The organism is Synechococcus sp. J7-Johnson (assembly GCF_024345795.1).
Lineage (GTDB): Bacteria > Cyanobacteriota > Cyanobacteriia > PCC-6307 > Cyanobiaceae > Regnicoccus_A.
This window is the reverse complement of sequence record NZ_JAGQBU010000004.1, coordinates 1-108,880: the sequence shown is the minus strand read 5'-3', so window position 1 is coordinate 108,880 and position 108,880 is coordinate 1. Positions and strand designations below refer to the sequence as shown.

Annotated in this window: 117 protein-coding genes, 1 other RNA gene and 1 pseudogene (1 of these 119 cut by a window edge); 50 read left to right on the top strand and 69 right to left on the bottom strand. The window is 66.0% G+C overall.

The features are described from left to right. The 5 genes in view from KBY93_RS03680 to ilvD are tightly spaced (at most 53 nt apart) and all read left to right on the top strand, a layout consistent with a single transcriptional unit that may run on beyond the window. On the top strand, positions 1–1,349 hold the 3' portion of the coding sequence (locus KBY93_RS03680; RefSeq protein WP_255092884.1) for a cbb3-type cytochrome c oxidase subunit I. It extends 343 nt beyond the left edge of the window; only the last 1,349 of its 1,692 coding nucleotides appear in the window; its start codon lies off the left edge, out of view; the stop codon is at positions 1,347–1,349. A gap of 3 nt (positions 1,350–1,352) precedes the next feature. Continuing rightward, a complete protein-coding gene (locus tag KBY93_RS03675; protein ID WP_255092883.1) occupies positions 1,353–1,955 on the top strand; it encodes a heme-copper oxidase subunit III in 603 nt (200 codons plus the stop codon). Then, positions 1,952–3,454 carry a GMC oxidoreductase gene (locus KBY93_RS03670; protein WP_255092882.1) on the top strand — a complete coding sequence of 501 codons (1,503 nt, stop codon included), beginning with the start codon at positions 1,952–1,954 and terminating at the stop codon, positions 3,452–3,454. Before KBY93_RS03675 ends, KBY93_RS03670 begins: the two co-directional genes overlap by 4 nt. Before the next feature lie 36 nt (positions 3,455–3,490). Further along, positions 3,491–3,784 carry a hypothetical protein gene (locus KBY93_RS03665; protein WP_255092881.1) on the top strand — a complete coding sequence of 98 codons (294 nt, stop codon included), beginning with the start codon at positions 3,491–3,493 and terminating at the stop codon, positions 3,782–3,784. A 53-nt stretch (positions 3,785–3,837) separates the two neighbouring features. After that, positions 3,838–5,508, top strand: a complete 1,671-nt coding sequence (ilvD, locus tag KBY93_RS03660; protein WP_255092880.1) for a dihydroxy-acid dehydratase — start codon at positions 3,838–3,840, stop codon at positions 5,506–5,508. Here ilvD and KBY93_RS03655 read toward each other — a convergent pair. From KBY93_RS03655 to glpX, 7 genes are all read right to left on the bottom strand, one after another. Then, positions 5,492–5,857: a hypothetical protein gene (locus tag KBY93_RS03655; protein WP_255092879.1), complete on the bottom strand. Its 366-nt coding sequence runs from the start codon at positions 5,855–5,857 to the stop codon at positions 5,492–5,494. The two genes, ilvD and KBY93_RS03655, sit on opposite strands and share 17 nt — an antisense overlap. Position 5,858: 1 nt before the next feature. Further along, the gene (locus KBY93_RS03650; protein ID WP_255092877.1) at positions 5,859–6,413 is read right to left on the bottom strand and encodes a CIA30 family protein; all 555 of its coding nucleotides are present in this window, start codon (positions 6,411–6,413) and stop codon (positions 5,859–5,861) included. Between the two features lie 14 nt (positions 6,414–6,427). Continuing rightward, entirely contained in the window at positions 6,428–7,159 is a 732-nt protein-coding gene (gene pgl / locus KBY93_RS03645) for a 6-phosphogluconolactonase (RefSeq protein WP_255092876.1), read from the bottom strand. After that, positions 7,159–8,574 (bottom strand): NADP-dependent phosphogluconate dehydrogenase, encoded by a 1,416-nt coding sequence (gene gndA, locus KBY93_RS03640; protein ID WP_255092875.1) that lies wholly within the window; start codon positions 8,572–8,574, stop codon positions 7,159–7,161. Before gndA ends, pgl begins: the two co-directional genes overlap by 1 nt. A gap of 113 nt (positions 8,575–8,687) precedes the next feature. After that, a complete protein-coding gene (locus KBY93_RS03635; protein WP_255092874.1) occupies positions 8,688–9,983 on the bottom strand; it encodes a glucose-1-phosphate adenylyltransferase in 1,296 nt (431 codons plus the stop codon). A 121-nt stretch (positions 9,984–10,104) separates the two neighbouring features. After that, positions 10,105–11,415, bottom strand: a complete 1,311-nt coding sequence (locus KBY93_RS03630; protein WP_255092873.1) for a glutamyl-tRNA reductase — start codon at positions 11,413–11,415, stop codon at positions 10,105–10,107. 10 nt (positions 11,416–11,425) lie between these two features. Beyond that, positions 11,426–12,430, bottom strand: a complete 1,005-nt coding sequence (gene glpX / locus KBY93_RS03625; protein WP_255092872.1) for a class II fructose-bisphosphatase — start codon at positions 12,428–12,430, stop codon at positions 11,426–11,428. Between the two features lie 168 nt (positions 12,431–12,598). On the opposite strand from glpX, the gene rpe reads away from it, so the two are divergent. Further along, positions 12,599–13,282 (top strand): ribulose-phosphate 3-epimerase, encoded by a 684-nt coding sequence (gene rpe / locus KBY93_RS03620; protein WP_255092871.1) that lies wholly within the window; start codon positions 12,599–12,601, stop codon positions 13,280–13,282. Positions 13,283–13,356: 74 nt separating this feature from the next. Here the strand turns inward: rpe and ccsB are convergent, their stop codons facing one another. The 7 genes from ccsB to KBY93_RS03585 form a co-directional block, all read right to left on the bottom strand. After that, on the bottom strand, positions 13,357–14,265 hold the full coding sequence (gene ccsB / locus KBY93_RS03615) for a c-type cytochrome biogenesis protein CcsB (RefSeq protein ID WP_255092870.1): 909 nt from the start codon (positions 14,263–14,265) through the stop codon (positions 13,357–13,359). Positions 14,266–14,320: 55 nt separating this feature from the next. Beyond that, positions 14,321–15,439, bottom strand: a complete 1,119-nt coding sequence (locus KBY93_RS03610; protein WP_255092869.1) for an LptF/LptG family permease — start codon at positions 15,437–15,439, stop codon at positions 14,321–14,323. A gap of 83 nt (positions 15,440–15,522) precedes the next feature. Next, entirely contained in the window at positions 15,523–16,251 is a 729-nt protein-coding gene (gene lptB / locus KBY93_RS03605; protein WP_255092868.1) for an LPS export ABC transporter ATP-binding protein, read from the bottom strand. Next, complete coding sequence (locus KBY93_RS03600; RefSeq protein ID WP_399222504.1) at positions 16,248–16,685, bottom strand: LPS-assembly protein LptD; 438 nt, start codon at positions 16,683–16,685, stop codon at positions 16,248–16,250. The genes lptB and KBY93_RS03600 overlap by 4 nt, the downstream gene beginning before the upstream one ends. Positions 16,686–16,933: 248 nt before the next feature. After that, positions 16,934–17,299, bottom strand: coding sequence for a DUF309 domain-containing protein (locus KBY93_RS03595; RefSeq protein ID WP_255092867.1), 366 nt, complete (start codon positions 17,297–17,299; stop codon positions 16,934–16,936). Next, positions 17,296–19,101, bottom strand: a complete 1,806-nt coding sequence (gene typA / locus KBY93_RS03590; protein ID WP_255092866.1) for a translational GTPase TypA — start codon at positions 19,099–19,101, stop codon at positions 17,296–17,298. The genes KBY93_RS03595 and typA overlap by 4 nt, the downstream gene beginning before the upstream one ends. 101 nt (positions 19,102–19,202) lie before the next feature. After that, positions 19,203–19,949, bottom strand: a complete 747-nt coding sequence (locus KBY93_RS03585) for a M15 family metallopeptidase (RefSeq protein WP_255092865.1) — start codon at positions 19,947–19,949, stop codon at positions 19,203–19,205. 119 nt (positions 19,950–20,068) lie between these two features. Here KBY93_RS03585 and chlP point away from each other — a divergent pair, with 119 nt between their 5' ends. After that, positions 20,069–21,475, top strand: coding sequence for a geranylgeranyl reductase (chlP, locus tag KBY93_RS03580; protein WP_255092918.1), 1,407 nt, complete (start codon positions 20,069–20,071; stop codon positions 21,473–21,475). Positions 21,476–21,493: 18 nt separating this feature from the next. Here the strand turns inward: chlP and glyS are convergent, their stop codons facing one another. Next, entirely contained in the window at positions 21,494–23,662 is a 2,169-nt protein-coding gene (gene glyS, locus KBY93_RS03575; RefSeq protein WP_255092864.1) for a glycine--tRNA ligase subunit beta, read from the bottom strand. A 202-nt stretch (positions 23,663–23,864) separates the two neighbouring features. Between glyS and sir the strand changes: the two genes are divergently transcribed. Together sir and KBY93_RS03565 are read left to right on the top strand one after the other, a co-directional pair. Then, positions 23,865–25,583 carry a sulfite reductase, ferredoxin dependent gene (gene sir, locus KBY93_RS03570; RefSeq protein ID WP_255092917.1) on the top strand — a complete coding sequence of 573 codons (1,719 nt, stop codon included), beginning with the start codon at positions 23,865–23,867 and terminating at the stop codon, positions 25,581–25,583. Next, positions 25,583–25,966, top strand: coding sequence for a hypothetical protein (locus KBY93_RS03565; protein ID WP_255092863.1), 384 nt, complete (start codon positions 25,583–25,585; stop codon positions 25,964–25,966). The genes sir and KBY93_RS03565 overlap by 1 nt, the downstream gene beginning before the upstream one ends. On the opposite strand, the gene KBY93_RS03560 is transcribed toward KBY93_RS03565, so the two are convergent. The 11 genes from KBY93_RS03560 to KBY93_RS03510 form a co-directional block, all read right to left on the bottom strand. Then, positions 25,936–26,682, bottom strand: a complete 747-nt coding sequence (locus KBY93_RS03560; protein WP_255092862.1) for a M15 family metallopeptidase — start codon at positions 26,680–26,682, stop codon at positions 25,936–25,938. The two genes, KBY93_RS03565 and KBY93_RS03560, sit on opposite strands and share 31 nt — an antisense overlap. Before the next feature lie 20 nt (positions 26,683–26,702). Next, complete coding sequence (recG, locus tag KBY93_RS03555; protein ID WP_255092861.1) at positions 26,703–29,231, bottom strand: ATP-dependent DNA helicase RecG; 2,529 nt, start codon at positions 29,229–29,231, stop codon at positions 26,703–26,705. Continuing rightward, on the bottom strand, positions 29,189–30,535 hold the full coding sequence (locus tag KBY93_RS03550; protein WP_255092860.1) for a hypothetical protein: 1,347 nt from the start codon (positions 30,533–30,535) through the stop codon (positions 29,189–29,191). Before KBY93_RS03550 ends, recG begins: the two co-directional genes overlap by 43 nt. A gap of 48 nt (positions 30,536–30,583) precedes the next feature. Then, positions 30,584–31,246 (bottom strand): translation elongation factor Ts, encoded by a 663-nt coding sequence (gene tsf, locus KBY93_RS03545; RefSeq protein ID WP_255092859.1) that lies wholly within the window; start codon positions 31,244–31,246, stop codon positions 30,584–30,586. A 112-nt stretch (positions 31,247–31,358) separates the two neighbouring features. Continuing rightward, positions 31,359–32,075 (bottom strand): 30S ribosomal protein S2, encoded by a 717-nt coding sequence (rpsB, locus tag KBY93_RS03540; protein WP_094554142.1) that lies wholly within the window; start codon positions 32,073–32,075, stop codon positions 31,359–31,361. 138 nt (positions 32,076–32,213) lie between these two features. Continuing rightward, on the bottom strand, positions 32,214–33,146 hold the full coding sequence (locus KBY93_RS03535) for a glycosyltransferase family 2 protein (RefSeq protein WP_255092858.1): 933 nt from the start codon (positions 33,144–33,146) through the stop codon (positions 32,214–32,216). Between the two features lie 39 nt (positions 33,147–33,185). Then, positions 33,186–33,341, bottom strand: coding sequence for a hypothetical protein (locus KBY93_RS03530; RefSeq protein WP_011129965.1), 156 nt, complete (start codon positions 33,339–33,341; stop codon positions 33,186–33,188). Positions 33,342–33,386: 45 nt separating this feature from the next. Continuing rightward, complete coding sequence (locus KBY93_RS03525) at positions 33,387–34,058, bottom strand: DevA family ABC transporter ATP-binding protein (RefSeq protein WP_255092916.1); 672 nt, start codon at positions 34,056–34,058, stop codon at positions 33,387–33,389. 82 nt (positions 34,059–34,140) lie between these two features. Continuing rightward, on the bottom strand, positions 34,141–35,328 hold the full coding sequence (devC, locus tag KBY93_RS03520; protein ID WP_255092857.1) for an ABC transporter permease DevC: 1,188 nt from the start codon (positions 35,326–35,328) through the stop codon (positions 34,141–34,143). Then, on the bottom strand, positions 35,325–36,239 hold the full coding sequence (locus KBY93_RS03515) for an HlyD family efflux transporter periplasmic adaptor subunit (RefSeq protein ID WP_255092856.1): 915 nt from the start codon (positions 36,237–36,239) through the stop codon (positions 35,325–35,327). The genes devC and KBY93_RS03515 overlap by 4 nt, the downstream gene beginning before the upstream one ends. Further along, complete coding sequence (locus KBY93_RS03510) at positions 36,236–37,000, bottom strand: phycocyanobilin:ferredoxin oxidoreductase (protein ID WP_255092855.1); 765 nt, start codon at positions 36,998–37,000, stop codon at positions 36,236–36,238. The genes KBY93_RS03515 and KBY93_RS03510 overlap by 4 nt, the downstream gene beginning before the upstream one ends. A 56-nt stretch (positions 37,001–37,056) precedes the next feature. On the opposite strand from KBY93_RS03510, the gene KBY93_RS03505 reads away from it, so the two are divergent. After that, positions 37,057–38,334, top strand: coding sequence for a pitrilysin family protein (locus KBY93_RS03505; protein ID WP_255092854.1), 1,278 nt, complete (start codon positions 37,057–37,059; stop codon positions 38,332–38,334). Next, positions 38,331–39,653 (top strand): pitrilysin family protein, encoded by a 1,323-nt coding sequence (locus tag KBY93_RS03500; RefSeq protein ID WP_255092853.1) that lies wholly within the window; start codon positions 38,331–38,333, stop codon positions 39,651–39,653. The genes KBY93_RS03505 and KBY93_RS03500 overlap by 4 nt, the downstream gene beginning before the upstream one ends. Here the strand turns inward: KBY93_RS03500 and KBY93_RS03495 are convergent. Next, complete coding sequence (locus KBY93_RS03495; protein ID WP_315856382.1) at positions 39,611–39,922, bottom strand: NAD(P)H dehydrogenase assembly family protein; 312 nt, start codon at positions 39,920–39,922, stop codon at positions 39,611–39,613. The two genes, KBY93_RS03500 and KBY93_RS03495, sit on opposite strands and share 43 nt — an antisense overlap. Before the next feature lie 103 nt (positions 39,923–40,025). Here KBY93_RS03495 and KBY93_RS03490 point away from each other — a divergent pair, with 103 nt between their 5' ends. Genes KBY93_RS03490 through KBY93_RS03475 form a run of 4 tightly spaced genes read left to right on the top strand, consistent with a single transcriptional unit; the run spans position 40,026 to position 44,854 of the window. Further along, entirely contained in the window at positions 40,026–40,601 is a 576-nt protein-coding gene (locus tag KBY93_RS03490) for a biotin transporter BioY (RefSeq protein WP_255092852.1), read from the top strand. Beyond that, complete coding sequence (gene lspA, locus KBY93_RS03485; RefSeq protein ID WP_255092851.1) at positions 40,598–41,077, top strand: signal peptidase II; 480 nt, start codon at positions 40,598–40,600, stop codon at positions 41,075–41,077. Before KBY93_RS03490 ends, lspA begins: the two co-directional genes overlap by 4 nt. Further along, the gene (locus tag KBY93_RS03480) at positions 41,064–43,262 is read left to right on the top strand and encodes a transglycosylase domain-containing protein (protein ID WP_255092850.1); all 2,199 of its coding nucleotides are present in this window, start codon (positions 41,064–41,066) and stop codon (positions 43,260–43,262) included. The genes lspA and KBY93_RS03480 overlap by 14 nt, the downstream gene beginning before the upstream one ends. Next, positions 43,262–44,854 (top strand): YcjF family protein, encoded by a 1,593-nt coding sequence (locus KBY93_RS03475; protein ID WP_255092849.1) that lies wholly within the window; start codon positions 43,262–43,264, stop codon positions 44,852–44,854. The genes KBY93_RS03480 and KBY93_RS03475 overlap by 1 nt, the downstream gene beginning before the upstream one ends. Before the next feature lie 185 nt (positions 44,855–45,039). On the opposite strand, the gene KBY93_RS03470 is transcribed toward KBY93_RS03475, so the two are convergent. After that, positions 45,040–46,494: an aminotransferase class V-fold PLP-dependent enzyme gene (locus KBY93_RS03470; protein WP_255092848.1), complete on the bottom strand. Its 1,455-nt coding sequence runs from the start codon at positions 46,492–46,494 to the stop codon at positions 45,040–45,042. A 158-nt stretch (positions 46,495–46,652) separates the two neighbouring features. Here KBY93_RS03470 and KBY93_RS03465 point away from each other — a divergent pair, with 158 nt between their 5' ends. Further along, complete coding sequence (locus tag KBY93_RS03465) at positions 46,653–47,162, top strand: nucleoside deaminase (protein WP_255092847.1); 510 nt, start codon at positions 46,653–46,655, stop codon at positions 47,160–47,162. Here KBY93_RS03465 and KBY93_RS03460 read toward each other — a convergent pair. Both KBY93_RS03460 and KBY93_RS03455 read right to left on the bottom strand, forming a co-directional pair. Beyond that, positions 47,151–48,314, bottom strand: coding sequence for an alanine--glyoxylate aminotransferase family protein (locus KBY93_RS03460; RefSeq protein WP_255092914.1), 1,164 nt, complete (start codon positions 48,312–48,314; stop codon positions 47,151–47,153). The genes KBY93_RS03465 and KBY93_RS03460 overlap by 12 nt on opposite strands. 103 nt (positions 48,315–48,417) lie before the next feature. After that, positions 48,418–48,936, bottom strand: a complete 519-nt coding sequence (locus KBY93_RS03455; RefSeq protein ID WP_255092846.1) for an allophycocyanin subunit beta — start codon at positions 48,934–48,936, stop codon at positions 48,418–48,420. A gap of 249 nt (positions 48,937–49,185) precedes the next feature. Here KBY93_RS03455 and glnA point away from each other — a divergent pair, with 249 nt between their 5' ends. The 3 genes from glnA to KBY93_RS03440 all read left to right on the top strand — a co-directional run bounded on the left by glnA (position 49,186) and on the right by KBY93_RS03440 (position 52,217). Further along, positions 49,186–50,607 (top strand): type I glutamate--ammonia ligase, encoded by a 1,422-nt coding sequence (gene glnA, locus KBY93_RS03450; RefSeq protein WP_255092845.1) that lies wholly within the window; start codon positions 49,186–49,188, stop codon positions 50,605–50,607. A 113-nt stretch (positions 50,608–50,720) separates the two neighbouring features. Beyond that, positions 50,721–51,782, top strand: coding sequence for a class I SAM-dependent methyltransferase (locus KBY93_RS03445; protein ID WP_255092844.1), 1,062 nt, complete (start codon positions 50,721–50,723; stop codon positions 51,780–51,782). A gap of 93 nt (positions 51,783–51,875) precedes the next feature. Further along, positions 51,876–52,217 carry a copper-binding protein gene (locus KBY93_RS03440; protein ID WP_255092843.1) on the top strand — a complete coding sequence of 114 codons (342 nt, stop codon included), beginning with the start codon at positions 51,876–51,878 and terminating at the stop codon, positions 52,215–52,217. Here KBY93_RS03440 and KBY93_RS03435 read toward each other — a convergent pair. Further along, on the bottom strand, positions 52,214–52,543 hold the full coding sequence (locus KBY93_RS03435; protein WP_255092842.1) for a hypothetical protein: 330 nt from the start codon (positions 52,541–52,543) through the stop codon (positions 52,214–52,216). The genes KBY93_RS03440 and KBY93_RS03435 overlap by 4 nt on opposite strands. Positions 52,544–52,609: 66 nt before the next feature. On the opposite strand from KBY93_RS03435, the gene KBY93_RS03430 reads away from it, so the two are divergent. Next, positions 52,610–52,900 carry a DUF6439 family protein gene (locus tag KBY93_RS03430; RefSeq protein WP_255092841.1) on the top strand — a complete coding sequence of 97 codons (291 nt, stop codon included), beginning with the start codon at positions 52,610–52,612 and terminating at the stop codon, positions 52,898–52,900. Positions 52,901–52,914: 14 nt separating this feature from the next. Here KBY93_RS03430 and KBY93_RS03425 read toward each other — a convergent pair whose 3' ends face one another. Both KBY93_RS03425 and KBY93_RS03420 read right to left on the bottom strand, forming a co-directional pair. Then, positions 52,915–53,328, bottom strand: coding sequence for an ATP-binding protein (locus KBY93_RS03425; RefSeq protein WP_255092840.1), 414 nt, complete (start codon positions 53,326–53,328; stop codon positions 52,915–52,917). A gap of 51 nt (positions 53,329–53,379) precedes the next feature. Next, positions 53,380–54,105 carry a GUN4 domain-containing protein gene (locus KBY93_RS03420; protein ID WP_255092839.1) on the bottom strand — a complete coding sequence of 242 codons (726 nt, stop codon included), beginning with the start codon at positions 54,103–54,105 and terminating at the stop codon, positions 53,380–53,382. 73 nt (positions 54,106–54,178) lie between these two features. On the opposite strand from KBY93_RS03420, the gene mnmH reads away from it, so the two are divergent. Genes mnmH through KBY93_RS03400 form a run of 4 tightly spaced genes read left to right on the top strand, consistent with a single transcriptional unit; the run spans position 54,179 to position 57,741 of the window. Then, positions 54,179–55,249, top strand: coding sequence for a tRNA 2-selenouridine(34) synthase MnmH (gene mnmH, locus KBY93_RS03415; protein WP_255092838.1), 1,071 nt, complete (start codon positions 54,179–54,181; stop codon positions 55,247–55,249). 22 nt (positions 55,250–55,271) lie between these two features. Further along, the gene (psb28, locus tag KBY93_RS03410; RefSeq protein WP_255092837.1) at positions 55,272–55,673 is read left to right on the top strand and encodes a photosystem II reaction center protein Psb28; all 402 of its coding nucleotides are present in this window, start codon (positions 55,272–55,274) and stop codon (positions 55,671–55,673) included. Beyond that, positions 55,670–56,743 (top strand): AI-2E family transporter, encoded by a 1,074-nt coding sequence (locus KBY93_RS03405; protein WP_255092836.1) that lies wholly within the window; start codon positions 55,670–55,672, stop codon positions 56,741–56,743. Before psb28 ends, KBY93_RS03405 begins: the two co-directional genes overlap by 4 nt. Next, entirely contained in the window at positions 56,740–57,741 is a 1,002-nt protein-coding gene (locus tag KBY93_RS03400; protein WP_255092835.1) for an AI-2E family transporter, read from the top strand. The genes KBY93_RS03405 and KBY93_RS03400 overlap by 4 nt, the downstream gene beginning before the upstream one ends. Here the strand turns inward: KBY93_RS03400 and KBY93_RS03395 are convergent, their stop codons facing one another. From KBY93_RS03395 to KBY93_RS03360, 8 genes are all read right to left on the bottom strand, one after another. Then, the gene (locus tag KBY93_RS03395; protein ID WP_094554010.1) at positions 57,742–57,927 is read right to left on the bottom strand and encodes a hypothetical protein; all 186 of its coding nucleotides are present in this window, start codon (positions 57,925–57,927) and stop codon (positions 57,742–57,744) included. It abuts the gene before it with no gap. Next, positions 57,927–58,958, bottom strand: a complete 1,032-nt coding sequence (gene secF, locus KBY93_RS03390) for a protein translocase subunit SecF (protein WP_255092834.1) — start codon at positions 58,956–58,958, stop codon at positions 57,927–57,929. Before secF ends, KBY93_RS03395 begins: the two co-directional genes overlap by 1 nt. A 6-nt stretch (positions 58,959–58,964) precedes the next feature. Beyond that, positions 58,965–60,479, bottom strand: a complete 1,515-nt coding sequence (gene secD, locus KBY93_RS03385; protein WP_255092833.1) for a protein translocase subunit SecD — start codon at positions 60,477–60,479, stop codon at positions 58,965–58,967. A gap of 1 nt (position 60,480) precedes the next feature. After that, positions 60,481–61,464 (bottom strand): pyruvate dehydrogenase complex E1 component subunit beta, encoded by a 984-nt coding sequence (locus KBY93_RS03380; RefSeq protein WP_255092832.1) that lies wholly within the window; start codon positions 61,462–61,464, stop codon positions 60,481–60,483. A 201-nt stretch (positions 61,465–61,665) separates the two neighbouring features. Next, positions 61,666–61,980: a DUF3082 domain-containing protein gene (locus KBY93_RS03375; RefSeq protein WP_255092831.1), complete on the bottom strand. Its 315-nt coding sequence runs from the start codon at positions 61,978–61,980 to the stop codon at positions 61,666–61,668. Continuing rightward, on the bottom strand, positions 61,977–62,987 hold the full coding sequence (ispE, locus tag KBY93_RS03370; protein WP_255092830.1) for a 4-(cytidine 5'-diphospho)-2-C-methyl-D-erythritol kinase: 1,011 nt from the start codon (positions 62,985–62,987) through the stop codon (positions 61,977–61,979). The genes KBY93_RS03375 and ispE overlap by 4 nt, the downstream gene beginning before the upstream one ends. After that, positions 62,980–63,840 carry a 16S rRNA (adenine(1518)-N(6)/adenine(1519)-N(6))-dimethyltransferase RsmA gene (gene rsmA / locus KBY93_RS03365; RefSeq protein WP_255092913.1) on the bottom strand — a complete coding sequence of 287 codons (861 nt, stop codon included), beginning with the start codon at positions 63,838–63,840 and terminating at the stop codon, positions 62,980–62,982. The genes ispE and rsmA overlap by 8 nt, the downstream gene beginning before the upstream one ends. A gap of 485 nt (positions 63,841–64,325) precedes the next feature. Then, on the bottom strand, positions 64,326–64,748 hold the full coding sequence (locus tag KBY93_RS03360; protein WP_399222465.1) for a YraN family protein: 423 nt from the start codon (positions 64,746–64,748) through the stop codon (positions 64,326–64,328). Between the two features lie 39 nt (positions 64,749–64,787). On the opposite strand from KBY93_RS03360, the gene KBY93_RS03355 reads away from it, so the two are divergent. From KBY93_RS03355 to KBY93_RS03305, 11 genes are all read left to right on the top strand, one after another. Beyond that, positions 64,788–65,294, top strand: coding sequence for a pentapeptide repeat-containing protein (locus KBY93_RS03355; RefSeq protein ID WP_399222462.1), 507 nt, complete (start codon positions 64,788–64,790; stop codon positions 65,292–65,294). 19 nt (positions 65,295–65,313) lie between these two features. Continuing rightward, positions 65,314–65,739 (top strand): hypothetical protein, encoded by a 426-nt coding sequence (locus tag KBY93_RS03350; RefSeq protein WP_255092829.1) that lies wholly within the window; start codon positions 65,314–65,316, stop codon positions 65,737–65,739. Positions 65,740–65,790: 51 nt separating this feature from the next. After that, positions 65,791–66,768, top strand: coding sequence for an ATP-binding cassette domain-containing protein (locus KBY93_RS03345; protein WP_399222500.1), 978 nt, complete (start codon positions 65,791–65,793; stop codon positions 66,766–66,768). Next, entirely contained in the window at positions 66,765–67,553 is a 789-nt protein-coding gene (locus KBY93_RS03340; RefSeq protein ID WP_255092827.1) for an ABC-2 family transporter protein, read from the top strand. Before KBY93_RS03345 ends, KBY93_RS03340 begins: the two co-directional genes overlap by 4 nt. Then, positions 67,553–68,341 carry an ABC transporter permease gene (locus KBY93_RS03335; protein ID WP_255092826.1) on the top strand — a complete coding sequence of 263 codons (789 nt, stop codon included), beginning with the start codon at positions 67,553–67,555 and terminating at the stop codon, positions 68,339–68,341. The genes KBY93_RS03340 and KBY93_RS03335 overlap by 1 nt, the downstream gene beginning before the upstream one ends. Before the next feature lie 79 nt (positions 68,342–68,420). Then, complete coding sequence (locus KBY93_RS03330) at positions 68,421–69,149, top strand: VIT family protein (protein WP_255092825.1); 729 nt, start codon at positions 68,421–68,423, stop codon at positions 69,147–69,149. 98 nt (positions 69,150–69,247) lie between these two features. Continuing rightward, complete coding sequence (locus tag KBY93_RS03325) at positions 69,248–70,279, top strand: transglycosylase SLT domain-containing protein (RefSeq protein ID WP_399222459.1); 1,032 nt, start codon at positions 69,248–69,250, stop codon at positions 70,277–70,279. Between the two features lie 119 nt (positions 70,280–70,398). Next, positions 70,399–70,566, top strand: coding sequence for a hypothetical protein (locus KBY93_RS03320; protein WP_255092824.1), 168 nt, complete (start codon positions 70,399–70,401; stop codon positions 70,564–70,566). Between the two features lie 46 nt (positions 70,567–70,612). After that, on the top strand, positions 70,613–70,894 hold the full coding sequence (locus KBY93_RS03315; protein ID WP_255092823.1) for a hypothetical protein: 282 nt from the start codon (positions 70,613–70,615) through the stop codon (positions 70,892–70,894). After that, entirely contained in the window at positions 70,887–72,020 is a 1,134-nt protein-coding gene (locus tag KBY93_RS03310) for a phosphotransferase enzyme family protein (protein ID WP_255092822.1), read from the top strand. The genes KBY93_RS03315 and KBY93_RS03310 overlap by 8 nt, the downstream gene beginning before the upstream one ends. Beyond that, entirely contained in the window at positions 72,017–72,625 is a 609-nt protein-coding gene (locus KBY93_RS03305; protein ID WP_255092821.1) for a DOMON-like domain-containing protein, read from the top strand. Before KBY93_RS03310 ends, KBY93_RS03305 begins: the two co-directional genes overlap by 4 nt. A gap of 190 nt (positions 72,626–72,815) precedes the next feature. Here KBY93_RS03305 and KBY93_RS03300 read toward each other — a convergent pair whose 3' ends face one another. The 3 genes from KBY93_RS03300 to recQ form a co-directional block, all read right to left on the bottom strand. Then, positions 72,816–73,031, bottom strand: coding sequence for a Nif11-like leader peptide family natural product precursor (locus tag KBY93_RS03300; RefSeq protein WP_255092820.1), 216 nt, complete (start codon positions 73,029–73,031; stop codon positions 72,816–72,818). A gap of 69 nt (positions 73,032–73,100) precedes the next feature. Then, entirely contained in the window at positions 73,101–74,288 is a 1,188-nt protein-coding gene (aroB, locus tag KBY93_RS03295; protein ID WP_255092819.1) for a 3-dehydroquinate synthase, read from the bottom strand. Between the two features lie 33 nt (positions 74,289–74,321). Continuing rightward, positions 74,322–76,148: a DNA helicase RecQ gene (recQ, locus tag KBY93_RS03290; RefSeq protein WP_255092818.1), complete on the bottom strand. Its 1,827-nt coding sequence runs from the start codon at positions 76,146–76,148 to the stop codon at positions 74,322–74,324. Positions 76,149–76,238: 90 nt separating this feature from the next. Here recQ and KBY93_RS03285 point away from each other — a divergent pair, with 90 nt between their 5' ends. From KBY93_RS03285 to ssrS, 3 genes are all read left to right on the top strand, one after another. Then, on the top strand, positions 76,239–77,111 hold the full coding sequence (locus tag KBY93_RS03285; RefSeq protein ID WP_255092909.1) for a carbohydrate ABC transporter permease: 873 nt from the start codon (positions 76,239–76,241) through the stop codon (positions 77,109–77,111). Between the two features lie 83 nt (positions 77,112–77,194). Continuing rightward, entirely contained in the window at positions 77,195–78,451 is a 1,257-nt protein-coding gene (locus tag KBY93_RS03280) for a 5-(carboxyamino)imidazole ribonucleotide synthase (RefSeq protein ID WP_255092817.1), read from the top strand. Positions 78,452–78,457: 6 nt separating this feature from the next. Continuing rightward, positions 78,458–78,640, top strand: a non-coding RNA gene (ssrS, locus tag KBY93_RS03275) — 6S RNA. 4 nt (positions 78,641–78,644) lie between these two features. Here the strand turns inward: ssrS and KBY93_RS03270 are convergent. Both KBY93_RS03270 and clpS read right to left on the bottom strand, forming a co-directional pair. Beyond that, positions 78,645–78,926 carry a DUF2103 domain-containing protein gene (locus KBY93_RS03270; protein WP_255092816.1) on the bottom strand — a complete coding sequence of 94 codons (282 nt, stop codon included), beginning with the start codon at positions 78,924–78,926 and terminating at the stop codon, positions 78,645–78,647. 106 nt (positions 78,927–79,032) lie between these two features. Beyond that, positions 79,033–79,338: an ATP-dependent Clp protease adapter ClpS gene (clpS, locus tag KBY93_RS03265; RefSeq protein WP_255092815.1), complete on the bottom strand. Its 306-nt coding sequence runs from the start codon at positions 79,336–79,338 to the stop codon at positions 79,033–79,035. Positions 79,339–79,405: 67 nt separating this feature from the next. Between clpS and petN the strand changes: the two genes are divergently transcribed. Then, entirely contained in the window at positions 79,406–79,507 is a 102-nt protein-coding gene (petN, locus tag KBY93_RS03260; protein ID WP_255092813.1) for a cytochrome b6-f complex subunit PetN, read from the top strand. Positions 79,508–80,090: 583 nt separating this feature from the next. Further along, positions 80,091–81,623 (top strand): hypothetical protein, encoded by a 1,533-nt coding sequence (locus KBY93_RS03255; RefSeq protein ID WP_255092812.1) that lies wholly within the window; start codon positions 80,091–80,093, stop codon positions 81,621–81,623. A gap of 52 nt (positions 81,624–81,675) precedes the next feature. Here the strand turns inward: KBY93_RS03255 and psb29 are convergent, their stop codons facing one another. Next, positions 81,676–82,449: a photosystem II biogenesis protein Psp29 gene (gene psb29 / locus KBY93_RS03250; RefSeq protein ID WP_255092908.1), complete on the bottom strand. Its 774-nt coding sequence runs from the start codon at positions 82,447–82,449 to the stop codon at positions 81,676–81,678. 107 nt (positions 82,450–82,556) lie between these two features. On the opposite strand from psb29, the gene clpP reads away from it, so the two are divergent. Continuing rightward, a complete protein-coding gene (gene clpP / locus KBY93_RS03245) occupies positions 82,557–83,147 on the top strand; it encodes an ATP-dependent Clp endopeptidase proteolytic subunit ClpP (RefSeq protein WP_094553983.1) in 591 nt (196 codons plus the stop codon). Positions 83,148–83,355: 208 nt separating this feature from the next. Here the strand turns inward: clpP and KBY93_RS03240 are convergent, their stop codons facing one another. The 5 genes from KBY93_RS03240 to pyk all read right to left on the bottom strand — a co-directional run bounded on the left by KBY93_RS03240 (position 83,356) and on the right by pyk (position 89,243). Next, the gene (locus KBY93_RS03240) at positions 83,356–83,592 is read right to left on the bottom strand and encodes a hypothetical protein (RefSeq protein ID WP_315856381.1); all 237 of its coding nucleotides are present in this window, start codon (positions 83,590–83,592) and stop codon (positions 83,356–83,358) included. Positions 83,593–83,709: 117 nt separating this feature from the next. Further along, positions 83,710–85,635 (bottom strand): ATP-dependent zinc metalloprotease FtsH, encoded by a 1,926-nt coding sequence (ftsH, locus tag KBY93_RS03235; protein WP_255092811.1) that lies wholly within the window; start codon positions 85,633–85,635, stop codon positions 83,710–83,712. Between the two features lie 122 nt (positions 85,636–85,757). After that, complete coding sequence (locus KBY93_RS03230) at positions 85,758–86,030, bottom strand: DUF1830 domain-containing protein (protein ID WP_255092810.1); 273 nt, start codon at positions 86,028–86,030, stop codon at positions 85,758–85,760. Positions 86,031–86,164: 134 nt separating this feature from the next. Next, positions 86,165–87,394 carry an ABC transporter permease gene (locus KBY93_RS03225; protein WP_255092809.1) on the bottom strand — a complete coding sequence of 410 codons (1,230 nt, stop codon included), beginning with the start codon at positions 87,392–87,394 and terminating at the stop codon, positions 86,165–86,167. A gap of 61 nt (positions 87,395–87,455) precedes the next feature. Then, complete coding sequence (gene pyk, locus KBY93_RS03220; protein ID WP_255092808.1) at positions 87,456–89,243, bottom strand: pyruvate kinase; 1,788 nt, start codon at positions 89,241–89,243, stop codon at positions 87,456–87,458. Positions 89,244–89,317: 74 nt separating this feature from the next. On the opposite strand from pyk, the gene KBY93_RS03215 reads away from it, so the two are divergent. After that, positions 89,318–89,647, top strand: a complete 330-nt coding sequence (locus KBY93_RS03215; protein WP_255092807.1) for a nucleoside triphosphate pyrophosphohydrolase family protein — start codon at positions 89,318–89,320, stop codon at positions 89,645–89,647. Positions 89,648–89,744: 97 nt separating this feature from the next. After that, the gene (locus KBY93_RS03210; protein ID WP_255092806.1) at positions 89,745–90,245 is read left to right on the top strand and encodes a hypothetical protein; all 501 of its coding nucleotides are present in this window, start codon (positions 89,745–89,747) and stop codon (positions 90,243–90,245) included. A gap of 22 nt (positions 90,246–90,267) precedes the next feature. Here KBY93_RS03210 and KBY93_RS03205 read toward each other — a convergent pair whose 3' ends face one another. The 3 genes from KBY93_RS03205 to ilvA are packed head-to-tail and all read right to left on the bottom strand — an operon-like array spanning position 90,268 to position 92,749. Further along, positions 90,268–90,558 carry a YggT family protein gene (locus tag KBY93_RS03205; RefSeq protein WP_255092906.1) on the bottom strand — a complete coding sequence of 97 codons (291 nt, stop codon included), beginning with the start codon at positions 90,556–90,558 and terminating at the stop codon, positions 90,268–90,270. A 31-nt stretch (positions 90,559–90,589) separates the two neighbouring features. Continuing rightward, positions 90,590–91,132, bottom strand: a complete 543-nt coding sequence (gene scpB, locus KBY93_RS03200) for an SMC-Scp complex subunit ScpB (protein WP_255092805.1) — start codon at positions 91,130–91,132, stop codon at positions 90,590–90,592. 54 nt (positions 91,133–91,186) lie between these two features. Then, positions 91,187–92,749 carry a threonine ammonia-lyase, biosynthetic gene (gene ilvA / locus KBY93_RS03195; protein ID WP_255092803.1) on the bottom strand — a complete coding sequence of 521 codons (1,563 nt, stop codon included), beginning with the start codon at positions 92,747–92,749 and terminating at the stop codon, positions 91,187–91,189. Between the two features lie 107 nt (positions 92,750–92,856). Between ilvA and dxs the strand changes: the two genes are divergently transcribed. Then, the gene (dxs, locus tag KBY93_RS03190) at positions 92,857–94,770 is read left to right on the top strand and encodes a 1-deoxy-D-xylulose-5-phosphate synthase (RefSeq protein WP_255092802.1); all 1,914 of its coding nucleotides are present in this window, start codon (positions 92,857–92,859) and stop codon (positions 94,768–94,770) included. A 109-nt stretch (positions 94,771–94,879) separates the two neighbouring features. Here dxs and psaK read toward each other — a convergent pair whose 3' ends face one another. The 3 genes from psaK to KBY93_RS03175 all read right to left on the bottom strand — a co-directional run bounded on the left by psaK (position 94,880) and on the right by KBY93_RS03175 (position 95,849). Continuing rightward, positions 94,880–95,137 (bottom strand): photosystem I reaction center subunit PsaK, encoded by a 258-nt coding sequence (psaK, locus tag KBY93_RS03185; protein WP_094553974.1) that lies wholly within the window; start codon positions 95,135–95,137, stop codon positions 94,880–94,882. Positions 95,138–95,232: 95 nt separating this feature from the next. Beyond that, positions 95,233–95,553, bottom strand: coding sequence for a DUF3593 domain-containing protein (locus KBY93_RS03180; RefSeq protein ID WP_255092801.1), 321 nt, complete (start codon positions 95,551–95,553; stop codon positions 95,233–95,235). Further along, the gene (locus KBY93_RS03175; RefSeq protein WP_255092800.1) at positions 95,550–95,849 is read right to left on the bottom strand and encodes a DUF2499 domain-containing protein; all 300 of its coding nucleotides are present in this window, start codon (positions 95,847–95,849) and stop codon (positions 95,550–95,552) included. Before KBY93_RS03175 ends, KBY93_RS03180 begins: the two co-directional genes overlap by 4 nt. 189 nt (positions 95,850–96,038) lie before the next feature. Between KBY93_RS03175 and KBY93_RS03170 the strand changes: the two genes are divergently transcribed. After that, positions 96,039–96,515, top strand: coding sequence for a hypothetical protein (locus KBY93_RS03170; RefSeq protein WP_255092799.1), 477 nt, complete (start codon positions 96,039–96,041; stop codon positions 96,513–96,515). Between the two features lie 67 nt (positions 96,516–96,582). Here the strand turns inward: KBY93_RS03170 and KBY93_RS03165 are convergent, their stop codons facing one another. Then, the gene (locus KBY93_RS03165) at positions 96,583–96,726 is read right to left on the bottom strand and encodes a chlorophyll a/b-binding protein (protein WP_255092798.1); all 144 of its coding nucleotides are present in this window, start codon (positions 96,724–96,726) and stop codon (positions 96,583–96,585) included. Positions 96,727–96,869: 143 nt separating this feature from the next. Between KBY93_RS03165 and csaB the strand changes: the two genes are divergently transcribed. Continuing rightward, positions 96,870–97,928: a polysaccharide pyruvyl transferase CsaB gene (csaB, locus tag KBY93_RS03160; protein WP_255092797.1), complete on the top strand. Its 1,059-nt coding sequence runs from the start codon at positions 96,870–96,872 to the stop codon at positions 97,926–97,928. A 13-nt stretch (positions 97,929–97,941) separates the two neighbouring features. Here the strand turns inward: csaB and KBY93_RS03155 are convergent, their stop codons facing one another. From KBY93_RS03155 to KBY93_RS03125, 7 genes are all read right to left on the bottom strand, one after another. Further along, positions 97,942–98,760: a mechanosensitive ion channel family protein gene (locus KBY93_RS03155; protein WP_255092796.1), complete on the bottom strand. Its 819-nt coding sequence runs from the start codon at positions 98,758–98,760 to the stop codon at positions 97,942–97,944. A 111-nt stretch (positions 98,761–98,871) separates the two neighbouring features. Continuing rightward, on the bottom strand, positions 98,872–99,450 hold the full coding sequence (locus tag KBY93_RS03150; RefSeq protein WP_255092795.1) for a peroxiredoxin: 579 nt from the start codon (positions 99,448–99,450) through the stop codon (positions 98,872–98,874). A 23-nt stretch (positions 99,451–99,473) separates the two neighbouring features. Then, the gene (gene rpmB, locus KBY93_RS03145; protein WP_094553967.1) at positions 99,474–99,710 is read right to left on the bottom strand and encodes a 50S ribosomal protein L28; all 237 of its coding nucleotides are present in this window, start codon (positions 99,708–99,710) and stop codon (positions 99,474–99,476) included. 97 nt (positions 99,711–99,807) lie between these two features. Then, the gene (gene htpG / locus KBY93_RS03140; protein ID WP_255092794.1) at positions 99,808–101,703 is read right to left on the bottom strand and encodes a molecular chaperone HtpG; all 1,896 of its coding nucleotides are present in this window, start codon (positions 101,701–101,703) and stop codon (positions 99,808–99,810) included. A gap of 117 nt (positions 101,704–101,820) precedes the next feature. Further along, positions 101,821–102,561: an anti-sigma factor gene (locus tag KBY93_RS03135; protein ID WP_255092793.1), complete on the bottom strand. Its 741-nt coding sequence runs from the start codon at positions 102,559–102,561 to the stop codon at positions 101,821–101,823. Then, on the bottom strand, positions 102,558–103,124 hold the full coding sequence (locus tag KBY93_RS03130) for a sigma-70 family RNA polymerase sigma factor (RefSeq protein WP_255092792.1): 567 nt from the start codon (positions 103,122–103,124) through the stop codon (positions 102,558–102,560). Before KBY93_RS03130 ends, KBY93_RS03135 begins: the two co-directional genes overlap by 4 nt. Positions 103,125–103,164: 40 nt before the next feature. Further along, on the bottom strand, positions 103,165–104,148 hold the full coding sequence (locus tag KBY93_RS03125; RefSeq protein WP_255092791.1) for a DMT family transporter: 984 nt from the start codon (positions 104,146–104,148) through the stop codon (positions 103,165–103,167). A 74-nt stretch (positions 104,149–104,222) separates the two neighbouring features. Between KBY93_RS03125 and KBY93_RS03120 the strand changes: the two genes are divergently transcribed. Both KBY93_RS03120 and KBY93_RS03115 read left to right on the top strand, forming a co-directional pair. Next, entirely contained in the window at positions 104,223–104,696 is a 474-nt protein-coding gene (locus tag KBY93_RS03120) for a DM13 domain-containing protein (protein WP_255092790.1), read from the top strand. Positions 104,697–104,699: 3 nt separating this feature from the next. Beyond that, a complete protein-coding gene (locus tag KBY93_RS03115) occupies positions 104,700–105,410 on the top strand; it encodes a DUF4079 domain-containing protein (RefSeq protein ID WP_255092789.1) in 711 nt (236 codons plus the stop codon). Between the two features lie 324 nt (positions 105,411–105,734). Here the strand turns inward: KBY93_RS03115 and KBY93_RS03110 are convergent, their stop codons facing one another. The 3 genes from KBY93_RS03110 to msrA are packed head-to-tail and all read right to left on the bottom strand — an operon-like array spanning position 105,735 to position 107,669. Continuing rightward, on the bottom strand, positions 105,735–106,424 hold the full coding sequence (locus KBY93_RS03110) for a molybdopterin-dependent oxidoreductase (RefSeq protein WP_255092788.1): 690 nt from the start codon (positions 106,422–106,424) through the stop codon (positions 105,735–105,737). Continuing rightward, positions 106,421–107,026 carry a cytochrome b/b6 domain-containing protein gene (locus KBY93_RS03105; RefSeq protein WP_255092787.1) on the bottom strand — a complete coding sequence of 202 codons (606 nt, stop codon included), beginning with the start codon at positions 107,024–107,026 and terminating at the stop codon, positions 106,421–106,423. Before KBY93_RS03105 ends, KBY93_RS03110 begins: the two co-directional genes overlap by 4 nt. A 1-nt stretch (position 107,027) precedes the next feature. Continuing rightward, positions 107,028–107,669 carry a peptide-methionine (S)-S-oxide reductase MsrA gene (msrA, locus tag KBY93_RS03100; protein WP_255092786.1) on the bottom strand — a complete coding sequence of 214 codons (642 nt, stop codon included), beginning with the start codon at positions 107,667–107,669 and terminating at the stop codon, positions 107,028–107,030. Positions 107,670–107,718: 49 nt separating this feature from the next. On the opposite strand from msrA, the gene KBY93_RS03095 reads away from it, so the two are divergent. Beyond that, positions 107,719–107,871, top strand: coding sequence for a hypothetical protein (locus KBY93_RS03095; protein WP_255092785.1), 153 nt, complete (start codon positions 107,719–107,721; stop codon positions 107,869–107,871). Positions 107,872–108,014: 143 nt separating this feature from the next. Next, positions 108,015–108,880 (top strand): annotated as a pseudogene (locus KBY93_RS03090) (hypothetical protein); the annotation flags it as partial.

Here is a 108,880-nt window from a genome sequence, read left to right as displayed (position 1 = left end):
CCTTCCCCAAGCTCAATGCCGCCGCGTTCTGGCTGGTGCCGGTGTTCGGGGTGATCCTGATGGCCAGTTTTCTGGTGCCGGGCGGTCCGGCTTCGTCAGGCTGGTGGTCCTATCCGCCGGTGAGTCTGCAGAACCCACTGGGTCATCTGATCAATGGTGAAGCCCTCTGGATCCTGGCGGTGGCCCTTTCGGGCATTTCCTCGATCATGGGCGCGGTCAACTTCGTGACCACGATCCTGCGCATGCGTGCCCCGGGGATGACCCTCACAAGGATGCCGATCTTCTGCTGGACCGCCTTCTCAGCCCAGACGATTCAGCTGATCGGCCTGCCCGCCCTGACAGGTGGTGCGGTGATGCTGCTGTTCGATCTGGTGGTGGGCACCTCGTTCTATCGACCCGAGGGCGGCGGTGATCCGGTGCTTTATCAGCACTTCTTCTGGTTTTATTCCCACCCCGCGGTGTACGTGATCATCCTGCCGGTGTTCGGGGTGTTCTCTGAGCTGTTTCCCGTATATGCACGCAAGCCTCTGTTCGGCTATCCCTTCGTGGCCGGCGCCTCCCTGGTGATCGTGGGTCTGAGCCTGATCGTGTGGGTGCACCACATGTTCCCCAGCGGCGTTCCCCAGTGGATGCGCGATGCCTTCATGGTCACCACGATGTTGATCGCGGTTCCTACCGGCATCAAGGTGTTTGCCTGGCTGGCCACGCTCTGGGGAGGCAAGTTGCGGCTGAACACGGCGATGTTGTTCGCCCTCGGTGGATTGTTCAACTTCGTCTTTGCCGGTGTGACCGGCATCATGCTTGCCACGGTGCCGGTCGATATTCATGTCAATAACACCTATTTCGTGGTGGGACATTTCCACTACGTAATCTATGGCGCGGCCACCATGGGTGTGTATGCAGCCATCTATCACTGGTTCCCTAAGTTTACCGGTCATATGTATTATGAAGGCCTGGGTAAGCTTCACTTTCTGCTGACCTTCATCGGCACCAACCTCAACTTCTTTCCGATGCATCCTCTCGGCCTGATGGGCATGCCGCGCAGGGTTTCCTCCTACGACCCGGAGTTCGCCTTCTGGAATGTGATCGCCAGTCTTGGTGCCTTCCTTCTGGGGGTGTCGATCATTCCCTTCCTGCTCAACCTGGTCAGTTCCTGGGTTCGTGGCGCCAAGGCCCCTGCCAATCCCTGGAATGCCATCGGCCTGGAGTGGCTGTTGCCTTCACCGCCGCCAGCTGAGAATTTCGAGGAACATGTGCCCACGGTGATCAGCGGTCCCTACGGCTACGGCACCGGCCGGCCTCTGGTGGAGCACCAGGAAGAGATCGAGCGCGCCCTTCTGCAGGCCTGAACCATGACCATCAGCCCTCCCGTTGATACCGCTGCTCCTTCCCCAGAGGGCCATGAAGCGGCGCACGCCAACTACAGCCTCACCGGCTTCATCATCTTTCTCTGCTCTGAGAGCGTAATCTTCCTGGCCTTCTTCAGCGGCTATGCGGTGCTGAAGCTCTCCGCCCTGCAATGGCTGCCGCCAGGAGTGGAGGGGCTGGAGTGGCGCACACCATTGCTTTACACCGTGGTGCTTGTTTCAAGCAGTGGCACGGTGGCTCTGGCCGAGCACTTCCTCTCCAGGGGGCAGCTCTGGGGCTTCCGTGCCTTCTGGCTGCTGAGCATGGCCATGGGGGCCGTGTTCCTCTACGGCCAGGCGATCGAATGGCGCTCGCTTGAGTTCGGAATCACCAGCGGCAGTTTTGGCAGTTGCTTTTACCTGCTCACCGGCTTCCATGGCCTGCATGTGCTCAGCGGCATCCTGCTGATGGCCTTGATGCTGCAACGCTCCTTCCGCCCGGCCAACTACGCAGCCGGTGAGCAGGGGGTGATCGCCACCTCCTTGTTCTGGCACTTCGTGGATGTGATCTGGGTGCTGCTCTTTCTTCTGCTCTACGCCTGGTCATGATCTTTGACGACCAGCACCACGATGTGATCGTGATCGGTTCCGGCGCCGGCGGCGGCAGCCTGGCCGGTGCCCTCGCGGCCAAGGGCCGCTCGGTGCTGCTGCTGGAGCGCGGAGGGGCCATGGACCTGGCCGATCAGAACGTGGCCAGCGTGGATCTGTTCCGCAAGAACCGTTACCACCCCGGTGAGGCCTGGTTCGGACCTGACGGCGATCCCTTCAACCCCCAGACCATTTACGCCCTGGGTGGTAACACCAAGATCTGGGGTGGGGTGCTCGAGCGGATGTGGCCGCGTGAGTTCGAAGGCCTGCCCCTGCAGGAGGGGTTGGCCCCCGCCTGGCCGATCACCTACGACGAACTCGCCCCCTGGTACGAACGGGCCGAGGCGCTCTACCGCGTCCATGGCCAAGCTGGCCTCGACCCGAATGAGCCACCTCGCAGTGGCCCCTATCCCCATCAGCCCCTGCCGCTGGATCCCCTATTCCAGCCCCTGCGCCAGGGGCTGGAGCGCCAGGGCAGCCATCCCTACGACCTGCCGCTGAGCTGGTCGGAGGTTGAGGAGGATCCCAGCGGTGACGCCGAACTGTTCGGTGTACAGCCGGCCCTCGAGCATTCCGGCGCCCGCCTGATCAGCAACGCCCGGGTCACCCAGCTGCACGTGGATCCCAGCGGCCGCGAGGTCAAGGGAGTGGAAGCCGAGATCAATGGCCAGCTCTGGCTGTTCCGCGGCGATCAGGTGGTGCTGGCGGCCGGTGCGGTCAACACACCAGCCCTGCTGCTGCGATCCCGCAGCGAGCTTCATCCCGATGGCCTGGCAAACGGCTCGGGCCAGGTGGGCCGCAACCTGATGAAACCCCAGCTCACCGCCATCCTGCAGCTGGCCCGCGAAACCCACAGCGGCCGCTTCCCCCGCAGCCTCGGGGTCAACGACTACGTCTGGGGCGATCAGAACGTCAGCTTTCCGCTCGGCCACATCGAAACCGGTGGCGGGGTGCTGCAGGACGCCCAGTTCGCCGAGTCGCCGCCCGTGCTCTCGCTCGTCAAGCGGTTGCTCCCCAACGCCGCCCTGGAGCAGCTGGCGGTGCGCTCGATCTGCTGGTGGGCGATGAGTCCGGTGCTGCCCGATCCCGATAACCGCATCGAGTTGCGCGGGGAGCGCCTGAGCATCCAGTACCTGGCCAACAACCTCGAGGCCCACGACCGGCTCGTTTACCGCTGGCTCTCCGTGCTCAAAGCGGTGGACGCCGATCCGCTCACCCCCCAGGTGCGCCCGGCCCCCTTCTATCCCCGTGGCGAGGCGCCCCTGGCGGTAATCGGCCACGCCTGCGGCACCTGCCGCATGGGCGACGATCCGGCCCTCTCAGTCGTCGACCGCGACGGACGCGTCCACGGCATGGTCAACCTGACCATCGCCGATGCCAGTGTCTTCCCCAGCTGCCCGATGGTGTCGCCAGGCCTCACCGTGATCGCCAATGCCCTTCGGATGGCGGAGCGGCTCTAGGCTTCCCCGATCAGGGGTTGGGAGGACCAGACACCCATGGCCGAACGCGGATCCCCCGCCAGTCCCATCCTGGCCAGTGCCGTAGCCGGGGCGGTGATCGGTGCCGCGGGCCTGGCCTGGTGGTTGCTGGCTGAAGCGGAACGCCGCCGCCTGGCCCAGCGTCAGCGGCGCAGTCTCACTCTCTCGCGCCTGCAGGGAGGCTCCCGTGAGGGAGACGACGGCGTGCGGCGTCCGTTGCTGGAGCGGCAGCTGCAACACAAGGTCAACGAGCTGAACCGGGCAATCGAAGATGTGCGCCGTCAGCTGGAGACCCTCAGCCCCGAACCCTGAGGAGCGGCGGCAGCACGCCTCGGTAGGTTGCTAGCGGTGCCACTGAAGGGTTCATGCTCCGTTCCGCCGCCATCACTGCAGGCGTTCAGCGTTCTCCCAACCGGGCCATGTTGCGGGCGGTTGGCTTTGGCGACGGTGACTTCAACAAGCCGATCATCGGCATCGCCAACGGCTACAGCACGATCACCCCTTGCAATATCGGCCTGAACGATCTGGCTCGCTGCGCCGAGGAGTCCGCCCGCCTGGCGGGGGCCATGCCCCAGATGTTCGGCACGATCACCGTCAGCGACGGCATCTCGATGGGCACTGAGGGAATGAAGTACTCCCTGGTGTCGCGGGAGGTGATCGCCGATTCGATCGAAACCGCCTGCAATGCCCAGAGCATGGATGGCCTGCTGGCGATCGGCGGCTGCGACAAGAACATGCCCGGCGCCATGCTCGCCATGGCCCGCATGAACATCCCGGCGATCTTCGTGTACGGCGGCACGATCAAGCCCGGACGGCTGGGCCCCTGCGATCTCACCGTGGTGAGTGCCTTCGAGGCGGTGGGTCAGTTCTCCGGGGGCCGCATCGATGAGGAGGAGTTGCTGGCGATCGAGAAGAACGCCTGCCCCGGTGCCGGCAGCTGCGGCGGCATGTTCACCGCCAACACGATGAGCTCTGCCTTTGAGGCCATGGGCCTGAGCCTGCCCTACAGCTCCACCATGGCGGCCGAGGATCCGGAGAAGGCCGAAAGCGCCGCTCGCTCGGCCGAAGTGCTGGTGAGGGCCATCGAGGCGAACATCCGCCCCCGCGACCTGATCACCCGTGAGGCGATCGAGAACGCGATCAGCGTGATCATGGCGGTGGGGGGCTCCACCAACTCGGTGCTGCACCTGCTGGCGATTGCGTGCACCGCCGAGGTGCCGCTCACGATCGATGATTTCGAAACCATCCGGCAGCGGGTGCCGGTGATCTGCGATCTCAAGCCCAGCGGCCGCTTCGTGACGGTGGATCTGCACAGGGCCGGTGGCATCCCCCAGGTGATGAAGCTGCTGCTCGATGCCGGCCTTCTGCACGGCGACTGCCTCACCATCGAGGGCCTCACGCTCAAGCAGGTGCTGGCGGATGTTCCCAGCGTGCCCCGCGCCGATCAGGAGGTGATCCGGCCTCTCTCCAATCCTCTCTATGCCAAGGGGCACCTGGCGATCCTCAAGGGCAACCTGGCGGAGGAAGGGGCCGTCGCCAAGATCAGCGGCGTTAAGACCCCGGTGATCACAGGTCCGGCCAGGGTCTTCGAGAGCGAGGAGAGCGCCCTGGAGGCGATTCTCGCCGGTGGGGTCCATGCCGGTGATGTGGTGGTGGTCCGCTACGAGGGCCCGGTCGGCGGACCCGGGATGCGCGAGATGCTCTCGCCCACTGCGGCCATCGTGGGCCAGGGGCTCGGGGAATCGGTGGCGCTGATCACCGATGGTCGTTTCAGTGGCGGCTCCTACGGCCTGGTGGTGGGCCATGTGGCCCCCGAAGCCGCCGTGGGCGGCACCATTGCCCTGGTTCAGGAAGGGGACAGCATCACCGTCGACGCGCACCAGCTGCTGATTCAGCTGAACGTGGATCCGGCCGAGCTGGAGCGCCGCCGTGCTGCCTGGGTGAAACCCGAGCCCCGCTACCGCACCGGAGTGCTGGGCAAGTACGCCCGCCAGGTGAGCAGCAGCAGCCTGGGGGCGGTCACCGATCAGGGCTGAGCAAAGCCCGCAGCCGCCTGGCCAGAGCCTCCAGCGCCGCCCCGGCGGGTGGTCGCTCGCAGCGCTGGCCGCTGTCACCATCCATCCAGACCGGATGGTGGCCTTGCCACAACATGGGTTGGTCCGTTTGCTCGGGCCAGCTCAGCATCAGGTGCAGATCGTCTCCGCTGCGGTAGATCTCCAGCTCAATGTCGTCAAGCTCCGAACGCTCGCCATCGGCCCGGCGGCAGAGCAGCCGCAGGCTGCACTCCTCCTGGCCCGGCTGGCCAGAGCTGATCACCACCGCATGCCGATGGGGTTTCAGGCAGAGATCAGCCGCAGCGGCCACCCGTCTAAGTAGCTCGCTCACGTCAGGGAACGGCCCGGATCGCTTCCACCTCGAGGCGCAGGGCACCGGCGCGGAAGCCGGGGTTGGCTCGGCCATCGTCGCCGAACTTCGAGTGCAGGATCTGCAGCCGGGTGATCCGGCTGGGATCGAAGCGCAGCAGGGGCAGTGACATGGGCTGGGCCCGTACCGAGGCTTTCAATTGCTCGAAGGGGATCTCCACCGTGGTGGGACCATCCGGGTTGGTGGCGAATTCGCTCACCCAGCGCAGCCCCCCCGGTATCAGTTCGGTGAGGCCAGCCACCCCATCGGCGCAGGCGACGGCCAGCTTGTAGCGCCGTCCGTCGCCGCGCAGGTCGAACTGGAGCGCCCGGTAGGCGCTCAGGTCAAGGGGTGGCGAGAACAGAGGAGAGCGGCAGCTCACGAAGCCGCCACCGGCTTCGATCACCTCCGCCTCAAACACCAGTCCGGACGATCCGCTGCGGCAGGCCCCGCTGCTGCTTCCGCCCATGATCGTGTCATTGAGGGCCAGCCAGCCGCTGAATCCATCACCGCTCACCACCAGCAGGGGTGCAACCATCAGGGCCAGCTCGATCACTCCTCCAAGCCTGCCGCAGCGGCGGCATCGGCGAGGATCAGAACCGGTTGGCGGGGGCACACCAGCCGGGCGGGCGTGCGCTCAGGTGATTCATCTGGATCCAGCAGGCGCCGAAGGGCCTGCTGCTTGCCCGCCCCGCTCACCAGGAACAGCACCTGGCGCGCCGCGCTCAGCACGGGAGCTGTGAGGGTGACCCTGGGCAGCCCCTTGCCTTCGCTCACCGTGGCCTCCCGATCGATCACCGTGGTGGCCGCTGTTCCAGGAAAGAGGGAGGCAGTGTGGCCGTCCTCCCCTAGACCCAGCAGCGCCAGATCGAATACCGGTGGATCGCCGGGGCAGAGCCTGGCCACCATGGCGGCGTAGGCGGCGGCGCTGGCTTCCGGGCTCTCCAGGTCGGTGGGCACCGGATGGAAGCGCGCCTCGGAGCCCGGGGGCTCCGCCAGCAGGGTCTGGTGCAGCATCAGGGCATTGCTGGAGGGGTCTTCGGCCGCCACCCAGCGTTCATCGCCCAGCAGCACATCCACCCGCTGCCAGGGCAGCCGCTCCCGCGCCAGCAGCCGGTAGGCCGCGGCAGGTGTGCCTCCCCCGGCGAGGGCGATCTGGGCCCGATCCCGCTGGGCCAGGGCCAGATCGATGCAGGCAGCGATGGTCTCGGCGGTGCGCCGGGCCAGCTCGCCGCCATCGGCGGCCACTTCGACCCTGTAGGTGGCCGGCGGCTGGCTGCGCATCACAGCCACTCGGTGTGGAAGCTGCCCTCGCGGTCCACCCGTTGGTAGGTGTGGGCGCCGAAGCAGTCACGCATGGCCTGGAGCAGGTTCTGGGGCAGCCGCGCCGTGCGGTAGCTGTCGATGTAATCGAGGGTGCTGCTCAGGCAGGGCACGGGGATGCCGGCCAGGGCTGCCCCGGCCACCACCTGACGCAGGCCGGGGAGGCGCGCGTTCACCTGTTCGGCGAACCAGGGGTCGACCATCAGGTTGGTCAGCTCCGGGTTGGCGTCGTAGGCGTCCTGGATGCGCTGCAGCAGCTTGGCGCGAATGATGCAGCCCCCCTTCCAGATCTGGGCGATGGCGGAGAGGTTGAGGTCGTACTCGTGCAGGGCCGAGGCTTCCACCATCAGGGCCATGCCCTGGGCATAGCTGGCGATGCAGGCGAGGGTGATGGCATCGCGCAGGGCTGGCATGCCTTCGGAGGGTTCACCCAGCTCGACCGTCGCCGCCTCAGGCGCGGCGATCACGGCCGCCGCCGCCTGGCGCTCGCTGTGCAGGGAGCTCATCACCCGGCCATTGAGCGCCGCATAGATGGTGGGCACAGGCACCCCCATCTCCAGGGCACTGACCACGGTCCAGAGTCCGGTGCCCTTCTGGCCGGCCACATCAAGGATCTTCTCCACCAGATCCCCGCCATCCTCGGGATCCCTTGTGCGCAGGCACACTTCGGTGATTTCGACCAAGTAGGAGGAGAGCTCTTCCAGCTGGTTCCAGCCGTCGAAAACCTTGGCCATGGCCAGGCCATCCATGCCGGCGCAGCGCTTCATCAGGTCGTAGGCCTCGACCAGGATCTGCTCGATCCCGTACTCGATGCCGTTGTGCACGGTCTTGACGAAATGGCCGGCACCGCCAGGACCGATGTAGGTGACGCAGGGGCCGTCCTCCACCTGGGCGGCCATCTTGCAAACCAGGCCTTCAATGGCGTCATAGGCGGCCTTGGTGCCGCCGGGCATCATGCTCGGCCCCTCCAGTGCTCCCTTGGCGCCGCCGGAGACGCCCATGCCGATGTAGCCGAAGCTCTGGCTCTCGAGCTCCTTCACCCGCCGTTCGGTGTCGGTGTAGAGGGAGTTGCCGCCGTCGATCAGCAGGTCACCATCCTCGAGCAGGGGTGAGATCTGGGCGATCATGGCGTCGATCGGTGCTCCCGCCTTGATCATCATCAGGATGCGGCGGGGTCGCTCCAGGGCCCCGACGAACTCCTCGAGGGTATGGGCACCGATGATGTTCAGCCCGGCGGCCCGGCCATTCAGAAAGTCTTCGGTCTTGGCGTAGGTGCGGTTGAAGACGACGCTGGAGTACCCGTTGCGTTCAGCGTTGAGGACCAGGTTCTCGCCCATCACTCCGAGGCCGATCAGGCCGAAGTGTGCTTTGCTCATGAGAAGTTGGCGTGCAGGCCGTTCGGGATCAGTGTGGCCTTGAGCCTGCCCGAACGCCGTTGGCCTGGCCCCTGTGTCAGCAAGCGCTCAGATCGGCTCGCTCAGCCGCTGGTTCAGATCACGGTGCCGTCGGCGATGGTGGCGTTCTTTTCCACCACCACGATCCCGTTGCGGATGTAGAAGCCCAGCTCTGGCCGGTCAGCCTCCTCGACATGATCCTTGTTCACGATTGTGACGTTGCGCCCGATCCGCACATTCTTGTCGAGGATCGCTCGGCGCACCGTGGTGCCGCGGCCCACTCCCACCGGAATGCCGCCCCGTTCGCGCAGCACGGCCCGCTCCTCGCTGGATTCGAAGAAGTCGGCCCCCATCACCAGGGTGTCCTGCAGCACCACTTCCCCTTCTATGCGGGAGCGCACGCCGAGCACACAGTGGTGAATGCTGCAGTCCTGCAGCAGGGAGCCCTCACCGATGATCGACTGGGTGACCTGGGCATCCAGCAATTTGCTGGGGGGCAAATAGCGGGGTCGGGTGTAGATCGGGAACTTCTCGTCGTAGAAGGAGAAGGCCGGCCTCGGTTGGTCGGTCAGAGCCAGGTTGGCTTCGTAGAAGGCTCCGATCGTGCCGATGTCCTCCCAGTAGTCGTCGAAGAGGTAGGCCCTGAGATTGTCACCCTGACCCAGGGCTGTGGGAATGATCTCCTTGCCGAAATCGGTTGAGCCGGGATTCTGCGCCAGCAGATCGAAGAGTGTGTCGCGGCTGAAAACATAAATGCCCATCGAGGCCAGGTAGGGCCGGCGGGCTGCCTCGGCTTCCGCCAGCCCGAGGCGGGCGGTGTCCACCTTCATGGCCTCAAGGGCCTCACCCTTGGGCTTTTCGGAGAATTCACGAATGCGGCCATCGAGGTCGGTGCGCATCAGCCCGAAGCCTTCTGCCTGCTCCCCATCCACCGGCAGGGCCCCAACTGTCAGATCGGCGCCGGACTGGATGTGGTGATCAACGAAACGGCTGTAATCCATCCGGTAGAGCTGATCACCGGAGAGGATCAGATACTGATCCACATCCCATTCCTGGAACAGCCACTGGTACTTGCGTACGGCATCGGCGGTGCCCTCGAACCAGGTGGGACTATCGGGGGTCTGCTGGGCCGCCAGCACTTCGACGAAGCCCTGCCCGAAGCCGGCGGACAGGTTGTAACTCTGTGTGAGGTGGCGATTCAGCGAGGCGCTGTTGAACTGCGTGAGCACGTAGATCTTGTTGATCCCCGAGTTGATGCAGTTACTGATGGGGATATCGATCAGGCGATATTTCCCTGCCAGTGGTACAGCCGGCTTGGCCCGCATCTTGGTGAGGGGATAGAGCCGGGTGCCGGCGCCGCCTCCAAGAATGATCGCCAGAACCCTCTTCATCAATGCCCTCCGGAACTGCTGCCGTCAGCGTGCGAGCACCGTACCGGATCAGGTGCCTCCAGACGCCCGAACGCCAGGCCCGAGCACAAAACTGTGGCTAGCCGCTGTAGCCCTGGTGACATCAAGTCTCCTCGCCCTCTGCGTCGAGGGCAAACAGCTGATGCAGCACCTGCATCGCCTGATGGCGTTGCTGGCGAGGCTGGGGTGCCCGCAGATTGGTGACTGGGCTGTGCAGAATCTTGTTGATGATGCCCTTGCTCAGGGCTTCCACCACTTTGCGTTCCCGCACGGAGAGGTCGGGGCCCATGCGGCTGAGGGCCTTCTGCAGCTCCTGCTCGCGGATCTCCTCAAGCTGCTGGCGCAGGCGGTTGAGGGTGGGAACCGCCTCCAGCCCGTCCCACCACTCCAGGAACTGCCGTGCCTCCTCCTGCAGCAGCCCTTCGGCCTCGGCCGCGATGTCGCGACGGGCTTCCTGGTTGCGGGTCACCACCTCCTGCAGATCGTCGACGTCGAAGGCGTCGACGCCGCCGAGCTCTCGCACGTCGGCGCTGATGTTGCGCGGAACACCGATGTCGATGAGCATCAGGGAGGAACGCCGGTTCAGGCGCCCGAGCCGTTCGGCGTCGATGATCGGCTCCTCTGCCCCTGTGCTGGTGAATACCAGTGAGCAGGTGCTCAGGCAGTGGTCCAGGTCGCTCAGCGGGCGGCACTGGACGGGGAACTCAGGGAAATCAGCGGCCAGGGCCTCGGCCCGCTCTGCGGTGCGGTTGAGCAGGACAAGGCCGCGGCAGCCCTTGGCCTGCAGGTGTTGCAGCAGCAGGCGGGCCATGCGCCCGGCCCCCACCACCGCCACCTGCTCCTGATCGAGCGGTACCAGTTCGTCGAGGCCACGGGCCTGGCCCACCTTGAGCTGGGCCAGCTCCACGGCGGCGGAGCTGATCGAGACCGCACCGGTGCCGAGGTTGGTTTCGCTGCGCACCCGTTTGCCGGTGCTCACCGCCTGGTTGAGCAGGCGATTGAGGATCGGTCCGATCGAGCCGTGTTCCTGGCCCAGCCGCACCATCTTCTTCACCTGGGAGAGGATCTGACCTTCTCCCAGCACGAGGCTGTCGAGGCCGGCGGCCACCCGCATCAGGTGGGCCACCGCGTCCTCGTGGTGGTAGGTGAAGAGATGGGGTGTGAGCTCGCCGAAGTCGAGCCCGGAGTGCTGGCTGAGGAAGCTGCCGACGGCATGGATGCCCTGCTCGGGGCTGCGCAGCAGTGTGTAGATCTCGAGCCGGTTGCAGGTGCTGAGGATGGAGGCCTCGAGCACCTGGGAGTCCCCGCGCAGGTTCTGGAGGGATACCTCCATCGTCTGCTCGGGGATGCTCAGTCGCTCCCGGATCTCGACCGGAGCCGTGCGGTGGCTGAGGCCGACGACGGCGATGTGCATGGGAGGCGGCTCAGCGCAGGGCGACGCTTTGGGCGCCGGGCTTGATGTGCACCGTATCGGTGAAGCGGGCCGAGGAGTCGAGCGAGCTGATGATCAGGCTGCTGGTGCGGGTGCAGTCGCGCTCGAAGACCACACCTTTGAACAGCAGGCCCGGGGTGATGCCGCTGCCGGCGAACACCACGTTGTCACCGGAGGCGAGCTCCTCGGCCTCGTAAACCTTGTCGATGTCGGTGATGCCCATCGAGTTGAGCCGCTCGATGTTGCCTTCCTTGGTGTAGTCGGCCCACTCGCTGGTCTGAGCGATGGCGGGGTCGTACACCAGCTGTCCCTGGAAATGGGCGCCGAGGCAGCGCAGGGCCGCCGCGGAGATCACACCTTCGGGGGCAGCACCGATGCCCATCAGGCAGTGGGTGCCTGTGCCGGCGAAGCCACAGGCGATAGCGGCCTGCACGTCACCGTCGCTGATCGGCTTGACCCGGGCGCCGGTGGCGCGGATCTCGGCGATCAGGTCCTTGTGGCGGTCGCGGTCCATCACCACGATCGTCAGGTCGCTGGCGGGCATGCCCAGGCAGTCGCTCAGAATGGCGATGTTCTCGGTCGCGCTCTTGCGGATGTCCACCTTGCCCTTGGCGGCCGGGGGTGCCGCCAGCTTCTTCATATAGAAGTCGGGAGCATTGAAGAGCCCCCCGCGGTCGGAGGCGGCGAGCACTGCCATCGAACCGTCCTGTGCATTGGCGCAGAGGTTGGTGCCTTCGCAGGGATCCACGGCGAAATCGACGCCGGGGCCGGTGCCGCTGCCCACTTCCTCGCCGATGTAGAGCATCGGGGCTTCATCTCTCTCTCCCTCGCCGATCACGATCCGGCCCTGCATGGCGATGGAGCCCATTCGGATGCGCATCGCTTCAACGGCGGCTGCATCAGCCTCATCTTTTTTGCCCAGCCCTGTGAGGTGGGCGGAGGCGATGGCGGCCTGCTCGACGACTTCGAGCAATTCCTGAATGAGGGTGCGATCCACGGCGGTCCGGCAGGGGGAGAATGGAGGCGTCAGCAGAAAGACAGGCAGACCAGCTGCGGCAAGGTCTTTCCGACAAGAAGCGGGCGTCACTGTATCAGCGCCGCGTGAGACCCCCCACCGTGCGTTCCTACAATCAGCGGGCTCCCTTTGCCCCCGGTGGCCCCAACCATGAGCACGAAGCCTCTGGTGATCGCCCCGTCGATCCTTTCCGCTGATTTTGCCCGCCTCGGTGATGAGGTCAGGGCCGTTGACGAGGCTGGAGCCGACTGGATCCATGTCGACGTCATGGATGGCCGTTTCGTTCCGAACATCACCATCGGCCCGCTGATCGTCGAGGCCCTGCGCCCCGTCACCAGCAAGCCCCTGGATGTCCACCTGATGATCGTGGAGCCGGAGCGCTATGTGGGCGATTTCGCCAAGGCCGGTGCCGACCACATCTACGTGCAGGTGGAAGCATGCCCCCACCTGCACCGCAATCTCGGCCAGATCAAGGACCTCGGCAAGAAAGCCGGTGCGGTGCTCAATCCCGGCACTCCCCTGGACACCCTCGAGTACTGCCTCGAGCTCTGCGATCTGGTGTTGATCATGAGCGTCAACCCCGGTTTCGGCGGACAGAGCTTCATCCCCTCGGCCGTGGAGAAGGTGCGCCGCCTGCGCCGGATGTGTGACGAACGGGGTCTAGATCCCTGGATCGAAGTGGATGGTGGCCTCAAGGCCAACAACACCTGGCAGGTGGTGGAGGCCGGCGCCAATGCCATCGTGGCCGGCTCGGCCGTGTTCAATGCCCCCGACTACCGCGCCGCGATCGAGGGCATTCGCCACAGCCGCCGGCCAGAGGCCGTGCTGGTCTGAGCTGTTCTTCAGCATCGCCGCGGTTTTTTGTTCTGCTGGCAGCGACGGGGAGCGGGCTCTGGCCCGGCTTCCCGTCAGGCGCCAAGGAACCAGCCGTAGCTGTGCAGGCCGATGCCCAGCAGGTTCACGCCGATGTAGCAGACGACGATCACCACCAGGCCCGCCGCCGCCACAAGTGCGGGACGGCGACCCTGCCAGCCCCGGCTCAGGCGGCTGTGCAGATAGGCGGCGTAGACCAGCCAGCAGATCAGTGCCCAGGTTTCCTTGGGATCCCAGCTCCACCAGCTGCCCCAGGCTTCGTTGGCCCAGACCGCACCGCTCACCAGGCCCACCGAAAGCAGCAGGAAGCCCACGGTGATCGTGCGATAGCTGAGACTGTCAAGCTGCTCGCTCACGCCGATCGACACGCTGCTCAGGCTCAGGTCGCCGGCTTCTCCAGCCAGTTTGGCCTGGCGATAGCCGCCGCTGCCGATGGAGCTGCTGCGCAGTTCCAGGTCCTTGCCGCGCTCGGTGAACAGCACCGCCACTGAGAGCAGGGATCCCACCAGCAGCGCGGCGTAGCTCACCATGATCACGCTCACATGCATCACCAGCCAGCTGGAGCGGAGGGCCGGCACCAGGGGTGAGGCCTCCTGCAGCCGATCGGGCAGGGCGAAGCTTGCGAAGGCAAGGCAGCCGAGGCCCATGGGTGTGGCCGCCGCAGATACCAGCGGACTGGGCCAGGAGCGCTCTACCAGCAGCTGGGTGAGGGTGCAGGCCCAGGCCAGGAAGCAGAGGGATTCGTAGAGATTGCTGATCGGGAAATGGCCCGACTCCCACCAGCGCAGGGTCAGCTGGGCCGTGAGGCTGAGATTGGCGGCCGCCACCAACAGGCGCACGGCGCTGCTTGTGCGACCGCCGCTGAGGCCCCAGAAGGCCAGAGGCAGCGCCAGCAGCAGCAGAGCGAAGGCCAGCAGGCCGAGGGAGAGAACCGGATCGTTCACAGAAGCACGCTCTTGGCGGGGCGGATCTGCAGACCAGTCTGCCTGCAGGCCTGGCTCAGCGGCTGGCCTGGCGTAACAGGAGCAGGCCCAGCATCAACCCGATCAGAACTGGCGACCAAGCTGCGAGCAGGGGCCCGAGAGTTCCCTTCACCCCCAGGGAGCTGAAGATGAAAGACATCAGATAATAGGAAAAGATCAGCAGCACACTGATGCCGAACCCCTGGCTGCGGCTGGTGCGTGCGTTGGGTCTTACCCCCAGGCTGCTGCCGATCAGTCCAAACACCAGGCAGATGGCCGGGAAGGCGAACTTCTCCTGAATGCGCACCCTCATCCGCCGCGCTTCCTTCTGATCCCCGGCTTCCCGCAACAGAGTTTCAGCCCGCATCGCCTGCGATACCGACATGGCGGCCGCATCCTTGGGCAGGGCCGCCAGCTTGAGGGGCCCCTGGTCAAGTGGGTATAGATAGCGATCGAACTTGGCTGAAGTGGTGTTTTCACTCTCGCCGACCAGCACGATCTGCCCGTCGAGGAACTCCCACATTCCCGCCCCCTCGTTCCAGGTGCCCTTTTTGGCCTTGAGGATCTGAGTTCCGCTGGGGCTGCTGAAATCAAGGACCGTGACTTCCTCCATCTCCCCATCCTTGAACTGTCGTGAGTAGAAGAGTTGGGAGAGATAGCGTTCGCTACCGCTTTCATCCAGCTTGCTGGGGCGTCGGCTGAAGCGCGAATAAATGATGTTGCTTCCCTTCTCCGCTGCAATCGCCTTGCCCAGGGCCTGATTCAAAGTGTTGGATGCTTCCAGGTTGGCGCTCGGAACGATCAGGTCGTTGAACATGAAGGTGAGCAGGCTCATAAGCACCGCCACGATCAATGCCGGCAACACCATGCGCCAGGTGCTCACCCCCACGCTGCGCAGGGCGATCAGTTCGCTGTTGCTGGAGAGGGTGCTGTAGGCCAGCAGGGTGGCCATCAAGGTGGCCATTGGAAACGAGAGCACCAGGAAGCCGGGCATCCGCAGGCCGAGCACCTGCAGGGCCGTGAGCAATGGCAGACCCGATTCAGCGACACGCCTAACCAGCTCGAAGACCACTCCCACCGAGAGCGACACCGCTGTGAAGGCCGCGACACCGAAGAGCAGTGGTCCCAGCAGCTCGCCCGTGAGCCAGCGATCCATCAGCGGCAACCGCTGCCAGGACAGCGTGATTGGCCGGAGCAGGCGTTGAACCGCTGGCTTGGACTGGGCCTTGGTGGACGCGCTCACAATTGAAAACCCTCGCCCAGATAGTGACGCCGCACCAGGGGGTCGCTGGCCACCTCGGAGGAGGGGCCCGAGGCAAGAATGCTCCCCTCGGTGAGGATGTAGGCGCGATCAGTGATGGCCAGGGTCTCGCGCACGTTGTGGTCGGTGATCAGCAGGCCCATGCCCCGCAGGCGCAGGCTGCCGATCAGCGCCTGCAGATCAGCCACCGCCAGGGGATCGACGCCCGCGAATGGTTCATCAAGCAACAGATAACGCGGCCCCTCGCGGCCCACAGCCAGGGCCCTGGCCACCTCGCAGCGCCGGCGCTCACCACCTGAGAGCTGGAAGCCACGGCGGTGCTGGAACTTGCTGAGATGGAATTCCTCGATCAACTGCTCCAAGCGCTGGCGCCGCAGCCGCACCGGGGTACCGCTCTGTTGCAGGGCCAGCTGGAGATTCTCACGAGCGGTGAGCTGGCGGAAAACACTGGCTTCCTGGGGCAGATAGCCGATGCCCAGCCGTGCCCGCTTGGGCATCGGCAGCCCTTCAACCCGGTGTCCATCCAGCAGCACCTGACCCCTGTCGGGCCTGAGCAGGCCCGTCACCAGGTTGAAGGTGGTGGTCTTGCCTGCCCCGTTGGGCCCAAGCAGGCCCACCACTTCTCCAGGCTCGAGCTGCAGGCTCACCTCCTTCACAAGCGGCCGGCCGCCCAGGCTCAGGGCCACGCTCTCCAGGGAGAGACTCATCGAAGCGGCAGGGTGGGGGGCTGCTGCTGCGGTCCAGGCGACGGCTGGATCTGGGGTTTGGTCTGGATCAACAGCTTGCTGAACACCTGTTGGCCTTCCAGTGGCTGGGCCAGGGCCCGCTCCCGCTCCACCAGGTAGGTCACCCGATCGGCCCGCAACAGGTTGCCATCCTCCTGGATCACATCCACATCGCCACTGAGCAGGATCATCCCCTCTCGGGTGAAGTACTGAGCTTGGCGAGAGGTGGCCACCACCCGGCGATCGGGGTAGACGATCCTGACGTTGCCTGTGGCGGTGATGATGCCGGTGACGTTATCGGCCTGCTGGCGGTCGGATTCGATCGTGACCTGGCCGGTGGGTGCCGGGGCGGGCGCCGCTGGCACCTGTTCAAGGGCCGTGTCGACCTGTCCCCCGGGTTGCAGCTGGATCGGCATCGGCTGGGCGCGGCCAACAACAGCTGAGCCCAGCACCAAGAGGATGGTGCTGAGGGCCGTCAATGCCAGCTTTGGCCGTCGCCATCGCAGGGACTCAGACCACTGGATGGGATTCAGCTGGAGCGGGCTCAGGCCGATAGTGCTCAGCCGGACAGTGATCAGCATCTCAACGGCAGCGGGGTGAGCGAACTCAATTGAGGTTGGCAATCTACGGGCCAATGCCAGGAGCCCAGTTGCAGGGCGGACGCTCAAGGCTGCGGCCGCAGGCTGGGCAGAGGCAGTGCGGCTGGGTCATCGCCAGCCTGCAGACAGCTCAATCGAGCAGTGCTGGCCTGGCGTAAGTGGTCCAGGTCGAGACCGAGGGCCTCCGAACCGCAGCGGGCCAGACGGCCCACCCCTTCTCCCAGAAGAATCGTGGCGCCGCGATGGTTGCCGCGCTCGAGATGGAGATGGGCAACGGCGATCTGAAGAATGCCCTGGAGCACGGGCCGGTCAGGCCCCAGGGTTTCATGCCAGAGCTCCTCCAGCCCGTCGTGGCAGGCATACCACTGCCCGGTATTGAAGAGGACGACCGCCTGCCGGAAGCGGGGATCGTCCTCCAGCGCCTCGCTCAACGCTTGGCGGTCTTTTTCGCCGGCAGCTTGCGCAGCCTGATCGATTCCGGTGTCACCTCCAGCATCTCGTCAGGGCCGATGTATTCCAGGGCCCGCTCCAGGGTCATCTGGATCGGCGACTGCAGGGTGTCGAGCACCTCAGCACCGGCCGAGCGGATGTTGGTGACCTGCTTCGCCTTGCAGACGTTGAGTTCAAGGTCGGGCGGTCGGTTGTGCTCGCCGACGATCATGCCCTTGTACACCTTGGTGCCGGGAGTGATGAAGAACTGGCCCCGGTCTTCGGCGCCCTTGAGGGCATAGAAGGTGGCTGTTCCCTCCTCGAAGGCAATCAGGACCCCATTGCGGCGAGCGTCGAAATCACCCTGCATCGGGCGGTACTCAAAGAAGGAGTGGCTCATGATCCCCTCGCCCCGGGTGGCCCGCACGAACTCTCCACGGAAGCCGATCAGGCCACGGGCCGGAACGACGAACTCCAGCTGGGTGCGGCCATCACTGCCGGTTTCCATGTTCTGCATCTCGCCCTTGCGCGTTCCGAGCTTCTCGATGCAGCTGCCTACGGCATCTTCGGGGACATCCATCACCAGGGTTTCGACCGGTTCGCAGGGGGTGCCATCGATGGTGCGGAAGATCACCTGAGGCTGCGAAACCTGAAATTCGAAGCCTTCCCGGCGCATGGTCTCGATCAGGATGCCGAGGTGGAGTTCACCACGGCCGCTGACGGCGAAGCGGTCTGGGGAATCGGTGTCCTCGACCCGCAGGGCCACGTTGGTGAGCAGCTCCTTCTGGAGGCGATCACGCAGTTGGCGACTGGTGACGAACTTGCCTTCCTTGCCAGCGAAGGGAGAATCGTTGACCACAAAGGTCATCTGCAGAGTGGGTTCATCCACCCGGATCAGCGGCAGGGCTTCGGGGTGATCAGGGCAGGCGATGGTCTCGCCGATGTTCACCTCATCGAAGCCGGCCACGGCCACCAGATCACCAGCGCGCGCCTCGGCGATCTCCACCCTGGCCAGGCCTTCGAAGCCCAGCAACTTGCTGATGCGACCGCGCTTGATGCTGCCGTCGTCTCGGATCAGTGCCGCACTCTGGCCAGCTTTGATCGTCCCGTTATGGATCCGACCGATCATGATCCGGCCGAGGAAGTCCGAATAATCGAGAGTGGTGACCTGCATCTGCAGCGGCTTGTCGGGATCGCCTACCGGTGGCGGCACATGACGCAGGATGGCGTCGAAGAGCGGCTTCATCGTTTCGCTCTCCGTGGCCATGTCGGGCTTGGCGTAACCGCCCATGCCGCTGCCGAAGAGGTAGGTGAAGTCACACTGATCGTCGTCGGCTCCCAGCTCCAGGAACAGGTCGAGCACCTTGTCCACGGCCTGCTCGGGGTCCACCCGTGCTCGGTCGATCTTGTTGACGAACACGATCGGGCGCAGACCCTGCTCGAGGGCTTTCTTGAGCACGAAACGGGTCTGGGGCATCGGCCCCTCGTTGGCGTCCACGATCAGCAGCGCCCCATCGACCATGCCCAGAACCCGCTCCACTTCTCCGCCGAAGTCAGCGTGGCCAGGGGTGTCGACGATATTGATCCGGATGCCGGCGTAATCGACGGCAGTGTTCTTGGAGAGAATCGTGATGCCGCGTTCGCGCTCCAGGTCGTTGGAGTCCATCACGCAGGTGGGCACTGCCTCCCCTTCGCGGAAGATGCCCGATTGCTGAAGCAGGGCATCCACCAGGGTGGTCTTGCCGTGGTCAACGTGGGCGATGATCGCGATGTTGCGGATCGGTGCGCTCTGATTGGCGCTCATACAGGATTCTCTCTCTTAATCTTGTCCGCAGCAACCGAAACCGGTTGCAACAATCCATCATCTTATCCCAGCACCTCCTTGAAGCCACAGGATCAACCGGTTCAACGGCCCAGCTGACGGGCCGGCTCGAATAGGCGCAAGGCCTCCAGAGATCCCTCGTAGCGCCAGTGCCAGGGTTCGTAGCTCACCCCCTGGCTGTTTCCCCTGGGAAAGGACAGCTGGTAGTGAAAGCGATTTGCATTGGCCTCAAGCCAGCGGAAGGCGGTCGTGCGATCGAACCCTTCGCTCAAATGGCTCTGGGGGGTGGCGCCATCGCCCAGATCGACCGCGTAGCCGGTGCTGTGCTCAGAAAACCCGGGCGGCGCGCTCACCTCGGCGCGTTCCTGGGCGCTCTGGTTCCGCTCGGCCTTGACATCAAAGAAGATGCCCTTCTGCAGCTCGATCGAGCGAAAGGCGCTGAGAAGCCGCAGGTCGACGCCTTCGGCGGTGGCGGCGCGCTGCATGGCCAGCAGGGCTCTAGCAGCCTCCGGGCGCAGCTTCTGGCCAGGGGCTACTGCCTCCAGGCTGCTGGCGGCCGCTTCTGGATAGGGTAAGTGACCCAGCAGGCGACCGTCGGGACTCTGGCGCGCCTCCAGACCAGGCACCGGTGGTGGCGCCAGCCAGAGCCGCAGGGGCTGGAGGAAGAGCAGCACCCCGCCGGCCGTCAACACCAGCAGCACGACGGTCGTGGTGGCCACAGGCTTGAGCAGGCTCTTTCGGCCACGGGCCTCGGGCAGGGTGCGGCGCGCCACCGGCAGATCCTCGCGCTGTTCGCTGCGCTTCAGGCGCTGCGGCCTTCGCGGTGGCACGCAACCTCGTAACAAACTTCGTCACAATCGTAGATGTCAGCCCTGGCTTGATCAACATCACGCCGAGCGTGGGTGTTAGCTTCGCGCTCAAGGATCATTCCCGCGGAGCAGGTTTCAAGATGTTGCGAGTCGCAGTGGTGGGTGGCGGCCCGAGCGGTTCCTGCGCAGCCGAAGTGCTAGCGAAGGCGGGAATTGAAACCTGGCTCTTCGAGCGCAAGCTTGACAATGCCAAGCCCTGCGGTGGTGCGATTCCGCTCTGCATGGTTGATGAATTCGATCTGCCCGAGTCGATCATCGATCGCAAGGTGCGCAACATGCGCATGATTTCCCCCTCCAATCGTGAGGTGGATATCCATCTTGAAAACGAGGACGAATACATCGGCATGTGCCGCCGGGAAATCCTCGATGGGTTCCTGCGCAACCGCGCCGCCGAGCTCGGGGCCCATCTCGTCAATGGTCTGGTTCAGTCGATCGACACCGGCTCCGCCCGCCAGGGTCCCTACACCCTCCACTACGCCGACTACTCCGGCGGTGGCCCTACCGGCGAGATCAAGAGCCTTGAAGTGGATCTGATCGTTGGTGCCGACGGAGCCAACAGCCGCGTGGCCAAGGCCATGGATGCCGGTGATTACAACGTGGCTATTGCTTTCCAGGAGCGCATCCGCCTGCCCAAGGAGGAGATGAGCTACTACGAGGATCTGGCGGAAATGTATGTCGGCACAGATGTCTCCCCCGACTTCTATGCCTGGGTGTTTCCCAAGTACGACCACGTGGCCGTGGGTACTGGAACTATGCAGAAGAATCAGGCTCTGATCAAGAGCCTGCAGAAGGGCATCCGTAAGCGGGCAAGTGCCCGGCTGCTCCACGGTGAGGTGATCAAGGTGGAGGCCCACCCGATTCCCGAGCATCCGCGGCCCCGTCGTGTCGTGGGCCGCATGGCCCTGGTGGGGGATGCCGCCGGCTACGTCACCAAGAGCTCAGGAGAGGGGATTTACTTCGCCGCCAAGAGCGGCCGTATGTGTGCCGAGCAGATCGTCGCTGCCAGTGCATCCGGAGCCAAGATTCCCAGCGAAGCCGACCTCAAGGTTTATATCCGCAAGTGGGACAAGCAGTACGGCGCCACCTACAAGGTGCTGGAAATCCTTCAGAATATCTTCTATCGCAACGATGCGGCCCGTGAAGCCTTCGTCGAGATGTGTGATGATAAGGACGTACAACGTCTCACCTTCGACAGCTATCTCTACAAGCGGGTTGTCATGATGAACCCCTGGCAGCAGATCAAGCTCACCCTGCTCACCCTTGGTGCCGTGCTGCGCGGCAATGCCTTGGCCCCTCAGTCGTTCAAGCCTGTGCCCAGCGTGGTGCGCAGCCCTGAAGAAATGGAAACCTGGCTGGCCAGCCTTGCCCAGGAATCAGAGCAGCTGCAGGGAGTGGGCAATGCCAGTAAAAAGCCTCTGGCCGAGCCCGTGGTTGCCGAGCCTCAGGTCAGGGAGGAGCGAGAGCCCGCGCTGACGTCCAAGAGCTGAGGCTTGGGATGGCCAGCCTCAGCTGCTCAGCTTGCTGAAATCCGCCAGTGTGCTGGCCTGGTTGCGCAACACCGCCAGCATGTTGAGGCGATTGCTGCGCACGGACAGTTCGTCGCACATCACCATCACACTGCTGGCGCCATCGAAGAAGGCTGAGAGGGCTTCAGCCCCCTCAGCCAGCTTGTTGGCCAGCAGGGGGTAACGGGTCTCCCCGTCGTCAACAGCCAGGATCGGCACCAGTTCCATCAGCACCTGCAACATGCCCGTTTCGCTGGGGGAGCTGAACAGGGCAGGATCCACCACCTCCCCTGGGCTGAACACGTCGGTCGGCAGATCCCCTTTCACAGCCAGCCGCGCCGCCCGTTGAACCACAGCCTGCACCGGTGCCAGCTGGCCGTCCATGCGGAGCTGGGCCAGCAGGGCCAGGCGCTTGCGTGCGTCGATCGGATCGCCCAGCAGCCGCTCGGCGGGCACCCCATCCCCTGCCACGGCCTGGACCAGGTCGGTATCGAAGCCTTCTTCATCGAACAGGGAGACCATGCGCAGGCGCAGGGCTTCCACCAGCTCGCCGGCGAGTGAGGGGGCATCAAGCTGCAGGTTGGGCAACAGCTGGGCCCAGTGGAAGCTGGCCTGCTTCAGCAGGTTGATCAGATCCGGCGACCAGCCTCGCTCCCACAGGATCTGCAGTACGCCGTTGCCCGCCCGGCGCAGGGCATAGGGATCTGACGATCCGCTCGGCCGCTCTCCCTTGGCATAGATGCTCAGCAGCAGCTCCAAGCGCTCGGCCAGGGCCACCACCGCCCCGGCATCGGAGCTGGGCGGCAGATCCCCGGCCCCACGCGGCAGGTAGTGCTCCAGGACAGCCAGGGCCGTGGCCCTGGATTCCCCCTCCGCCAGGGCGTACTTGGCTCCCATCACCCCCTGCAGTTCGGGGAATTCCCCCACCATCTGACTGACCAGATCGTGCTTGCACAGATGCGCGGCCCGCAGGGCCGCCTCCCGGTGTTCAGGCGTCAGCGAGAGGTGCTGCAGCAGCAGATGGCTCAGCCAGTACAGGCGATCGCTGCGATCGAGCAAGCTGCCCAGCCCTTCGGCGAAGGTGACGCTCCCGAGCCGCTGCCGCCGCTCTTCGCAGCTGATGGCGCGGTCGGCCTGGAGAAAGAACTCCGCATCGGCCAGACGGGCCTTGAGCACCCGCTCATTGCCACGCCGCACCGTGGCGGCTGCTTCCGGCAGGCCGTTGCCCACACAGATGAATCGGGGCAGCAGGCTGGCCTGGGCCGACAGGGCCAGGGGATCCTCCGCCGCTTCCAGGCGGCGCAGGGGCACGTAGCGCTGGTGGCTGCGCATCACCGTGCTCAGCACCTCCGGCGGCAGGTCGAGGAAACGCTGCTCCACGGAACCCTCGATCAGGCTGGGACTTTCCACCAGATCCACCAGTTCCTCGAAAAGCTCTTCGGGGAAATCAGGCCTTGCCTGGGCGGCGCTGGCAGCCGCGAGCACCTGCTGGCGGATCCAGTCGGCTCGCTGCTGGCGTTCCACCAGTACACCGGCTTCAGCCAGCAGCTCGCTGTGACGGCTGGCGTCGGGGATGGTGAGGGTGTCCTCCGACAAGCGGTGGCCACGGCTGATCCGGCCGCTGCTGATCAAGGGATCACTGCCCTCCAGCACCACCGGAATCACCTGCTGATCGAGCAGGGCCACCAGCCAGCGGATCGGGCGGCTGAAACGCAGCTCCCCCTCGCCCCAGCGCATGAAGCGTCTCCCCTGCAGGGCGGTGATCCAGGCCGGGATGCGCTCCGCCAGCACTTCTTCGCTGGGTTGGCCCGGTTGCAGGATGCGGGCGAAAACGAACGGGCCCTTGGGGGTGTCCCTCAGCTCAAGGCTGGCTGGATCGACGCCACAGCGGTTGGCGAACCCGATGGCGGCCGGCCCCGGTTGCCCGTCGATGAAGGCCTGGGCCCCCGGGGGGCCCTTGCGTTCCTCAGCCAGGTCCTGCTGGCGCAGGGGCAGATCGGCAACGCGCACCACCAGGCGCCGCGGTGTGCCGGTGGCCTCCACCAGGCCATGGGGCAGGCGCTGGGCGGCCAGGTCGTGTCGCACCTGCTCCTCCAGTTGCGGCAGGGCCAGGCGCGCGAAATCGGCCGGCAGTTCTTCGGTTCCGATTTCCAGCAGGAACGTGGCCACTCGCACAGCTCAGCAGCCTGTGACTGTATTGAAAGCCCGTCAGCATCACCCTGCTTCGCTACCTTCGAATGACGCTGGTGCCTCTGTCGTGACTCTCACCCCCGAACGTCAAGTCAAGTCGTCGGGATCCGGCCGCACCAAGGTTGAAACCGACGCTGCGGATGCAGCCTCTCGATCCTCTCCGGCCACCAACGGCAGTGCAATCAAGCCCCCCAGCAAGTTCGAGCGGCTGAAGGCGGCCAGCGACTATCTCAAGGAGCCCCTGGCCACCGAACTGGAGAACGACAAGCCCTTCTTCACCGATGGGGCCGTTCAGATCCTCAAGTTCCATGGCAGCTACCAGCAGGACAACCGCGACAACCGCCAGAAGGGCCAGGAGAAGGACTGGCAGATGATGCTGCGCCTGCGCAGCCCGGCTGGCCGCATTCCGGTGCCCCTTTACCTGGCCATGGACGATCTCTCCGACCGCCTCGGCAATGGCACCCTGCGCCTCACCACCCGCCAGGCCTTTCAGATGCATGGCATCGCCAAGGCCGACATCCGTGAGGTGATCGGCACGATCGTGTGCTCGATGGGCTCGACCCTCGCTGCCTGCGGTGACATCAACCGCAACGTGATGGCCCCGGCAGCTCCTTTCGAGAAGGGTGGCTATCCCGCCGCCAGGCGTCTGGCCGACGAAATCGCCGACCTGATCGCTCCGCTGGCGGCTGAGGGGTCGTATCTGGATCTCTGGGTGGATGGCGACCACAGCTATCGCTTCAAGCCGGCCGCGGCCGTTAAGCGCGCGCGTCAGCGGCAGCTGCAGGGGGCTGGATTCAGCGGAGACCCCAACGAGCCGCTCTACGGAGGCACCTATCTTCCCCGCAAGTTCAAGGTGGCCGTCACCGTGCCGGGCGACAACTCGGTGGATCTGCTCACCCAGGACATTGGCCTGGTGGCCTTCACCGACCCCTCCGGCCGTCTGCGTGGCTGCAACGTCTATGTGGGCGGTGGTATGGGCCGCACCCACAACAAGGACGAAACCTTCGCCCGCACTGCCGATCCCCTCGGATACGTGGAGGCTGAGCATGTGCTCGATCTGGTGCAGGCCATCGTGGCCCTCCAGCGCGACCACGGCGACCGGGAGCAGCGGCGCCACGCCCGCATGAAATATCTGATCCATGACCGCGGGGTCGACTGGTTCCGCCAGGAGCTAGGCCGGTACCTGGAGGCGCCGATCAAGCCCCTGAGGGCAGAACCGAAGCCTCGCCTCGACGACTACCTGGGTTGGCACCGCCAGAACCGTGGGCTCTGGTTTGTGGGGCTGCCCCTGCTCTGTGGCCGGCTCGAGGGTGAGCGCAAGCGCGGCCTGCGGCGTCTGGTCGAGACCTACCAACTGGAGGTGCGGCTCACCCCCAACCAGGACCTGCTGCTCTGCTCGATCGGGACCTCCCAGCGCAGCAGTGTGAAGCAGGCCCTGGCGGCCCTCGGCTTCGAGACGCCGGAAGCGCCGTCTTTGCTGGCGCGCCATGCCATCGCCTGCCCGGCCCTGCCCACCTGCGGCCTGGCGATCACCGAATCGGAGCGAATCCTGCCGGCGGTGCTTGAGCGCCTGGAGGCCCTGCTGGAACGGCTCGGCATCGAGCGGCCGCTGCTGGTGCGGATGACTGGTTGCCCGAATGGCTGCGCCAGGCCCTACATGGCAGAAGTGGGACTGGTGGGCAGCGGCGTGGAGCAGTATCAGCTCTGGCTGGGCGGCACCCCCAACCTCACCCAGCTGGCGGCTCCGTACCTTGAGCGCATGCCCCTGGTCGATCTGGAGACCACCCTCGAGCCGCTGCTGCTGAGCTGGAAGGGCGAAGGCGGGCGTCAGAGTTTCGGTCAGTTCGTCTCCAGCCTTGGCGCCGAGCGGATTCAGGCGCTGCTCCCCTCCGAGAGCTGATGACGGTTCCTGCTCCTGTGAGGTCCTGTCTTGCCAGCCTGTTGCTGGGTTCCGCCAGCCTGGCCCTGGTGGCGCTCAGCCCCTTGGGGTCCCCACTTCGGGCCCGCACGATGGCGCCGCCTCCGAAAACTCCGGTCAAGTTTTATAAGCCCGACGGCGACACCTGCCGTGCGGACCACCTGCTCAAGGCCTACCAGAGCCAGCTGCTGCTATTCGCGGATCAACCACCGCAGGTGCTGCAACGCCTGCGTCAGATGCAGCTGGAGCTGGGGGAGGCCAGCTTGAAACGCTGCGCCAACGAGAACCGGATCAGCCGGGAGGAAGCCGATCGCATCTGGCGGGAACTGCAGCGTCAGCCCCTGCCTGGATCCCAGCCCCCGTAGATCGCGGCCGCCGCTCCCTGCCGCCAGGCCCAGAGCTGGTCGCCGTGGCTGAAGTGCCACCACTCGTTGGGGTGCTGGGCGAATCCGGCTGCCGCCATCACCTCGCGCAGCAGGCCGCGGCGCCGGTGCCACTCCAGCTCGAGCTCCCTTGACCCACCGCCTTCATCCAGGCGTTCCGACCGCCGCGCCGGGTCGTAGTGATCGGGCTCCGAGACAGCTCCGATCGCATCGATCTCCCCGCCCAGATCGAGCGGTTCTCCGCTTGTAGTGGCCAGGGTGAGATCCACCGCCCCGCCGGTGCTGTGGGGCGGTGGCGTAGCCGGATCCGGGCTGGGGGCGGCCCAGAAGCGGCCCACCTCCGTCGTCACCGCCTCCAGTTCGGGCCCGCTCTGCCGGGGGTCCACTCCCAGCCGGCGGCATTCGCTGGCGATCGTGTGCTCCACCATGAACTGCTGCACCCGCACGGGCCTCCAGCCATCGAAGATCGCCAGGCACCAGTCACCGTGCCGGCGCTTCAGCTCGCCCTGGGCCAATAGCAGGCGTTCCACCACGCCGCTGCGCAGTTGGAAGGGGCTGCAGCCGTCGCCGTAGGGCGCTCCCAGCGACGTGTAGGGGTGGGGCTCAAGGCGCAGCAACTGCCTCGGCAGGGGAATCAGCGGTTCGGCTGTGTCCTGGATGGGAATCGGGCTCCAGGGCCTGGGCAGGCTGGGGCTCACGCGCGGGGATGGCAGAGGACTCAATTCAAGCTGCCGGCATCCACCTGCCGCTGCCGCTGCTCGAGCAGCGCCTGGCGCAGGCCTGGATGGCTCTCCAGCTCGGGGTCGTGCTCCAGCAGCCGCCTTGCCAGAGCCCTGGCCTGCTCCAGCACCTCCCCATCGTCGCTGAGGCTGGCCAGGGCCAGGTCGGGCAGGCCCGACTGGCGGGTTCCCAGCACCTGCCCGGGCCCCCGCAGCTGCAGATCCATCTCGGCGATCTCGAAGCCATCGCTGGAGCGCACCAGCAGCTCCAGCCGCTGCTGGGCCTGCCCGGCCCTGCCATCGTTGATCAGCAGGCAATGGGAGGCCACTGCCCCACGCCCCACCCGGCCCCGCAGCTGATGCAGCTGCGCTAGCCCGAAACGCTCGGCGTGCTCGATCACCATCACGCTGGCCTCCGGCACGTCGACGCCCACCTCGACCACCGTGGTGGACACCAGCACATCACAGCTGCCGCTGGCGAAGGCGTTGATCGCCTCCTGTTTGCGGGGGCTAGGCATCCGCCCGTGCAGCAGGCCCACGCGCAGGTCTGGGAACACCTCCTCCTGCAGTTGCTGGTGGACGGCCACCGCCGAGCGCAGGTCAAGGTTCTCCGACTCCTCCACCAGGGGGAGCACCACATAGGCCCGCTGGCCCCGGGTCACCTCCTCGCGGATCAGCTCGTAAGCCTCCTGGCGCTGGCCGCCGCGCAGCAGGCGGGTGCGGATGGGGGTGCGCCCCGGCGGCAGGCCGTCGATCTGACTCACCTCCAGGTCGCCGTGCACCGAGAGAGCCAGGGTGCGCGGAATCGGGGTGGCGGTCATGGTCAGCAGGTGGGGCTGCAGGCCCTTGCCCATCAGCCGGTCACGCTGGCGCACCCCGAAGCGGTGCTGCTCATCCACCACCACCAGCCCCAGGCGGTCGAAGGCCACCGGATCCTCCAGCAGGGCGTGGGTGCCGACCAGCAGCTGCAGCTGGCCGTTGGCCAGGTCCTGGAGCAGCTGGCGCCGCCGCCCCGCCGGGGTGGAACCCGTCAGCAGGGCAGTGCTCACGTGTAGCTGGCTCAGCCACTCCCCCAGTTTGCGGGCATGCTGCTCGGCCAGCACCTCAGTGGGGGCCATCAGGGCCCCCTGGCAACCGGCTTCGATGGCCACCAGCAGGGCCGCGATCGCCACCACGGTCTTGCCACTGCCTACGTCCCCCTGCAGCAGGCGGGCCATCGGCTGCTCCTGCTCCAGATCGGCCTGAATGTCGGCCAGCACCCGTCGCTGGGCCTCGGTGAGCTGGAAGGGCAGCAGCTCCAGAAAGGAGGCCATCAGGTTGTTCTGCCCCTTCGGCAGTCGCAGGGGCCGTGCCGGCCGCCGCGCCAGCTGCCCTCGCCGCTGCAGCAAGCTGAGCTGGAGCAGCAGGAATTCATCGAAGACCAGCCGGTGGCGGCTGGCCCTGAGGTCGTTGTGATCGGCGGGATCGTGCAGCCCTCGCCAGGCGGTGGATCGATCCAGCAGGCCTTCCTGCCGCCGCAGGGCACCCGGCAGGGGATCGCTCCAGTGGGCCGCGGCGCTCAGCACGGTCTGGATGGCCTGGCGCAGACGTTCGGCGCCGAGACCTTCGGTGAGGGCATAGACCGGCACCAGTCGTCCGATCTGGCGCGAGCGCACCGGGGTCCCGGGGGAGTCGAGCACCTCCAGCAGGGGATCCTGCAGGGTGGGGCCGTAGGGGGTCTGGCGCACCAGGCCACTGGCTGCCACGCTGCAGCCTGGCGGGAACTGGCGTTGCTGGGCCTTGAGCCAGCCTGGTGAGCTGAAGCGTTTGCCGGCGAAGAACTTGCTCAGCCGCAGCCGTCCGGTGATGTCGCCCAGCTGCAGTTCCAGGATCACCAGCCGGGGGTTGCGCGGGCTGGCGAATGCATGGGAGCGCTGCACCGTGGCCACGATCGTGGCTGTGCTGCCAGGCACCAGCTCCCGGATACGCACCAGGTTGGCGTAATCGAGGTAGTCGCGCGGATAGTGACGCAGCAGGTCGCGAGCCAGCAGCAACCCCAGCCCTGCGAGCCGCGTGGCGGTTTTCGGTCCGATTCCCGGCACCTCGGCCAGGGGAGTGTCGGGTTGGATGGGGTTGGCCGTTCTGTGGGCTCCCGAACGAGCGCCACCGGAGGCAGGCTCCTGGGGAGCCAGCTTCAGGCGCGGAGGGCCGGGCGGCCGGGGTGGATCCAGGCTCTGGCGCAGGCTGTGCAGGCGCTCCCGGCATCGCCGCAGCAACGACTGGCGCTGGGCCAGCGGCAACTCGTCGTAGCTGGCAAAGAGCTCGGCCAGGGCGACCAGGGCTGGCGCCGCCTCCGGCACCCGGCGGATCAGCTCCTCCGGGGGTTGGCGGCACTGGCGCTCCAGAAAGAGGCTGAACCTTTCTCGGCGGCCCTGCAGGTTCTCGAACCCACGCTCCACCTCCAACTGCAACGCCTGCTGCAGGGTTGTGATCCAGCGTCCATGGTTCAGGCTGGGCTCTCGGGGGTGGATTGGCTGTCCTTCATCCACTGTTGTTCCGCTTCCAGGGCCCGGGCCCGCCGCTTCCAGTGGCGGTAATGCTGAGCCATTTTGCGCACGCTGGCGCGGCGCTGCTCCAGGCGCTTGCGGCAGGTGCGCAGGCGGGGCTGTTCGTACTCGAGGTCGCTGGTGCGCAGCAGCACCCCCAGGGCCTGCACCTGGATGGGCATGTCGGGGCTGCTGAAGGGCAGGTGAATCTTCAGCAGGTTGGCCGGGGCTGGCAGGGCTTCCAGGTCTCCCTGCAGCACGGCATCGAGCAGGTTCAGTGGCAGCAGGCTGCGGGTGAGCCCCAGCTTGATCAGATCCAGATTGATGGCGTGGGAGAGGTTGCGCAGACGCCGCTGCAGTGCCTGGTCCAGCGCCTTCCACCACTCCAGCAGCTCCACAGGCTGCTGGGGCACCAGGCCCTGATTTCGATCGGCTTCATCCGACCTCTGCGGCAGCGGTCTGGTTGAGGTGTCGGGCCGCGGGTGATCAGGATCCTGAACCTGGGAGCGGCGTTCCGGGGGCACGGCCATCACCAGCAGGGCCCTCAGGATGTCAGTGGGATCATCGGCCTCCGCTTCGGCGGCAACAACGTCCCCGGCCTCGAGGTTTTCCAAACCTTCCAATCCATCCACTTCCCCCAATCCCTTCAGGGCCGACTCCTCCAGGTCCAGGTCCTCGTCCTCTCCCACTCCTGCTTCGTCGTCTTCCTCCACAACGTCGTCGTCTTCGTCATGGCCGGCTTCGTCGTCGCGCCCTTCTTCGGCAATCCACTCTGCCGAAGGGGCCACCAGCCTGGTGAGGCCGGCCAGGGCCGGGATGCCACCGGAGAACAGCTCGGCGGAGAGGGGCAGGTTCAGATCCAGCCGGATCGAGCCCTCAGCTTCCTCACGCTCGTCCCAGTCACCCTCTGAGTCGCCCTCGTCAGCTCCGGCGGACATCTGCGCCAGGGCCCGGGCCAGCTGCCGTTGCTGCTGCTGCCCCTGGCGCCTCTGTTCATTCTGGACCTGGCACGCCAGGACCAGCAGCTGCTCCAGGGTCAGCAGGCAGCCGCAACGCTGCACCAATTGCTCGAGACGCCTGGGCAACTCCTGGCGCTGGCGATCGTTCAGTTGCTGATAACGCTCAGGTACCACCTGGGTGGCCACATGGAAGACGGCCTGCTGAACGGCCTCCAGCAGACCGTCGCGCAACACCTGCAGGTAGAGGGCCAGGTCGTGATACAGATCCCGATGACCCTCCCCCAGACGCCGGCGGATCCGCTCCAGGTGCCCGTGGGCTTCTGACAACGCGCTGGCGCTGGTCTCCAATCGGCTGAGGCGGGGGGACGGAAGGGGGACGCCAGGGGCGCGCTCAGCTCAGGCCGCCTTGCTGGTGATGGCGGCCACCTCGGCGGCGAAGTCGGCCTGGTCCACCTCAATGCCCTCACCGAGGGTGTATCGGGTGAAGCGACGCACCTGAATGTTCTCGCCGATCTTGCCGGCCACCTGCTTGACCAATTCAGCCACGGTGATCGAGCTGTCCTTGATGAAGGGCTGCTCCAGCAGGGCGAGTTCCTTGAGGCGTTTGCCGATGCGCCCCTCGACGATCTTCTCCTTCATCTTGTCGGGTTTGCCAGCCAGGTCGTCACGACCCATCTCGATCTGCTTCTCGCGATCGGCGATCGAGGCGGGAATCTCCTCGGTGCTGACATATTCGACGTTGGGGCAGGCGGCTATCTGCATAGCCACATTGCGCAACAGCTCCTGGAAGATCTCACCGCGGGCGACGAAGTCGGTTTCGCAGTTCACTTCCACCAGTACGCCAACCCGTGCACCGGTGTGGATGTAACTGCCGATGGCGCCTTCAGCAGCCGTGCGGCCGGCTTTCTTCTCGGCGGTGGCAATGCCCTTCTGGCGCAGCCACTCGGCGGCCTTGCCCATGTCGCCGGCGGATTCACCGAGCGCCTTTTTGCAATCCATCATGCCGGCGCCTGTTTTCTCGCGCAGTTCCTTGACGAGCTTCGCTGAGATCTCAGCCATGGGAGGAGTTAGGGAGGGGAAGGGTTGGGGGGAGTGATCTCAGGGGTTCCAGACAGCTTGGAACCCCAGGACAAACTCAGGCCAGGGCCTGAGTTCATGGTGTCGACTGGCTTCAGGCCTCGTCGTCTTCGGCGCGTTGCTCCTGGCTGCCGTGGCGACCTTCGTTGATCGCGTCGGCGAGCCTGCCAAGCACCAGCTGTACGGAGCGAACCGCGTCGTCGTTGCAGGGGATGGGCACGTCAGCCAGATCAGGGTCGCAATTGGTGTCGAGCATCGACACCAGGGGGATGTCGAGTTTGCGGCACTCGAGCACGGCGTTATTCTCCCGGCGCTGGTCGACCAGCACCACCACATCGGGAAGACGACGCATCGACTTGAGGCCGCCGAGGTACTTCTGCAGACGCTCCAGTTCCCGGCGCAGCACGGCCGCTTCCTTCTTCGGTCGCATGGCGATGGCGCCGGAGCTCTCCATCCGCTCGAGATCCTTGAGGCGGTCGATGCGGGCACGCATCGTGCTCCAGTTGGTGAGCATGCCGCCCAGCCAGCGCTGGTTCACATAGGCGGCGCCGCAGCGGGTGGCCTCGATGGCGATCACCTCGGAGGCCTGTTTCTTGGTGCCAACGAAGAGGAAACGCTTGCCACTGCGGGAGGCATTGCGAGTCCACTTGTAGGCGTTGTTCATGCAGACGGCGGTCTGCACTAGATCGATGATATGAACTCCATTGCGCGCGCAATAGATGTAGCGCGACATCTTGGGATTCCAGCGACGCGTCTGGTGCCCGAAGTGGGCCCCAGCCTCCATCATCTCGGAGAGGGTGACAACAGCCATGGTTGAGAAGGGTTTCGGGTTCGCCTCCACCTGCCAGGGATCAGACGCGATGACCCTGAAAGGGGCCATCGGTGCCGACTGAGCACCCGAAACGGACAGGTGTGCGGTTTATTAAGGACAATCCAAGCTACCAAACGGTCAGCGAAGGCCCTCGGCGCGGGCTTCGCGGAACAGGGCGCGCACTCCCAGGCGGTTGAGCGGCAAACGCAGCAGCTCCATGGCCAGAGCGTTCTGGCCATGACGGATCAGCCAGGCCAGCAGCGGCCGGAGCGTGCGCTCGTTCACCAGGCCCCCGAGTGTGAGCAGCTCCCAGAGCAGGCGGTGCCACCAGGTGAACTGAATGATGAAGCGCACTCGCCGGGTGGGGTGCTTCCGGTAGAACACCAGCCCCATACGGGCCCGCTCCTGCTCGATCCGCACCAGGTCTGGCAGTTGCTCCAGGCTGAGGGCGGGATGCCAGTGGTACCCCACTGCCGCCGGACAGCGCACCAGCTCCACCCCCAGCCGGCGCAGCCTTTCCCCCAGCTCCAGATCCTCCCAGCCGTAGAGGCGGAAGCCGGTGTCGAACAGGCCGGAGCGTTCCAGCAGCTGGCGATCGATCGCTACGTTGCCGGTGGCGAAGTAGGCCCAGGAGTGATCGCTCAGCTTGTGAGGTTCGCTGGTGGGGTCCTCGAAATTGGCCGTGTTGATCACAGCCCCATAGGTGAAGCAGAGCCGGTTACCGCTGCGCTGCCAGCGGGCTGCCAGGGACCGGGCATGCTCCAGCAGGAAGGTGCCGGTGACCACCAGATCGCTGTCGATGAAGACGATCACATCACCGCGGGCGTGATCCACGCCTCGGTTGCGGCCTTCGGCGGGTCCGCCATGGTCCTGCTCGATCAGGCGCACATGGGGGAAACGCCCCGCCTCCTGCCGCAGCCACTCGGCGGTGCCGTCTGTGGAGCCGTCATCGACCACCACCACTTCGTAGCCCTCGAGGGGGGGCTCCAACTGCTGATCCTCCAGCGCCAGCAGTGCCTTCTCCAGGATCGGCCGGCGGTTGTAGGTGGGGATGACGACGCTGGGGAACATGGCTTGGCTGCGGGAGCTGGTGAGCGCACCGCTCCCGGATCAGTCGGCGGCGCCGCCGTTGTTGGCAGTACCGGTGACGCCGTTTCCGGCCCCTTCACCACGGCCGTCGTTGCGGAGCTTGCGCTTCTTGAACTTGCGGGCGTAGGAGCGGTTGCGCTCCTGCTTTTCTTTCTTGAGGTTCCTGCGTTTCGCCATGAACTGCTTCGGGCTCGTTGGGGTGATCTTCCACCCTACCAACCTTCACCCAATGGCCATCAGGCGGCCGTCCTCCATCTGCACAAGCCGGTCGGCCACATCCAGGATGCGGGGGTCGTGGGTCACCATCAGCACTGCGCAGTGCTGCTCCCTGGCGAGACGCTTGAGCAGATCCACCACCTCGCGACCGCTCTGTTTGTCGAGCGCAGCGGTGGGTTCATCGGCCAGCAGCAGGCGGGGGTGGGCCGCCAGGGCCCGGGCGATCGCCACCCGTTGCTTCTGGCCTCCGGAGAGCCCGTGGGGCAGTTTGTCGAGATGGTCGCCGAGTCCGACCGCCCGCAGCCACTCGCGCGCCTGATCGCGCCGGGCCCGGTAGCTGAGGTTGGGCAGGAGGTCGGAGCCCATCTGCACGTTCTGCTCGGCGCTGAGGCAGCGCAGCAGGTTGTGTCCCTGGAAGATCATGCCGATGCGCCGCCGCAGTTGCTGACGCTGCTTCCGGCTGGAGTCGTTCAGGTGCTGGCCCAGCACCCGCACCTGGCCCTGCTGCACCTGGCGCAGGGCTCCCACCAGGGTGAGCAGGGTGGTCTTGCCGCAACCCGAGGGACCAGTGAGCAGCACCACCTCCCCGGGCTGGATGGTCAGGCTCACCTGCTGGAGAACCTGACGGCGCATCTCACCGGCTCCATACCAATGGCAGAGACCTTCCACCTCGACCATCGGCAGCGGGGAACCAGCCGGGGCAGAGCGGGCTTGAAGGGACGAGGGAGAGGCTGTCATGGCGACACGGCTGGGGCGGCGTTCAGAAGATCTCGGCGGGGTCGGCATCCCCGAGGCGGCGCATCGCCATGCCGGCCGAACCCATGCACATCACCAGGATCAGACTGAACACCAGGACGGCCCGGGGCATGTCCATGTACACCGGGAGACGGGTCGCTGATCGCACCAGCGCATAGAGGCCCTGGCCGGCGGCGTAGGCCGGCAGGTAGCCGAGCAGCGCCAGCAGCAACCCTTCCCTTGCCACGACCCCCAGCAGGGTGGAGAGGCGATACCCCATCGCCATCAAGGTGGCGTATTCCGGCAGGTGATCACTCACATCGCTGTAGAGGATCTGGTAAACGATCACGCAACCGACAATGAAGCCCATGGCGGCTCCGAGGGTGAAGATGAAGCCGATGGCCGTGCTGTTGCGCCAGTAGTCCTTCTCGAAGTCCATGAAGCCCTGTTTGGTGAACACGTTCACGTCCTTGGGCAGGGAGTCCTTGAGGCGCTTCATCACCAAGGCGGGATCCGCCCCCGGGCGCAGGCGGATCAGGCCCACTTCGATGCTGCCGGGGGGCGTGTTGGGCAGCAGTTGCAGGTAGGTCTCGCTGCTGGTGAGGATGTTGCCGTCGGCCCCGAACGACACCCCTAGGGCCACGAGGCCGCCTACACGCACCCGCTTTCCACCGATTTCGCTCTCCACCGTGCGGCCCGCCCGGAACCATTCGGCCACGGGCCCGAACTCAGGCCTAGAGAGTTCATCGAAGAGCACCCGACCCCGCTGGTTGAGCACCCTGGCCTTCGCTGTCAGGCCTGGAACGGTTAACAGGGGATCGCCAGGCTCGAATCCCAGGGCCAGGATCGAGCGGGTGCTGAGATCTTTGGGATTCCGCCAGATCACAAGATTCCAGTGCACCGGCGTGATGCCGGCCACGTCGGGATCGGCCAGGGTCTGGACCAGACGCCGGCGAGGAAAGCCGGCCATGCTCACCGAACTGCTGGAGCGGGGGCTGAGCAGCACCAGGTCGGCGTCGAACAGCTTGTGCACCGTGACGCTGGCGTCGAACAGCCCGTCACGGAAGCCGAACTGCATGAACATCAGGATCCCGGCGAAGCTGATGCCCGCCAGGGCCACCGCCAACCGGGCCGGTTGGCGGGTGAGCAGCAGCCAGGCCAGGGGAATCCGGCGTCGGTTCCAGATCGCCGCCAGACCGGGCCAGGCTCTCATGGCTCGAAGCGAATCACGGTCTTGAGTCCGGCGCGAGTGCTGATCCGGGGGATGTCGGCCGGATCCAGGGCGAGCCGCACTTCCACAATGCGCGCATCGGCATCACCGGTGGGGTCGGTGGAGAGCACATCACGCTGGCGTACCTGGGGGCTGATCCTGATCACCCGACCATTGAGGGTGCCGCTGAAGCCCCCGTTCTCGCTGGTGACACTGGCCCGCTGGCCCAGTCGCAGGCGGTTGATGTCGCTCTCGTACACCTCGGCGAGCACCTCCATCTGGTCGCTGGCACCCAGCTCGAGGATTCCGTCATCGCCGGGGCGCTCCCCCACCCGCGATTGCAGCTTCAGCACGGTGCCGCTGAACGGAGCCCGCAACACCGTGTTCACCAGATCGGCCTCCGTCTTGACCAGTTCGTCCTGGGCTTCGCGCAGATTGCCCTTGAGCTCCACCAGGGTGAGTTCGCGGCTTTCGAGGTCGGCGGGAGGGGTGGCACCCGCTTTGGCCAGTTGGCGGTAGCGGGAGATTTCCCGCCCTAGCAGGGTCACCTGGTCGGTGAGGTTGGCGATGCGGCTCTGGAGCAGCCGCCGCTGGGCCTGAAGGGCGGGGCCGGTGTCGAAGGTCGCCAGCAACTGGCCCGCCTGCACCCGCTGACCCTCCTCCACCAACAGCTCGGTGATCCGGGGGCTGCCTCCGATGCCGGTGATCGGTGCTGCCAGCTTGCGGATGTCACCGGCTGGCTCAAGGCGTCCCAGAGCCGAGACCGCTTCCAGCGTCCTGGGCTGGGCAACGGTCTGGGGCTCTGCCTCCGGTTTGACGCCCTGCTGGCTGCGGCTGATCAGGGTGATCGTCCCGGCTACAAGCAGCAGGGCAGCTGCGCCGATGAGCACCGGTCGCAGCGGCAGGCCGCTCATGCGGGCGAGGGGGGATCGTCGAACAGGAGCTTCTCGATGTAGCGATCCGCCCAGCTCGGATTGAACGCCTTCTCCAGCACGCGGCGGGTTTTGTCGTTCCGTTTCTGCTGCTGGCAATACGAAAGTTGGCCGTGATACCGGAAAACCGTAGCGGGGTCATCAACAGCCTGCTCCGGCGTGATGGCCACTGCCTTGGCCATCACCGCCAGCAGCGCCACCACCTCCTCCAGGAACCAGCCTTCCTCCTCTTCGGTCACCGGCCGTACGAAGCGCACGTAAGGGGAGAAGATCGTCCCCCAGGCAGGCAGCTCCCGCGGCTGGCTGTAAGGGCGCCGCGGCAAGGCGGCCAGATCGGAAGCGATCCCGGCCGCCAGCTCCCCGCCCGTGGGGGAGAGATCGGCGATGGCGGCTGACACTCCAGCGGGGCCTGCAACGATGTCGGCGCCGAAGACGGGCAGGTCGTAGCGGGGATCAGGGAAGAACACGCAGTGCAGGATCTGCAGACCCGCACCCAGCCGGGCGGTTTCCAGATGGAGTTTGCGCAGGCCGCGGCAGCGGCGCAGCTCATTGTGAATGAACAGCTTTTCGCCGTCGAGGCTGCCGCTGATCGCCTCGAGATCCTGGTCGATGGCCAGGGGAGCAAGCCCCGGCAGTGTGCTCCAGCTGCTGCGGATAGTTTCCGCCAGGGCATCCACGAGGGGATGCAGGCCAGAGGCGGCGGGGCGCTGGTCGGGGCTGGGGGCGGGGACGGTTGAGGTCACGTGGGCAGCCTCGGCCAGCAGAATGTTGATCCTGCCACGCCCGTTCGGTCCAGCCGTTGCCCCTTTCCTTCCCTCCGCCGCTCCAGGCTGCCGACAGCTTCGAGGATCCCAGCCTGCTCCGCCTCGCCAATGGGGTGGAGGTGGTGAGTCTGCGCCAGGAGCAGGCCCCTCTGGTCTGCCTCGACTTCTGGTGCCAGGCCGGCAGCGCCGGTGAAGAGCCCGGTCAGGAGGGGATGGCCCATTTCCTGGAGCACATGGTCTTCAAGGGCAGTGAACGCCTGGAGGCGGGGCAATTCGATCGCCGCATCGAGTCTTTAGGTGGCAGCAGCAATGCGGCCACGGGTTTCGACGACGTGCACTACCACGTGCTCGTGCCAGCGGAGGCGGTGACCGAAGCCCTGGAGTTGCTGCTCGATCTGGTGCTCAAGCCGCGTCTCGATCCCGGCGATTTCCGGATGGAGCGCAAGGTGGTGCTCGAAGAGCTTGCCCAGAGTGAGGATCAGCCCGAGGAGGTTGCCTTCCAGCGCCTGCTAGCCCTGGCCTGTCCAGGGCACCCCTATGGCAGGCCGATCCTGGGGGACCGCAGGGCCCTCAAGGCCCAGACCCCAGACGGGATGGCCTCCTTTCACAACAACGCCTACCGGCCTCGGCGCTGCAGCCTGGCCCTGGCCGGTGCCATCGATCAACTGCCGATCGAGACCCTGCTGGCGAGCAGTGCCCTGGCCGGGCTTGATTCCCAGGCCACGGCACCGCCACCAGGGGTAGCCCTGGAGCTGCGTCCCGGTGTCCATGAACTGGAGCTGCCCCGTCTGGAGGCGGCCCGCCTGCTGATGGCCTGGCAGCTTCCCGCCGCCGCCGATCTGGAAGCGGTGGCCGGCGCCGATCTGCTCACCAGCCTGCTGGCCGAAGGGCGCCGCAGTCGCCTGGTGCAGCGGCTGCGCGAAGACCTGCGCCTGGTGGAGAGCATCGATCTGGATCTGAATGTGCTCGAATCCGGCAGCCTGGCCCTGCTCGAGGCGGTCTGCGCTCCAGAGCAGGTGGCGGCGGTGGAGGAGCAGATCGCGGTGGTCTGGCAGGAGATCTGCTGCACACCTCCCCCCGAGAGTGAGCTGGAGCGCGCCCGCCGTCTGGTGGCCAATGGATATCGCTTCGGCCTGGAGTCGGCGTCGTCGGTGGCGGGTCTGATCGGTCACCAGTGCCTCTGGGGGCGTCTGCAACCGCTGAGCCATCCCCTGGAGCTGCTGCAGCGCTGGAGCGTGGAGCGCCTCGGCGCTGAGCTGCTGCCTCTGCTGGCTCCCGAGCGCGCTTGTCGTCTGTTGGCCCTGCCCGCATGAGCCGCTCCACCCCCCTGCCTCCCCTTCCCCAGCCCGAGTGCTTCGAGCTGCCCGGGGGCTGCCCGGTCTCGGTGCTGCGCCGAGCAGGGCCGGCGATCCTTTCCGCCAGGCTCTGGATCCGTGGTGGCAGCGCGGGCGATCCGCCAGGCCAGCGCGGCCGGGCCCAGCTGCTGGCAGGACTGCTCAGCCGGGGTTGCGGCGACCTCAGCGGCGATCAACTGGCTGATCTGGTGGAGGGTCTCGGCGATGAATTGCGCTGCGAAGCCAGCGAAGACGCCCTGGTGATCAGTCTGAAGTGCGCCAGCGACGACGCTGCGGCCCTGCTGCCTTTGCTTGGGGTCATGGTGCAGTCCCCCTGGCTCGATCCTGACCAGATCAGCCTCGAGAGGCAACTGAACCTGCAGACCCTCGGACGCCTGCGCGAAGACCCGTTCCAGCAGGCCCACGACCAGCTGCGTTCCCACCTTTTCGGCCAGGGCCCCTATGGCCACGACCCTCTGGGCGTGGAGGCGGAACTGGCCGGGCTTGATCGTCCCCAGTTGGTGGATGCCGCAGGAGCCCTGGGGGGGCACGGGGCGGCACTGGTGCTGGTGGGCCGGCCACCCAAGGACCTGATCGAATTGCTGCAGCCCGCCGGCAGCCCGGCCTGGAACTGCCGAACCCCGTCGCTGCTGAGTGGGCAGGAGGCGAAGAACGAACCGGCCCTGGTGCTGGAGGAGCAGGACACCGAGCAGCTGGTGCTGATGCTCGGGACCGCCACGGTGCCCCTGGCCGATCCCCGCTCCCTTGCCCTGCGCTTGCTGCAATGCCACCTGGGAGTGGGCATGTCGAGCCGGTTGTTCGTGGCCCTGCGGGAAGATCACGGCCTGGCCTACGACGTGGGTGTCCACGCCCCGGCCCGCTGTGGCGCAGCCCCCTTCGTGTTCCACCTCTCCAGTTCTGCTGAGCGGGCCGCGGAGGCCACCACGGAGTTGCTGTCTGAGTGGCAGCGGCTGCTGGATCAGCCCCTGAGCGAGGAGGAACTGGCCCTGGCCATCGCCAAGTTCCGCGGCGCCTCCGCGGCCGGCCGGCAGACCTGCGGCCAGATTGCCGATCGCCAGGCGATGGTGCTGGGCCATGGCCTGGATTGGTCCTACGCCGATGAGGCGCTGGAGCGGGCCGGAAGCTTCGACCCCGACATGCTCCATGTCGTGGCCCGCCAGCTGCTGAGCCGACCAAGCCTGAGCCTCTGCGGACCGCCCCGGGCCCTGGGGGCCGCTGGGAAGGTCTGGGGCACTCATCCCCTGGGCCGCCCCTCGGGGGTGCAGGCGCTGAGCTGATCGGCGCCCAGCAGGAAAGTGCCGCGCCGGAAGCGCACGGCCAGGAGGTTGATGGCCCTGAGAGCCATCACCTGGCCGGCTTCATCGCCATCGACCAGATCGGGAGGTCGCAGCATCGGCATCGGATCGGCGGTTTTGAGGTAAGTGAGTCGGGTCGTGATCCGAACCCAGTCACCCACGCTGAACGCCGGTGCTTCGGGCTCAGCAACAGCTTCGGAAGGCGGATCTGTTGGCCCATGGTTCGGCTGATCGTTCGTCGGCTGAACCATGGGCTCACCTGGTTGATCGGTGGTCAGATCGGGGAAGCTCATCGCCACCGCTGTTCAGCTGGCATCCACTACAGCAGGATGGAGCGAGCCAATCACCCTTCGTTTGCGGGCCTTAGCCAACTGGAGTGGGGCCCTCATGGGGCTGCTGCTGATCATCATGGGGGGTCTGATCCAGGCCGCCATCCCCCTGCCTCTGGCTGGTGGAGGTCTGCGCCTGTTCGATCTCCCCGTCACCGCCCAGGTGCCGGCACTGTTGCTCACGGCGCTGGTCTGCGGCCCCAGGCCGGCCCTGCTGGCGTCGGTGGCCTACCTCAGCCTCGGCCTGCTGATGCTGCCGGTGTTCCATTCCGGAGGTGGTATGGCCTACCTGCTGGATCCAGGCTTCGGCTACCTGGCCGGCTTCATGCCGGCAGCCTGGGTGAGTGGTCGGCTGGCCCGCCAGGAGGGGATGGGCGAGCTGCTGCGGCTGCTGGGAGCTGCCTGCCTGGGGTTGCTGGTGATTCAGCTCTGCGGCATCGCCAACCTGCTGCTCGGGGCTCTGGCGGGCCGCTGGGCCGCTGGACTGCCCGATCTGCTGGTCGCCTACAGCCTCGGTCCCCTGCTGCCCCAGCTGTTGCTTTGCTGCGGGGTGGCGGTGCTGGCCTGGCCCCTGCGCCGCCTCCTGCTGGTGGAGCCATGAGCGCAGGCGTGAGCTCCAGCCGTCGCCTTGCCTGGACCGTGGCGGGGCTGGTGGTGGTGCTCGACCAGCTCAGCAAGGCGTGGGCCTCTGCCGCTCTGCCTCCTGGCCTGGCGGAACCCCTGATTCCGGGGCTCCTGCGTCTGCGGCTGGTCTTCAACACCGGTGCTGCGTTCAGCCTTCTCAGCGGCCAGGCCGTCTGGCTGGGTGTGGTGAGCCTGGTGGTGGCGCTGCTGCTGGTGGTGTGGATCCAGCGCCACCCATCGTTACCGCGCTGGCAGTGGCTGGGACTCGGATCATTGCTCGGTGGGGCAGTGGGCAATGGCCTCGACCGCTGGCGGATAGGTGGCGTGGTCGATTTTCTCGAGTTGGTGCCCGTCCAGTTCCCGGTGTTCAACCTTGCCGATGTGGCGATCAATGTGGCTGTGGTCTGCCTGATCCTCGATCTGTGGGAGGGACGTCCCCGTGAGCGCCGTTGAGGGCCTGAAGCGGGGGCTGGTGGAGCTGGAGAGCCCGGCGTCCGCTCAGGTTGAGATCCATCTGAGCGGCCACGCCCCCCGCCGGATCAAGCTCCACGGCCGGCTGGTCCGACTCGGCCGCGATCCTGGCCTTGAGCTGAGCCTGGATCACCCCGCTGTCAGCAAGCAGCACGCTTGGCTCGAACCAGTGGGCCACGACTGGCTGATCCGTGACAGCGGCTCCACCAACGGGCTGTTCTGGCGCGGTCAGCGGATCCGGGAGCTGTTGCTGCGGGATGGTGATGTGGTCCGCTTCGGCCCCCCCGAGGAGCCGGGGTTGCCGGAACTGGTGTTCGAGCGCAAGCCTCTGCCCCGGGGACTGCGGCTGGCCCGTGGCCTCACCCTGGTGCTGGCGGGGCTGGGTTCGGGTGGCCTGCTCCTGCTCGCTCTGGCCGCTGTGTGGACGCCGGTGCGGGGCAGCCTGGCGCCGGTGCGGGGCCCCCTCGCCCTCTACGACCGGTTGAACCGGCCCATCAGTTCCGCGGAATCAAGCGAACACCGCGAAAACGACGCCCTCTCCGATTTCCCGCCGGTCCTGGTGGATGCCCTGCTCGCCAGTGAGGACAGCCGCTTCTGGTGGCATCCCGGCGTGGATCCGATCGGTACTGCCCGCGCCCTGGCCACCAACGTGCTCGGCGGACGGGTGCTGGAGGGTGGCAGCACCCTCACCCAGCAGCTGGCCCGCAGCCTCTACCCGGAGCAGGTGGGCCAGGGTGAAACGCTGATCCGCAAGTGGCGGGAGCTGCTGGTGGCCCTGCAACTGGAGGCCCGCTTCAGCAAGGGCGACCTGCTGCTGAGCTACCTGAACCGGGTGTACCTCGGAGTGGGCTGGGGCTTCGAGGACGCCGCCCGCAATTACTTCGCCAAGCCGGCGGCCAGGCTCAGCCTGGAGGAGGCGGCTCTGCTGGTGGGTCTGCTCCCTTCTCCCAACGGCCACGATCCCTGCATCAACCCCCAGGCGGCCCTGGAGGCCCGAAACGTCGTGCTGCTGAAGATGGCCGACAGCGGCCGCATCAGCGCTGACCGGGCCCGCCGCTCTCGCCGCAGCCCCATTCAGCTAGGGAGCCAGGCCTGCCGCAAGGGCAGCCGGCGCCCTGCCCCCTACTACACGGATCAGGTGCGTCTAGACCTGGAGAGGCTGCTGGGGGTGGATGTGGCGGCGGAGGGGAATTTCCTTGTGGAGACCCACCTGGATCCGCCGGTACAGGAGCTGGTGGAGCGGCAGCTGCGCCGTCGCCTGGCCGCTGCCGCCGCCCTGGGGGTGAGCGAGGGCGCTGTGGTGCTGCTGGACAGCCGCAACGGCGGAGTGATCGCCATCGCCGGCGGGCGCGATTACCGCACCAGTCAGTACAACCGGGCCAGCCAGGCCCTGCGGCAGCCAGGCAGCACCTTCAAGCTCTTCACCTACCTGGCGGCCCTGCAGCGGGGCTCCAGGCCCGGCGACGTCATCAGCTGCAGTCCCCTGAGCTGGCGCGGCCAGTCGTTCTCCAGTGGTTGCGGCGGCAGCCTCAGCCTGCGTCAGGCCTTCGCCATCAGCAGCAACACCGCCGCCCTGCGCCTGGCCCGGCGGGTGGGTCTGGAGGCAGTGGTGCAGCAGGCCCAGGATCTGGGCATCAGCTCCAGCCTCAACCCCGTGCCAGGCCTGACCCTCGGCCAGAGCGAGGCGCGGCTGATCGAGCTCACCGCCGCCTATGGGGCTGTGGCCAATGGCGGGGTATGGCATGCCCCCAGCACCATCCGCCGCCTCACCGACGCCGAGACCTGCGCGGGCCTCGAGAGCGAACGCTGCCGCCAGTTGCGCAACAAGGGCGATCAGCCGAACCGGGCCATCCAGGCCGGCCGCAGCGTGCTCAAGCCCGAGGTGGCCCGCAGCATGCAGGGGCTGCTCCAGGCCGTGGTGCGCTCCGGCACCGGTGGTGCGGCCTACCTCGGTGGGGAGGAAGGGGGCAAGACCGGCACCACCAACGGGGCCAGGGATCTCCTGTTCATCGGCTATGACCCCAGTCGCCACTGGGTGATGGGCATCTGGCTGGGCAACGACGACAACAGCCCCACCCGCAGCGGCAGCGCCCTGGCCGCCGGCCTCTGGGGCGACATCATGCGCCAGGCCACCCCGAGCCGTGCCGCCCCAGCGGCTAAGCCCTGATGCCACGTCTGCGCCTCTGGATCTGGGTGGCGGCGGGCCTGGCCGTGATCGTGGCCCTTTCACTATTGCTGCAGGCCTTCAACAACCTGGTGTGGCAGCTCAGCTACCTGCTGCCACCGGCCCTGGTGGGCCCGCTGCTCGTGCTGGTGCTGGGTGGCGGCGCTGTGCTGCTGCTGCGCCTGGCCTGGCCCTGGTTGCTGGCCTGGCGCAACCCCAGGCCAGGCCCCGGCCCCGGCAGCAAGCCCCTCCCTGCCCCCAGCAGCCGCCAGGAGGCAGCCGGCCAGCAGTTGCGCTCCATCGATCCGGTGCTGGAGCGGGTACGCGATGAGGTGGCGCGCGAAGCCCTGCGACAGGAGCGTGACCGGGTGGAGGCGGAGCTCGCCCGCGGCGATCTGGTGCTGGTGATTTTCGGCAGTGGCTCCGCCGGCAAGACCTCCCTGATCCGTGCCCTGCTGCAGCAGGTGGTGGGGGATGTGGGGGCCGCGATGGGCTCCACCACCACCTGTCAGACCTACCGGTTGCGCCTGAAGGGCTTGCAGCGGGGCCTGCAACTGGTCGATACACCTGGCATTCTCGAATCCGGCCGCGACGGTCAGGAGCGCGAGCGTGAGGCCCGCCGGCAGGCTGCCCGTGCCGATCTGCTGGTGCTGGTGGTGGATGGCGATCTGCGCGCCGCGGAGTTCCAAGTGTTCGAAGCCCTCGCCAGCCTCGGTAAGCGGCTGGTGCTGGTGCTGAACAAATGCGACCTGCGCGGCGAGGAGGAGGCGCGGCGCCTGCTGGCCCTGCTGCGCCAGCGCTGTGCTGGCAGGATCCCTGCCGAGGACGTGATCCCCGCCGCCGCGGCGCCCCAGTCGATCCCCAGGCCCGGCGGGCGACCGCTGCAGCCTGCTCCGGAGGTCGACGCCCTGCTGCGCCGTCTCTCGGAAGTGCTGCACCAGGACGGCGAGGAGCTGATCGCCGACAACATCCTGCTGCAGAGCCAGCGTCTCAGCGACGCCAGCCGTGCCCTGCTCTCGCGCCAGCGGCGCCAGGACGGGGAGGCCATCGTCGATCGCTACATGTGGATCGGCGCCGGGGTGCTGGTGGTGAACCCCCTGCCGGTGGTGGATCTGCTCGGCACCGCCGCCGTGAACGCTCAGATGGTGGTGGAGCTGGGCCGGGCCTACGGGGTGACGCTGACGCGCGAGGCCGGACAGGACCTGGCTCTCTCGGTGGGACGCACCCTGGCGGGTCTGGGGGTGATCAAGGGGGGGCTGGGATTGATCACCACCGCCCTGAGCCTGAACCTGCCGGCACTGGTGGTCAGCAAGGCGGTGCAGGGGGTGAGTGCCGCCTGGTTGACGCGGATCGCGGGCCTCAGCTTCCTCACGTACTTCGAGCAGGGTCAGGACTGGGGCGATGGGGGGTTGCAGGAGGTGGTGCGCCGCCAGTACGACCTCAACCGGAGGGAGGGGGCGTTGCGCGGTTTTCTGGAGGTGGCCCTGCGCCGTGTGGTGGAGCCTCTGCAGCGTCGGCGGGACCGGCAGTTGCCACCACGCCCAGGGCCTCGGGGGGAGGGGGCTGGAGGGGACCGCGGGCGTCGAGCACCGTGATCAGGCCGAGATACAGCACCCCGATCAGTATCGACAGGGCGCCGGTGACAATCGCCACCCAGCGTCCGCGGGGGTTCGCCTGAGGCTGCTGATCGCTCATGGTCGTAGTGGGTCCACGATGCCTGCTCACACGTGAAAGCCGGTCACCACCGATGGCATTTTGCCTAGTGCCGAAGGCTGAGGTTTCAGGTCAGATCCCCGGACCGCAGCGACTGGCTGACCACCGCCGCGAGCCCCTGCAGATGCTCCTCCTGGGTGTGGGGGTTGCCCAGCACTGCCTTGAGGTGGTGTTTCCCCTGGTAGCGGGGGCGGGAGAGCATCAGGTCGTGGGCCAGCAGCTGCTGGCGGCAGTGCTGCGACCACTGCTCGCAGCCGGCCGCATCCAGCTGGCTAGGCCGGAAGGCCAGCAGGTGCAGCGGGCCACTGAGCAGGGTGAGCTCGCCGGTGCCTTGTGCCCCATGCAAAAGCTGCTGAAGGCGGCGGCGGCGCTGAATTGCCCCCTCGATCACGGCCTCGATGCCATCGAGGCCCAGCTGGCGCAAGCCAAGCCACAACTTGAGAATCTCGGCACTGCGGCTGCCCTGCAGGCCGCACTCCCCACCATGGCCCCCTTCGCGGCTGAGTTCCATGTAGGGCAGACCCGTGGCGAAGCTTCGCTCCAGGGCGGTGGGATCAGCCAGCAGCAACAAGGAGGAGGTCTTGGTGATCCCCAGCAGCTTCTGGGGATTGATCGTGATCGAATCCGCCAGCCCCAGACCCTCGACCCGCTGGCGGTGGCGCTCACTCAGACCAAGCACTCCGCCGATCGCCGCATCGACGTGCAGCCAGATGTCGTGGCAGCGGCAGAGGGCGGCGAGTTCCACCAGGGGATCCACGGCCCCGCGAACGGTAGTGCCAGCCGTTGCCACCAGGGCGATCACGGGGATGCCGGCGGCGCTGAGGGTCTGCAGGCATTCGCCCACCAGTTCCGGCTGGAGGCGGCCGTCGTCATCGAGCGGCAGGCGGTGCAGGGCAGAGCCTGGAAGGCCCATCACCATCGCCGCCTTCTCCAGCGACGTGTGGCTGTCGAGGCCGCACAGCACAACGGCCTCGGGGGTGCCGCGCAGGCCGCGGCTTTCCCGGGCTGTGACCAGGGCCATCAGATTGCTGAGGCTGCCGCCGCTGGCGGGCACTCCACCGGCCAGCTCCCCCAGGCCCAGCCGCCGGGCCAACCAGCCGCACAGGCTCCGCTCCAGACGGCTGAGCGACGGGGAGAGCTCCTCGGCCAACAGATTGTTGTTGAGCCCAGCGCAGATCAGGTCCCCCACCAGCGAGGCGCTCAGAGGTGGGGGATCGAGGTGGGCCAGGGCGCCTGGATGGTTCGGGTTGTAGGCCCCCTCCATCACCAGGTGCAGATCCGCAAGCAGCCTCTGCGCTCCCAGTCCCGAAAGCTCCGGCTCCACGGCGGGCAGCAGACTCAGGCCCGGCAGGGGCGGACGGCTTACAGCCGAGCCCAGCCAGTGGCAGAGCTGATGGGAGGCGTCCTGCAGGAACGCCTCCAGATTTGCGTCGAAGACGCCCGGTGAGGCGAAGGGCAGGGGATCGAGCGCCCGCTCCTGGTGTGGCGTGACGGCCAAGGGCAAGGCGGTCGGGGGAATCATTGTCTCGTGTAACGGGAGCAAGTCGGGCGGGCAGCTCCGCCAACGAGAGCTGCAGGCCGTCAACGAGAGCTGCAGGCCGTTCGGGGATGACCTTGGATCTGGTGGCTGGCTGTCAGTCTCGGTGGACTATGTGCCGCTTAAACCTCCCCCTACTGCCTATGCGACCCCCTGCCCCCCTGCCGCTCAGCTGCCAGCAGTTCTGGATGGCGCGGTTGCTGCGGATGGCGCAGCGGGCGGGCGAGGCCGGCGAGATCCCCGTGGCGGCGGTTGTTCTCGATGGAGCTGGCCATGCTCTGGGCTGGGGAACGAACCGGCGTCAATCCCAGCAGGACCCCTTGGGCCATGCCGAGCTGGTGGCGCTAAGCCAGGCCGCGCGCCTGATTCACGACTGGCGTTTCAACGCCTGCACCCTGCTGGTGACCCTGGAGCCCTGTCCCATGTGCGCCGGAGCACTGATCCAGGCCCGCATGGGACGGGTGGTCTTCGCCGCTGGCGATGCCAAGCGTGGAGCCCTGGGCGGCTGTCTGAACCTTGCTACCCACCCAAGCGCGCATCACCACATGGAGGTGATGGCGGGTGTGAGGGAGCAGGAGGCCAGAGAGCTGCTGGAAAGCTGGTTCAGACGCCGGAGGCGAGCTCAGGCGATCGAGCCGAGCTCAGGCGATTGAGGCGACCGGCGCTGACTGACGGAAGGCGGGAAGTTCCGTCTCGAGCAGGTTGAGCAGCAGGTCGACGTTCTCCGGCTGGCTGTTGTAACCCATCAGGCCGATACGCCAGACCTTGCCAGCCAAGGCGCCCAGGCCACCGCCCACCTCGATGCCGTGGGTGTTGAGCAGGTGAAGGGAGAAGGCTTTGCCATCGATGCCCTCGGGAATGCGCACCGTGGTGAGGGTGGGCAGGCGCAGGTGCTCAGGCACGTGCAGCTCAAGGCCAAGGCGCTCCAGGCCCTCCCAGAGGCGCTCCGCGTTGCTGCGGTGTCGGCTCCAGGCCTTCTCAAGGCCCTCTTCGGCGAGCAGCCGCAGGGCTTCGCGCATGCCGAAGTTCATGTTCACCGGGGCGGTGTGGTGGTACACCCGGTTGCTGCCCCAGTACTGGTTGAGCAGGGAGACATCCAGATACCAGTTGGGCACCTTGCCTGTGCGGGCCGCCAGCTTGGCTTCAGCCCGCTCCCCCATGGTGAAGGGGCCGAGGCCTGGAGGGCAGCTCAGGCCTTTCTGGCTGCAGCTGTAGGCGAGGTCCACACCCCAGGCATCTAAGTGCACGGGCACAGCACCGAGAGAGGTGACCGTGTCGAGCAGCAGCAGGCAGTCGTAGCGGCGGCAGAGCTCGCCGATCCCCTCCATCGGCTGGCAGACGCCTGTGGAGGTTTCGGCATGAACCATCGCCAGGATCGCCGGACGGTGGCTGACCAGGGCCTGCTCGATCTCCTCGAGCGTGAAGGCTTCGCCCCAGGGCCGCTCGATCGTGACCACTTCGGCCCGGTAGCGTTCGGCCATGTCGACGAGGCGCAGGCCGAAGTAGCCCTTCACCGCCACCAGCACCTTGTCGCCTGGCTCCACCGTGTTGGCCAGGGTGGCCTCCATGGCCGCGCTGCCCGTGCCGCTCATGGGAATGGTGAGGCGGTTCTCTGTCTGCCATGCGTAGCGCAGCAGATCCTGCACCTCTCCCATCAGTTCGATGTAGAGGGGATCGAGGTGGCCGATCGGGGTGCGGGCTAGGGCCTGCAGCACCGTGGGGTGGGCGTTGGACGGCCCTGGACCGAGCAGAAGCCGGTCGGGAGTGGCGATCGGCCCCAGATTCAGGCGATGGCGATCACTCACGGCGGCCGCCGTGGAGATGGATGGAGAGGAAGACAGGGTGACCAAGACCTGCGGCGCAACTAAGGATCGATGAACATCAGCCTAAGCAGTGAGCCAACGGCCCTCAGCTGGCCCTCAGATTGGTGTCGGCCAGACCGCGGGCCATGTGCTCGAACGGAGCGCTGATCAGATTCCCTGGCTCAAGGCCAGCTTCCGACAGCCGCTCTGCCAGCACTTCGCCTAACAGCACGATGCTTCGCACTGTGGGACCGGTGGGGACCCCCAGGCTCTTGTAGGTGTCGTCGAGGCCATTGAGAACGCGCTCGTTGAGGATGGTGGGGTCGCCTGCCACGAGCGCGTAACTGGCGTAGCGCAGGAAATAGTCCATATCCCGCAGGCAGGCAGACAGCCGGCGGGTGGTGTAAGCGTTGCCGCCAGGGAGCAGCAGTTCCGGGTCCTGCTCGAACAGGCGACGACTGGCATCGCGGACGATCTCCGTCGCTTCCCGATTGATCAGTTCCACCGCTGCCAGCCTGACTTCAGCCTGGGAGTGGTAGGTGGCGATGCTCTCGATCGCATCACGATCGAGATAGCGCCCCAGCTGGTCATACCGGCCGATCAGACCGGTGATGGCATCGCGCATGACGTCGAGATCGTCTCACCTGGAGCGGAAACTAGCATCCGAGTCCGGCCAGATCCCTGTCCAGCCATGGGATCTGACCAATCTGACAGAAACGGTTACGCAGCTTGGCTTGCCAGCTCCCCCCACGGCCCGGACAGGGTCGAGGGTTACAACGGACACGAAAGGCCTGCTGGACCGGCCTAAGCATCGATTCCGGTGGCCCCCTCTGGCTGCTGCCAGCCTTCCTCCCCTCCGCCCTTCCCTGCCCCCATGGCCAACTCAGCCCAGGACGTGCTTCGCCGTATCAAGGAGGAGGGCCTTGAGCTGATCGATCTCAAGTTTGCCGATCTCCATGGCAAGTGGCAGCACCTCACCATCTGCGCCGACCTGCTTGATGATCATTCGTTTCAGACGGGCCTGGCCTTCGATGGCTCCTCGATCCGGGGCTGGAAAGCGATCAATGAATCGGACATGGCGATGGTTCCCGATCCGGCCACGGCCTGGATTGATCCCTTCCTTCGCCACAAAACCCTCAGCCTGATCTGCTCGATTCAGGAGCCCCGCAGCGGCGAGGCCTATGGGCGTTGCCCCCGGTCGCTGGCCCAGCGGGCCCTGGCGCACCTGGCCGGCTCAGGCCTGGCCGACACTGCCTACTTCGGGCCTGAACTGGAGTTCTTCCTGTTCGAGGACGTTCGCTACGGCTCCAGTGAGGGGGGCTGCTTCTACAGCGTCGATTCGATCGAAGCACCCTGGAACAGCGGCCGGCTGGAGGAGGGCGGCAATCTTGCTTACAAGATGAATTCGAAGCAGGGTTATTTCCCCGTCCCGCCCAGCGACACCTTTCAGGACATCCGCAGCGAGATGCTGCTGACCATGGCTCAGCTGGGGGTGCCGATCGAGAAGCATCACCACGAGGTGGGGGCCGCTGGCCAGCAGGAGCTGGGCATCAGGTTCGCAGAGTTGATCAGCGCTGCCGACAACGTGATGATCTACAAGCACGTAGTGCGCAACGTCGCCCGCAAATACGGACGCACAGCCACCTTCATGCCCAAACCGGTGTTCGCTGACAACGGCAGCGGCATGCACGTGCACCAGAGCCTCTGGAGGGACGGTCAACCGTTGTTTTTCGGACTGGGCACCTACGCGGATCTGTCCCAGACGGCCCGCTGGTACATCGGCGGACTGCTGCGCCATGCCCCCAGCTTCCTGGCCTTCACCAACCCCACCACCAACAGCTACAAGCGCCTGGTGCCGGGCTTCGAGGCGCCGGTGAATCTGGTCTATTCCCAGGGCAACCGCTCCGCGGCTGTGCGCATTCCTCTAAGCGGCGACAACCCCCGGGCCAAGCGACTGGAGTTCCGCAGCGGCGACGCCATGGCCAATCCCTACCTGGCGTTCTCCGCCATGCTGATGGCTGGTCTGGACGGCATCCGTCAGCAGATCGACCCGGGCGACGGGATGGATCTCGACCTGTTCGAGTTGCCCCCAGAGGATCTGGAGCAGATCGCCACGGTGCCCGCTTCCCTCGATGGGGTATTGGCGGCTCTCGATGCCGACCACGAGTATCTGCTGGCCGGGAACGTGTTCAGCGAGGACTTCATCCGCACCTGGATCGCGCTGAAGACAGACGAGGTTCAGCAGCTGCGGCAGCGACCCCATCCCCACGAATTCACGCTGTACTACGACGGCTGAACCGAGCTGGCGCGCGGTGTGGAGCTGGCGGATCCCCCCGGTGGTGCCTCGCAGCGGCCAGGTGGATCGGCTGAAATGAAGGTCTTCGATCGCCGCCTCTCCACCGGCACCCCATGCCCGACACCGTCAGCAAGTTCGCTTACCAGGCCCTGCAGCAGGGCAAGACGATCATGGGCCTGGCCCACAAGGAGCTCGGTGGTCGGCTGATGCGACTGGTCGATCCCCAGGGTGCCCCCCAGACGGTGCCTGTGCCTGCCCAGATGACCATGGCACTCAAGACCTCCATGGACAGGCTGCTTGAGACCGACTGGCAGGAGGCTGAGAGCGGCCTCTATCCCCCCTCCCTCCTCTTCGCTGCACCCTGGCTCGACTGGGCGGCCCGTTACCCCCTGGTCTGGTTGGACACCCCCCGTCAGTGGAACCGCCGCACCCAGCGCAAGGTGCGGGATCTGCCCAGAGATGTACGCCCCGAGGACTACCCCTCCTATTACCTGCAGAACTTCCACCATCAGACCGATGGCTACCTGAGCGACCATTCCGCTGCGCTTTACGACCTCCAGGTCGAAATTCTTTTCAACGGCAGCGCCGATGCCATGCGTCGCCGCCTGATCGCCCCCCTCAAGCGGGGGCTGCGGGCCTTCGCCCAGCGCTCACCCGGCCAGCTGCGTCTTCTGGATGTGGCAACCGGCACCGGCCGCACCCTACGCCAGCTGCGCGGTGGTCTCGGGGAGATCCAGCTGGTGGGCCTCGACCTCTCGGCGTCCTACCTGCGCGAAGCCAACCGCTGCCTCAGCCAGTTACCGGGGGAGCTGCCCCAGCTGGTGCAGGGCAATGCCGAGGCCCTGCCCTTCGCTGACAGCACCTTCCAGGCGGTGAGCTGTGTGTTCCTCTTCCATGAGCTTCCCGCCGAAGCCCGCCAGAACGTCCTGCGGGAGTGTTTCCGGGTGATTGAGCCAGGCGGTGTGCTGGTGCTGGCCGATTCGATCCAGTTGGCTGATTCCCCCGAGTTCTCAGCCGTGCTCGAGAATTTCCGTCGGGCCTTCCATGAGCCCTACTACCGCGATTACATCTCCGACGACATCCAGGCGCGCCTGGCTCAGGCCGGTTTCGGTGGGATCAGCGCCCAGTCCCATTTCATGACCCGGGTCTGGTCCGCCACCAAGCCTCTGGTCTGAGTTGCGTCAGCGCTGAAGCACAGCGGTCGCCCGATCGCGGCATCTCCTGAGAAACGTGAATAGATTTCCGCTGCGCCTTGGTGTCTTGCTGTGATGTCCAATCCGTTTCATCTGCGCTGGTTGCAGGGCTGGTCCTTTCAGACGGTTCTGATGGAGGGACTTGTCCAGATCGAAGCCCATGGCTATGGGGTCCGCCTGCGGACCCCCCTGCTGGAAGGCGAGAGTCCGAGCCTGGGTGCCGACAGGCTCGTACTTCAGGAAGACCGGCATCGCCGATCGATGTATCACGCCTGGCGACGCGGCCAGCTGCTTCAGCCCCCGCTGCCGACTCCCACCAAGGACGTCCTTTTCGCCAGCGGTGGTCCTTTCGCCGAGGGCAGTCCCTATCTCGTGGAGGTGATCGGGGAGGCCCCCGGGCTGTTGCTGGCCGCTTAGCGCAGTAGCCACCAGGCCAGGATCAGCCCGCCCCCGCCCCAGCGCAGGGCCCGCCAGAGCACCTGTTCCTGCCAGCGGCTGCCCCGCAGGGGAGCCGGTAAGGGATCAAGCAGTCGTTGACCCAGCTCAAGCCGCTGGCTAAGCCGCCGATCGGAGCTTGAGAGATCCCCAGGGCTGGACCGCTCCTGGGCTGCCAGCCGCTCCCCCTGACCCGCAACGGCCAGCAGGATCGAGAGCCCATGCAGCCAGCCGGAGCGGCGGCTGCATGGGCGGTTGATTAAACGGGAGGATCGGCGCCGCGGTTGACGCCGCGAAGGGAGAGCCATCGCGTCAGGATGGCTCTCCACGATGTCTTTCGTCCAGTGCCGCTTCCTTCAGCGCCTGCTGCCGCCATGCGGAGCGGATCCCCCCAGGCCTGGCCGCCCACCAGCCGTGAGCTGGCCGAGGAGCTACAGAGGCTTCTGGCCATCGATGGCCGCGACTGGCATGCCCACAAGGGTCACAAGCCCAGACGGGCGGCGGAGCAGCTGGCAGCGGCCCTGGTGCACCTGCTCGCCGAGGACAGCCCGCCCCACCGCCTCGAAGGCGACGCCCAGAAGCGGTCGATCGAACTGCTTGAGCACGGTCTGGCCTGGTTGAAGGGTGATCTGCGCGATCCCGGCTGCCCCAGCCACGGCCACTGAAGCAGCCTGCAAGCTCAGGCCCGGTGCCGCTGGGCCGCCAGTTGCAGGCGGTTACCGCGCTCGCTCCAGCGCACGTCATCGAAGCAGTGGTGAATCAGGAAGAAGCCCCGGCCGCAGCAGGCATCGCTGCGCTCGGGCAGCAAGCCGGAGCGTGAGCAGGCAGGGACTCCGCAGCCCTCATCCTGGATCTGCCAGATCACCCAGCGGGGCGAGAGGATGCGCCGGATCCGCAGGCATTTGCGCGGGTCACACCCGTTTCCGTGCTTCACCGCATTTACCAGAGCCTCCTGCAGGCCAAGCTGCAGCTCCGCCAGGTTGGATGCCGTGGCCATCGGTTCCAGCAGCAGTTCCAGCAGAGGGGCTAACTGAAGGGTGGAGGGAGTGATGAAGTCGGTCCACTTCAGCGGACTGATCAGGTGCCGAAGCATCCACACCAACCATTGCTGAATTTGACCCTAACGCTCCAGGGCGCCCCAGGCTCAGCCGGTGCTGATTCGGCGTTGCAAAGCTGGATGATTGAGCAGGGCATCCATCAGGCGCACCCCGCGCAACTGGTTGATCAGTGGCATGTGTCCCTCCGGGGCCTCCAAGTTCCACTGGAAGCCACTGGGGTAACGGGTCCAGGTGCCCTCGCTCTTCCAGCCCAGCCTGGGCCAGAGCTGGTCCCAGCGACCGTTGCAGGCCTTCAGCAGCCTCCCCTGGACCGAAAAACCGAAGCGACCCCGCGAATAGCAGATCCAGAGCCGATCGAGGCTGGTCAGATCGAGGCTGGGCATGGGGGCCACCTCGCTGTAATAGACGTAGCCGCGGCGGACCGCCTCGGAGCCGGCCAGTTGCCTCAGCACCTCGCTGGTGATGCGATCAGCCAGCTCGAAGGAGCGCTGGGCCAGGGCCTCCTGCAGGGGGCCGTAGGCGATGCCGTCACCACTGGCAAGGTTCAGCCAACCGCCCGGATATTCCTCAAGCAGGGCCTGACTGTGGTTGTCTTCCTCGGCCAGCAGCATCTGCACCCAAAGGCCGGCGATCCAGTCGTCTCCTTCGGGATCGTGGTCGCGGAGGGCCTTCAAAAGCAGGGGACGCAGCTCCTGGGATCGGGCCTCGATCTGCGGGAGCAGGCTCCGCCGCTGGCGTGGGGAGCTGGAGCTGAAGCGCTCCAGCAACTGTTCGGCGCTGGCCGTGGCGGAAGCGGGTGGACCGGAAAGCATGAAGTTCGGCGGGCCTGAGCCGGGCCGGCGTGGGCCCACTATGTCAGGCAAGGTCCAAGGGGGGTGGGGCGCCATGGCGTCGTGGTTGGCGATCGACCCCTTCCTGGCGGGTGAAGGAGCGGTTCTGGATGTGCGCAGCCCGGCGGAGTTTGCCCAGGGCCATATTCCCGGAGCCCGCAATCTGCCCCTGTTCAGCGACCTCGAGCGGGCCGAGGTCGGATTGACCTACAAGCAGCGGGGCTCCCAGCAGGCGGTTCAGGCGGGACTGGCGCTGGTGGGTCCGAATCTGGCGGCCCTGGGCGAAGGGCTGCTCGCTCACCATCAGGCAGCCCCTGGTGGGCCCCTGCGGATCCATTGCTGGCGTGGTGGCATGCGATCTGCCAGCGTCGGCTGGCTTGCCGAGACCCTGGGATTGTCGGTGCAGCTGCTTGAGGGTGGGTACAAGGCCTACCGCCGTTGGGTTCTGGCCAGGTTCGAGCACCCCTGGCCGCTGATGCTGCTGGGCGGGCGCACGGGAACCGGCAAGACCGACCTGCTGCTGGAGCTGGCCCGCCGCGGGGTGGCGGTGGTCGACCTCGAGGGACTGGCCCACCACCGCGGCAGCAGCTTCGGCGGCCTCGGGCTGCCGCCCCAGCCCAGCAATGAGCACTATGAGAACCGTCTGGCGGCGGCCCTTGTCAGCTGCGCAGGGGCCCGTGCGATCTGGCTGGAGGCGGAAAGTGCCCAGGTGGGGCGCTGCCGCATCCCGGCGAGTCTCTGGCGGCAGATGCAGAGCGCTGCGGTTCTGGAGATCCGCCGGCCCATGGGCGAGCGGCTGCGCCGACTGGTGGCAGTCTACGGGGTTCAGGAGCCCGAGGCGCTGGCGGAGGCCACCCGCAGAATCGCCCGGCGGCTGGGACCGGAGCGCACCCAGGCGGCCCTGGCGGCGATTGAGCGAAGCGACTGGAGCGAGGCCTGCCGTTGGATGCTCGACTATTACGACCGCTGCTACGACCACGAGCTCGAGCGTCAGCGCCAACGACCTGAGCCCGGCGCTCTCCATCACTCGCTCGATCTCCATGACTGGGACGAGGAGCGCTCCGCCACCTGGCTTCTGGATCAAGACCTTGTGAAGGGTGAAGGCGAGATCGGAGGGTCTGCTTAGGATCGGGCTTTGGCCCACCCCGATGACGGCTATTCAGTTCTTTCGCGGGGTGGACGAACCCGTGGTTCCCGATATCCGGCTCACCCGCTCCCGTGATGGGCGAACCGGCCAGGCCCTCTTCGTGTTCGAGCAACCCCAGGCGCTGGCTCCTGAAACCATGGGCGACATCACTGGGATGTTCCTGCTCGATGAGGAGGGCGAGCTGGTGACCCGGGAGGTGAAGGCCCGGTTCGTGAACGGCAAACCCAGCGCCCTTGAGGCCACTTACACCTGGAAGACGGAGCTGGACTTCGACCGGTTCATGCGCTTCGCCGAGCGCTACGCCGAAGGCCATGGCCTTGGTTTTGCCGATAAAGATGGCGATTCAGATGCCGATCCGGCCAGCCCCGATCCAGCCGCTGAGGGCGGGCCCACAGAAGCTTGAAATTCGGGCAGTGGCTGGGCCTGGCGGCGATCATCGCTGCCGTCGCATTGCTTTGGAACCTGCGGGGGTTACTGCTTCAGCTCTTTGCCGCGGTGGTGCTGGCCTTGGCGATCTGCACCCTGGTGGGGGCTGTGCGTGCCCGGCTGGGCTGCTCCCGGCCCCTCGCCCTCACCATCAGCCTGGGGACGGTGGCCCTGGTTCTGGTGGTGGGTGGTGCGGTGCTGATTCCTCCTTTCGTGGAGCAGTTCGCCGAGCTGCTGGCCAAGCTCCCCGATGCGGCGGATGTGTTGATCGGTCTTGCCCGCCGGATGCTGACCAACGTGAGCCGGATCCTCTGGGGTCGCCATGACGGCTCGCTGGAGTGGCTTCAGCAGCTCTGGCCGGCCAGGGGCCCGAGCCCCGATGTGGTGGCCGGCGGCCTGGGCGGCGGCGCCCTGCGCTTGCTGGGTCTGGCGAGCAATCTGGGTACCGGCACCCTGCAACTGGTGTTCGTGCTGGCGGTGACCCTGATGCTGGCGGTCCAGCCCACCGGCTATCGCGATGTGGCGGTGCTGCTGGCCCCCTCCTTCTATCGCCGGCGACTGCGCCAGGTGCTCGACCTCTGCGGAGCGGCCCTGAGCGACTGGATGGTGGGGGTGGCGATCAGCTCGGTCTGCGTGGCTCTGCTGGCGGGCATCGGTCTGTCGCTGCTGGGGGTGAAGCTGGTGGTGGCCAATGCCCTGCTGGCTGGTCTGCTCAATGTGATCCCCAATGTGGGGCCCACCCTGAGCACGATCTTTCCTATGTCTGTGGCCCTGCTCGACGCCCCCTGGAAGGCCCTTGCCGTTCTGGGTCTTTACATCGTGGTGCAGCACCTGGAGAGCTACGTGATCACCCCGTCGGTGATGCACGCCAAGCTTCGGCTGCTGCCCGGCCTCACCCTCACCGCCCAGTTTCTGTTCACCGTGATCTTCGGACCACTGGGCCTGCTGCTGGCCTTGCCGATGGCCGTGTGCGTGCAGGTGATCGTGCGGGAGGTGGTCATCCACGACATCCTGGATCCCTGGAAACGCCAGCGCTTGTCCCCGTGAACGGCCGTGCCCTGCTGGGGACCCTCGCCCTTGTGCTGCTTGCCCTGTTGGTGTGGGAGCTGCGCTGGGTGCTGCTGGTGCTATTCGGGGCCGTGGTGCTGGCGGTGGCGCTGGATGTGCCGGTGAGCCTGCTGCGCCGCCGGCTGCCCTTGAACCGCCCCAGCGCCGTGGCCATGGTGATCGTGACCCTGGTGGTGGTGGGCTGGAAGGTCTCGGAGCTGTTGCTGCCCGAGCTGCTGCAGCAGGCAAATCAGTTCACCCAGCTGCTGCCGGTGTTGCTGGAGCGCCTCGGGGATCTGGCCGGCGGCTCCATGGCTTTTCGCAGCTTCGAGGAGCGCTTGCTTGAGCTGGCCACCTGGGACAAGCTCCAGCCCCTGGGCACCCAGCTGCTGGGAGTGGCCGGGGGAGCTGCTAATTCCACGATCCAGATTCTGCTGATGGTGCTGCTGGCCATCCTGTTGGCCCTGGATCCAAGGCACCACCAGCGGCTGGTGCTGGCTGCCACTCCTCAGTTCTGGCGTGAGCAGATGCGCTCGCTGTTGGGGGAGTCGCGCGAGGCTCTCGGCGGCTGGCTGGCGGGGATGACCATCTCGGCGGTGGCGGTGTTCCTGCTCACCTGGGCGGGTCTGGCGCTGCTGCGGGTGCCCCTCGCCCTGCTGAGTGGACTGGTCTGCGGTCTGCTCACCTTCGTACCGACGATCGGCCCTACGGTGGCAACGGCCCTGCCCCTGGCGGTGGCCATGTTGATCTCTCCAGCCAAGGTGGCGCAGGTGCTGATCTTGCGCCTGCTGCTGCAGAACATCGAAGCCTTCGTGCTCACCCCGCTGCTGCTAAGCCGCACGGTCAACCTCCTGCCCACGGTGGCCCTGATGGCTCAGCTGAGCCTTGGTGCCCTGCTGGGGCTGCCAGGCGTGCTGTTGGCCTTGCCACTGGTGGTGGTGCTGCAGGTGATCTTCCAGCGGGTTCTGGTGGAGCAGGTGATGGACCGCTGGACCTGATCAGCGGTAGTGCCGGATCAGGCTGGGGGTGAGCAGCAGGACCGATACGGCCAGGGGGTGCTGCTGAATCGCTGTGAGCATGGACGACCAGGTGAAATGGTCGGCCAGCAGCCGCAGTTCCGACCTGAGATCGCCCAGGGCCAACAGAGCCAGCAGCACTGGGATGAGCGGCGGGAGGCGCCGCATCAGGCTGAGCCAGCAGGGGCCGCCCCATCCGATTGAGCTGAGCCCACGAAGCCCTTGCCGCTGAGCAGGGGCAGCAGGGTGGGGGCCACACCGATGCTCGACCAGCTGCCGACACTTATGCCGACTGTGAGGGCCACGGAAAACCAGAACAGACTGCTGCCGCCGAAGAAGAGGATGCCCAGCAGGGGCAGCAAGGTGGTGAGCGAGGTGTAAAGCGAGCGGGTCAAGGTGGCATCGACGGCCACATCCACCTGATCACTGAAGGGGAAGGCCCCCAGGCTTTCTTTCTGCTCCCGGATCCGGTCGAACACCACCACGGTGTCATTGACGGAATAGCCGGCGACCGTGATCAGGGCCACGGCGAACAGGGAGTCCACCTCGATTCCCAGCAGCAGCCCAAGCCAGGCGAACAGCCCGGTGGTGATCAGCACGTCGTGGGCCAGGCAGAGGATCGCCAGAAAGGCGAAGATCTTGTCGTAGCGGAAGGTGATGTAAAGGGCGATGGCCGCAAAGCTGACCAGCAGCGAGAGGAGGCTGCTGCGCAGCAACTGGGCCCCAAGGGTGGGTCCGATGGTGTCCACCGACGTGCCTCCATCCTTGAAGGGCCCAAGGCTGGTGGCCAGCTGGCCGATCAGGGCAGTCCCCTGTACGGCGCTCAGGATGGGCAGGCGCAGCTCGATCGAGCGGCCCTGATCCAGCACCTGCACGGGTGCCCCCCGCAGAGCTGGAGCTGCCGCGCCTTCCTCGCTGGGAAGCTTCAGGCTCTCGAGCTGTTCAGCCACCTGGGGCACCGTGATCCCCGAGCAGCTGGGATAGCAGGCCCGCTCCAGCTGGATGCGGGTGCCACCGGTGAAATCGAGGCCAGGCTTGAGCGGAGCGCCGATGGCGGGGTTCAGCCAGGATAGGCCGATGCCGACCAGGCTGATCAGACAGGCCGCAAGCGAACCCCACCAGGCGATGCGCCTGTGGCGCGTAATCCGGAAATACTGGATCGGCGGCAATGCTGACGATCCAGACGAGGAGGAAGTCATGGGTGCTCAGGCGGCTGTCGAGGGCAGCTGGTGACTGGGCAGGAAGTAGCTGGGGCGCCGCAGGGTGGGGTAACTCATCATCAGCCGCAGTAGGACGCGGGTGCAGGAAAGGGCGGTGAACAGGCTGAGCAGCAGACCTATGCCGAGGGTGACGGCAAAGCCTTTGACCAGGCCAGTTCCGAGTGCAAAAAGGGCAATGCAGCTGATCAGGCCGGTGACATGGCCATCGAGGATTGAGGAAAAGGCCAGGGAGAAGCCAGTGTCGATGGAGCGGATGAGGGTGTTGCCCGAGCGCAGCTCCTCCTTAACTCGCTCGAAGATCAGCACATTGGCGTCCACCGCCATGCCGATCGAGAGGATGAAGCCCGCTATTCCCGGCAGGGTGAGGGTCACGGGGATCAGGGCGTAGCTGGCCAGGTTGAAGAGGGAGTAAAGGCTGAGGGCGACCACAGCCACAGCCCCTGGCAGCCGGTAGACCACCACCATGAACACGGCCACCAGAGCCAGGCCCGCAAGGGCGGCCACCAGGCTGGTGCGGATGTTTTCAGCCCCAAGTAGGGGGCCGACGGTGCGCACCTCGATGATCTTCACGGGAAGTGGCAGTGAGCCGCCCCGCAGTTGCACCTCCAGGTCTCGGGCTTCTTCGGCCGTGAAGTTGCCGGTGATGCTGGCGGCCCCCCCGGTGATACCGGCCGCGGCGAACTCCTGGCTCACAGAAGCTTCGCTGATCGAGCGGCCATCGAGCACGATGCCGAGCAGGCGATTGCTGCCGGCGATCGCCTGGGTGAGCTTGGCGAAGGCCTCGCCGCCCTGGCGGTTGAAGTTCAGGGTCACGTCCCAGCCGGTTCCGGTCTGCTGCTGCTGTCTGCCGGCGCTGACCAGGTCCTTGCCGGAGAGCAGAGCGGGCTCGTAGAGGGCCACCACCCGTTTGTTCACTTCATCGAGCAGGGCTTCGATCTGCTCGGTTTCACCGGCTCCTGCCGGCACCGCCACCCCGAGCTCCCGCAAGGCCTTGGCCAGATCTTCGGCGGGAAAGCTGGGGGCCGGAGCCGGTGGCTGGTCTGGTGCCACGGGCTCAGCCGGATCAGCTGGGGTGCGCCGCCGGCTGAGGTCGAGCACGGACTGGGCCTGGCGCTTGAGCCGCAGCAGCCCCTGCATTTCCTGCTCGGTGCCGGGCTTCTGGGCGCGGAATTCGAGCAGAGCGGTGGTGCCGAACACCTTGGCGGCCCGGGTGGGGTCCTGCTCGCCCGGAAGCTGCAGCACCAGCTGATCCTCACCGATGGTCTGGAGGGTTGATTCGGCTACGCCCAGACCGTTGACGCGACGGTCGAGCACCTCCTTGACGGCCTCCAGCTGCTCTCGCTTCACCGTTTTGATGGCGCCGGCCGGCAGCACCTGCAGGGTGAGCTGGCTGCCGCCTCGCAGATCGAGACCGAGCTGCAGGGGGAAGCTGAACAGAACGGCCCCGGCGGCGATCGCCAGGGCAAGGATCAGGGCAAACAACCCCTGCTGGCGTGCCATCTCAGATCGTGCCTGCCTTGAGCTGGCTGGCCGCCGCGACGATCTGGTGGGGCTGGATGATCGTCAGATTCTCGAGGGCGCCGTTGTAGGGAGTGGGGATGTCCTGGCTGGACAGGCGAACGGGCCGGGCGTCTAGATCATCGAAGCAGTGCTCGGTGATCAGGGCCAGTAATTCGGCTCCGATGCCGCCGGTTTTCATGCACTCCTCCACCACCAGCACCTTGTGGGTCTTGCGGATCGAGCGGGTGATGGTGTCCATATCGAAGGGTTTAAGGCTGATCAGATCGATCAGTTCCACACTCACTCCATCGGCCTCAAGCTGCTCCACCGCCTTGAGGCAGTGGTAGCGCATCCGTGAATAGGTGAGGATCGTCACGTCTGTGCCTTCCTGAACAACCTCCGCCTGGGCGAGGGAGCAGATGTAATCCCCCTCTGGAATCTCCTCGCTGAGGTTGTAGAGGAGCACGTGCTCGAAGAAGAGCACTGGGTTGTTGTCGCGGATGGCGGCCTTCATCAGGCCCTTGGCGTTCGTCGGGGTGCTCACCGCCACGATCTTGATGCCCGGCACGGCGTGGAAATAAGCCTCAAGCCGCTGGCTGTGCTCAGCCCCCAGCTGGCGCCCCACACCACCGGGACCGCGCACCACGGTGGGAATGGTGTAGTTGCCGCCGCTGGTGTAGCGCAGCATTCCCATGTTGTTGGAGATCTGGTTGAAGGCCAGCAGCAGGAAACCCATATTCATGCCCTCCACGATCGGGCGCAGGCCCGTCATCGCGGCACCGACGGCCATGCCGGTGAAACTGTTCTCGGCAATAGGGGTGTCGAGCACCCTCAGTTCGCCGTACTTCTCGTAGAGGTCCTTGGTGACTTTGTAGGACCCGCCGTACTGGCCGACGTCCTCCCCGAACACACACACGTAGGGATCGCGGGCCATCTCCTCGTCGATGGCGTCGCGCAAGGCGTTGAAGAGAAGGGTCTCGGCCACGGACGGTGTGCGAACCCGGCGAGTGCCGGTGGAGCGGCCAACTTATCTCAGGCGTCGGCTACCGGCAGTTGGTGATCGGGCTCAGCCCCCGGCGGCGAAGGTGGCCAGCAACAGCACCGAGAGCAGCATGCCAGGAGAGAGCAACAGGGCCAGCAGGCCTAGGTCGTGGGGAGTCATGGCTTTGTCAGGCTCATTGGCAGCTTAGGAAGCCTCGCCCTTTTCAACCGGCAGCAAGCTGCGAATGAAGACAAGGCTCAGCCCCAGGGCGACGAACGCAAAGGTGAAGGTGGCCAGAAAACTCATGCCCACCACCAGCGTCTTCATGGCCGTGCCGATGCTCTGGGCAAAGGCCTTGCTGTAGTGCGGCGGATGCAGGCTGTACCAATCCACCACCCGCACGCTCAGGCCCAGGCAGACCCAGGCCAGCAGCCCACTGGTGAGGGCGCCGGAGAGGAAGCTGAGCGGTCCCTTGCGCGGGGTGCCTGGCTGGGACTCGGTTGGCTCCGGAGTGCTCATGGGGCCTGGTCTGGTTGAACAATCCTCACCCCCATGCTGCTGCAGCGGCAGCACCAGACCTCGAATCCTCCATCGGCGAGACGATCCCTGAGCTGGTCACGGGCTGCCTCGGCCCGCGCCAGTCCAGCGAAGAGGGCGAACAGGCTGGGCCCTGACCCGCTCATCGCCACCGCCAGGGGATCGATCGCCTGGCGCAGCAAGGCCAGCCCCGTTCGCACGCTCTGCTGCTCCGGCTCCACCACCGCCTGCAGGTCGTTGCGCAGGGGCGGCACGGCTCTCTCCCCATGCAGAGCGGCCAGCAGCGCTCCATCGCGCAGGCTCTGCCGCCGTTGTTCGAAGTCGCTCTCGTATTCGAGATAGAAATCCCCTCGCAGCTCACGGCAACGGCCATAGGCCCAGGGAGTGGAGACACTGGCGGCCGGGTCTTTGATCAGCAGCACCCCCAGCTCTTCGGGCCCCTGGGGTCCCAGGGCGCGTGGACCTGATTCGGTCAGGGGCACCGGCTCGAGGATTTCACCTCGGCCGAAGCAGAGCTGGGTGCCGCCGGAGAGGGTGAAGGGCACATCCGAACCCAGCTCCGCCGCCAGCTGCTGCAGGGTGCTGTCGCCGAGCTGGAGCCCCCAGAGCCGGTTCAGGCCAAGCAGGGCAGCGGCTCCGTCGCTGGAGCCGCCGGCCAGGCCGGCGCCGATCGGAATGCGCTTCTCCAGCTCGATCGTGGCCCCAAGCTCCGGCCGGCCGGCGTGCTGCCTGAGCAGCTCGGCGGCCCGCACCACCAGGTTGCTCCCGTCGGTGGGAAGCGTGCTGTCGTGGCAGCGCAGCACTATCGCTCCATCGCTTCTGGGCTCGATAGCCAGGCGATCGGCCAGATCGAGGCTCTGCATCACCATCGCCAGCTCGTGGAAGCCATCGCTGCGCAGCCCGAGCACTTCCAGATGCAGGTTGATCTTTGCCGGGGCCTCCACCAGCACGGGGGCCTGGCGGCTGTCAGCTGAGAGAGGGTCAACCATGGGCGGTTGGATCTGGGATGGCTGAGGTGCACTCACGTGGGTTCTGTGACGAGAGGTACAGCTGGCGGGTCAGCTCCACCCAGCGCTGGGGGGAGAGCTCCTGGGGCCGCTGCTGGAGGGAGACGCCCGCCCGCTGGGCCCGCTCGCTCAGCTCTTCTTCGGGCCAGAGCCCGGCCAGACTGTTCCTCAGCATCTTGCGACGGGCAGAGAAGCAGCGCTTGAGCAGGCCCTCGAGCCGCCCGGCCTGCTCCGGATCCAGCTGCTCTGATGGCGGCAGGGGATCGAGCACGATCACCTCCGACATCACCCGCGGTGGCGGCTGGAAGCAGCGGGGTGGCACGGCGCAGACCGAGCGGCAGCGCGCCAGCAGTTGGAGGCGCACGCTGAGGGCGCTGAAGGCGCTGCTGCCGGCCACCGCCCGGATGCGCTCGCCCACTTCCTGCTGCACGAGCAGCACCAGCCGCCTGTAGGGACTGGCCAGGGGGCGGTCGAGCCGGCCGACCAGCCGCTCCAGCAGGGGACCGGTGATGTTGTATGGAATGTTGGCCACCACCTTGTCCGCCGGTGGTAAATCCAGTCGCAACACGTCGCCCTCCAGCAGTTGGAAGCGTTCGTCGTCAGAGAACTGGTGGCGCAGGCCGGCCACCAGGTCCCGGTCGAGTTCGATGGCATGGAGCTCTGCCAGCGATGTGGCCAGGAGCCGTTCCGTGAGGGCTCCGCGCCCCGGGCCCACCTCCAGCACCCGCTCTCCCGGCTGCAACTCCGCCGCCGCCACGATCCGCTCCAGCACGCTGCCGTCGGTGAGCCAGTGCTGACCGAAGCGCTTGCGGGTGTGATGGCCCCCGAAGGACATGGGCATGACTGGCGAGCCTTCCAGATTGCCCGGCCGGGCGGCTGATATCTGGCTATCTCTGGCTCACAGACCTGCCCGGCTGCGATGGCCCCCGTTCTGATCAGTCCTTCGATCCGCTCCGTCCGCTTCCCCAGGTCTGCCCTTGTTCGGCGGCCGCCATGGTGGCTGGGCTGTTTGGCCGCCGTTCTGCCCTGCCTGGTTGGGCTGGCGCCGGCCCGCTCCGGCAGCGTCAGCGCCGACTCGGTCTGGGACAGGGGCAATGCGCTTCAGCGGGCCCGGCAACTGGTGCCGCGGGGGGCCATACCAGGCCGGCATCGCTGTCAGGAGATGACGGTTGGTACTGGCAACTTCCGCTACCGCTGCACCGTGGAGTTCAGCCAGCCGCCAACCGAGCAGCACTCTGGTCCTCCAGCAGATCAGCCAACAGATCGGGCGCCAGGTCTCTGAGAGGGGCTCATTCCTCCCCTGCATGGGCGAGCCAGTCCTCAGTCGTTCCCCTGAGCCGCTGCGAGTGCTTCGAGGCGCAGCCAGCGCACCGCACCGCCCGCCGGCGGCAGGGGGACCAGGGCACAGACCACTTCCAGAGGCAGCTGGGCCTGCTCTGGGTGCTCGGCCAGCCAGCAGCTCAGCGCCTTGGCCAGCCGCCGCCGCTTGATCGCTCCAAGGGCGGCCACCCCCCAGCCATCGGCGCCGCAGCGGCGGCGGCCCTTCACCTCCACCACCAGCAGTCGGCCAGGCTTGGTCACCACCAGGTCCAGCTCCCCCCAGCGGCAACGCCAGCGGCTGGCGAGGAGCCGCCAGCCCCGCTGGCGCAGCAGTCGCCAGGCGCGCTGCTCAGCCCAGACCCACGGCAGGGCGCTGCGACTTCGGGCGCGTTGCGTTCTGCTCTGGAGCAAGGTTCTGGTCACTGGCTTTTCCTAGGGTTCCCTGGCTGTCTCGTCCGTGCCATGGCTGCCCCGCTGCGTTCCCTGGTCTCGGGCTTGGTGGCCTGGATGGGCTGCGGCCTGCTGGCGTTGCTGTTGTTGCTGCAGGCTGCTCCGGCCACTGCCGCGATGGACTACGCCAAACAGGTACTGATCGGCGCTGATTTCCACGACGCTGACCTTCGGGGCGTCACGTTCAATCTCACCAACCTGCGCGACGCCAATCTCTCCGGTGCCGACCTGCGCAATGCCAGCCTGTTTGGCGCCAAGCTCCAGGATGCCGACATGCATGGCGTCGACCTGCGCGAGGCCACCCTGGATTCGGCGGTGCTCGAAGGCACCGACCTGCGCGATGCCGTGCTCGAGGATGCATTTGCGTTCAACACCAAGTTTGTGAACGTGGCGATTGAGGGGGCCGATTTCACCAACGTGCCCCTGCGCGCGGATGTGCTCACCTCCCTGTGCGCCATCGCCAGCGGCACCAACCCCGTCACGGGCCGTGCCACACGCGACACCCTCGGCTGTTCCTGAACCCAGAGCCCCTGCTGCCATGAGCTTCGACGCCCACAGCCTCGAGCGCCTCCGCCAGCTGGGCCGGCAGCTGCCCCAGCCCCTGCCCGCACCAGTGCCGCCTGCCAGTGCCAGGCCCAGGGCCAGTGAGCAACGCCACCAGGTGGAGCTGGAGCGTGACCCTGAGCAGCTCTTTCGCGAGCTGATGCAGGTGAGCCCAGACGGCAACGTTCCGCCGCACCTGATGGAGCGCCTGCGCGGCCTCGAGGCGAGCCGTTCCGCCCAGCAGGCAAGTGAGCGGCGCTCTCAGGCCGGCCAGGCCGCCAGCCCAGCCAGCCAGCCCAGCCGGCGATCAGGTCCTGGCCGCAGCACTCCCCCCAGGGCGGACCCCAGCATGGCGGCGGAGCACGCCGATCTCTATACCGCCTTTCATTCCCTGCTGCTGGAAGACGAGGGAGAGGATTGAGCGTCGGCGATATGGCAACCGCCCGGCGCCGGGGACCGCACTGAGATGGCGATCATCCGTGCCCGCGGGCTTGGCAAAAGCTTCCGGGTGGCCGACAAGCAGCCTGGTCTGGGAGGAACTCTGCGCCATTTCTTTGCCCGCCGGCTGAAGGACATCCCGGCCGTACGGGATGTCAGCTTCACGATCGAGTCCGGCGAGGTGGTGGGCTTCCTGGGCGCCAATGGCGCCGGCAAGACCACCACCCTCAAGATGCTCACCGGCCTGATCGAGCCCAGTGCCGGGGAGGTGGAGGTGGCCGGTTTCAGGCCCTTTCGCCGCCAGGCGGCGTTTCTGCGCACGATCACCCTGGTGATGGGCCAGAAGCAGCAGCTGATCTGGGATCTGCCTCCGCTCGATTCCCTGCGGGTCAATGCGGCGGTCTACGGCATCGGTGATGCCGATGCGCGCCGCCGCATCGACGAACTGGCCGAGATGCTGGAGCTGGGGGAGGAGCTGCGCCGGCCGGTGCGCAAGCTTTCGCTCGGCCAGCGCATGAAGGCGGAGTTGCTGGCAGCGCTGCTGCATCGCCCCTCCGTGCTTTTTCTCGATGAACCCACCCTCGGGCTGGATGTGAATGCCCAGGTGCGGGTGCGTGAGTTCCTCGCCGACTACAACCGTCGCACCGGCGCCACGGTGCTGCTCACCAGCCACTACATGGGCGACATCACTGCGCTCTGCCAGAGGGTGCTGCTGATTCATCAGGGCCAGCTCTTCTACGACGGCAGCCTGCAGGAGCTGACCCAGCAGCTCGCTCCCTACCGGGAAGTCTGCTGCGATCTTGGGGCGGTCTACCCGCCGGAGGCCTTCCGTGGTTTCGGCGAACTCGAATCCGTAGCCGGCCATCGGGTGCGGCTGCTGGTGTCAAGGGATCAGCTCACGGGAACCATCTCCCGCTTGCTCTCGACCTTTCCGGTGCTCGATCTGGAGGTCAATGATCCGCCGGTGGAGGAGATCATCGGCCGCCTGTTCCGTGAGGGGGCGGTGGCATGAGCCGGACGCTGCGGCTGGCGAGGGTGCTGCTCTCTGTCCAGTACGCCTACATGCTCGAGTACCGAGCTGAGATCGCGCTCTGGGCCCTCTCCGGCCTTCTGCCCCTGATCATGCTGGCCCTCTGGAGCGGTGCCGATGCGGCCGCTGATCTCAGCCTCAGCCCGGCGGAGCTGACCCGCTACTTCCTGGCGGCCTTCGTTGTGCGTCAGTTCACGGTGGTGTGGGTGATCCATATCTTCGAGGAAGACGCCCTGCAGGGGCGCCTCTCCCCCTACTTGCTGCAACCGCTGCACCCCTTCTGGCGCTATCTGGCTGCCCACATCGCCGAGCAGGCCACCCGGGTGCCCTTTGTGCTGGCGATCGTGCTGGCGGTCTGGCTGTTTGGGGCGGGAGCAAGCGGCTGGCCGCCGCCCTCCACCTGGTTGCTGGGCTTGTTGGTTACCCACCTGGCCTTTCTGCTGCGCTTCCTGTTGCAGTCGGTGATCACCATGGCCTGCTTCTGGAGCGAGCGAGCGGCGGCCCTGGATCGTCTGCTGCTGATCCCATACCTGTTCCTCTCCGGGCTGGTGGCGCCGCTGGAGGCGTTTCCCCCCGGATTGCGCCGCCTGGCTGCGGCCACTCCGTTTCCTTCGATGGTCGACTTTCCGGCCCGACTGCTCTCAGGCGGTGAGGTGGATCTGCTGGGGGGACTGGCGACGTTGGCCGCCTGGATGGCCCTGCTCCTGCCTCTCTACCTGATGCTCTGGCGCGCCGGACTGCGGCGTTACGCGGCGATGGGGGCCTGATGGGCCGATACCTGCGAACCCTGCGGGAGTTCTGGTCGTCGTCGCTGGCGATCGAGCTGGAGTATCCGGCAAATGCGCTGATCGAGCTGCTCTCGGTGCTGGGCAACCTGGCTGGCAGCGTGGTGGTGCTGGCCTTGTTCTATGGACGGGGCCATGGCCTTGGCGGCTGGAGCTGGGACGAGGCCCTGGTGGTGCTGGGTATCTACACCCTGCTCGACGGCTTCACCAGCACCCTGCTCCAGCCCAATCTGGGGGCGATCGTGAACCATGTGCGCACCGGCAGCCTCGATTTCGTCTTGCTCAAGCCGATCGACAGTCAGTTCTGGCTCTCGGCCCGGAGTTTCTCCCCCTGGGGCCTGCCAGGAGTGCTGGCGGGACTGGCGCTGATCGTGCTGGCGGCGCGGCGAGCGGGGGCCACCCCATCGCTTATCACCCTGCTGGGCACCACCCTGCTGTTGCTCTGCAGCGCCCTGATCCTCTACAGCCTCTGGTTCGTGCTGGCGGCCACCAGTATCTGGTTCGTGAAGGTCTGGAATGCCACCGAGGTGTTGCGCAGCACGTTGGTGGCCGGGCGCTTTCCTGTCAGCGCCTATCCCCCTGCCCTGCGCACCCTGTTCACCCTGGTGTTGCCGGTGGCCTTCCTCACCACCGTGCCGGCTGAGGCGATTCTGGGCCGAGCCACCATCCCCTGGGTGCTGGCGAGTCTGGGCATGGCGATGGTGTCCCTGGGCCTCAGCCGTGGCTTGTGGCGCCATGCCCTGCGCTACTACACCTCGGCATCCAGTTGACTGAGGTGGCCACGCCGGCAGGATCACAATGAGACCTTGGCCGTGCTGCGGCCTCCCCTTGGCTCAGGCGGCGAAACCCGTGGTAGTTCAACGAGAAGGCCGGCTCCATGGCCATGGGGCGCGCCATCTGGAGCAGCACCGCACGTCCCGGGTGGGCTGGCTGCGCGCTGCCGTGCTCGGGGCCAATGACGGCATCGTCTCCACCGCCAGCCTGCTGGTGGGGGTAGCGGCGGCTGAGGCTGACCACGGCGCCATCATGCTCTCAGGAGCAGCGGGACTGGTGGCCGGAGCGATGTCTATGGCGGCCGGCGAATACGTCTCGGTCAGTTCCCAGGCCGATACCGAGCAGGCCGACCTGGCGCGGGAGCGTCAGGAACTCGCTGATGATGCGGCGGCGGAGCTGGCCGAGCTCACCAGCATTTATGTGCATCGGGGCCTGGAGCCAAAGCTGGCCCATGAGGTGGCGCTGCAGCTCACCAGCCACGATGCCCTCGGCGCTCATGCCCGAGATGAGCTCGGCATCACCGATGCCCTGGCGGCCCGGCCGGTGCAGGCGGCCCTCGCCTCGGCGGCTATGTTCTCGATCGGCGCGGCGCTGCCCCTGGTCACGGCTTCCCTGCTTCCCGCCTCCCGGATCGTGGTGGGGGTCTCGCTCACCTCACTGCTGTTCCTGGGAGCCCTGGGTGGGGTCTCCGCCCAGGCTGGTGGCGCAAAGCTGCGCACCGCCATCCTGCGAGTCACCGTCTGGGGGGCGCTGGCGATGGGGGCAACAGCCCTGATCGGCACCCTGCTGGGGGTCTCCCCCTGAGCGAGTCAGATCAACTGGGCAACTCAAATCAACTGAGATACTCAGACCAACGCTTACACCGATAACGTCCTGCCTGCGACCAGCCACCGGTTACCGCCATGACAGCTTCCCAACGTCGTTGGTCTCTGCTCGCTCTGGCGGGTCTGCCGTTGCTGGTGATCGGCGCCGCCGCGGCGTTCGCACCGCGATTGCCGGGCACCGTCCTGGCGGCCGTCGAGGCGCCGTCTCCGCCCGCTTCAGCCCCAGATCCGCCCGCGGCTCCAGTCATGGTGCTGCTGCCCTCGGAGCCGAACCTGCCCCTGGCGGCCGATGGTCGCCACTATCCGCTCGTACCCAGCGATCCCCAGGTCGTGGCAGAGCTGTTGGTGTCGCTCGAAGAAGCCCTGCGCTCGCCTGATACCTCGTCTGAATCGTTGCCTGCCCTGGGCCACCAGCACCAGGTGATTCTGCGGGTGCTGGCGGTGCGAGAGGGCCAGGCCCAGGAAGTGCGGCGGCGCCTTCCCCCACGCTGGCAAGCGGTGCTCGACCATCACCTGGGGGCCCGCCGGGCCTTCCTCTCCATGCGGCGTCGCGGTCCGGGGAGTGCCACCCTGCCGGCCTGGCGGATCGTGGCGCCGGAGCCGGCGGAGAATCTGCTGCGCTACTACCGCAGCGCGGCCGCGGCCACCGGCATCGACTGGGAAGTGCTGGCAGCGGTCAACCTGGTGGAAACTGGTATGGGCCGCATCGATGGGGTGTCGGTGGCTGACGCCCGCGGGCCGATGCAGTTCCTGCCCACAACCTGGGCGCAGCCCGGCGTCGGCAAGGGGAACATCCGCGACCCCCATGACGCCATCCATGCTGCCGCTCGTTACCTGGTGCGCCGAGGTGGGCTGAAAGACATTCGCAAGGGCCTCTGGGGGTATAACAACAGCGACTACTACGGCAAGGCCGTTCTCCATTACGCCGCCCTCCTGCGCGAGGATCCCGCCGCTTACACCGGCCTCTACCACTGGGAAATCCATTTCGCTTCCAACGCCGGTGATCTCTGGCTACCTGTTGGCTATTCCCAGACCAAACCGATTTCGGTGGCCCTCTATCTCCAGCGCTTCCCGTCCAGCGCCCCGCCTGCGGTCAATCGTGGTGGCTGAGTTGGCGAAGGCTGAGCAGCCAGTGACACGCTGGAATGAAGGAGCTTGTCGGTTTGATCCTCGGCCTCTACTTCGGCATCAGAGTGGGCCTAGGGATCGCATGCATGCCAATGGCAGTGGTGGTGAAACCCTCGGCGCCGAGCGCGGCCGAGTCCCTGGCGGTGTCGTTGAGCAGCCTCACCGCTCTGGTGGTGTGCTTTCTGGTGCTGGCGCTCGGGGTGGGGCAGATCAGCGCGGTGATGCCGAGTCTGGCGGGGGCATCCGCCGCCGACTCCGGCCGCCCTTGAGGATCTGCTGTAACCGTAGCCGTTGGTGCTGTGGTGGACTGACCGGATGAGCGCTCGTCTGGTGCTCGGTCCCGTGAACGTCTGCCCGCAGGTGCGGGAATGGCTTGATCTGGAAACACTGCAGCGCCTGGTGGCCCGCCATCGCCGTGGCGACTGGGGCGAGGTTGATGCCCGTGATGCCAGGGCCAACACGCTGGCGGCCTACCACCAATGCGGCCGGCTGCGCAGTGTCTACAACCTGGGGCAGGGGCTGTGCATCTGGGTGATCACCGACCATCTCGGCACCGACAGCCTGCAGACCACCGTGCTCATCCCCGCCGATGAGTGATTCGACGCTTCCCAGCGACGAGCACGCCAGGGCACTCCAGGCGGTTGCGGAGCGCTTCGATCTGGGCGGCCCGATCAGCGGGATCGAACCCCTGGGGCACGGCAACGTCAATGACACCTATCTGGTGCGGCTGGGTGACCCGCCCAGGCCCGCAGCTGTGCTGCAACGGGTGAACACCCAGGTCTTCGCCAGTCCCGAGCTGGTGATGGCCAACCTGGTGACCTTCAGCGATCATGTGGCCAGACGGCTGCGTGAGGCCCCCAGCGAGCTGGCTGGCCGACGCTGGGAGGTGCCTCGGGTGTTCCAGGCCCGCGCTGACGGCCGCCCCTGGGTGTGGGAAGGCCCCAGCTTCTGGCGGGCCCTGGGCTACGTGGAGCGGGCCCAATCGCTGGAGCGGATCGGCCACAGCGGCCATGCACATGAAATTGGATTCGGCCTGGGCATGTTTCACCGGTTGATCAGTGATCTGCCCGTTGAGAGCCTGGCCGACACCCTGGAGGGGTTCCACATCACCCCCACCTACCTGAACCAGTTTGATCAGGTGTGCGGCCAGCAGGAACCCTCCCGTGATCCTGAGATCAGCGACTGCCTGGCCTTCGTTGAGCAGCGCCGCTCCCTGGTGCCCGTGCTTGAGCAGGCCAAAGCCGCTGGAATCCTGCGCCAGCGCCCGATCCACGGCGATCCGAAGATCAACAACGTCATGCTCGATCTGGAGGGCGACCAGGCTGTTGCTCTCGTCGATCTCGACACCGTCAAACCCGGGCTGGTGCACTACGACATCGGCGACTGCCTGCGCTCAGCCTGCAATCCCCTGGGAGAGGAAACCGCTGACTGGAGGGCGGTCCACTTCGATGTGAGCCTCTGCGAGGCACTGCTTGGGGGCTATGGCAGCGTGGCCAGCTCCTTTCTCACTTCCGCTGACTATGACCACATCGTTTTGGCGATTCGATTGATCAGTTTTGAGCTGGGCTTGCGCTTTCTCACGGATCATCTTGGCGGGGATGTCTACTTCAAGACCCGCTACAGAGGTCACAACCTGCTGCGGGCACGGGTTCAGTTCCAGCTCACCGAGAGCATCGAGCAGCAGCAGACTGCGATCGAGGCCGTCGTGGCCGCGATCCGATGAAGACAGCCTGCCCTGAGCACCCTGAGGCGGCCTGGCAGTCGTTTGTCATGCATCCCTTCCAGCCCGAAGGTGTACCAGCAGGCCCGATTGTCTCCGGCCCTGCCGGTCCCGGCACTGGCCTGGAGCTGACGGGGCAGATACGGCGGCGGGGGTGGACGCTTGAGCTGGCCATGCGCCTGGTCGGTGATCTCGCGTCGGTGGTGCTGGCTGCGCCCTCATCACGGCCCGAGCGCCGGGATGATCTCTGGCGCAGCACCTGTTTCGAGCTGTTCATCGCGGCGGCAGGTGAGCCGGTGTACCGGGAAGTGAACCTTTCGCCCAGTGGCCACTGGAACGTCTACCGCTTCAGCAGCTACCGCCAGGGGATGGAGAACGAGCGCTCCCTGCAGGCGTTGCCCTTCGAATTCAAGCCAGTGCCCGGGTCGATCGAGCTGGCTCTGGCCTGGCCGCTACCAGACGACCTTCGCGCCGCAAAAGCATGCCTTGAGGTCGGAGTGTGTGCGGTGATCGAACAACGCCATGGGCAACTGAGCTACTGGGCCCTTACCCATCCCGGCGTTGAGGCCGACTTCCACAGGCGTGATGGCCTGCTGCTGCGCTTCTGATCAGCGTCCCTCGCCTGGGGCGCCGCCGGAGCGGCTGATGGGTGGAAGGGCCCAGAGTGAACCACCACCCCAGGCCCCTGCCCGAAGGCATCGTCATCGTGACATGCCGATCCTTGACCATCTTTGCACTTGGATTCATCATCAAATCCCGAACCAATTTTTTATCCGGATTCCAACAACAGGACAGTCGTCAGTTGTACTCGCCTGGCATGTCCTGCTTGGTGATCGTCACCCTGCCGATGCGCTTGCCTGAGGCCCGCAGCAGTTCGTCTCCGGAGACATCGAAGCCGAGGGAGGCGGCGATCCTGGCCACGTCATCGGCCGTGGAGGCACCCAGCACCTGGCGCCTGAGTTCGCCATCGTCCTGAACCCTGGCGAGGAAGGCCCTGAGCTGCTCCTGGGACATGGCGGGCGGGCCGAGCGCGATGGCTCTCCAGCATGGCTCCCCCTGGGGAGCGACGACGAAGGCGCCTGTTCACTCTGGCCTGGGGCTGCCTGAACTGAGCACCTCACGGATCAGATCAGACCCCACTTCGTTGTGGATCTGCACCTTGCCGATCTCGCTGGGCAGCACAAAGCGCACCTGGCCGCTTTTCACTTTCTTGTCGCTCAAGAGGGTGCGCAGCACGGCTTCCGGTTCAAGGGGTGGCAGCTGTAAGGGGAGGCCGGCCTTGGCGATCAGGGCACACTGCCGCTGCTGATCGGCTGGGCTCCAGAGGCCCATGGCCACCGCAAGCTCGCCGGCCGCCACCATCCCCAGCGCCACTGCTTCGCCATGGAGGTAGGTGCCGTAACCGCAGAGGGTCTCCACCACATGGCCAAGGGTGTGGCCGTAGTTGAGGATGGCGCGCAGGCCACCTTCGCGCTCATCGGCGGCGACCACGCGAGCCTTGGCTGCGGCGGATCGCTCCAGCAGCCAGGGCAGCAGGGTGTCGCCCACCGCCTTGAGGCTGGAGAGGTCTTCGGCGGCTTCGAGCTCGCTGAACAGCTGGGGATCACCGATCACGCCGTACTTGATCACCTCAGCCATGCCCGCGCGGAATTCCCGCTCCGGCAGTGTGGCCAGGGTGCTCGGATCGATCAGCACCAGCAGCGGCTGGTGGAAGGACCCGATCAGGTTCTTGCCTCCGGGGTGGTTAACACCGGTCTTGCCGCCGATCGAGGCATCCACCATCGCCAGCAGGGTGGTGGGGACCTGCACCACCGCGATGCCGCGCAGCCAGGTGGCGGCGGCAAATCCCGCCATGTCGCCGATCACCCCGCCGCCGAGGGCCACGATCAGGGAGCTCCGCTCCAGCCGCCGGGCCTGGGCCGCGTCATGAATAAGAGCCACGCTGGCTGGTGTCTTCTGATCTTCCCCCGCGTCCAGCACCAGCAGGCTGGGATCCAGTTCCGCCTGGCGCAGGCTCTCGAGCGCCCTGCGGCCGTAGAAGCCCTCCACCACCGGGTTGGTCACCACCAGCACCTTTGTGGCCGCCGCAATTCCCCTCGAGCGGATCTGGGAGCCGAGCTGATCGAGACTGCCCTCGCCGATAAACACGGGGTAGGGCTGGCTGCTGAGGGCCACCTCGATCGTCTGGATGGGGTTGACAGCGCCGGCTGCTCCGGCAGTTGCCGGTGGGCCGGCGGCCCCGGTGGAATCGATCGAAAGCGCGGGGATCATCACCGGGCCGGCGCGAAAAACTCATTCGCCAGGCTAGGTCTGGGCTCCCCAGCCCTGGATCACCGCCAGCACCGCCTCGCCGTAGCGCTCCAGCTTGGCCGCGCCGATGCCACTCACCTGTGCCAGGTCGTTCAGCTGGGCCGGACGCCGCGCCGCCAGCTCCACCAGGGTGCGGTCGTGGAACACCACATAGGGGGGAACCCCCTGCTCCCGGGCCTGTTCCCGGCGCCACTTCTTGAGGGCCGCCACCAGCTCCGGTTCGGCCTCCGCTTCAGCGCCGGCAGCAGCCGCAATGGCCGGCCTGCGCTCCTGGCTCGCCGGCGTGGCGGGCAGCTCCAGGGTCAGCTCTCCCCGCAGCAGCGCCCGCACTCGGGCCTCCTCCCCCCAGCGCAGCCCGCCGCGGCCATCGGGAACCGGCTCCAGCCATCCCTGGCTGGTGAGCTGCCGCAGCAGGGTGCGCCACTGCTCGCGGGCCAGCTCCTTGCCGATGCCGTACACACTCAGATCCTGGTGGCCCAGGGAGCGCACCCGGGCGGTGTCGGCGCCCAGCAGAACGTCGGTGAGATGGGCGGCCCCGAAGCGCTGGCCGGTGCGGAACACCGCCGAGAGCGCCTTCTGGGCGGCCACGGTACGGTCCTCCAACACCTGGGGCTCGAGGCAGCGGTCGCAGTTGCCGCAGGGCTCGGCCAGCGTTTCGCCCAGATGGGCCAGCAGCACCTGGCGGCGGCAGCCCGGCGTTTCGGTGAAGCCCAGCAGGGCATCGAGCTTGCCGTGCTCGATCCGCTTCTGGGCGGCCTCGGCGTCGGAGTCCTCGATGAAGCGCCGCAGCTGGGTTACATCCCCTGGCCCGTGCACCATCCAGGCTGTGGCCGGCAGGCCGTCGCGCCCTCCCCGGCCGGTTTCCTGGTAGTAGGCCTCCAGGCTCTTGGGCAGATCCAGATGGGCGACGAAGCGCACATCGGGTTTGTCGATGCCCATGCCGAATGCGATCGTGGCCACCACCACGACGCCACTGTCGTTGCGGAAGCGGCTGAGGGCACTGGAACGCTGGCCGGCATCCATTCCGGCGTGGTACGCCACCGCATCGTGGCCGGAGGCCTGAAGCAGGGCAGCGAAGCGGTCGACGCGACTGCGGGAGCGGGCGTAGACAATGCCTGCCTCGCCCCGGAACTCCTCCAGGAAGGCCAGCAGCTGCTCCTTTGCCTCCAGCTTCGGCCTCAGCAGATAGCGGATGTTGGGCCGATCGAAGCTGGCCAGGAACACCCGTCCTTGCTCGAGGGCCAGGCGCTCGATGATCTCGCTGCGGGTACGGGGGTCTGCGGTGGCGGTGAGGGCCAGCCGGGGAACCTGCGGGAGGCGCAGGGCCAGGGCCTCCAGCTGCAGATACTCGGGGCGGAAGTCGTGGCCCCACTGGGAGACGCAGTGGGCCTCATCAATGGCGAACAGGGCCAGGGGCCTCTCCTGCAGCCGCTCCAGCAGACCTCCGTTCAGCAGCCGCTCCGGTGAGACGTAGAGCAGATCCAGCTCGTCGCGCAGAAGGCTGCGCCAGAGGGCGCTGGACGCTTCAGCCGCCAGGCCGGAGTGCAGGGCTGCCGCCCGCACCCCGGCCTGGCGCATGGACTGGACCTGGTCGTCCATCAGAGCGATCAGGGGCGATACCACCACCGCCAGTCCCTCTCGGCAGAGGGCCGGCACCTGATAGCAGAGCGATTTGCCGCCACCGGTGGGCATCAGTACCAGACCGGAGCCGCCGGCGATCACGTGCTGCACGATCGCCTCCTGGGGACCACGGAAGTGGTCGTAGCCGAAGACCTCCCGCAGCACCCGCAGCGGATCGCTGCCGCTGAAGCTGCTCTGCACGACCGTGAAACTCGTCATAGTGAGTCCCACAATGGCCCCATGGATGGTTTCCCCGCTGCCTCGCCTTCTTCCCGCCGCCAGGGCACGAGGATGGGCCGCAGCGCCACTGCCTGGGGCTTTCTGGCTCCGGCGCTGCTGCTGCTGAGTGTTTCTGTGCTGATCCCGGCCGCGATGGCCCTGGTGATCAGTTTCACCGCCACCGGCCTGGATGTGAGCGAACCGCTGCGCTTCGTCGGTCTGGCCAACATCCGGCGGCTGCTGGCCGACCCGGTCTTCCTGCAGGTGCTGGGTACCACCTTCCTCTATCTGGTTGGGGTGGTGCCACCGATCGTGCTGGGCTCCCTCACCCTGGCCGTGCTGGTGAATCGCCAGCTTCCCGGCATCCATCTCTTCCGAGCCGCCTTCTACACGCCGGTGCTGGTGTCGATCGTTGTGGCGGCCATCGCCTTCCGCTGGCTCTATGCCGAGAACGGCCTGGTCAACGGTTGGCTGGCCGCCTGGCTGGGGGACGCCTTCACGCCGATCGGCTTTCTCACCACCCCCTGGCTGGCGCTGCCTGCCGTGATGCTGGTGACCCTCTGGAAGGGCCTGGGGTATTACATGGTGATCTTTCTATCGGGCCTGCAGGGCATCTCCCCGGAGCTCTACGAAGCCGCTGCCCTTGATGGCAGCGAGGGCTGGCGTCGTCATCTCGACATCACCCTGCCGCTGCTGAGGCCCTACCTCACTCTGGTGGGGGTGATCTCAGCCATCGCCGCCACCAAGGTGTTCGAGGAGGTGTATCTGATGACCCAGGGGGGGCCGGCCGATTCCACCCGCACGATCGTCTATTACGTCTACGACCAGGCCTTCTCCGAGCTGGACATCAGCTATGCCTGCACGGTGGGTCTGGCCCTGTTCCTGATCGTGATGATCTTCAGCCTGCTGCGCTTCCTGGTCGTGGGCGAGAAAGGCTTCAGCTGAGGGAGTCCAGGCTGATGGTCAGGGGAGTGGCAAGCTGCTGAATTGGCGCGCGGCCCGGTGCCGTGTGGTCCGTGAGGTCAGCGATGGGCGGCAGTATCGGCGTGGTGGGGGGCGGCCAACTGGCCTGGATGCTGGCGGCGGCGGCACGGGAGCAGGGCGTTGAGCTCCATGTGCAGACCCCGGAACTCTCCGATCCGGCCGCACGGCTGGCCACCAGCGTGGTGCGGGCAGCCCTGGGCGATGTGACGGCCACCCGCAGCCTGGCCCAGAGGACATCGGCGATCAGTTTCGAAAATGAATGGCTCGATCTCGACTCCCTCGCCCCGCTCGAGCAGGAGGGCGTGGTGTTCATTCCCCGGCTCGATTCCCTGGCGGATCTGGTCTGCAAGCGCCGCCAGCGCCAGCTGCTGGAGCGGCTGCGCCTGCCCTCGCCGCGCTGGTTCCCGCTGGAGCAGACGCTCACTCCCCCTGCCCCGGCCCCAACCGAGCAGGAGGATCCTGCTCTGGCCGGGGCCAGTGACGGAGCCTGCGAAGCGGCGGAGCCGGCTCTGCCCCTGTCGCCCCGGCTCCCAGCCGGGTTCGACTTCCCGTTGATGGCCAAGGCGGTGCGGGGGGGCTACGACGGGCGCGGCACCCGGGTGATCCGCAGTCAGGCGGAGCTGGAGGCCCTGATTGAGGCGGTGGATCCCAGCCTGTGGCTACTGGAGGAGTTCGTGACTTTCGAGCAGGAGTTGGCGCTGGTGGCCTGCCGCGATCATTTCGGCGCAGTTCAGTGCTACCCCCTGGTGGAGACGCACCAGCACGATCAGGTCTGCGACTGGGTGCTCGCCCCCGCTGCCGCCAGCCAGGCGGTGGAGGCCCGCGCCCGCAATGTGGCGGTCTCACTGCTGGCCGCCCTCGACTACGTGGGAGTGCTCTCGATCGAATTCTTCTACGGACCCTCGGGGCTGCTGATCAATGAGCTGGCGCCGAGGACCCACAACTCCGGGCACTACACCATCGAAGCTTGTCGTACCAGCCAGTTCGCCCAGCAGGTGCGCATTGTCTCGGGAGAGCCCCTGGGGGACACCTCCACGACCCTGCGCGGCGCGTTGATGGTGAACCTGCTTGGTTTCGAGACCTCCACCGCGGCCTACGCCAGGCAACGCCAGGCCCTGGAGGCACTTGCCGATGTCCATTTGCACTGGTACGGCAAACGTCTTGCCCGGCCCGGGCGCAAGCTGGGTCACCTCACCGTGGAGCTCAAGGCCTCAGGTGCGGCCGAGCGGGTCAGGGAGGCGTCCCTGCGTTTGGCTGAGGTAAGGGCGATCTGGCCACTCCCAGCGGCTCGTACCCCTTAGAGTTTCTGAGGACTGCTGTGTTGGTGACTGCCTTTCACAGTTTTCTGATCTGACTCCCTCTTCGACGTGGGTGGTCTGTCGTGACGGTGACGTACACCGGCCTCGTTGCCGGAAACGAAGCCCCACTTTGACCACCCCTCTGGTACTACCAGGTCGAACACTGGGGCAAGACGGCACGGCGGTTCACCCCTTTTCAACCCTTGAAACAGAGAAGCTCCAGGCGTTCCTGGAGCTTCTCCCTCGGCCAGTTGGTCAGCACGAATACTTCCTGGGCGGTACTGCCGCGGCGGGCCAGCAGCTTGTACCCACCGCTGATCGGAACCGATACCCGCAGTCGCAGCTGAGGGCTATGTCCCTTGACGCGACTGATCACAGCCGGGGTGATCGTATCGATGCCCTCGTCCTGAGCCAGAACTTTGAGTACCGGGATCAGCCCCTCAACGTAGGTGCTGTGGGTGATCACAACCCGGCCCATGGGTCTTTCTCTCCGGTTGCCAATCCTAGGCAGGCCCGTTATGCCGGTGAAGCCTCAGCGTTGCTCGCGGGCCCTGACGCGAGCAACGCTGGGTTCCAGGGAGTGATCAGTCCCGCTGCAGTGGCGCCATCGTCAAGCCCTCCTGGCTGAGTTGCTGGTGGTAGAGCTCCGCCTGCTCCTGGGGTCCACTCCAGACGACGGCCGAACCCTCGGAGTCGATTTGATGAGCCAGCTCCCAGGCCCGGTCTGGTCCCATGCCCGGCAGGTAGCGCACGAGGCAGTTCACCACGTGTTGAAAGGTGTTGACGTCGTCGTCGAGAACAACGACCCGAAGATGGGGATAGCGCTGGCGTTGCCGGATTCCGGCCGGGATCGTCTGAACTCCCGAGGCTGCCGTTCCTGAGGCTGCCATCGTTGAGCCGGATCTGAGTCGACCCCACACTAGGTAAACTCTGCACAACTGTTGCTTGGGCGACCCCATGCTCATCTCCCTCGCCTGGGCTTCCCTGGCTGCACTCTTCAGCTTCTCGATCGCCATGGTGGTCTGGGGCCGCAATGGCGACGGCACGATCAATTTCTGATCGAACCAGGGCCCACTCCTCACCCGGATGCCTGACTTTCCCCTCTCCAGCACCAATGTCCTGGCGTTGACCGCCACAATTTTGCTGGTTTTCGTGACAGGCGGGGTGATCTACCTCTCCGTCGTGGAATGGCGCGACCGACGCCGGGCCAAGCAGTCACCACGACAATCTTCAGCTCGTATGTCGTCTGGGCGACGTTGACGTTTGATTGGCCACGTATGCCTCCTCGCAACAGACCCAAGCAGCTTCCAAGTCCGAGCCAGAGTGTGGGCAAGCCCTAAGGGGCAGGTGTGCCTGGCTGCAGACGAAGTGATCCGCGACCAACTTGAATGTGACCCTGCGCAGCCCCGGGCACTCAAATGTTTGTGGCTCCCCCCGGTTGGGTGCGACCAGTCTGACTGCAGCGAAAGAGTGGTGCCCAGCGCTCACTCCCAGCTGCTGCTGGGATTCAGGGCCTTGAACCACCAGTCCATTCGGGTGAGACGTGACCTCGATGGCGCCAGCCGTTGGAGGCAGACGTTGGCCGCTAGGACCGTTCGGTTCGCAGACGAACCACGCTTTTCGCAATGACGCCCCCTCCACCATGACGCTCACCCTGCCGCGCTGGAAGGGTCTGCCGCCTGCTCCCCGTCTGGGACCCTTGCCGATCACCTCGGCGCTGATCGCCCTGCTGGTGCTGGCTCCGGCCAGCCAGCTGCACCGCTTTCCCCGCTCCAACGCCGAGGGGCTGGAGCGGGTGGTGGGGATGGCCACCCTGGTTCAGAGTTTTCAGTCGGGTGATGCCAGGCCGGTCCCCCTGCTCTGGCAGGAACGCCTGGGCGCCGAGTCGGCCACCCTGCTCTGGACACGCCAGCGGGGGACCTGGTGGCAGTTCTGGGGACGGGAAGGGTCGGCCCATCTGGTGGTGCCGGCCCGGTTGTTCGGCCCCCAGGCAAGCGCTCCATTGCCTGGCCGTGCCGTGCGGGTTGACGATCTGGTCGTGATTGCTCCCGACCCCCTCTCCTTCCAGACGCTCCAGCAGGAACTGCGCCGTACTGCCCGAACGCCCCGTGGTCTGGAGCAACGTTGCGTCAACCTGCTGCGCAGCAGCCAGGCCGTGGTCTGGACCAAACTCGCCCTGGCTCAGATCTCAGGTGATCTAGCCCCGCTGCTGCAGCGCTTCCAGCAGGGCTGCCTCACGGTCAGCGCCGAGGCCGACGGCCTCAGCTGGCAGGGGGAGGCCAGCGCCAAGCCCGATTCGGTGGCTACATCCCCATCGCTGCCACCGGTGCCGAGCCCAAGCCGCGAGCCCCTGCCGCCCGATCTGTTGCTGGAGGTGGCCGGGGCCCGGCTTGACCTGCTGCTCGATGCCCTGCTCAGCAATGCCGTGATCCGGCAACCGCTGATGGACCGTTACGGCCTTGACCAGGCTGCCCTGGAGCGTCTCCAGAACACTCCATTCCTCCTCCGGCTCAGACCCCAGCCCAAGGGCCCCTTTCAGGCTTCCCTGGAGTTGCAGCTGGCGGTGGGTCAGGAGCGCTCCGGCTGGACACGCTGGCTGTCGGCCCTGGGCCAGGCTCTCGAGCGCCAGGGCCTGAGCGACCAGCTATCTCCTTCCCGGCCAGAGAATGCAGCAGGGAATTCAGCAGCGGCCACCGCTGGTAGGGCCAAATTGGCCAGCAGCCTCTGGCTGCGCGATGACGGTACCCCCCTGGGAGGCTGGCGCTGGGTGGTGCCGACTGCCGGTGGCGCCCCGGAGTTGCTGTTCGTGCTTGGCGCAGGTCTGCCCGGGGCTGAGCGTTTTGCGCCGGCCCGGCCACCGGCGGGCGGTGGGCTCAGCCTGCGGGCCAGGCCAGAATCTCTCGCCGCCCTTGGCTTGCTGCCCCCGGATCTGCCGGCGGTGGTCCGGCGCTCCACCCAGCTGGAGATCCTGTCGGCTCCAGCGGCAGCGTCCAAGCCGGGAGCTTCCCCTGGAGGCGATGCTGGTTTGTCGTGGCTGTGGGGGTCCTTGAGGCTGGCTGCTCCCAAAGCGCCAGCCGCGGCCACGACCAAACCAGCTCAGGCGCCATCTGCGGCACCAGTGAGCCAGTCAGGCTCTGAAAAGACGTCAGGCCGTGAAACGACCAGCGGCCGTTGAGCTAACGGCTGACCTGCAAATTGAATCGGCCAGTCGCAAATCGCCCTCAGACTCAGCCCCCCTGGGGCGAGGCGGGAGGGCTTGATTCGGGCATCACGTTGGTTTCGTTTTCGGTTTTGCTCACGGTTTCGCCAGCGCTGTTGTCTGCAGGGGTGACCTTGGTCCCCTGGGCCTGACGTTCTCTTCGACGCCTTTCGGCGGCCAGGGTCTCCTCCATCAGCTCGACCGCCTGGGCCATCTTCTGGAGGTTGCTTGCGTAGAGGGTCAGGTCCTTGTCGACCCGCTCCTTCATAAGACCCATGGATTCACCGATCTCATGGGCGGCTTCCCTGAGGGCCTGGGGCTCCATGGATTCGGCACCGCGGGCCTGCTGCAGCAGGCTGAGCAGTCCAACGGCGAACAGACGCGAGTAGTGGAAATCGGACCTGTCGATTCCGGCAAGCACTCCAGCAATCGGCTCAGGAGCTCCGTTGCCCCGCTGGGCCAGCCAATGCTTCACCTCGTCCAGGCTGTGCTCTCCCACTGCCGCCACGGCAGCGGCGTGTTGGGCGCGAATCTGCTGGGCATCGAAGCCCGAGGAGGCGCAGAGGGCGGCAAACAGGGGTTCACTCTGTTCCTGGGGGCGGTAGCCCTTGGAGAAGCCATCAAAGACCTGGGTAAGCCCCACCGCGAACAGGCCGTCGCTGCGAAATCCACTCTGCCGGCTGAGCAGATGCAACTCGACGAGCAGCTCATCGACCATGCGCCGGTACAGGGGACCGATCACATGGGGAAATGCTGCGTGGAAGGCACGCTTGCTGTCAGCAACGGTGAGGCAGGCGCTCACACTCATCCGCTCGAATGCCTGGACCTTAGCGCTGCACCCCCCCGAGCCGATCGGGCGGGTGGTGCACCGTCCTCGGTAGGATCAATCGAGTTGCTCTGCCATTGCCGATGATCCCGATCGTGATTGAGGATTCGGGCCGGGGTGAGCGCGCCTTTGATATCTACTCCAGGCTCCTGCGTGAGCGGATCATCTTTCTGGGCGAGCCCGTCACGTCAGAATCGGCCAATCGGGTGGTTGCCCAACTGCTTTTTCTGGAATCTGAGGATCCTGAGAAAGATATTTTTCTCTACATCAATTCCCCTGGTGGATCCGTCTATGACGGCCTTGGCATCTTTGATACGATGCAGCATATCAAGCCTGACGTGCAGACCGTCTGTGTGGGGCTGGCCGCCAGCATGGGCGCTTTTCTGCTCACGGCAGGAGCCAAGGGCAAGCGCAGCAGCCTGCACCATTCCCGGATCATGATTCACCAGCCCCTGGGCGGTGCTCGCGGCCAAGCCAGCGACATACGCATTCAGGCTGACGAAATTCTCTTCCTCAAGGACAAGCTGAACAGGGAACTTGCTGACCGAACCGGTCAACCCCTGGACCGCATCCAGCTCGACACTGATCGTGACTTTTTCATGTCACCCGCAGAGGCCGTGAGTTACGGGTTGATTGACAAAGTGATTGATAAGCGATCCGTTCGTCCAGTCTGAATCCGTCAGTCAGTCAGTCAGTCAGGCATGCTCAATCTGGCTCCATCAGCCTGAATAAGCCTGAACTGACCATAACTAAGGCTGTTAACAGTTAAGGCTTTCAATTATTACGACAAAAAACTTATCTATAATATCATTTTAACGTGCAATATTGCCTTTGCTCTTAAGGAATAATGTTGGCCTAGGGCTGGACGCGGCTAAATGATGTTCAATCCTTATCAGAAATCTTCAGGCCATTCTTGCTGCCCTTAAGCTCTCTCCAGAGCGAGCGAATTTCATCATAGGCCTGATCTTGATTGAGCTTGCCGTTACTCTGAAGCCCTACGATCAGCCCAACGCGATCAGCGAAACGCTCGAGGTTCTGGTGGAATGCCAGCCGCTGCGGACTCCAATCATCGCCGTGGTAGCCGCTGAACGACTCCATTGGAGAACGGGTGCTGCTCAAGATCTGAACGCGTGATTGCTCATGTTAAGCACTGGTCTGAGTCTGGCGGGACAAGCTTCGGTTAAGAAGCTGCCCCAGCCATACCCCCCTCCGCACCCGTGTTCAGGTTTGCCTGGATCAGGCGGCAGGCAGCAGGGGGGAGAAACGGTCTTTCTCAGGGATCGTTGTGAACTCGGCCACGACGGCACGGAATTCATCGCCATCGAGGGTTTCTTTCTCGATCAGCATCTCGACCAAGCGATCCATGCAATCGCGGTGGCTGGCCACCAGCGCCTGGGTGTCGCGATAGCAAAGGTCGACGATGCTGCGGATCTGTTCATCAATGCGGCGGGAGATCGAATCGGAAACGTCGCTGCGGGTCATCAGGTCGCGTCCAAGGAACACCTCCTGATTCCCGGCCTCCAGCGAGACCGGCCCCAGATCACTCATGCCGAAACGGGTCACCATCTGGCGGGCCATGCTCGCCACCTGCTGAATGTCACCACCTGCTCCGGTCGTGACCTCGGCGTGCCCGAACACCACATCCTCCGCTACCCGTCCGCCAAGGGCTCCCATGATGCGGGCCTTGAGCTGGGATCGGCTCACCAGCATCTGCTCCTCATCGGGGGCGAACCAGGTGAGTCCCTGGGCCTGGCCGCGGGGGACGAGGGTGACCTTCTGAACAGGATCGTGATCCTTCACCAGGGTGCCCACAAGGGCGTGACCAACTTCGTGGTACGCAATCAGGCGCTTGCTGCGCCCATCGGTCAGGGGTTTGCCCTCCATGCCGGCGATCACCCGATCGACGGCGTCATCAATCTCAGCCAGCGTGGTGGCCTCCTTGCGACGCCGGGCGGTGAGGATGGCCGCTTCGTTGAGCAGGTTGGCCAGATCAGCGCCGGTGAATCCAGGGGTACGGCGAGCGACTGCTTCGAGGGACACATCCTCAGCAAGCTTCTTGTTGCGGGAGTGAACCTTGAGAATCGAAAGGCGGCCTTTGATGTCAGGGGCATCAACGCTCACCTGGCGATCGAAGCGACCCGGACGCATCAGGGCCGAATCGAGCACATCGGGGCGATTGGTGGCCGCGATGATGATGATGCCGCTGTTGCCCTCGAAGCCGTCCATCTCAGTGAGCAGCTGGTTGAGGGTCTGCTCCCGCTCGTCGTTGCCCCCCCCGATGCCGGCCCCACGCTGACGCCCGACCGCATCGATTTCATCGATGAAGATCAGGCAAGGGCTGTTTTCCTTTGCCCGTTTGAACAGGTCGCGCACGCGGCTGGCGCCTACGCCGACGAACATCTCCACGAATTCCGATCCGGAGAGGGAGAAGAAGGGCACACCGGCCTCGCCAGCGATGGCTTTGGCCAGCAGGGTCTTGCCTGTACCCGGAGGGCCCACTAACAGCACACCTTTCGGGATCTTGGCGCCAACGGACGTGAATCGCTCCGGCTGCTTCAGGAAGGTGACCACTTCCTCCAGGTCTTCCTTGGCCTCTTCCACTCCGGCCACGTCATCGAACATGACACCGGTTTCTGCCTCCATTGCAAAACGGGCCTTGGTCTTGCCGAACTGCATCGCCTGGCCAGGACCGCCGGGCATTGACGATGAACGGCGCGCCAGAAAGATCAGTGAGCCGATCAGCAGCAGGGGAAAGAGCAGATTCCCAAGGATTCCCAGAGCCGGAGGGGTGCTGCGAGGGGGGTGGATGTCGAAACTGATGCCCTGGGTCTTGAGGTTGTTGATCAGCTCGGGAGCCAGGCCGGGCAGGTCTACCCGCAGTCGCTGCACTCGATTGTCCAGGTCGGGATCCACCGCTTCAATCACGGCGCTGCGACCGCCATCGAAGATGTCGACCGCTGTGACCCGACCCGCCTCGATGTAGTCGAGGAAGCGGCCATAGCTCATCCGCGCCACTGCCGCATTGCGCGGAGCCACCGTGTCGGTGCGACCTTCAGGGGTGAACCGGCTGGCGCCGCCATTCCCCAGCACCTGCCAGCCAAGAAAAAGAGCCACTCCGATCGGGAGCAGCCAGAGAGCGAACAGACGCCAGCGCTGATTCATGGCTGAGAGGAATTTTTAACAAGTGTAAAGCGCGCAAGCCTCGGTCGAGGGTTCCCGGCCGCCGCGCCATTGATTTCAGCTTGTCATGGTTGCCCCGAGCCGTGCTCTCTGGTGACAGAGCTTCAGCGGATGCTCAGCCAGGCCGGATCATCGCTGCCCTCGCTGCCCTCGAGATCAGGCTCGATCAGAAGCTCAGCGCTTGGGAGGGTTTCCAACAGTTCAGGCCCACCCAGGCCATGGGTCCATATTTCCAGCTCAGCACCCTTGGGGGCCTGGAAACTGAGAAGCTCAAACGGGAAAATCACCCGCTCCAGGTAGAACTCCCCAGGCCCGCAGGAGCGCAAAATCACCATACGGTCGCTGGAGTTGCGATAGCCGCAGGAGAGCAGGGCCAAGGGAGGGGTTTCGTCGGGATTTAACCATCAAGCCACCATCCACGCAGGTCTTTGGTCACGGTCAGCACCGTTCAGCTTTCTTAAGGTTTTCTTGATAAGAGGGGGTGTGACTGTGAAGCTGCAGGCCCTTGGACTCAGAGGCTGCGCAGGGCCACGATCGGATCCAGCCGGGCGGCTCGACGGGCCGGCACAACCCCGAAGAACAGGCCGATCGATCCAGACAGCCCCACGGTGAAGAGCACACTGCCGCTGTCGATGGCGGCGGGCAGGGGGGTGAAGTGGCTCACTGCCGCCACCGTGCCCAGGCCAACGGCGCTGCCGATCAGGCCACCGAGGCTGGCGAGCACCAGGGATTCCACCAGGAACTGCAACAGCACATCACCGCTGCGGGCGCCCACCGCCTTACGCAGGCCGATCTCCTGGGTGCGCTCGCTCACCGATACCAGCATGATGTTCATGATGCCGATGCCGCCCACGAGCAGGGAAACCCCACCGATTGCCCCCAGCATCAAGGTCAGTCCTCCAGTGATCGTGCCCACGATCGAAAGAGCGTCCTGTTGGGAGCGCACAGCGAAATCGTCTTCTCTGAGGATGCGGTGGCGCTGGCGCAACAGGTTGGTGATCTGAAACTTGGCGGCACTGGTGCTGGCCTCGTCGCGGGCTTCAGCGCTGATGAAGGTCAGCACCACGCCGTAAGTGGGGTCTCGGCCGCTCAGCTTGCTGACCATCGTCGAGAGCGGGATGTAGGCGGCTTCGTCCTGGTTGGTGCCGAAGGCGGCGCCCTTGGGGGCCGTCACGCCGATCACCTCGAAGGATTGATCGCGGATACGCAGGGTCTGGCCGATGGCGGAGCCTGATGGCAGCAGCTTCTGCTTGAGATCGGGGCCGATCACGGCCACGTTGCGCGCTCCCTTGATGTCGTCCTGGCTGAAGAACCGCCCCTGGGCGATCTCGAAGCGCCGGACCGGCAGGAACTCGGGCGTGATGCCCGAAACCGAGGCATTGGAGCTGTTCCCCCCCGACTGAACCACCGCGTTGATCGTGATCTGGGGGGCAACCCGACGCACACTCGGCACTTGCTCGAGTATTGCCTCGGCGTCCTCCAGCACAAGGGTGCGCGGATTTTCGATCCCCTGGCGGCGGGTGTCGTTGTTGCCGGGCACCACGAAGAGCACGTTGGCCCCCAGGGTGTTCAGCTGGCCTTCCGCCAGGTTCTGGGCCCCCTTGCCCACCCCCACCAGGGTGATCACCGAGGCATTGCCGATCACGATCCCCAGCATCGTCAGCAGGCTGCGCAGCCGGTTGGCTTTGAGCGTTTTGAGAGCCATGCCGACGGTTTCCGCCAGCGGCAGTTTCGAGGCCATGGCCGCAAGCAGCAATCAGAGCCGCATCATGGCCAGCAGCGGCCACAGCTGGCGGCATCCATCAGACGATGGTTTCGCTCCGATCGGCCTGGGTGTGGTTGCGGGCGCCGCGGTGCACGACCCCCTCACGCACTTCCAGGGTCACGAATTCGCCCAGGCGCAGGTCGGTGGTTGCGTTGGCCACCCCCACGATCACCGGCACCCCCAGCCGCTGGGCGATCACGGCAGCATGGCTGTCGCAGCCGGCCTCTTCGGCGATCACGCCCTTGGCCTTGCGGATCGCATCGAGGTAGGCGGCACTGGTTTCGCGCACCACCAGGATCTCTCCGGTCTCCAGCCGCGCCGCCTCCTCGGCGGTGATGGCCACGCGCACCCGTCCGCTGACCGAACCATTGCCGATGCCCAGGCCCCGGCCCAGCACCGCTGAGACAATTCCCACCTTGACCAGATCGGTGGAGCCGCTTACGCCCGAGAGAGTGCCGGCGGTCTGAACCACCAGATCGCCCTCCTTGAGCAGCCCCCGTTCCTGGGCCACGCCCATGGCCAGGGTGAAGGTGCTGGTGGTCGACTGCTGATCGCCGATCAGCAGGGGATTCACCCCCCAGACCAGCTGCAGCTGGCGGGCCACCCTCACCTCACTGGTGATCGCCAGGATCGTGGTGGAGGGGCGGAACTTGCTGACATTGCGGGCGGTAGCCCCGCTCTTGGTGAGGGGAAGGATGGCGGCGGCCTGCAACTGACGGGCGATCGTGCTCACCGCCTGACTGATGGCGTTGGGGATGGTGGAAGCCATGTGGCTGTCCACGACCCGGCGGGGGTAGTCACGCTCGATCCGGCGGGCGATGCGTGCCATCGTCTCCACCGCCTCCACCGGGTAATCACCCACCGCGGTCTCGTTGGAGAGCATCACCGCGTCGGTGCCATCGAGGATGGCGTTGGCCACATCGCTTACTTCGGCCCGGGTGGGGCGGGGGCAGCTGGCCATGCTGTCGAGCATCTGGGTGGCCGTGATGATCGGGATGCCCAGGGTGTTGGCTTTGCGGATCAGTTCCTTCTGCAGCAGCGGCACCTCTTCAGCCGGCATCTCCACGCCCAGGTCGCCCCGGGCCACCATCACCCCATCGCAGAGGGGCAGGATCGCGTCGATCTGATCGATCGCCTCGAACTTCTCGATCTTGGCGATCACCGGGGTGCTGTACCCCTGAGAGCTGATCAGCTCACGGATCTCCTGCATGTCGGAGGGGTTGCGCACGAAGCTCAGGGCGACCCAGTCGACCTCCTGCTGGAGGCCGAAGCTGAGGTCTTCCCGGTCCTTGGTGGTGAGCGCGCGGATCGAGAGCTGAACGTCAGGGAAGTTCACCCCCTTGTTGTTGGAGAGCACCCCGCCCACCACCACGGTGCAGTGCAGGGTCTGCTCGGGGATGTCCACCGACTTGACCACCATCTCGACGCGGCCATCGTCGAGAAGGATGCGACTGCCGGCGGTCACCTCATCGGCCAGGCGCTCGTAGGTGATCGTGGCGATCGACTGGTTGCAGCTCACTGGCCGGGAGGTGAGGGCGAAGGGGTCGCCGTTGGCCAGGGTGATCGGACCGCCTTCGAAGCGGCCCAGGCGGATCTTGGGGCCCTGGAGATCCTGAAGGATGCCCACATGGATGCCCAGCTCGTGGGCCACCTGACGGATCGTGGCGATCCGGGCGGCATGTTCGGAGTGGTCCCCGTGGGAAAAATTGAGTCGGAACGTGGTGGCCCCCGCCTGGATCAGGTCCCGCAGTCGCTGGGGGGACTCCGTGGCTGGACCGATCGTTGCCACGATCTTGGTGCGACGCGACAGATCGGGCTGCGCCATCGGAAAAGCCGAAGGTTCAGGCGGAAACTACCATCCGGTCCCGCCCCTCTCCTGCCGCCGATGGTGCGGAACCCATGGATCTGAACGACTACCAGCTCCAGGCCCGCACCACTGCCCGCTACCCCGACGTCGGTGCCAATCCGATTTATCCCACCCTCGGACTCTGCGGTGAAGCCGGTGAAGTGGCGGACAAGGTCAAGAAGGTGCTGCGGGACCGCGGCGGGGTGTTCGAGCCCGAGCTGGTGGAGGATCTGGCCCTGGAACTCGGCGATGTGCTCTGGTATGTCGCCCAGCTGGCCAGTGAACTGGGTCTGGAGCTCGACGACGTTGCCCAGGCCAATCTGGCCAAACTGGCGGGACGGGCCAGGCGTCAGACGCTTGGGGGTAGCGGCGATCACCGCTGAGGGCACTCCGGCGGCCGGACACCCCCCTGCTCCCCAGCCAGAGCCACCCTGAGCCACTCAGAGCAACCCGGTGAATCCCTTGAGCCCCAGGTCCCCCATGCCCCGTTCCGGCCCCCGTTCATCGCCCCTGCCCAAGGCGCTGGCTCTGCTGCTGGCGCTGTTGCTGCTGATGGCCCCAACTGCGCCAGCCTGGGCCCTGGATCTGGCTGTGACTGAGATCAGCCTGGAGCCCTGCCCGACGGCTGACCCGGGCTCCCAGCCGGAGCTGAAGCGCCCGAGCGGGGCCAGTTGCTACGCCCTGCGCGGAACTGTGAACAATCCCCGCTCCCAGCCGGTGATCGACACCGATCTGTTCGCGGTGATCAGTGACAGCAGCGGTGAGCCGGTGCTGCAGAACCGCACCCGGGTGGGCTCGATCGGTGACATTCCCCCCGGAGAATCGAGCTTTGCCTTGCGCCTGGCGGTGCCGGCCGGCACTCCTGGGCCGTTGCGGGTCAGCCACGCCAAGGCCAGGGGGTTCAACGCCCCGGTGCGGGTGCGGGCCGGTGTGGATGATGAGCTGCTGCCCCTCGAGCAGGCCCTGCTCGATCGTCCCTAGCCGGCCCCAGCTCCCAAGCGCTTCAGTATCCGAAACCTCCCATCAGGGATCCGCTGAGGTTGCCCAGAAGTCCCTGAACCAGGCTGAGGGTGATGAAGGCGATGATTGCCGAGAGGTCAAGTCCGCCCAGGGGGGGGATCAGACCGCGAAAGGCGTTCAGGTAGGGGTCGGTGATCGAGCTCACCGTGCTCAGCACCGGGTTGCTCCAATCGAGGTTGGGGAACCAGCTCAGCAGCACCCGCACCAACAGCACCAGGCTGTAGATGCTGAGGGTCTGCGCCAGCACAGCCAGGATCTGGCTCAGGATCATCATGGGCAAGGCCTGAAGCGAATCGACTCCGACTCTATGCAGCCTCGTTGCCCTTCGCCCTTCCATCAGGGGCGGGGGCAGCCTCCGTCACCTGGGTGACGGCGAAGGTGCGGTGGAACTTGTCGCTGAGGCTGATCCAGAAGGAGCGGCCGTCGCTCTGGCGCCGTCGCTCGATGAAGTCCTGGGCCAGCAGTTCCTTGATGTGGTCGTAGGCGCCCGATCCGCGCAGCTCCACCAGATCCGACTGCAAAATGCGCCGCTTGAGTGCCACAGTCGCCAAGGTGCGCAGGGTGGCGGTGGAGAGGTCCACCGGCAGCAGCGTCTGAACAAGATCGGCGTGACTGTCACGCAGCTGCAGGCTGAAACGCTGACCGTCCTGACGGATTTCCAGGGCCGTGTCCCGGTGGGCGTAGTCCGCCATCAGGGTGATCAGGGCCAGCTCGATGGCGTCGCGATCGATGGGCTCACTCAGGCCCATCGAGGCAATCTCGGCGAGCTCGCCCAGGTTGAGGGGGCGGCCCTTGAGGTAGAGGATGGCCTCAAGCCGGGCCGGCAAAGATAGAGGCGCGCTGGACATGCTCTCAGCCGGCCCATCGTTGGCCGCACCGTACCGCAGCTGAGCCGGGACGGCTCAGGCTAGGGCCGGCACCGGGAGGCTGGCAGGGCCGAGGAACAACCGATAGGCAGGATTCTGGGTCTCGTCCCAGTGGCGGTAGCCGAGGCCTGAGAGGAAGAGCTCCCAGGCGCTGGAATCCTGTTCCTCCACCTGCACCCCCACCACGATGCGGCCCACGTCGGCCCCCTGGTTGCGGTAATGGAAGATGCTGATCGACCAGTTGGGGTGGAGGGCATTGACGAAGGCCATCAGTGCGCCAGGCCGTTCGGGAAATTCGAAGCGGTAGAGGAGTTCCCGCGGCGGAGCCCCGCCGCTGTGACAAGCCGCTTCAGGCAGGCGCCCTCCCACCATGTGGCGCAGGTGGAGCTTGGCCAGCTCGTTGCTGCTGAGGTCAAGGCAGGGGAATCCGCCGGCGCTGAGCTGGCCGATCAACGCCTCGGTGTCCCGGTGCCCGTCTACCTGCACCCCCAGGAAAATGTGGGCCAGGCGGTGATCGGCCATCCGGTAGCTGAATTCAGTCAGGCTGCGGGAGCCCAGCAGCTCGCAGAGCTCGCGCAGGCTGCCAGGGCGCTCGGGAATCTCCACCGCCAGCATCGCTTCGCGCTCCTCCCCGAGCTCGGCTCTCTCGGCCACGAAGCGCAGACGATCGAAATTCATGTTGGCGCCGCAGGCCACGGCCACCAAGGTGCGCTGCTTCAGCCCTCGCCGCTGCACATCGGCCTTCATGCCGGCCACCGCCAGCGCGCCTGCCGGCTCGAGGATCGAGCGGGTGTCCTCGAAGACGTCCTTGATCGCGGCGCAGATCTCATCGGTGTCCACCGTGACCATGGCATCCACGTAGCGCTGAGCCAGGGCGAAGGTGTGCACTCCCACCTGGCGAACGGCCACCCCATCGGCGAAGAGACCCACCTGCTCCATGCTCACCCGCCGGCCTGCCGCCAGGGAGCGGGTCATAGCATCGGCATCCACGGGCTCGACACCGATCACCTCCACCTGCGGCCAGACGTTCTTGATGAAGGCGGCGATGCCGGCGATCAGCCCGCCGCCGCCCACCGCCACATAGATGACATCGGGTGGAGCCGAGCACTGGCGCAGGATCTCCAGGCCAACGGTGCCCTGGCCGGCGATCACCTCCGGATCGTCGAAGGGATGGATGAAGGTGAGGCCCCGCTCCTGCTCCAGGCTCCTGGCCCGCAGGCAAGCCTCGTCGTAGGTGTCTCCGTGCAGGACCACCTCGGCACCGCGGTCGGCCACGGCACGCACTTTCATGGCGGGTGTGGTGAGCGGCATCACGATCACGGCGTGACAGCCCAGCCTCTCGGCCGCCAGGGCCACTCCCTGGGCGTGGTTGCCGGCGCTGGCCGCGATCACACCACGCTTCAGTTCAAGCGGCGTGAGCTGGGCCATGCGGTTGTAGGCCCCGCGCAGCTTGAAGGAAAACACTGGCTGGAGGTCTTCGCGCTTGAGCAGCACGGTGTTGCCGAGCCGCCGCGACAGGTTGGGGGCTGGATCGAGTGGCGACTCGATCGCCACGTCGTAGACCCGTGCCCGCAGGATGCGCTGCAGTATGTCGTCCATGGCTCCAGTCTGCCGGTCAGCAGAACGGCCGGCCTCAGGAAAGGTGACCGTTGCCCCCATTCCTCCTGAGGCAGGCCGTAGATTGAATTCTCAGAACTGATCAGGGTATGCATCTCAGCGAGCTGAGCCATCCCAACCAGCTGCATGGCCTCAGCATCGGCGAGCTAGAAGCCATAGCTCGTCAGATTCGTGAGAAGCATCTGGAGGTGGTGTCCACCAGCGGCGGCCATCTCGGGCCAGGGCTGGGTGTGGTGGAACTCACCCTGGCCCTCTACCAGACCCTCGACCTCGACCAGGACAGGGTGGTCTGGGATGTGGGCCACCAGGCCTACCCCCACAAGCTGGTCACGGGGCGCTATCACCAGTTCCACACCCTGCGCCAGCAGGGCGGGGTGGCGGGCTACCTCAAGCGGAGCGAGTGCGGCTTCGATCACTTCGGGGCAGGTCACGCCTCCACAAGCATTTCGGCGGCCCTGGGCATGGCCCTGGCTCGCGACCGCCGCGGCGAAGAGTTCAAATGCGTTGCGGTGATCGGTGATGGTGCCCTCACCGGTGGCATGGCGCTCGAGGCGATCAACCACGCCGGGCACCTTCCCAAAACCCCGTTGCTGGTGGTGCTCAACGACAACGACATGTCGATCTCACCGCCGGTGGGCGCCCTTTCCACTTACCTCAACCGCATGCGGCTGAGCCCGCCGCTGCAGTTCCTCTCCGGCAGCGCCGAGGAGGCCGTCAAGCACCTGCCGTTCATGCACGGGGAGCTTCCGCCCGAGCTCGAGCGGCTCAAGGAGAGCATGCGCCGGCTGGCGGTGCCCAAGGTGGGCGCCGTGTTCGAGGAGCTGGGCTTCACCTACATGGGTCCGATCGACGGCCACGACATCGCCGAGATGGTGCGCACCTTCAACGCCGCCCACCGCTGCGAAGGTCCTGTGCTGGTCCATGTGGCCACGACCAAAGGCAAGGGCTATCCCTACGCTGAGGCTGATCAGGTTGCTTACCACGCCCAGTCGGCCTTCGACCTCAAGACCGGCAAGGCCTTCCCCTCCAGCAAGCCGAAACCCCCCAGCTACAGCAAGGTCTTCGGCCAGACCCTGGTCCGCATCTGTGAACAGGACCCCACTGTGGTGGGGATCACGGCGGCCATGGCCACCGGCACCGGCCTCGATCTGCTCGAGAAGGCCCTGCCCAAGCAGTATTTCGATGTGGGGATCGCTGAGCAACATGCCGTCACCATGGCGGCGGGCATGGCCACGGCTGGGCTCAAGCCTGTCGTGGCGATCTACAGCACCTTCCTCCAGCGTGCTTACGACCAGCTCATCCACGACGTAGGCATCCAGAAACTGCCGGTCACCTTCGTGCTCGATCGGGCCGGAATCGTGGGCGCTGATGGTCCCACCCACCAGGGCCAGTACGACATCAGTTATCTGCGGGCTGTGCCCAATTTCACCGTGATGGCCCCCAAGGACGAGGCGGAGCTGCAGCGGATGCTGGTCACCTCGATCGGCCACGACGGCCCCTGTGCCATCCGCTTCCCGCGCGGCGAAGGCGAAGGGGTGCCCTTGATGGAAGAGGGCTGGGAGCCTCTGGAGATCGGCCACGGTGAGCAGCTGGCCGACGGCGATGATCTGTTGATCGTGGCCTACGGCGCCATGGTGGCACCGGCCATGGCCACGGCTGGTCTGCTGCAGGAGCAGGGCATCAGGGCCGCAGTGGTGAATGCCCGCTTCCTGCGCCCCCTCGATGAAAGCCTGATCCTGCCCCTGGCCCGCCGCATCGGCCGGGTGGTGACGATGGAGGAAGGCGCCCTTCCCGGAGGGTTTGGAGCGGCTGTCGTCGAATCTCTCAACGACCACGAGTTGATGGTGCCCGTATTCCGCATCGGCATCCCCGATCAGCTGGTGGACCATGCCAGCCCGGATCAGAGCAAGAAAGCCCTCGGGCTCACCCCGCCCCAGATGGCCGACCGCATCCTGCAGCGCTTCCCCCTGCTTGGGATCCAACGCCAGCCGGCTGTGGTCTGAATCGCGGCACAGGCTCAGGCAGCTGCTGGATTCACGCTCAGCACAAAGGGCGGGTGTGCGGCCCGCCCTTTGTTGGTGATTGCTTTGATGCTCGGCTTGGGCCTGGGCTTCAGAGCACACCGCGGGAGGCCAGGCCCTGGATGGCGCCGATGCCGAAGATGTGACCCAGGCTGGTGGTGGCCAGCAGGGAGGCGTGGCTCAGGCCACCGAAGAACTGGGAGTTGGGCAACTGGGCGCCCTCGGAGGGGTACTTGATGGTGGCCTTGCCGATGCCAATGGCGATCACGTTGCAGACGATCATCACCAACGCCACCTTCGGCGACCAGGTCAGCGAGGCGGGCGCCATGGCGAGAAGAGGAGTGATCATGGACGATCTAAAACTGACGCCCCATCCTGCGGGGGAACCGCCGACAGTTCACCCGCGCTTAAGACTTGTTCACTGCTCAGGCCCAGGCTTCCGCTTCAGGGCTCCGGACCGGATGGCTCCTTCTCGCCGCGGCTGAAGCCCCAGAGCACCAGCAGGTTGGCCACCGTCAGGAAGGCCTCTGCCCCTCCATGGAGGGGGTCCACATCGGCCAGTTGCTGGCCGAAGCGCTGCTCTGCCACCACAGCCGCGCCGATCGTGACGGCCACGAACACCAAGGTGAACTGGAACCCGCGCAGAGCCAGGGGCGGGAAACGCCCGCTGGCCCCGGCCCAGCGCAGGAAAGCCAGATAGGGCAGCAGCGACAGCACGAACAGGGGGCCGGGATCCACGGACGCCAGAACCCCCAGGGCGCTCATGACCGGCTCCTTTCGGGCAGCAGCGTCCAGGCTGCCGCTGCCAGGGCCACGTTGCCCAGCAAGGTGGTGCCGGCCTGGAAGACCACAAGACCCTGGAGCTCCCGGGGGTTGTCGAACAGATGCCAGGTGCAGGCGGCCATGGCGCTCACCAGCGCCGGCAGCATGGCCAGGGCAAGCCAGCGCCATTCCGTTTCGCCGCGCCGCTCACCCCAGTGGATCACGGCCGCCATCGCCAGGACCCATTCCAGCACCGAGGCCACATGGATCCACCAGGTGGGCAGTGAAAGGGCATGCATGGCGCCCGGCGACCAGGTGGAACCGCAATGTACGGAACCCAGAGCTCCTGCGGAGAGTCACCACGTCGTGGACCCCGAAGCGGCATCATTCGGTATCGATGTCCTTGAGACATGGGGCCAAACCACCATTGCCTCAGGCTCAACCTTCTGACTGGCTTCTCAGCGCTGCTGGCACTGAGCCATGGACGGATGAGTGTGTCGGCTGAAGCGGGTGTCATCAGTCCATCGGCCCCGTCGGCTGCCCACGAGACGGTGGAGGCTGTGAGCCTTCGGCGACAGACCCTCTTGGGCCCCAGCTACCGCCGTGTGCCTGCAGAGCTTCAAAGGGCGGTGGAGATCTATGCCCATGAGCAGCGCACTGCCATGGAGGCTGCTGGTGACTGTTCCCATGGGGGGGTGCTTGGCATCCCGTCGCCGTTTGAGCGACTGATCCTTCCTGCCGGGTGGAGGTTGCTGGGTGAGGTGCTGGCCTGTCCTGCACGTCCTGGCTACTGGACCTCTGAACGTGTCGCCTTGGAGTGGTGGAGGTCACCTCAGCACCGACGCATCGCCTACGGCAATCCACAGGCCTACCATCTGGCCTGCAGCCGGGTTCGTCAGGGGACGATGGGGGTGAGCCGTGATTCGGTGCTTTGCCTGGTGTTCAAGGCAACCGGTGCTGGCTAGGTCCAGCTCAAGGAAAAAACCCGTCCGCGTGAACGGACGGGTCTGAGGTGATGCCGGGCAGTGGATTTCAGCCCAGACCGATCTGGCCGAGAATGCCTTGACCGGTGAGAAGCTCGGTTGCAAGCCCGATCACGAATCCGAGCATGGCAAGGCGGCCATTCCAGGTTTCAGCGAAGGAGACGAAGCCGAAGCGGGAATCAGAGGTGGACATCGAATGTGAAGCGGTGTTGCGCAAACTGTAACAGCAAGTAAACGTTCTGGCTACAGCCTGGAGGGATTGGCCTGGGCGCCCCTTGGGCCTGGGTGCGCCGTCCATGTTCCCGTAGCCTCTCCGCAGGTTGGATCGGGAGTCTGGTGGCACCAGAGCGCAAGAGGGTTCAACCGCTGCTCTGCGGCTACTACGGCGAGCACAACCTGGGCGACGATGCCCTGCTGACCGCCCTGCTGGCCCAGTTGCCCCAGGGCTGTGATCCGCTCGTGACCGCCTTCGATCAGGGGGAGGTGGAGCAGCGCCTGGGGGTGCGCACCTGTGCGCGGAGGGATTTCGCGACGGTGCGCCGTGCTCTCGACCGATGTGATGCTCTTGTGCTGGGGGGAGGCAGTTTGCTTCAGGACGCCACCAGCTTCCGCAGCCTCCTCTATTACGCCGCCCTGATCATCTCGGCACGACTGCACGGAAAGCCTGTGCTGCTCTGGGGCCAGGGACTGGGGCCTCTGCGCCGGCGCCGCAGTCGCCTGCTGGTCCGGCGACTGCTGACCCTGGTGCAGGCCAGCAGTTGGAGGGATCCGGGATCAGCTGGCCTGGCCGCTGCCTGGGGAAGGCCAGGTCAGCTTGGCAGTGATCCTGTCTGGTCGTTGGCGACAAGGCCCTGGCATGGTCAAGGTGGCCCCCTGGTGCTCTGCTGGCGGCCCACCCAGCTTTTGGAGGGCGTGCGCTGGACGCCCCTGCTGGAGGCCCTCGACGCTGTGGCAGCCGCTGCGGATCGGGAGGTGATCTGGCTGCCGTTTCACCGGGATCAGGACCGGGGCCTGCTCGCTGCATTGCAGGACCAGGGGCTTGTCCCACAGCGGCTCTACCGACGCAGCCGGGAAGAGCTCGTTGCCACGCCCGAGGAGGCGATGGAGATCTTCTGCGGCTCCGCACTGGTGCTCTCAATGCGGCTGCACGGGCTGATCGTGGCGGCACTGGCCGGTGCACCCCTGGCCGCCCTCAGCTACGACCCCAAGGTGCGCGCTGCCGCTGACTCCCTGGCTTGCTCCTGTATCGATCTGGACCAGCCCCAGGATTCCTTCAACCTTGAGCGGGACTGGCTTCAGCAACTGGATCAGCCCCCCCAGCCGCAGATGGTGGAGGGACTGCGCCGGGACACAGCAGTCCACGGCGAGTTGCTGAGGCGCTGGCTGGGGCGCTGAACTGGGTTCAGTTTCAGTTCAAAGAGCTGGCAGCAGCGGAGGCCATCGCCACTGGAATGCGCGGCACTGGGAAGCCGTTGGCCCCAAGCACGTCGACGATCATGCGGTTGGTGTCGAAATAGACCTGCCAGTAGTTGGAGGTGTGGGTGTAGGGCCGCACCGCCAGCTTCGGACCGCGCTCGCTGAACTCAAGCACTTCCACATCGCCAGGCATGCCCTTGAACTGATTGGGCACCGTGGCCAGTCCTGCTTTTAGCAGGCTGATCGCTTTGGCCACATCGGCGCTGTTGTCGAGCTGGGCCACCAGTTCCACCCGGCGGAAGTCATGCACGGAATAGTTCTGGATGGTGTCGCCGAACAGCTTGCCGTTGGGCACGATGTTGCGCACGTTGTCGGGAGCCAGCATCGAGGTCACGAACATGCCGATCTCTTCCACAGTGCCGGTGACGCCGGCAGCCGTGATGAAATCGCCGACGCTGAATGGACGGAACACCTGCAGGAACACCCCGGCTGCGAAGTTGCCGAGCATGCCGCTCCAGGCCGCCCCGATCGCCACGCCGGCGCCGGCCAGCAGAGCGGCGAAGCTGGCTGTTTCAATCCCGAAGAAGCCGAGGATGGCCACCACGAGGATCACCCTCAGCACGGCGCCGAGGATGTTCAGCAGGTAGGAGATCACCGTGGCATCGAGGCTGCTGGTACGCAGTGCCCCCCGGGTCAGCTTCATGGCGAACTGGATCAACCAGCCACCAACGATCCAGAGGGCTACCGCCCCCACCAACTTGAATAGGAATGGAACGACCGTTGTAGCGATCAGAGCAGTGATATCCGGCACGGAACTCAGAGAAAGACGGGTTCACCCTCAACGTTAAACGTCTGTTACGTCAACAACGCTGTTGGCAATTGGAAACATTGGCTGCCCTGCCCTGCTTCGCTCAGAAGACGATCAGGCCTGGAGACGGGAGAGTTCATCGAGCACCTCCCGGCTGTGGCCCTGGGGGCGGACCGCAACCCAGCGGGCCCTGAGCACCCCCTTCGGGTCGATCAGAAAGGTGTGCCGCTGGGAGAAGGGGGCGATCCAGGATCCATAGCGCTGGCTGACTGCCCCGCCGGGGTCGGAGAGCAGGGGAAACACCAACCCTTCGCTGTCACAGAAGGAGGCATGGTCAGCAACGTCATCAGCGCTGACACCAACAACCTGGGCACCAAGCAGATGGAACTGCTCCAGATCGCGCTGAAAACCGCGCGCTTCAAGGGTGCAGCCGCCGGTGAAATCCTTGGGATAGAAGTAAAGCGCAAGCCATTTACCCTTCAGGTCACTGAGAGAAAGGCTGCCGGACGGGTCGAGATTAGGGCCGAATCCAGGCAGGCAAAAATCGGGCGCAGGCTGATCAAGGGGCGGCAGCGTTCCACCCAGCGCGCTGGCTTTGAGAGGCCAGCCGAGCAGGGGAGCCACCAGGCCAGGAACCAAAAGGGCCGGACCGGCGTGAACTAGCGCTCCTTCCAGGAGTTGGCGGCGGTTCACGGGGTGCGGACTTCAGAGGAGAATCAGATCTTGGCCAGGTTGATGCCGAGTTCGCGGGCATAGGCGCCAAGACCTTTTTTCTGGATCGTGCGCAGGGTGCTGGTGGCGACCCTCAGCTTCACCCAGCGGTTACCCTCCGCCCACCAGAGCCGGCGTTCCTGCAGGTTCACCTGTTGGAGTTTCTTGGTGCGCACGTGGGAATGGCTAACAGCCATGCCGTTGTTGGCGCGCTTGCCGGTGAGCTGACAAACCCGTGACATGAAGGCAACCGATACGCATGGGACTGGCAAGCTCCAGTGAAACTGGATATTGCCAAGGGGCCACCTTAACAAATGGGGTGTCCCGACACTCGCCCAATCAGCCGAGGCCCCGTTCCATCAGGCGGCCCATCAGTTCAGCACTGCGCTGCTGGAAGCCGGCCAGCTGGTTGGGCTCCAGTCCCCCCACGGCGAGGCGAGCCATGTCGTGGAGATGGCGGCTGAGATCGCTGGCCAGCTGCTGACTGGGTGACGCCCCACCTGCGGCGGTGATCACCGAGCCGGCCGCGAGCTTGAGCAGCCCCTCCACCAGCGGATGGCGGCGGTTCACCAGCAGCACGTGATGGTCGGGGAGCCCCGGCAGTCGCTGCTCCATCAGGGCACCCATGTCGTTGAGGCGACGCATCTGCTCGGGCAAAAGGATCAGGGCCGCAGGGGCGTTCTCCCCTTTCAGGGCCTGCACCTGGATGGTGATGCGTCCATCGCCTAGGGCGGTCTTGAACAGCTCCCGCAGCTGCTCGGAGCTGTCCTTGCCCTCGGCATCCACCAACTCGCTCTCCTGCTCGCGCAGGCTGTCATCCAGTTCGGCATCGACCCGGCGGAAGCTGAGCTCCTCGTGGCGGGCCTCCAGCCAGGGGATGAACTGGGCATCGATCAGGGTGTCGGCCAGGAGCACTTCCGCCCCCTCTCCTTGCCACAGGGCCAGGGGGCCGGCCTGGGACGCTTCATCGGTGCAGTAGAGGATGCGCTTTTGATCAGCCCCACCGAGACGGCTGCAGTAGCCGCTGAGGGTGGTGTAGGCCTTGTCTCCAGCGGCGATGGGGTCAATGTCCGCGGCAGCGGCGGTGGTGCCGAACAGAATCAGCTCGGCCACCTGATCGGCGAACTTCTCGTCCTCCATGGCTCCGATCTTGATGAAAGGGGCGATTCCCTCCCAGATCTCGGCATAGCGGGCGGGCTCATCGCGGTGCAGCTCCTTGAGCCGGTCTCCCACCTTCTTGGCCACGAAGCCACCGATCGAGCGGACACGCCTATCCGTCTGCAGCGCGCTGCGGCTCACGTTGAGGGGGATGTCGGGGGAGTCGATCACTCCTCGCAGAGGCAGCAGATAGCGGGGCACCACCTCCTTGATCGAGTCGCTCACGAACACCTGGTTGCAGTAAAGGCGGATCTCGCCTTTCTCCCAGTCGGCCCGCCCGGTGAGCCGAGGGAAATAGAGGATGCCTTGCAGGGTGTAGGGATAGTCGGTGTTCAGGTGCACCCAGAGGAGTGGATCACCCTGGAACGGGTAGAGATAGCGATAGAGGGCGATGTAATCGTCGTCGCTCAGCTCCCGCGGGATTTTGCGCCAGGGCGCCTCCCGCTTGTTCACCGTTTCGCCCTCCAGCTGCACGGCCACCGGCAGAAAGTCGCAGTAGGTGGTGATCAGGGAGCGAATGCGGGCCGGCTCGATGTACTCCAGCTCCTCCTCCTGCAGATACAGGATCACATCCGTACCGGGTTCGGTGCGTTCACCGGATTCCAGACTGAAGTTGGGGGAGCCATCACAGCTCCAGCGCACCGCTTCTGCGCCTGGGCTGGCGCTGAGGCTGATCAGCTCGACCCGCTCGGCCACCATGAAACTGGAGTAGAAGCCGAGGCCGAAATGGCCGATGATCGCATCGTCTTCGCGCTTGTACTTCTCAAGAAAGTCTTCAGCGCTGGAAAAAGCCACCTGGTTGATGTAGCGCTTCACCTCATCGGCGCTCATGCCGATGCCGTTATCGCTGATGGTGAGTGTTTTGGCCTCACGGTCAATCCTGATGCTCACCAGCCCTTCGGACCCTTCGCTGCAGTCGCCTGCCATGGCGGCCATGCGGCGTTTGCTGATTGCATCCACCGCATTACTGACCAGCTCCCTGAGGAACACCTCGTGGCCGGAATAGACGGCCTTCTTGATGATCGGGAAGATGTTCTCGGTGTGGATCTGAATCTGGCCTTGTTCCAGCACCGTCATGGCAAATGAAGAATGAATCTTGTCCTGTCGACCCTAGTGAAAGGCTGTAGAGCTGATCAAGGGCTCCGGAGGAGGGGTGACCGAACCACGGGCGCGCTGGCCTGAGCCAGGCTCGCTTCAGAGGCTGCTGCTGAGCAGCATCGGCCCGCTGGGCGAACGGCCGATCGGATCGGTTTCCAGGCTCACGCTCACGCTGGTGGCCAGGCTGGTGGGCATTGGTGGGATCAACATCGCCACATGGCCCTGCTCAGTGGGCACGAAGGAGACGCAGCCCATAAGCTCGCCATCAACCCTGGCCCAGAGCCGATAGAAGTGTCGGGGTGGGGCTGGCGGCAGATTGTTCAACATCAGCACGTTGTGGGTCGGGTTGCCCGTCACCATCACCTCCCCGTTCGTCGGGAGGCCGGCGGTGGTGGTTTCCAGCGGCAGGCGCCTCGGCGCGGTGGCGCTGCTTGGCCAGGCTGAGCGGATCTCACCCTGAGCCTGGCTGCTGAGTTGGTTCTGAAGCTGGGCCAGTTGCCGGCTGGTCTGCTGCTGCACGAGGCCAAGGCCGATCACGGCGACGCCCAGCAGGGCTGTGATCCCCCAGACGAAGGGCCTGGCCGGGCTTGGCTGCTGATCCCGCTGCTCCAGCAGCCGGCGGCGGAGGCGCAGCGGTGGCGTCGCCGCCGGCAAGGCCAGGGGGAGCAGTTCCAGGGTGGTCTGGAATTCGCCGAGGCGATCGCGCAACTCAGGCCTGCGAAGCAGCAATGACGAGAGCTGCTCCCGTTCGGCTGCATCCAGGTCACCGAGGGCATGGCCAGCCAAAAGGGCGTCGCTTGAGCTCTCCGGGTTGCTGTCGTGGGGGTGGGGGTTCATGGGGTGCTCCGGAAATCGATCAGCAGCTCCCGCAGGCGGATCAGGCCCTGTCGGGAGCGGGTCTTGACGGTGCCGAGGGGCTGTTGCAACCGCTCGGCGATGGCCGACTGGCTCAGGCCTTCGTAGTAAGCCATCTCCAGTACCTCGCGTTGATTGGTCGGAATCGCCGCGAGGGCCGTGCGAACCCTTCCGGCCAGATCTTCGGCCTCTGCACTGGCCTGGGGGCCGGGCCCAGCACGGGGGAACAACTGCTGTGACCAGCGTTGCAGCAGCTGCCAGCGGTTCTTGCGCTGGTTGATCCGGTTGATTGCCATCGAGCGGGTCAACAACAACAGATAGGCCAGCACCGGTCCGCGGGTAGGTTCGTAGCGGTCCTGTTGCCAGTAGCGCAGAAAGACGTCGTGACAGAGATCTTCCGCCTCCTGGCTTGAGCAGCAAAGCCGCAGGGCCAGGCGATACACCGGCCCTGAGCAGGCGTCATAGAGGCCGGCCAGATCGTCATGGGGTGGCTGGTGTGCCATCAGCGCCTTATCCAACGCTGCCCGGATCGGAGAATCAGCCATGGATGGTTGGACTCCCATGCGGGCAGTCGCTGCGGCATCGTCAGGAGACATACCGGCGAAGGATCCGATCGGATTGGTTGGAGCGGTGGCTGACCATGATTCCCGCCAGCAGGAACGCCACCCCCGCCACGGTGGCCATGCCCAGTGGCTCCCCCAGAAACAGTGAGGCGCTGGCGATCGCCACCACGATCGTCAGTGAGCCCCAGATCGACACGGTCGCCACATTGTTCTGGCGGTAAGCCAGTCCCAGGGCCACAGTGCTTCCCAGGGACAGGGTCAGGCCGTAGATCAGGATCACGCCGACGACCCAGCGCAGGTTGAGCAGGTGGAAGTGTCCGGGTCCGAACAGCACCAGAGCGATGATTCCGAACAGCAGCGCAGAGATCGTTGAGGGAATGCCCACCGTGACCACGGCCGGCCAGTGCCGGGTTGCGATGCTGCGGCCGGTCACCGCGGTGGAGCCGAAGGCCAGCACTCCCACCAGGGCCCAGCAATAACCGCTCAGCTGATCGCCGTGCCCACCCGCCGCCGCCATCGCCGCCCCTGGCAGCAACAGCCCAGTGGCGATCAGGCTGAGACTGAGCCAGAAACCCCGCGGCAGGGTTTCAGCAAGAAACTGGCGGGCCAGCAGGGCTGAGACCGGTAGAACCAGGGCGAACAGCAGGGTCTGGCTGATCACCGACAGGGATTCGAGGGCGAAGTAGTAGGCGATCGGGCCGATGAACAGCCCCAGGCCGGCATCGATGAACAGCAGCTTTCGGTCCGCCCGGTTCAACAGTGCTATCCCTGGCTGGATCGAGGCCCGGCCTGGGATCAGGGAGGCCAGTCCGATCACCAGCTGGGCCACGAAAAACACGTTGCAGAAGCTGATCGGGTTTTCACCGTTCACCGTGTGGGCGGCTCCATAGGTCTGCAGTGCTTTGAGCACCGTGGCATCAAGACCCTTGAGCAACACGTAGAGCCCAAGGGGAATACCTCGCCGCCAACCAGGATCCCTCAGCACCAATCCGATCGGTGCGCTCATCGGTACAGGGAGAGTCTGAGGACCATGCCGCTTCGGTTCATGGCCTTGGCTTCCCCACTCTTTCCGCATTCGTCATGATGGCTCTCAAGACAACCCTGGTCGGCACCCTGGCCCTGGCCCTGCTCGGCGGTTCCGCTGTGCCCGTTCATGCGCAGAGCATGATGAAAGAGGACAAAATGATGGCTCCAGCGGGCGCCATGGTTAAGCACAGCTTCCGCAAGGCCGAAGCGCCCGTCAGCGGCAGCTTCATGGTCAAGAAGGAAGGTGGCAAGCAGATGCTTGTTCTCAGCAGTGATTTCAAGACCAACGACATGGCTCCCGACCTGAAGGTGATCTTCAGCCCGTCGGCCACCCCTCTGGTGAGCACTAAGGCCCCTGGCTACCCCCTCAAGGCTGGCTCCTACACGATCCTCGCCTCGTTGAAATCCGCCTCGGGTGCCCAGAGCTATGTGATTCCCGCCTCGATCGACCTGAGCAAGCAGGGTTCGGTGCTGATCTGGTGCAAGAAATTCAACGCCACGATGGCCTGGGCCCCCCTGAAGCCCTGAGCCATGCAATCCGTCGATTGGCTTTGGCTGCTTCACCCGGCCCTGGCGGTGGTGCTTGTCTATCCCCTGCTGGGCATGGTGCTGCGGCTGGCGCAGCAGACGCGGGACCGCCGCCTCACCCAGGCCAAGCACCCGCCCACGGTGGGCCGTGATCATGCTGATCTCGGCAAGTGGCTGGCGGGCTCGGTGGTGGCGATCGTGCTGCTGGCCGAGGCGGTGGTGATCGCCACCAAGCATCCCCTCTCATCCTTTGAGGGGGGAAGCTCGCGGCTGGCGCTGATGGTGATGGTGCTGATCGGATCCGGGGTCGCCCTGGCGGCCCTCTGGCGGGTGAAGCAACCCCCCTATCGGGCCAGCATTGCCCTGCTCTGCTGGGCCGGTGTGATCGGCCTGGGGCTGCAGCCGGAGGTGTTCCGGCTCAGCGACAACCCCCTCGATCCGGCCTTCTGGCAGTCGCACTTCTGGGGCGGGGTTGGTCTCACCGGCCTGATGCTGTTCTCGGTGGCCTGCCGCCCCGAGATCCACAAGCACCTGCGCTGGCGGCGGTTGCACGTCAGCGCCAACGCGCTGGCAGTCCTGATCTTCCTGGCCCAGGGGATCAGCGGACCCCAGGATCTGCTCGAGATACCGCTCAGCTGGCAGAAGCCTGCGCTCGATGCCTGTGATTTCCAGGCCCAGCGCTGTCCGCCGCCCGCGCCTTCGTCCACTCCCTGAGGATTCATTGTGCCCTTCGAAACCCTGGCCGGCCGATCTTCGGCCCAGTCGGCCCGCCGCCGCCATTGGCAGTCCCTGGGTGTTCAGCACACCCTCTGGCAACGGCTCTGGCGCCAGCCAGTGTTCGATGGTGATGCGCATGCCCTGGCCCCTGTTCTTCCTGGCCATGACCAGGCTGTGTCTGGGCGGATTTGACCTTGGGGCGCAGCTCCTGGGATCGGCTGGGTGGGCATCCGGGGGTCTGGATCCTGGGGGTTGCCGACCGAAAATCCCTGGGGTGCCAATCGAAAGGTTATTGCTGCTGCGTTCCGCCGCTGAGGCAGCTCAGAGCCCGGCGAACCACTCGTAGCCCTGGTCTTCCCAGGTGCCGCGCCGCTCTCCCAGCTGCGCGGTCACCCGCAGGCCGGTGACCCATTTGCTCTGCTTGTAGCCCAGCTTGATCGGCGCGGTCAGGCGCACCGGGGCGCCGTTCGCTGCCGGCAAGGGCGCCCCGTTCATGTGGGTGGCCAGGAGGGTCTGGGGGTGCAGGGCCGAGGCCAGATCCCAGCTCTCGAAGTAGCTGTCTGCGGAGTCAATCAGTAGGTAGCCGCCCAGGGGCGAAAGCTGCGCCAGCCGCAGCACATCCGCCAGCCGCACCCCCGACCAGGCCACCACCGCCGCCCAGCCCTCCACGCAGACATGGCGCATGACGCAGGTGTGCTGGGGCAGGGCGGCGAGGGCCCCCAGATCGAGGCTCAGGGGACGGCCCACCAGTCCCTTCACCTGGAGGCGGTAGCGCTCTGGATCAAGGCGCGGCACGCCGTTGAAGCTGTTCACCAGCAGCGCGGCGGGCTCCACCTTATCGGGCCTGAATTCGGGCACCTTCCCCTGGCCCTGGAGCAGGGCTTCGATGCGCTCGTTTAGGGGCTGGGTGGCGTCGCCCACCGCCGCGCTGAGGCCGTTCAGGGCGCAGCCCCCCAAAAAGAGGGAGGAGCTGCCCCCGAGGCCCAGGCCGAGGAGCTGACGCCGGTTCACAGGGTCATGGCCCGCAGCAGGCGCAGGCCCCCGACACGCCAGCTCAACACCACGTGCGCCAGCACCAGCAGCACCATCGCTGGAATCGTGGCCAGGTGGCTCACCCGCAGCATCTGCCAGCTGGTCACCCCGAGCGGTTCAGCGAGGGCGAACAGGCTGGTGAGCCACCAGAACTGAGCCGGTTTGTACATCGCCAGACCACTGATCAGGCTGAAGGCCAGCACGATCAGCATCAGGGTGTAGACGATCCGGTGGGCCGAGAGCCGCCGCCGTGGCGCACTGGCGCTGGCCTTCAGAGCGGTGAGATCGCCGAGTTCCCCCAGGCGCCGGCGGCGACGCTGGACCAGCAGGGCCAGCCAGAGACCCAGGTTGAGGGCGTAGAGGCCCATGAAGCCAAAGTGCCAGTCGCGGCCGCCCGCCAGCCAGCCGCCGAGGGTGAACAACTCCGGCACGACGGCTCCGCCCCGGCCCCCGAAGACCGGGTTGGCGTTGTAGATCTGCAGGCCGCTGGCGGCCATCACCAACAGCACCACCAGGTTGAAGCCGTGGAAGGCCCGGGTCCAGAGCGGGTGGTGGGGCTGGCGGGCGGACGTGTGGGCCATCTCAGAGGGCCATCGCCGGGTACAGGGCCCGCAGCCGCGCCAGCTTCGGCTGGTCGTGGACCACGATGTAGGGGTGGAGGGGGTTCCGTGCCATGAAGTTCTGGTGGTAGGCCTCGGCGGGGTAGAAGGCCTGCAGGGGCACCACCTGGGTGACGATCGGCTGCGGGAAGCGGCGGGCGCGGCTGAGCTGGTTGATCGTCTCGAGGGCGGTGCGTCGTTGCTCCGGGTTGGCGGTGAAGATCGCCGAGCGGTACTGGGGGCCCTGGTCGGGACCCTGGCGGTTGAGCTGGGTCGGATCGTGGGCGACCTTGAAGTAGATCGTCAGCAATTGACCGTAGGAAACCCTTCGGGGATCGAAGCGGATCCGAACCGCCTCGGCATGGCCGGTTCGGCCGCTGCTGACCGTGTCGTAGCTGGCCTCCGAGCGGCTGCCTCCGGCGTAGCCGGAGACCACCTCGCGCACGCCCTTGACGTGCTCGAACACGCCCTCCACCCCCCAGAAGCAGCCCCCCGCCAGCACGGCGGTTTGCAGGGGTGCCGGCGGTGTCGCCGACCGGGTCGCCGCTGGCCCTGCGGTGGCCTGGGCTGGTGCCAGCAGCAGCAGGCCGAGGGCCAACAGCGGAGAGAGGTAGCGCGAACGCATGGCAGGTTCGTGGTGTGATGCAAGAGATACCGGTGAACGCGCTGATTGGATGGGGAATTCTTGGCCGGTGATCGCCCGCACCGCGCCGGGCTACGGCTCGATTGCCACGATCGATGAAACGAAGCGGGAATTCAGCGAGCAGGGCCCGCTGTTCAGCGTGCCGACGTTCCCCAAACCCATACCCTTCCGGAGCTGGCGTTGATCACGGCTCGCAGCTACTCCCAACACGGCGAAGTCGTGTACAAAGAGGCGAAGATTTACGGGGTAAGCCCCATCGCGACAAGATCCTGATGAACCCCGCCGATCTGAAGCGCTCGGGTCTGCGGGGCCAGGTGGTGGCAGACCATGTCGGCTGAACGGCAGCGGCTGGCTGCCGACGATCTCCGTGAAGCCCGCTGGCGCCCCTGGGGCCCTTACCTCAGCGATCGCCAGTGGGGAACGGTGCGGGAGGACTACAGCGCCGATGGCGAGGCCTGGAACCATTTCCCGTTCGATCAGGCCCGCTCGCGGGCCTACCGCTGGGGGGAGGACGGCCTGCTGGGCCTATGCGATAACCACCAACGGCTCTGTTTCTCTTTCGCTCTCTGGAATGGCCTGGACCCCTTCCTCAAGGAGAGACTCTTCGGTCTGACCGGCCCCCAGGGCAACCATGGAGAAGACGTAAAGGAAATCTATTTCTATCGCGACAGTACCCCCAGCCATAGCCACATGAAGGGGTTGTACCGCTACCCCAATGGCTGCTTTCCCTATGGGGAGCTGATCGCGGAGAACGGCCGCCGGGGCCGGGACGCGCCCGAATATGAGCTCTTGGACACAGGTATCTTCGCCGGCGATCGCTTCTGCGACGTGCAGGTGGAATACGCCAAGCAGTCCCCGGACGACATCCTCATCCGCCTCAGCGTCACCAACTGCGGCCCCGATCCCCACACCCTTCATCTGCTGCCCACCCTCTGGTTTCGAAACACCTGGAGTTGGGGAGGCGACGAACCCCGGCCCTCAATTCAGCCTGACGCGCCGATTGCCGCAGCCTCCGCTCCTAATGCCGCACCCTGGCTCAGCCTGGTCGCGAGTCACCCCTCCATGGCAGGGCTGCCTAAAAGTTCCACAACAGCATTCTTGGCACGGCTGTCAGCATGGGTTTTGGTTGGCTGGAATGGCGGCCCTCCATGCCCGAAACCCAAACCACCGCAACGGAAGAGAGTGTTCCGAGC

Excerpts from the sequence above, each read along its gene's own strand:
- KBY93_RS03350 (WP_255092829.1), top strand. The coding sequence starts at position 65,314 with ATGAGCTTCGACGCCCACAGCCTCGAGCGCCTCCGCCAGCTGGGCCGG.
- KBY93_RS03670 (WP_255092882.1), top strand. The coding sequence starts at position 1,952 with ATGATCTTTGACGACCAGCACCACGATGTGATCGTGATCGGTTCCGGC.
- KBY93_RS03305 (WP_255092821.1), top strand. The coding sequence starts at position 72,017 with ATGAAGACAGCCTGCCCTGAGCACCCTGAGGCGGCCTGGCAGTCGTTT.
- KBY93_RS03280 (WP_255092817.1), top strand. The coding sequence starts at position 77,195 with ATGGGCGGCAGTATCGGCGTGGTGGGGGGCGGCCAACTGGCCTGGATG.
- KBY93_RS03125 (WP_255092791.1), bottom strand. The coding sequence starts at position 104,148 with ATGAGCGCACCGATCGGATTGGTGCTGAGGGATCCTGGTTGGCGGCGA.
- KBY93_RS03285 (WP_255092909.1), top strand. The coding sequence starts at position 76,239 with ATGGGCCGCAGCGCCACTGCCTGGGGCTTTCTGGCTCCGGCGCTGCTG.
- KBY93_RS03115 (WP_255092789.1), top strand. The coding sequence starts at position 104,700 with ATGCAATCCGTCGATTGGCTTTGGCTGCTTCACCCGGCCCTGGCGGTG.
- dxs (WP_255092802.1), top strand. The coding sequence starts at position 92,857 with ATGCATCTCAGCGAGCTGAGCCATCCCAACCAGCTGCATGGCCTCAGC.
- KBY93_RS03355 (WP_399222462.1), top strand. The coding sequence starts at position 64,788 with ATGGCTGCCCCGCTGCGTTCCCTGGTCTCGGGCTTGGTGGCCTGGATG.
- KBY93_RS03500 (WP_255092853.1), top strand. The coding sequence starts at position 38,331 with ATGAGCCGCTCCACCCCCCTGCCTCCCCTTCCCCAGCCCGAGTGCTTC.
- rpmB (WP_094553967.1), bottom strand. The coding sequence starts at position 99,710 with ATGTCACGGGTTTGTCAGCTCACCGGCAAGCGCGCCAACAACGGCATG.
- KBY93_RS03255 (WP_255092812.1), top strand. The coding sequence starts at position 80,091 with ATGACGCTCACCCTGCCGCGCTGGAAGGGTCTGCCGCCTGCTCCCCGT.
- KBY93_RS03340 (WP_255092827.1), top strand. The coding sequence starts at position 66,765 with ATGAGCCGGACGCTGCGGCTGGCGAGGGTGCTGCTCTCTGTCCAGTAC.
- psaK (WP_094553974.1), bottom strand. The coding sequence starts at position 95,137 with ATGATCACTCCTCTTCTCGCCATGGCGCCCGCCTCGCTGACCTGGTCG.
- KBY93_RS03665 (WP_255092881.1), top strand. The coding sequence starts at position 3,491 with ATGGCCGAACGCGGATCCCCCGCCAGTCCCATCCTGGCCAGTGCCGTA.
- KBY93_RS03420 (WP_255092839.1), bottom strand. The coding sequence starts at position 54,105 with ATGCTTTCCGGTCCACCCGCTTCCGCCACGGCCAGCGCCGAACAGTTG.
- KBY93_RS03175 (WP_255092800.1), bottom strand. The coding sequence starts at position 95,849 with ATGCATGCCCTTTCACTGCCCACCTGGTGGATCCATGTGGCCTCGGTG.
- ilvA (WP_255092803.1), bottom strand. The coding sequence starts at position 92,749 with ATGGACGACATACTGCAGCGCATCCTGCGGGCACGGGTCTACGACGTG.
- scpB (WP_255092805.1), bottom strand. The coding sequence starts at position 91,132 with ATGTCCAGCGCGCCTCTATCTTTGCCGGCCCGGCTTGAGGCCATCCTC.
- KBY93_RS03425 (WP_255092840.1), bottom strand. The coding sequence starts at position 53,328 with ATGCTTCGGCACCTGATCAGTCCGCTGAAGTGGACCGACTTCATCACT.
- KBY93_RS03135 (WP_255092793.1), bottom strand. The coding sequence starts at position 102,561 with ATGAACCCCCACCCCCACGACAGCAACCCGGAGAGCTCAAGCGACGCC.
- secF (WP_255092834.1), bottom strand. The coding sequence starts at position 58,958 with ATGACTTCCTCCTCGTCTGGATCGTCAGCATTGCCGCCGATCCAGTAT.
- KBY93_RS03610 (WP_255092869.1), bottom strand. The coding sequence starts at position 15,439 with ATGGATCGCTGGCTCACGGGCGAGCTGCTGGGACCACTGCTCTTCGGT.
- KBY93_RS03535 (WP_255092858.1), bottom strand. The coding sequence starts at position 33,146 with ATGTTCCCCAGCGTCGTCATCCCCACCTACAACCGCCGGCCGATCCTG.
- glnA (WP_255092845.1), top strand. The coding sequence starts at position 49,186 with ATGGCCAACTCAGCCCAGGACGTGCTTCGCCGTATCAAGGAGGAGGGC.
- KBY93_RS03180 (WP_255092801.1), bottom strand. The coding sequence starts at position 95,553 with ATGAGCGCCCTGGGGGTTCTGGCGTCCGTGGATCCCGGCCCCCTGTTC.
- KBY93_RS03565 (WP_255092863.1), top strand. The coding sequence starts at position 25,583 with ATGACGGTTCCTGCTCCTGTGAGGTCCTGTCTTGCCAGCCTGTTGCTG.
- KBY93_RS03495 (WP_315856382.1), bottom strand. The coding sequence starts at position 39,922 with ATGGTTCAGCCGACGAACGATCAGCCGAACCATGGGCCAACAGATCCG.
- ispE (WP_255092830.1), bottom strand. The coding sequence starts at position 62,987 with ATGGTTGACCCTCTCTCAGCTGACAGCCGCCAGGCCCCCGTGCTGGTG.
- lspA (WP_255092851.1), top strand. The coding sequence starts at position 40,598 with ATGAGCGCAGGCGTGAGCTCCAGCCGTCGCCTTGCCTGGACCGTGGCG.
- KBY93_RS03105 (WP_255092787.1), bottom strand. The coding sequence starts at position 107,026 with ATGGCCCACACGTCCGCCCGCCAGCCCCACCACCCGCTCTGGACCCGG.
- KBY93_RS03095 (WP_255092785.1), top strand. The coding sequence starts at position 107,719 with ATGGGGAATTCTTGGCCGGTGATCGCCCGCACCGCGCCGGGCTACGGC.
- tsf (WP_255092859.1), bottom strand. The coding sequence starts at position 31,246 with ATGGCTGAGATCTCAGCGAAGCTCGTCAAGGAACTGCGCGAGAAAACA.
- KBY93_RS03335 (WP_255092826.1), top strand. The coding sequence starts at position 67,553 with ATGGGCCGATACCTGCGAACCCTGCGGGAGTTCTGGTCGTCGTCGCTG.
- KBY93_RS03650 (WP_255092877.1), bottom strand. The coding sequence starts at position 6,413 with ATGGTTGCACCCCTGCTGGTGGTGAGCGGTGATGGATTCAGCGGCTGG.
- aroB (WP_255092819.1), bottom strand. The coding sequence starts at position 74,288 with ATGATCCCCGCGCTTTCGATCGATTCCACCGGGGCCGCCGGCCCACCG.
- mnmH (WP_255092838.1), top strand. The coding sequence starts at position 54,179 with ATGGCGTCGTGGTTGGCGATCGACCCCTTCCTGGCGGGTGAAGGAGCG.
- KBY93_RS03675 (WP_255092883.1), top strand. The coding sequence starts at position 1,353 with ATGACCATCAGCCCTCCCGTTGATACCGCTGCTCCTTCCCCAGAGGGC.
- KBY93_RS03430 (WP_255092841.1), top strand. The coding sequence starts at position 52,610 with ATGCGGAGCGGATCCCCCCAGGCCTGGCCGCCCACCAGCCGTGAGCTG.
- KBY93_RS03515 (WP_255092856.1), bottom strand. The coding sequence starts at position 36,239 with ATGAGCGGCCTGCCGCTGCGACCGGTGCTCATCGGCGCAGCTGCCCTG.
- KBY93_RS03165 (WP_255092798.1), bottom strand. The coding sequence starts at position 96,726 with ATGTCCACCTCTGATTCCCGCTTCGGCTTCGTCTCCTTCGCTGAAACC.
- KBY93_RS03530 (WP_011129965.1), bottom strand. The coding sequence starts at position 33,341 with ATGGCGAAACGCAGGAACCTCAAGAAAGAAAAGCAGGAGCGCAACCGC.
- ilvD (WP_255092880.1), top strand. The coding sequence starts at position 3,838 with ATGCTCCGTTCCGCCGCCATCACTGCAGGCGTTCAGCGTTCTCCCAAC.
- msrA (WP_255092786.1), bottom strand. The coding sequence starts at position 107,669 with ATGCGTTCGCGCTACCTCTCTCCGCTGTTGGCCCTCGGCCTGCTGCTG.
- rpsB (WP_094554142.1), bottom strand. The coding sequence starts at position 32,075 with ATGGCTGTTGTCACCCTCTCCGAGATGATGGAGGCTGGGGCCCACTTC.
- KBY93_RS03525 (WP_255092916.1), bottom strand. The coding sequence starts at position 34,058 with ATGGTCGAGGTGGAAGGTCTCTGCCATTGGTATGGAGCCGGTGAGATG.
- petN (WP_255092813.1), top strand. The coding sequence starts at position 79,406 with ATGCTCATCTCCCTCGCCTGGGCTTCCCTGGCTGCACTCTTCAGCTTC.
- gndA (WP_255092875.1), bottom strand. The coding sequence starts at position 8,574 with ATGAGCAAAGCACACTTCGGCCTGATCGGCCTCGGAGTGATGGGCGAG.
- KBY93_RS03435 (WP_255092842.1), bottom strand. The coding sequence starts at position 52,543 with ATGGCTCTCCCTTCGCGGCGTCAACCGCGGCGCCGATCCTCCCGTTTA.
- KBY93_RS03315 (WP_255092823.1), top strand. The coding sequence starts at position 70,613 with ATGAGCGCTCGTCTGGTGCTCGGTCCCGTGAACGTCTGCCCGCAGGTG.
- ftsH (WP_255092811.1), bottom strand. The coding sequence starts at position 85,635 with ATGAATCAGCGCTGGCGTCTGTTCGCTCTCTGGCTGCTCCCGATCGGA.
- KBY93_RS03600 (WP_399222504.1), bottom strand. The coding sequence starts at position 16,685 with ATGCCGATCCAGCTGCAACCCGGGGGACAGGTCGACACGGCCCTTGAA.
- KBY93_RS03375 (WP_255092831.1), bottom strand. The coding sequence starts at position 61,980 with ATGAGCACTCCGGAGCCAACCGAGTCCCAGCCAGGCACCCCGCGCAAG.
- KBY93_RS03270 (WP_255092816.1), bottom strand. The coding sequence starts at position 78,926 with ATGGGCCGGGTTGTGATCACCCACAGCACCTACGTTGAGGGGCTGATC.
- secD (WP_255092833.1), bottom strand. The coding sequence starts at position 60,479 with ATGGCACGCCAGCAGGGGTTGTTTGCCCTGATCCTTGCCCTGGCGATC.
- KBY93_RS03455 (WP_255092846.1), bottom strand. The coding sequence starts at position 48,936 with ATGCGCGATGCCATCACCGGTCTGATCGGCCGGTATGACCAGCTGGGG.
- chlP (WP_255092918.1), top strand. The coding sequence starts at position 20,069 with ATGTTGCGAGTCGCAGTGGTGGGTGGCGGCCCGAGCGGTTCCTGCGCA.
- KBY93_RS03325 (WP_399222459.1), top strand. The coding sequence starts at position 69,248 with ATGACAGCTTCCCAACGTCGTTGGTCTCTGCTCGCTCTGGCGGGTCTG.
- rpe (WP_255092871.1), top strand. The coding sequence starts at position 12,599 with ATGAGCACGAAGCCTCTGGTGATCGCCCCGTCGATCCTTTCCGCTGAT.
- KBY93_RS03440 (WP_255092843.1), top strand. The coding sequence starts at position 51,876 with ATGTCCAATCCGTTTCATCTGCGCTGGTTGCAGGGCTGGTCCTTTCAG.
- pgl (WP_255092876.1), bottom strand. The coding sequence starts at position 7,159 with ATGCGCAGCCAGCCGCCGGCCACCTACAGGGTCGAAGTGGCCGCCGAT.
- KBY93_RS03130 (WP_255092792.1), bottom strand. The coding sequence starts at position 103,124 with ATGGCTGATTCTCCGATCCGGGCAGCGTTGGATAAGGCGCTGATGGCA.
- KBY93_RS03465 (WP_255092847.1), top strand. The coding sequence starts at position 46,653 with ATGCGACCCCCTGCCCCCCTGCCGCTCAGCTGCCAGCAGTTCTGGATG.
- KBY93_RS03215 (WP_255092807.1), top strand. The coding sequence starts at position 89,318 with ATGGATCTGAACGACTACCAGCTCCAGGCCCGCACCACTGCCCGCTAC.
- KBY93_RS03635 (WP_255092874.1), bottom strand. The coding sequence starts at position 9,983 with ATGAAGAGGGTTCTGGCGATCATTCTTGGAGGCGGCGCCGGCACCCGG.
- KBY93_RS03475 (WP_255092849.1), top strand. The coding sequence starts at position 43,262 with ATGCCACGTCTGCGCCTCTGGATCTGGGTGGCGGCGGGCCTGGCCGTG.
- KBY93_RS03120 (WP_255092790.1), top strand. The coding sequence starts at position 104,223 with ATGATGGCTCTCAAGACAACCCTGGTCGGCACCCTGGCCCTGGCCCTG.
- clpP (WP_094553983.1), top strand. The coding sequence starts at position 82,557 with ATGATCCCGATCGTGATTGAGGATTCGGGCCGGGGTGAGCGCGCCTTT.
- clpS (WP_255092815.1), bottom strand. The coding sequence starts at position 79,338 with ATGGCAGCCTCAGGAACGGCAGCCTCGGGAGTTCAGACGATCCCGGCC.
- typA (WP_255092866.1), bottom strand. The coding sequence starts at position 19,101 with ATGAGCGCCAATCAGAGCGCACCGATCCGCAACATCGCGATCATCGCC.
- pyk (WP_255092808.1), bottom strand. The coding sequence starts at position 89,243 with ATGGCGCAGCCCGATCTGTCGCGTCGCACCAAGATCGTGGCAACGATC.
- KBY93_RS03205 (WP_255092906.1), bottom strand. The coding sequence starts at position 90,558 with ATGATGATCCTGAGCCAGATCCTGGCTGTGCTGGCGCAGACCCTCAGC.
- KBY93_RS03170 (WP_255092799.1), top strand. The coding sequence starts at position 96,039 with ATGAGTGTGTCGGCTGAAGCGGGTGTCATCAGTCCATCGGCCCCGTCG.
- KBY93_RS03395 (WP_094554010.1), bottom strand. The coding sequence starts at position 57,927 with ATGCGGCGCCTCCCGCCGCTCATCCCAGTGCTGCTGGCTCTGTTGGCC.
- KBY93_RS03445 (WP_255092844.1), top strand. The coding sequence starts at position 50,721 with ATGCCCGACACCGTCAGCAAGTTCGCTTACCAGGCCCTGCAGCAGGGC.
- KBY93_RS03630 (WP_255092873.1), bottom strand. The coding sequence starts at position 11,415 with ATGCACATCGCCGTCGTCGGCCTCAGCCACCGCACGGCTCCGGTCGAG.
- KBY93_RS03225 (WP_255092809.1), bottom strand. The coding sequence starts at position 87,394 with ATGGCCTCGAAACTGCCGCTGGCGGAAACCGTCGGCATGGCTCTCAAA.
- lptB (WP_255092868.1), bottom strand. The coding sequence starts at position 16,251 with ATGAGTCTCTCCCTGGAGAGCGTGGCCCTGAGCCTGGGCGGCCGGCCG.
- devC (WP_255092857.1), bottom strand. The coding sequence starts at position 35,328 with ATGAGAGCCTGGCCCGGTCTGGCGGCGATCTGGAACCGACGCCGGATT.
- rsmA (WP_255092913.1), bottom strand. The coding sequence starts at position 63,840 with ATGTCCTTCGGGGGCCATCACACCCGCAAGCGCTTCGGTCAGCACTGG.
- KBY93_RS03310 (WP_255092822.1), top strand. The coding sequence starts at position 70,887 with ATGAGTGATTCGACGCTTCCCAGCGACGAGCACGCCAGGGCACTCCAG.
- htpG (WP_255092794.1), bottom strand. The coding sequence starts at position 101,703 with ATGACGGTGCTGGAACAAGGCCAGATTCAGATCCACACCGAGAACATC.
- psb28 (WP_255092837.1), top strand. The coding sequence starts at position 55,272 with ATGACGGCTATTCAGTTCTTTCGCGGGGTGGACGAACCCGTGGTTCCC.
- KBY93_RS03210 (WP_255092806.1), top strand. The coding sequence starts at position 89,745 with ATGCCCCGTTCCGGCCCCCGTTCATCGCCCCTGCCCAAGGCGCTGGCT.
- KBY93_RS03470 (WP_255092848.1), bottom strand. The coding sequence starts at position 46,494 with ATGATTCCCCCGACCGCCTTGCCCTTGGCCGTCACGCCACACCAGGAG.
- KBY93_RS03300 (WP_255092820.1), bottom strand. The coding sequence starts at position 73,031 with ATGTCCCAGGAGCAGCTCAGGGCCTTCCTCGCCAGGGTTCAGGACGAT.